The sequence below is a fragment of the Acinetobacter sp. UBA1496 genome (assembly GCF_002324975.1).
Classification (GTDB): domain Bacteria; phylum Pseudomonadota; class Gammaproteobacteria; order Pseudomonadales; family Moraxellaceae; genus Acinetobacter; species Acinetobacter variabilis.
On the sequence record NZ_DCRI01000094.1, the window covers coordinates 1 to 104,369 of the forward strand.

Genomic DNA, 104,369 nt, shown 5'->3' on the forward strand with positions numbered 1-104,369 from the left:
GGATCAAATTCAGCAATAGAGATATTGGCAAACATTAGCGAGGTCCTATTAAATTAGGGCTTTTAAGCCGTGCTAAGATTGGCGCGTATTGTAACATGAACTTTGCCAATTTCGATCATGAACTTTATTCAGTTTGCAATAAAAATAGCTCATGCTTAAAAAACATGAGCTATAGAGATAAAAATAAGTTATTGAATTGGCATTAGAGATTTTACATCTGAAATAATATTAGCAATATTCAGTGCATAGACGCTACCATGATCCCATGAACCGTCCGTAATATATTGTACCGAGGTTTGTTTCTGATTCGCCAAGCTAACCAAAACATCTGTTGCAGCCTTTGGAACAGTGGGATCCGCCTCTCCCTGATAAATAATCACAGGTGTAGACACTTTAACTTGTAAAGGCTGAGAGTCTTTATCCAGGAAATTCTTCACTACTGGAATACTCATAAAATTAGCTTGAGTACGCGAATATCCTTCTAGATTTCCATTGGTTTGGGCATAAGCTCCCATTGCCATACCGAATTTATTGCCTAATACATCATAACAGTCTGTTTCAGCATTCTTGGCAATCTCATCTGTTGGTGTTTTAAAGACCTGACTATATTGCAGATTTGGATTCGGATTACGCAATCCCGCGGCGATCAGTGCAGTAAAAGTATCTAAAGAGGCTAAAGTTTCAATTTTTTTATTCAGATTTGTTTCCTGTCCAGCTTGAGCCTCACCACCTGCCAAAATCAAACTAAAATTAGAAGCAGGTGCTAAAGCCACCGTACCTTTATAAGTCATTTGAGAAGCACGTACCGCATATTGTGCAGCGCCTAAAGCCGCTTGACCACCTTGAGAATGACCGACAGCCATCCATTGATTAGAGGCATCCGAACCTAAATAGTCTTTTGCTGCGACTACAGCATCGGTAATTGAATAGGCTTCACTCTTAAGATTAAGGAAAGGATGAAGTTCTGTACCACTCGGCTCTCCTAAGCCTTCATAATCAGGTGCAACGACAATGTATCCAGCCTTAAGGAGACCAGTAATCATATTCGTGATGTCATTATTAAGCTGATTTTTACTTGGTGCACACTGATCAGCCACACCGGTCGTACCATGTGCCCATGCAACTATCGGCCAACCTTTCGCAGGACGTGTTCCTTTTGGAGTGAAAAGCAGTGCCGTCGCTTGGGTTTCGTTATTATTGATACCTAACATCTTATAAGTCATAACCACGCTTTCATCGGCAACAGCTGTCAGGTCCGTTTCGGTATAAGCCACAGGCGTTGCTACAACCGGATTGGCAATATTATTTACCGGAATAGCGGGTTTGGACTCAAAATTACCATCATCATCGCTATCATTACAAGCAGTTAAAGCTACGCTTAGGGCGAGTAGAGAACCAGTCAATACATGACGTTTCATCGATCTTATCCTTGTCTTAATTATTGTCTCTTATGATTTTTTATAGTTTTATCAAATGATAAAACTATAGATTAATTTCCCAAGTTATTCTATTAATGGCAAGAGATTATTTTGTTATTTTTCTAATAAATAGCGATTTAATTTATGACCATTCCGACATGATAAATTTAAGTTATGGAAATATTTACAGAAACTTTGAAAACTTTTATTTATAAGTGTAGATTACAAATGTTCTGTATCAGTCAAAAAGTCTGCAATTAAAGTTAAAATCCGGCATTTCAATTGTCAGGATTGAAATAATAATGTTAGATTTTGATATCCACTTTTTTCAGGCATATTTCCGTCATGCAGGCTATCATTCTCGATACTGAAACCCATACCTTGAATGGTCAACCCATTGAAATTGCCTATGCGCCTGTAGAGATCATAGATCATAAAATCAGTCTGGATAAAAGTCGCTTGTTTGATCAACTTTATTCATGCGACGAACCAATTTCCTTTGCTGCAATGGCCGTACATCATATTCTGCAGTCTGATCTGGAAGGACAACCGCACTACAGCAGCTTTGAACTCCCGCAAGAAACTACTTATATCATTGGCCATAATATTGATTATGATATTCGTGCCTTAGAAAAATGTGGCGTCGATTCATCGAATATTAAAGCAGTTTGTACCCTTGCCCTCGCCCGCCGAGTTTGGCCAGAGGCAGAAGCACATAATATCTCTGCATTAATCTATATGATTACCAAAGGCAGTGAACGCGCCCGAGAAATGATCCGTAAAGCTCATCGCGCCGATATGGATATCATTTTGACAGCAAATATTCTGATGCATATTGTGCATCACCTGAAAATCAGCAGTATTGAAGAACTCTATGAGGCATCTGAAGATGCGCGTATTCCACGGACCATCAATTTTGGTAAGCACCGTGGTACTGCGATTGCTGAACTGCCTGCTGACTATGTGCAATGGCTGCTTCGTCAAGAGGATCTCGATCCTTATCTGCGTAAGGCTTTAGAAAATATTGCAATTACAACACTTTAATTTTAAGTAAATTTAACAGCCTCTTCATATTAGTGTAATTTTCTAATATTAGCATCTACTTGAACTCTGTATATAAGGCATTCAGGTATGATGCGCTATTCAAAAACTGCAAAGGGTCTACATGTTCTTCAACATCGCAATGTCGAGCTTAATGCACGTCAAAGACGTCTTTTGGTTTTAATTGGCACTGAGGATTTTGATTTACTCACACCTCAGTTTAAAGCGCGTATTGCACCACATGATTTGCTGCAACAATTATGTGATATAGGACTGATTGAAGTACAAGAGTTAGAGACTTCAAATGCAGCAGTCGGTACAGAGTCAGCACAAACTTCAGCACCTGCTAATAACTCAGTAAAAGCCTCATTTCCACACTTTCCTGAATCAAATATTCAGACTTCAATCACCAGTCCTGCCCCATCTGCCGATCTTGAAGCGCCGATTACTACGACATTAGTTACCACGACCCACGTGCCTGACGTACCTGCTGACATTACCTATATAGCACTCAACCAAGAACAGGTACGCAGCTTGATGCTGGAAAGTTTAAAAAAATACTGTGGCTTATTGGCCAAACAACACATTCAAAATATTGCTCAGGCACCAGATATCAATGCCTTAAAAGTCTGTCAGGTGCAATGGTTGACACTTCTCCAGGAAAGCCGCATGCCTTCACAAGAGTTAAACCAACTGTTCAAGCAAATTAGCCATGCTTTATCCATGCTGCGTGCTCAGGCTTAAAACTCTTCATAGATTCAGTCTTTTTAAGTCTATCTTAAGTTTAAAGATGAATAAATCCAGCCAAGAATTTTTCTTAATTAATTGAAAAATATAATTTTAATTCATTGAAAAGTAGTTGTATTCATTTACTTTCGACTATAGATGCATAGCTATATTAAGGATTTAAAGCCATATAGAATGTATTACTTTTTATTCTTCCCACGCTTATGCAACACTATCTTGAATTCGATACCTTTGATAATCCCATGCAACTGAGCAAGGTGGGAAACTGGGTCATTACTTTTGTCAGTGCTGCCGATGAACTAGAACATATTCAGTTGGCGATCACGTATGTCTTGCCTCGCCAGATCAGTGATGCGCTGCAACCGCGTCGCATACTGATTGAGAAAACTGCCTATGAACATCAATGGCTGATTCAGACGATTGAATGCTTTGACAGCAAGACCAATCAGGAAGTACAAATTGCAGCTGCAGATGCATTGGGACAACAAACACTTCAGCAGATTCTGGAAGAATTTGGTCGTTATGATGTAAATGTCACATTAAAAGTTTTCTGAAATAATGCTTTTCTTAGAGCGCATTTTCGAAGAAATTAATTTAGATCATCTATATAGATAGTTTGATATTATTTTATATAAAAAAATGATAAAACTGAGAAATGATAGGAATTTATCCAATCTCTTTGAATTAAATTTATCAGTTTTTATTCTGCATCAAACAATTTGATAAAGAAGTGAACTAAGATATCGAAATCAAGCTCATCATTGGATGAGCTATATCTTTCTTTAAACGTCATAAAGCAGCTTAATGAATCCCGGATCCTTATTTAGCATCCAGAACACGATAGATGCAGTCGGTCTGCTCACTGGCAAATAACAGTTCAATTGTTGGTCTGATAATTTCATCATCCACTACAATATATTCGACTTGCTGTTCCAAATGCTGGGACGGATCACTATGATGAGCACCGGCACGTAGTAATGCTTTTACATTCAGGGTTTTGCCATACTGGTTTTTGACTTGCACTTCAATTAAACCTTCTGTCATCGTCATACCTCCCTTTATTGGCATTATTAAATTTGCTTGTCTGAATTCTTATAACATAGTTATTTGAAAGGCTTTCAAACGAATATGTAAGATTTTTTAGCGAGCACCTTTTATCGACTATATATAGTCGCTAATGAAGAATGTGCTATACAAATAAAAGAGTCGAAATTATTAATAACTCTCGCTTAAAATTTTGCATTAAAAAGCCCGCATCGCTGCGGGCTCTGTGTTGGATGGCTAGTGCTAGATTTATTGCCTGAACCTAAGTTCGAGCTCAACTAACTGTCATTGATCCGTCCAACTTATTGGTAGCGTCGTTTCATTTTATGACCTACCATGAGTTCAATATAGCAGGATTTTTTTTACCTACAATACACTTTTACACTTCTAAAAGAAGACTTATACAATATTTAAATTGTGCTTTTTCAAAAGCAGATTAGAATATTTTGGCTGGATCAATAGAGCACTACAAACAACTCTATTCTTTTCAATCTCTATATCCTATCTATTTAAATTTTAATAAAAATATTCTTTATTTATGTGAAAAATGAATAATTTTAGCTAGATACAATTTTAAGTCTTAAGTAAAAGAGTTCGCTATTAAGGCCATTGATTAGCCACTAAAAGTAATAGCGAAAACCAAATTGATAAGTAACCCCATTCAAATCCAGATCATCACTCTTGCCAGAGACACATGCGCCATTCATACAAATCTTGGCATCACGGTTAAACATCCATTGATAACCAAAAGATCCAAATAAATCTGCTTCAGGAGCAATTTTATAACCGACTTCCAAGGCAACAGGAATTGTAAAATAATCCAATTCCAGATCGACTCGACCAAGATCTGCATCCGTTTCACTTTCATCTACCCAGCTCATTCCCAGACCTATAGAAATTGCTGAATAAAACTGATCATTTTCCAGAAATTTATTTTTTACCCCAATTGTAACTTGATTGTAATCAATATCTGAGCTTTGAAATTTGTATTCGGCCCATAAGCTGGTCGTCGGATGGGATTGATATTCACCATTAATAAACAGCCCATCGAATGATTCAGTACCCAAAAAGCTGTCTGACCCTATTTTTGAACCGGCGTAACCAAAAGCTAAAAAGTACTGACTTATTAGGTTTTCTTGAGCATAATAAGGTGTAGTCGTAATAACGGCTTTATCTTTTGGAGCAGGATTACCATATTGAATAGCTAAAGGTGTATTCGCTTCAGCAACTGAAGAAGCCCCAATCATTAACCCAATGAATAATAATTTTTTCATATCTATATCTCATTTTTATTGTGAGCATAAGATACTAATTTTTTGATAGAAAAACTACTCAGCACATCTATTTATAGAAACAACAATTTATGAGATTAAACAAACTATAAATACAACAATGTAATTCACCCACTTTTATAGAATAAGAGGTCCAAGAGCATCTTCTACAAACATTACTACCTATATTTCCAAGAGGTAATTCCCGATGGCTAAACCAGATGAAGAACTGAATGAAGAGTTTCCAGAAGAAGAGTTAGACCCACAAGAGAAACAAGATCGAGAGATTCAACGCGGTCAGTTAGGCGTAGATCAAGACCCTCAGGTGAAAAGAGATCAAATACGTCAAAAACATCAGGATGAAGAGGAAGAGAATCCATAATTTATTTTATAAATCTGGAATTGTTTTTTTAGTCTAATGAGGTAAGTGAACTAATAAAATGATGGTGCGCTCAGCGGGCACTTTCCGAAATTTGCGGTTTTCTTACTATTCCTTAGTTTTCCTTATTTTTTCTTTATTTTTATAGGTTTAAGTGTGGCTCATTAATTCAATAGTTTAATGTTTCCTTATTATTCCCTATTATTCATTCTATATTGATTACGCCAAATTTACGCCACAACATTTTAAAGGAAAAATTATGGCCACCTTTCGACAAAGGGGTGATGCTTGGCGAGTTGAGATTAGTGTGAATGGTACTCGGGAAAGTGCGACATTCGATACTAAGACTCAGGCTCGCGCATGGGCATCAAAACGTGAAACTGAATTAAGAGAGTTATCACGCGGAAAGCTTCCTGATTATACATTAAATTGTGCAATTGATAGATACATAGAAGAAGTGTGTCCAAAGCACAAAGGCTGTGATGCAGAGATCAAAAGATTTCGGGCATTCCAAAGAAACTTCCCAAAGATTGCAAAAAAGCATATTGCCAAAATTACGACTGATGATTTTGTGGTGTGGCGCGATACCAGATTAAAAACAGTCAAGCCAGCATCGGTACGACGTGAAGGTAATATTCTATCTGCCCTATTCACTGTTGCACGCACGGAATGGAAGTGGGTTTATGATTCACCTATGAGTGATTTAAAGATGCCACCACCGCCAGCACATCGGGATAGACGTATATCAGAGGATGAGATTTATAGGCTTTGTCTGGCTGCTGAGTTTGATGATCGGGCACCTGAGAATTCTACACAGCAAATTATGATTGCTTTCCTGTTGGCGATTGAAACTGCAATGCGTGCTGGTGAGATCCGCGGCCTGACTTGGGACCGGGTTTATTTAAAGAATAGATATGTGACTTTGAATGAAACCAAGAATGGCACCAAACGACATGTACCTTTATCAAAGCGTGCTGTCGAACTGCTTGAGCTTATGAAAGGTGTTGGTAGTCATCAGGTTTTTACGGTGAAAGACTCTAGTTTTGATACACTTTGGAGGAAGTTGCGGGATAAGTGCGAAATTGAAGATTTGCACTTTCACGACTCAAGACATGAAGCATGCACAAGGCTTGCTCAGAAATTGGAAGTATTGGATTTGGCGCGGATGATTGGACATAAGGATTTAAGAAGCCTGATGATTTATTACAATGCAACTGCATCAGAGATTGCGAATAGACTGGATTAAGGCCCTTTAAAGAGCCTTCACACATATCCCTACATTCACATTCGTCGTAATTGAATGGGCTGTGCAGCCCGATAAGAGGATGCACAGCAATAAAGCCTTAATTACGACTTTCATAATCGATCAATACTTTGGCCACAGCTTTAGCGGCCAGCCAGTAACGCGCATTGAATCTAGCGAGTTCGTCTTCATTGGAAATAAAACCAAGCTCTACAATCAAGCCGCCAGCATTCACGTACGCTAAACGGCCACGTACTGATTTAGACTGATCAATCCAACCGTTGTCACCGCGTAATCGACTGCCAAGAGCATCTGCTACAGCTTTAGATAAGTCTTGTGCAAGTTTCTTGTCTTTTGGCAGGGCAATCGTTTCCACACCATTTGCCTGTTTTGATGTTGCAGCATTCATGTGGAATTCGACTGCCACACTTGAGCCTTGAATTAATTTTACCGCAGCAGACAATGGGTCGTTCTTGGTGCCAGTGCCATCCGTTTTGACTTGAAGCCCTGCCTCACGCAAATAATGAGTCACTGCATTTCGGAAGTTAGTCACCAAATCCGCTTCTTTAATTTTGCCGTTTACTGCACCTGGGTCAGTATTGCTATGACCGGCTGTAATGGTGGCGAGGCCAAGATGTTGATGCAGTTTTGGTTGATAAATCTTCTTGCCAAGCCAGGATAAAAACACCATGACCGACCCTGTGATAAATGCATGGTACTCAACAGGGATCACTTTAAAGTCCATCGCCCATTGCAATGCTGGAATAACGACAAGCAATAAAAAAGCTCCCAAAATTGGGAGCTTCACAGAAAGATACTTCCAGGCACTTTGTTCAATTAATTTCATTTGACACTCCAATTCGCAGCCTTATTTTTAAGCCAGTTTTCGATAAATGTACTTCCAAGAATTCCCAGAGCTGATGCAATTGCAATCAAAGCCAGGGGGTGAATATCGGGAATTTGTAATAAAACCCCACCAGCCAAAACGGATGAAGCTGATCCCAAAATAGTCCGACCCAAAACAAGTCGAACAGTTAGTCTTTCCTCAGATACAAGAAGTTTGGACAGGCCGATGACAGCCCCGATCACGACAAGCATCCAAAATGTTTTTTCATGCTCTTGCATGATTCCCCCTATTTTTTGACATTAAAAAAGCACCCGAAGGTGCTATAAATTAATTGCTTCAACCTGTTCTCTGGTTTCAGCTTCAAAGATTAACTGTCTTGCAATACGCCCTCTTTCGTGAACGCTTGCAATGTGAGCTTGCAATGCTGCATAGAGTTGCTGTAGTTGTGATGCGCTTAAATCAACCGTGCTGTTATCTGCTAGAGTCCACGTCTGATCCACACCCGCAACCGCTGCGCCCATGATCCGGCTTTGTGAAACTTGATCTGAATCATAAGCACTGCCTTCAAACTCAAAGCCTCCAAATTCAAGTAGATCGCGCCCAGATTTAATCTCAGCCCATTTCTGAGCCTTGATTTCGTCTAGGGTGCGCGGATCAATCCAATCCTTTAGATCGTAATTAAATATGTGGTACGGGGATGGTTGAGCAGGCATTGCCACCCAGCCATCCTTGTAGTACATATTTGGCTCAGGAGGGTCTTCAACCGCAAGACAATCTACCGGAGTATTTAGTATCACGATCTCATCACTAGCTTGAATCGTAAAAAGTGGCTCACCAGATCTCGAGATGATTGTGGTCATTTTTTAAGCTCCAAAATACTTAGATTTTTTTCTCTAAAAGTTGGGATTGGTGACGTGCTGGCTTTTTTTGCCATTACCCCGGCTGGAGCGGATGGTATCCTGCCAAACGCAGCTTTAATTGAGTAGGTACATAAACCAGACATGGGTCCATCGATGTAGGCAACAATATTATAAATACCGCCGAAATCTAAGTATGAATTTGACGTTGTGCCTGATTTGTTGGCGGGAAAGTAAAACCTTTTTATTTCCAAATTGTTTCTATAGAGGATTAAGATTAAATTACAATAACTAAATATATTGCTATTTACGGTTCCTCCTTGCTCCGCGTAAATCCCACATGGCTCAAGCGTTATTGACCCATCTACCCGACATTTACCACCAGCCCTATTCATGCTAACCGCTATAAGTTGACCAAAACCGTCTGCCCATGTTTGTATTGAGGTCTCGTCGGTAGTTTCGTGGGTGCCGTTATAAGAATGAACTGTTGTATTAGTTACCCCCACTGGAACGGTTACAGCTTCATCTTGGATTTTTAAGGTATTAACCGCCAAATCTGCAATCTTACCTCGCGTTACTGCTAGATCATCAATCTGCGCAGACTTCACAGCCAATTGCTTAATGTGAGCTGTATCTACAGATGCATAATCCATAAACGCAGTTTTCAAGTAAGCACCCACCGGAAAGACTGTGCCTGTGTTTGGGTCGATGTAAGGTGTGCTGCGGAAAATGAATGGGTAGTAACCGGTGCTATTCCCTGAACCAATCGCGAAAGAATCAAAGTTCATAATGAAATTCGATTCCTTGCCATCGTTCGCCCCGCCCCAACCTGCCACCTTGCCATTCACATCCAACTTGATGTACTTCTGGGCATACAAGCCATTGACTGATTGAGATACCTCCTGAATTGATGCGGTGTTTTGACCTACAGTAGTTTGAATGGTGCCAACTTGTGTTGCTGTAGCCCCTTGCTGTGTAGTTAAGGTATTGACTTGGTTTTGCACTGTCGCGATGTTTTGCGTCGCAGTATTGGCCTTACCAAGTGCATCATTTGCTGTAGCCTGGGCTGCGTTGGCTACAGCCTTGGCTGCCGCTTCTGCTGCATCCGCTTTATTTTTGGCATCTAGTGCTGCTGCTGCTTTTGCTGCTGATTCAGCTGCATTAGCTTTAGCGGTTGCATCATTTGAAGCCGCTGCTTTTGCTGCATCTGCTTCGGCTTTTGCCTTCGCTTCTGCATAAGTTTTTGCTGCCGCCTCCGCTGCTGCTGATTTAGATTGCGCATCTAAAATAGCTTGGTCAGCAGTAGTTTGAGCTGTAGCAGTGGCTGATTGAACTGTGTCAACTCGTGACGATAAGGCGGAATCTGCATCAGCTAAAACTCTCATTTCTGAGCGAATGGTTGCCAAGTTTTGCTGTAGGTCGCTACCCACCTGAGCCTGCAAGGTATCAACTCGCTGCCCCAATGCGGAATCTGCATTAGCTCTAGCAATAGCTTCAGCCTGAATAAGCGCTGTATTATCTCCAATCTGTGCAATTGTGGTATCGATGCGCTGACTCAAAGCCATATCATTTTCAATCATTGCTGATTGCAAAGTCCATGTACCTGCAAAGCCTTCGGCTGAGCCAATCAGGTCTTCAGTTGAGCCAATTAACTTTGGATTGACTTGTGCGTATACACCATCAATTTTGGTTGTATTGGCGCTGATTTTTCCCTCATGTTCAGCCACTTTTGCATCGGTTTGAGACAAAGCACCTGTACTAGCCTTATCACCCAGCTCCAGAGTAATCGCATCAAGTCGTGTTGCGTTCGCACCCGATTGTGTTGCGGCAACATTCGCAGTAGACAGCGCAGTTGCAGCGGTTTGATTTGCTGTGTCTGCTGTATCGGCTGCCTGATTTGCAATTGCACTCGCCTGACTGGCTAGACTTGCTGCCGATCCAGCCTGAGTCGTTGCGGTTTCAGCTTTGGTTAATGCGGTAGCTGCATTGGTTTTTGCGGTATTTGCATTGCCTTCGGCAACTGTCACACGACTATCTAAGGCTTGCACTGCTTGCGTATTCGCTGAAGTTGCAGTCACTGCACTTTCAGCAGTCTGACGCACATTCGCTAAAGCTGTATCATTTATAGATCGATAATCTATTAATGCTTGTGCATTAGCAGCATCACCAGTCGAACGCGCTTGTGATTCAGAAATAATATTCGCTTCATTAGCACCAACACGCGCATTCATACCAGAAATATCACTAGCTAAAGCTTGATCAGCATCTGCAAGTGATTGCAACTTTTGATTAATTGATGCTGTATTTCCGCTAAATTCAACATTTAATGAATCAATGCGTTCAGACAATGCATCATCAGCACCTACACGAGCTGTCTGTTCAGTTAAAATATTTGCAGCATTATTATTTACTGATACAGTCAATAGATCTGTGCGCTGCGCTTGAAATAAATCACCTTCTTGCACTGCAGACAGAATCGACCATACCCCCGCATTTCCAGATTCACTACCAATTAAATCATCAGTAGAGCCGATCATATCTGGATTTGTGATGACTTCAACACCAGTGATGCGCTCGGCCAATATTCTATCAGCATCAACTCGAGCATTACTTTCATCAACAACCAGGGCTCGAAGGTCTTGATTACTCTGATTCGATTCAGCACGTACTGTTTCAATTAGTGATGCATTTGCAGAATCGGCATCAGCACGCGCAATTGCTTCCTGATTAATTGCAGCAGTGTTTTCATCTACCTCAGCTAAGACTGAATCAATTCTATTACTTATCGCAGAATCTGCGCTTGCTCTTGCTGTCGCTTCTTGCTGAATCGCTGCTGCGTTATTTCCAGCACTCGCACTCACTGTATCAATGCGACTGCTCAGGCTGTTATCAGCAGAGACTCGTTCAGTTTTCTCGGTAGAAATTGCAGTTGCTCTTGCATTGGCTTCTTGCAGAATTGCAGCATTTCTAGCGCTGGTTTCAGCACTAATAGCTGTATTGCGATTCGTTATTTCTTGATTGATTGCTGCTTGGCGGTCTGCGACTTCTTGCGATAGACCATCACTCAGATTTTCAATTGATTCAATTCGCTCCTGTCTCTCCACTGAAAATGCGTCATTAAGTTGATCAACGTTAGTTTGAACTGCGGTAATATTGTCAATCAAATTGCCGACATCACCATCAAGCCCTGCAATCGTATCGATCTTATCGATCTTGGTTTGCAAGTCTTGGTGCAGTTGAAGCTCTGTAATTTTCCCCGACAAAATATCGAGTACAGCGGACGCATCCGCAGATGTAGTCGCACTTACACGCTCAGACCATGGACCAATATTACCAATTCGGTCAATCAGGCGACCACGGAACCAGCGTGTTAAATTTGGCTGCATTCCCTGAATTTCGTGCGTATCTGTTGGATAAGCAAATAAACCAAGCTGTGCGGCATTAGCACCGTTTGATGTGCTTGAGATTTCAATTTCCGTATAAGCGGTATCAAGTGCGCCAACCGCAGGAAAATTCCAGTTCAGGCGATACCCAAATAGAATTCCTGTTGCGGATATATTTGCTAAAGCTGGCGGTAAGCCCTGCTTGCCTGATAATGCTGTCAACATGGAATAAGTTGGCAAGGAAGCAACGTCAAAAGCAGAAATTGCTGTCACACGGGCTTCATAGTTTCCAGAATAAATGCCCTGCACTTCTACCGAATTACTACCTGTAATTGGTAATTTAATCCATGAACCATCATCCTTTCGCCATTCCACCTGGTACTTGGTTGCACCTTGTGCCTGTGGCCATGAGATAACCATAGTTTCAATAGATAAGCCCTGCTGCACCATGCTTTCAGATGAGATTGATACAGACTCTACTGGCACCTGAATAGTCGGATTGATGATGGAAATCGGACGCTCATCAATAAAAGCGCCAAAATCGATTGCATCATATTTGGCTGACTCATATTGCAGACCTGTAATTGAAAACTGATGTTTATCATCCTGAGTAATACTCATGACGCGAAACTTCATGGTTTTCAAATCTTGCGCATCAACTGCCCAGACATTTTCAGCAGCCGCCGAATCAAAAGCCATAGTCACTGTAATATTACGACCACTGACGGATGATACGATACGAGCCTGAGCCTTGCCATCTTCACCATTTACAACAAGCCGATCGCCTGCACGACACACCACATCATCACGATCTAAAGTAATGGTGCGCAAGTTTGCAGAAACTTTAGAGATACGCCCACCATTAGCCCGGCCAGCAAATAATTCATCTGCGATTTCAATGACACGGCCCGGCTGTGGAATATAACCATCCAAACCAACTTTAAAAGAAACGGTGCGAGTTTCTAGCTGCTCGGATTTTAAAGCCCACAATCCAGCACGCTGTGCCTGCCCTTCTGATGTGCAGCCCCATGCATCAATTTCAGCAATACGTACACCGAGCTTTGCAATAGCTGCTTCATCACGCACATAGACATATTCGGTCTTGTAGTGATTTGCGGGGTTATCCCAAGCCACTTTTGCAACAGTGTGTCGATCACGCGCACGTGTGCCTGTGTACTCAAACAGACCATCAATCACATTGGCGCGTGTGTAAGTAAAATAAGTGTCCTGTGGAATATCAGCATCACAAACAATGGAATTGCCATCCCAATAGGAGATCGCACGGAATACGCCAGCGAGTTTACTTAAAATTACATAAGCATCTTCAGTTGATTGCAGATATACATTACAAGTAAAACGTGGCTCTTTTCCGCCTTTGCCATCATCCACCATTTGGTCGCAATACTGTGCAAGGCGATATAAAGACCATTTATCCAGCATTGCAGACGTTAAGCGGTCGCCTAATGCATAGCGTTTTGAAGTGCAAATGTCGTAATAAATCCACGCTGGGTTATTGGTATAAGCGCGTTTAAATGTACCATCCCACATGCCTGCATAAGTACGTGCCACTGGATCGTAATTTGATGGAACCTGAAGCTTGATACCTTTTAAATCAACCGCGACTTTTGCCACATTAGAAAAGGTTTCGGCATCATATTGAAGGCCAAGCAAAGCTGTATTTGGATAGCTGAGCTTGAGATCAATCACTTCAGTCAGTGCATCAACGTACATCTTGTCACTGATATATTCTGATGTTGAGTTCGGTGTGATTCTGCGGACACGGATCGTCCAGCCAGTATCTGCTTGGGGTAGTTGAATAGTATGTTGACGCTTATAATCATTCGATGTTTTGTCAGCAATCTGAGTATTTAAAACCTCAGTCCATGTGCCGCCATCAGTCTGCAAATCAATCGCATACTGAATCACAATGCCTTTTACATCACCATTTTCAGCATTCTGTTGGCGTAACGGCCCCCATCTAAAACGAATTGACACAGCATCAAGGTCGGTATTGGAGATAGCTCGAACCCAAGGGGAGTCGGATTTCAACTCAACGCCCACTGCACTCTCAGAAGAAATATCCGGAAAGCCTTCGATATGAGTCTGATCATTGGTGCCGTATCGGAAATCAGCCTGAACTCTCTCGAAGTTCCAGCCACCAGCCGGGTTTTGCAAAGGTGTATCATCCAGATAGACTGATTGCAAGCCATTGGCTAGACCTTCAACTTCACCTTCAGACAAGCCATATTTAATTTTGGCGCGAGTGATAGACTGAGCTGAGTCTGGCGCAATCACTGGCTTTCTTGATTTGCCTTGCCCTGCTTTTGCGCCTTTAATTACTGCGTTCATACTTTTCCCTAGACAATAAAAAAGGCGCTTATTGCGCCTGTATATTCTGGTTATTTACATTAAATCTTCTGGATACTGTCCTGCGCTTGCAATGAAGCCACCGACTTCACGCTGACCGTAAAGTACTGGCACCGGATTGCCCTGTGCTACTGTTGTAACTGCACCACCAAAGCCTTTATTGGCCTTGTTGCCATCTTGGTTTTGATCCTGATTTTCAATCTTGGGCATAAGCATCATGGCAATACCACCAACCATCATGCCAATACCAGCACCTATCAATGCTGTACCAATAGGTGCACCAACGCCAGTAAAAACCATCACAGCACCCACCACTACCAATACAGCACCAATAATGGTTTGAAAAGCACCGCCTGCACCTTTAACTTTAGGTACCACCTTGATCACTTTGGCACTGGTGCTCATGTCGAGTTCAGTTTCTGAGATGTTCTGCTTATCCTGGAATACAGCAAACTCCAAGCCTTGTTCATGTGCATGTAGCATAAAGTTTTCAAAGCCCGGCACTTGCACACATAAAGCACGCATGGCTTCGCGGGTATTATCGACAGCCAGGTGAAATTCTTTACCAAACTTCTTGGCTAGGATGCCGTATAACTTAATTGTTTTAAGCATGATTCACTTTTCTCCATGCAATAAAAAACCGCCTTATTTGGCGATTAATAGCTTTACATCTTTTCCTACTTCTACTCTCTTCCAGAAGGTTCCAAGCCAGCTGTTGGTTGAATCTAGCCAAATATCCCAATCGTCTCGATAAGGACATTTCCTAATATATTCCACTTTACAATTCACAACTCGGTAATGTGTTGCATCGTGAGGTATTGATAACCCACTGTAATCTCCCTGCTCTAAAGCAAGTTGCTCATTTAAAGCGTTAAGTAGATCATTCAGTTCTTTCTGCTTTTCGTGAATTCTTTGACGCAGCCCTTTAAAGTTCATACTTTAACTCCCTATGCCGAACCACCTTTGCAACTCGCTCCTGCCACTGTGGACCAAAGATTTCACGTACAGATTTACGGCCATACGGATGATGTAAAATGATTGATGAGCCGACACATGATTCTGTTTGCTCGGACTTCAATTCGGTCTGATCGCCTAACCAAATCACCGCATGATTGACATGCTCGGTACGTCCGACTCGGCATAACAGCACATCCCCATATTGCGGCTGATCGACTTCAATAAAACCCGCTTCACCAAAGCCATCCAGATACAGAGATTTATTCTCTTTAGACTCCCACCACCGATCATGACGTTCAAAATCGATTAGCTTAATGCCAAGCTCGCGCTGATAAAAATCACGAACAATGGCATAACAGTCTTGAATGCCGTGAATATAGTTGCGGCCGACTAAAGGCGCTTTATATCCGCATGGCTCATACACTTGAAACTCAATATCAGGATAAGCACAGATGACCCAGGGCTTTTCATGTAACTCAATCTGAATTAAATCAATTTCAGATGCACGTGCTGAAGCATTTGGATGTGAATGCACATAAGCCTGAATTTCGCCCAGATCTTCAGCTTTGGCTAAATCCTCGTGATGAATTTCAAACTGATCTTTGTTGTCTGAAATATTGCGACATGGGATGTATTCTTTACTTACAATCACACCGCAACACTCGCCTGGATAAACTTCAGCAGCATGCGCCTGGATTGCTTTTTTAAGTTTTGCGGTTAGTTTCATCACATTAAACTCGACGCCGGAAAGCCGCCAAAGCGGATTTCATTGTTGCGAATACGACATGAAGACAGTCGGCCAGAGCAGCGATCTAGTGCAGGATTGTCTGTTGGCTCGTCTTTATCGGTAAACATTGCCGCGCCTGTATACTGACATTCTTCGCCACGATAATCGCCCATTGCGCACCAATGGCAATAACTGGAAATCTGTCGAACCGGTATTTTTAAACCTTCAAAATCAATCGGGTTTGATAACTCAAAAGTGACTGCTTGGGCATTTTCTGAGGTCTTTTGCTCGATATACCAAAGCTGCTCTTTGGCTTCATTTGATGCAGAGGAGTTGCCATCACCAAAGTTTTCAGCATCTAAATACTTGGCTAGTGTGGTAATGACCTTGAGCTTTGCACCTGCAAAATCACCAAACTGTAAACAGTAAGCTGATACAGCGCCCTGAATGCCGCCAATATTGTTTGCCATGCTAAATGTGGGTGCAGAGGCTTTGCCATCGGAACGCATCTCTAAACCAGATACCTCAAGCGCCATCGGCTCGAAAGTCTGACCTTGCCAGATGATGTTGCGATACCATGTCTTTTCATTGCTCAAATCATAGACTTTACCAATTGAGCCTGTATCTGCGCCGATTAATTCACTTGAGCCGATGGATGTATAAATGCGCACCCAATCTTCATAAGAAATATGACCATGAAAACGCAAAATGCCCGCACCTAAAGCGCGAGCATCCAGTTCAAATAGCGTAATCAGACCATCAACATAGAGCTTCTGAAAGTCACTGTTCAGGGTCATCAGTCACCTCAATTTCAGGTTGTGGCAACTCTTGCAAACGCAAGTCAATCCAACGGTTTTCGGTAATATCCAAAGGCGCTTCAATGTCAGCCACAATACGCCCTTTATTGTTAAGCATGTAATCAAAGGTCTTAACGCTAATATCGCCATTTGCAAGTTGCTCATAAACAACTGCGACTAGCAGATTGCCATTAGCATCTTTAGGGGTTTCGATATACCAGCCCTCTTGCGCAAAGCCACTGCTACCCTTGACTAAATAATCACCTACACCTAATTTTTCAAACTCAATATTCTGCTGTCGTGCTTCATCATTTAGCTCTATTTTGTCTGCGAAAAGCTGAACGATTGGCGAAGCATTCTTAATAAAGCCATTTGCATCTGTAACGGTATTCCCTGTATGTCTTATAGCTACTGGTGGATTCCAAAGTTTCGCATCCAGTGGTACTGAACTTGATCTAAGATAAAATTCATTACTATATGGTTTGTTTCCTATTTCAAAACCTTTTGGAATATTTGAATACCTAGCACGTATTACAAACATATTCTTAGACACTTGCAACCAAGAAGATTCTGAGGGTGGATTACTTTCACCGAAATAATAGAAACCACAGCCCAATAAATTGCTATCCGCTGGCATCGGAATTGAAACCACTTCCTTACCCAACCCAAACGCCCCTACCTCCATCACATTTCCAGTGGCTGTCCCAGTATTTCTAGTTGCTGCCTCACCTAGACCTAAAGCTGCACGCGCCGCTGCGGCTGTCGTTGCACCTGTTCCGCCCTTATTTACTGGAAGTGCAGCAGGCAATACTCCTTGAGCTGTTGCGCCCAACTGACTGTAGATTTCATCATCATTCGCCTGAAGTTTCGCCGAACCTGAACGGAACGTGTCACCACCTGCGCCAGTTGGTGCTGTGCCTGGATTAATTGTTTGCTTAGCCATAATTTACGCCCACAAAAAAGCCCTCGATTGAGGGCATAAAGTTGATTGAAGTTAAGGTTTAAAGTCTTGGGTGAATGTAGTGGAGATGGACCAGATGCTACCGCCCAAACTGACTGGCATATAATCCCCTGCTACGACACGAACCTCGCCATCCAAAGGTGAATCCCAAAGGAATGAATCAGCACCTTTATGTGCATCAAAAAAGGCCTTGATCTCTTGTATCAAAGCCTTTTTGCCAGTTTTCTTATATGCCCATGTGGATGACCGGTTGTTAATCCCGACGCTGGTTCGCTGTGTATACCCATCGCCAAAACTGGACTGAAGGACTTTAAAGCTTGAAGTTTGGGAGTTTCCATCTAGGTCATTGCACCATGTAAATTTTTGGTTGCTCATAACTTCGGCCATTCAATATTTATTGAAATAATTGGTCGCGTATCTTTTGTGAAGCCACCTTCTGAAAACTTGTTGCCGGCAAGTAATCCGCCTCGTTGCTGATCTTTCTTGATTGCAGACTTAATTGAATCACTGATCATTTGGCCAAGGTCTTTAGATGGTTCAGCCTGTGGCTTAACGATACCCACTCGAACACGGTGCTGATGCTGCTTTACTTCACCATCGATTCGATCTTTGATTTCTTTTAGTTTTTGTTCGGATTGAAGAAGCTGATATTCTTCGTTATTGAGTACAACAATCACACCATCAATTTCTAGGATCCAGTCGCCCAGCCGAACTAATTTTTCCTGTCCGTTTGCAGGCTTGAAGGTGGTAATTCTTTCGCCATACCCGCGACCCTCGAATTCAAAGATTCCACCGAATTCTCTCATGACTTCTTTGTCACTCATGCCAGATACAGGGCAGTCTGTTTTTTTAAATTGAATAGCTTTCATGATGTCTCCCATAAAACAAAACCCCGCATATAGCGAGGTTTTGTTTTATCTAAATGAATTAAATTTGATATTTAAAATAAGTTTCGTAAAATATCTTTTGCAATACATCTCTAATTGGATCGAGGTTTATGTCATGAGTGTGCACTTGGAATGCATGCCCATCGATAGAAAACTCAACCTCTTCACCCACCCGCTTCCAGCTAGGTTTTTTCCCAATACACTCTCCAAAGAATTCAAACCCATCATAAATATTAGGTTTAAACTCTTGAATAGCATGCGCCATAGCATTTACATTTTGTTCGGCATAGTAGCCATTTCTTTCAGTCAAAATAAAACTCCTTAAAAGTAGGAGTTCTTTTTGTACTTGAAATTGGTGGAATAATCTACTTCGCCAACAATCCCCCCTGCCGTTGCTCTCTGCGAATCACAGCCAGAGTCATATTTTCCATCATTTTCCCTAATTGCTTTGCATCAGATTCACTGGTTGCAGATCCATCAGACGCAATATGAATGGTTTGCGTGTAATAAACATCCCCGCCAGAGCTAGAGCTATTACCCCCACCCGAATTAATCGCACTCACAGCACCCATACCAACACGGTGAGTATCTGCAACCAGCCCACCTGCCGAGTAACCTCGACGAATCGACTTTCGCAAATCCTCAAAGCCTTGCGGACCGCCTATAGCCTTGATTTCTTCTTGAGTTAAAACACCTTCACCTTTATGGACGACGCCTGCTGGCTCGTATTTACCACCGTGGCCTGTGTAGCCACCGTTGGCGAAGCCTTTGGGGGTGGCTGCTTGAATCATTGCTACAAATGTACCTTGATCCAGTGTTGCTTTTGCTGCGGCACCAATCTTTTGCCACACCGTACCCGGTTCATTTGCATAAGCATCTGATGCAGACTTCCAGACGTTCATGCCTGCCTGAGCAAGAGCAAATGATTGCTGTGCCGTATATAAAGCACGATATGCGGATGATGACTCACCTAGCATCGCACCGAACATTCCTGAAAGCGCGCCTGTTACTTGTTGACCATAACCAAGTTGAAGACTATAAGACGAAGCCTGATAATCGGATTCAATAGCTGTCATCCGGTCGTGATGCGCCTGCCAAATCGCTTCACGCTGAGCTGCAATCTCTTGAATATTAGCGTTAGGATCTTGAGCAGCCTGATCTACCTGACTCATTTGTGCATCAAACACGTCCTGAGATGCGTCATATCGACTAAATCGCTCTTGCTCTAAGCGATATTGATCACCAGTGCCGTTCATTTCAGCTTGGATGCTACCCCATTGCTGAACTGCATTATTTAAACGTCTACGATTTTCTTCTTCTTGCAAGGCTTTACTTAAGGCAATTTCACGCAGTTTTTGCTCTTGGCTTAACTTTGAGTTTAGAAGAATCTGCTCACGCTCCAAGCGATACCGCTCTTGCATAGCTGCGGTTTCGGACATAAGAGCTTCACGTAACTGAAATAAGCGAGTCTCTTGAGCCAGCATCAACAAAGCCTGCTCCTGCTTCAACTGCTCATCAAGCAAGGCAACTGCTTTATCACGCTGATCCTTGGTTAGCTCTAAATCGCGTGCAGCATAGAATTTCCGCTCATTAAAACTATCTTCCAGTAATTGAGATTCAGTCTTTTTGAATGCACCGTAATCATCAAGCTTGGTTTTTAAAGCGTATTCAGCAATTGCAATCTCATTATCAGCGCGAGCTTGGTATTCAGCCCTGAGTTCTTTGGCGCGTTCAGGTGAATAGCCGGCCTTGTCGATCTCCTGCAAATCATCCGCTAGTTTTGAGCGAATACGAGTTACTTCACTAGCAACATTCAGCTCTAGGTTTTTGCGAAGCTCTGCTTGCTGCTCTGCCATTTTGGCAGCCTCTTCAAGCAGTTTTTCCCATTCTTTAGAGCCTACATCGCCAGCTGTAAATCCATTTACTCCAGCGGTATAGCCTTTGAATTTTTGCCAGTAATCATTATTGTACTTGCCAATATTCTTACCCTTCTGGACATTCCCTTCGCCAGCATGATAAGCACGTACAGCCTTCTCTAAATCCCCTTTAAAGAGTTTTAAGAGATATGACATGTACTTTGCAGCACCTTCGGCAGATTGAGCTAAATCTGTACGGTCTTTTACACCGTATTGCTTAGCTGTACCGGCAAGAAACTGAAAGCCACCAGTGGCACCAGTCTGTTTATTCACCTGATTGGATTTACCAGTATTACCAGTTTCAATCGCATGAATAGCTGATAATGTGCCACTTGGCAGTCCGTACTTGGATTCAAGACCGGCAAAGTTATACTTGGCTGCATTGGCTTGAACTTTTGAGCTTGCAGTTAAAACCTTCTGCTGTTTCTCAAGCTCCTTGGTGCGCTCGCGTTCCGCAGCATTACGGGAATCAATAACCTTCTTGTTTTGCTCCTCTATGCCTGCGACTTTTAGCGCTGCCTGATACATCTCATTGGTGAGCTGAATGCCTTCTTTACGCGCAAAGTTGGCAGTATCAATCATCACTCGCACTTGATCTTCAGAGTAACCCTTAGCAAGCAGGGCTTTGGTTAGATAAGCCTCATATTCACGGTCAAATAAGGACTTTTTTACAGCCTCTAAACCTTCAGCAGCCTTTTGAGCAGCAGTTTTGTTCTTATCGAGTGCCTCACTGTGTTTATCAATCTGATTGACAGCATTTTGAAATGAATTTCCCGATAACTTAACCTCGATTCCTAGTGATTTTAATGCCTTTTGAGAGTTTCCGGCCTTTGTAGAATTTACATCATATTCCTTGGCTTGCTTCTTTAGCATGTCGTAAAGATCTGGCCGGATCTCCATTTCATTAAGCATGCGAATAGCATCGTTATAGCTAATTAGTCCATTTCGAGCATCTTCGGCGACCTTTCGGGCTTTTTCATTTTCAACAGCTGATGCGCGGATAGAAAATAGAACAGCGTCTACAGCTTCTTTAGATTTCGCCAAAGTTTCATTTTGCGCGCTAAAAGCTGCTGTTAAATCTGAAACAGCATTCTTTTTGTCATTGCCAGTAAGTTTCTGAAGCTCAGCACTCGTTTTTTCTGCAACTTTTCCTTGCTCCTCAAGCTTTGCATTGGCTTCCGATGTGCGGTAGCTCATGTAAGCGTAGCCAGCAGCCAGCGCAGTCACACCCAGTGTGATAGCTCCTATCGGGCCACCAACCAGACCAAGCATAGTTGCGCCAATTCTACGGCTTGAATTCAGCGCATTTTGTGCAGTTGTGTTTGCTATAACTGCTGCTGTTGATTCCTTGGTAGCAATACTGTGCGCAATTTCAGCTTGAGTGAGGCGCATGGTTGCAGCTGCTCGTGCCTGCCGAGTGGTGGCTGAGTTTAATTCTTGACGCGCAAGGTGGATTTCTTGTGCTGCCAAAGCTGTAACTTGACGGGTTCGCTGTACTTCTAGTGCCGCAAGGCGGGCTTGTGAAGCTGCCTCAGCCTGATCAGCCAGCTGACGCTGAGCGCTTAACACTAGACTAGCCTTAACCGCTGCCCCTTTGGTTAATAGTGCTGAAGTGATGTAACCAATCCCTAGTACCGCACCAGTATTGGCTACAGCGTCCAGATTTTCAGCCAGACTACTTAATCCACCTGCCAACATGCCAGTCGCGCTTGTGGCTTCATTGGCTTTTCCTAGGTAGACGGTCACTTCATTGGATAACTTGGTAAAACCATCTGCCAGACTGTTTTCCATGCTATTGGCAAGTTTTTCATTTTCATCACGAGTGGCAATCAGCGTCTTAATCAAGTCGCTTAAAGATGCTTTACCTTCAGCGCCTAATTTTCGAATTTCAGCTTCTGACTTACCGGTAGTTTTTGCCATATCGGCAATGATGTTGTCTGCACCGGTAACAATCGAAATCCATGCATCACCATCGATCTTGCCTTTTGCCATGGATTTGCTTAATGCATCCATTGCTGACTGTGCTTGATCTACGCGTGTTGCGTTATGGGTAAAACTAAAAGAAAGTGAATCAACCAAATCCAGTGTCTGAGTGGTCTGGTAGCCAAGCGATTTCATGCCGCCAGCCATACTCAAGTAGACTTCCTGTGCCTCACCTAATTGACGGTAGGTGGTGTTTGCTGTAGCAAGTACACGCTCCTGCACCAACGCATATTCTTCTGCACTAGAAGTTGCGTTACGAATACGTGCAGCCATTTGCGTATAGCCATCAGCCATAGCAATGGCTTTATTAATGGTTAGAATCCCCCCCATATAGCCAACAAGGCTTTTGATGGAGGCGGACATGGCATTCATTTGCGCATCTGCTTGATCGCCTTTTTTGGTTAGATTTTCCAGCTCGCTGGCAACCGCACGCGCATTTCTTTCAGCATTTCTTGAGTCAATTACGATTCTTAATACAGATTCTTGAGCCATTTCACTTTCCTGCGGGCAATAAAAAAGCCCGCGAGATGCGAGCTAAAAATTTTTGGTATTAAAAAACCCGCCGGAGCGGGTTTTAATTCATCTAATCTTTATCGAAAAACTACAAAAAAAAGAAACATGAGACAGCAAAATACGATTATCCCTGCCATAGTACTTGTGAGATTGTTATTTGCGATTTCTTCCTCTAGGTTTTGTTGATTAATCCTATTAGTTTCATCATTTAAGGCGTTTGTGTGAGCAACCATTTCTTCTGTTAGTATTGTCAAAAACCGTTCTTGATCTTCAGAATTGAACCGCTTTATAAATTGCTCCTGCTCATCACTCAGGTCATTAGATGCTTGATACAAGCTAATATTATTTGCGCTCGACATAAGCTTCATTGCCTCGCTTCTTGCTTGCACAATATCTCTTAGATTTCCTCTTGTAAAAGGGTATACCACCTGAACTCCATATAACTCTCCTGCTATTCCGGTATCGAGAAAGGCTGAATTATCCAACTCCTCACTAAAGCCTACGCCTTTAAACCACTCTAGGGGTGCCGCATGCATCTCCTCTTTATGGATTTTTTCAAAGGCAATTCTCTCACTCTCTGAAAGGCCGCAATAGAAAGGCTCAAAAATATCAGCAACCTCCAGAAAGGCTTGTTCTTCGGTTAATCCCTGCTCTAGCTGCAAGATAGACTTAAATTCCAATTGCTTTTTTACGGCATCTCTTACTTCTTGTCGCAATATGGGCGCATGAATAGTAACTCCAAACAACTCCCCTATTATTTTTCGCTCCACTTCTCACCCCAAATATTTATTGTTCAGGGTAAGATACTAATTCCAGCACAAAAAAACCACTCCGAAGAGTGGTTTTGTTTATTTGCTATTACGCTCTCTTAGAAAATGCCGCCCTACTCGTAGCGTATCAGTGCCATACAGCAAATCCAACACACTATCAAAACGCTTAGTAAACTCAGCAATATCCATTGTTGGGTAAAACCCTGGTGGTAGTGGCATCGCAGTCAGCACGCCATTTCTAGCACTTACATGCCATGAGTCGTATTTCGAGTTATTGAACTCATTGCTGATCTGTTGAGCCACCTGAATAACCTCTTGCGGATAGGGTAAAGCTCTAACCTCCTGCTTTTCCACCTTCGCTTTTAGATCCATTGTCTCCAGATAATGGACTGCTTCCGGAAAATGAATCTCTAAAAGCTCTGCATAGCGCGGGATTTTAAAGTGTCGGTTATGACGCGCCCACATTTCAGCAAAGATTTTACGTTCACCTTGTGACCGACGAGCCACGATTTCATGAAGTAAGGCTTGTTGTTCCGGTGAGATGGATTGGCGACCCTCAAGCTGCTTAGTAACAACTTCACGATCCAAAACATCCAAAACCCATTTACGGAATTGTTTGGCAATTGCTGTTCTTGAAAGCATCGCTATTAAATGACAGCCACGTAAAGAAAATACTCGAACCTCTCGGGCTTGACCCTGTAACGTCAATTTGACGTTGCGGGCCATACTCCCTGTGAACTCATCTGAATTACGCTCAAAAATCTTATTAACTGCGTCTTCACGCGAATAACCTAGAGCTTGTCCAAGCTCACGTGAAGTAATCCATGTTTGATTGTCCTGCTGAACAGGTGTGAAATTTACTTCGTTAAAACTTAATGCTAAACTCGTCATACGAATTCTCTCTTATTTGATGTAGTTGAGACATTCAAAGCCCCTTCATCCGCCAAGATTGCTAGGGGTTTTTTATTGCCTATAAGTTTCATGATTTAACTTCTTTAGATTGCTCTTTAAGAGTTTTAAAAATTTTCACAATATGGCTATTCAAAGACCTTTCATCTTTCTTCGCCTCTTCTTGCAAAAAATCCTTTATCTCTTGCGGAACCCGAACGTTTAATTGCGTAATGTTTTGCTGCATTAGCAAATCCTCACTATTAAAATATTAGCTAATTGCTAACAATATCTAACATAGCAAAAATGAAATCACTGTGTCAATATATTTTGCTAATGAAATGCTAACAATTTTTGGATTACCCATGTCTAATGAAGTTCAATTTAACTTGCGCATACCCGCTGAATTAAAATTTAGAATCGCAGAGGTAGCTAAAACTAATAGCAGATCCATTAATGCGGAAGCTCAGTTGCGTTTAGAGCAGAGCTTTGAGAATACAAAAAGTTACTCAGAAGAAGAGTTTGAAAAAGCAGTAAATAACTTCCTGGAGGGATTCTTTACTGCTAGCGTTCAAGCCTGTCAAATGTCGATAGATCAACTACACGCCCAGCACGGAGATAATCTTATTGGCGATCAAAAACTATATCTCGAAGCAACTAAGTTAATGCAATCGCAATACAAGAGATACCTAAGCCAATTGCCAATATTTAAAAAGAAAACACCCTAATCACTCAGCAACGACCCTCAATCCGAGTGCTGTTACCATTGACCCTCAAGTTGAGGGTCAATGCTCACATCTGAGCCTTGCCTCCAGAGCCTCAATTTGAGGCTCCCGATATGATGCTGATTTTCCGGCATCATGATATGCAAATTCTCATATCGCCTCTGCAAATTTGCAGAGTACTTCATATGTGATAAGCACCAAAAAAAACACCCTAAGGTGCTTTTTTAATCTGATTATTTATTAGAATGCCATGGCTGCTAACTTAGTAAACGTTTTACTATCAGTGGTAGCTAGCATTTTTCGCCCATCTTTAAACTTCAAGATGAACGTGACATCCTTACCTTTACCACCAAGCAACAAGCCCGCAAGCAAACCAACTGGGCCTAGCAGTGCTGCACCAGCAACACCCCACCCAATCGTACCACCTATTCTTTTTACATTTTCTTCAGTTGCTACAGTTATCTCTTCAATTTCGACACTGGAAAATGACTGAACATTACCAGAAAAACCATCGCCTGCCGCCCATGGTGCAGAAATTGTAAAAACCCCACCCAATATAGTGATTGAGCCCTTACCCTTTGTGAAGTCGCCAGCATGTATAGTTAAGTTTGCCATTATAATTCCGTGATTTTTAAAATTATCAACAAACAAGATACTAATTCTTCGCTCAAAAAGAAACCTCCCGGAGGAGGCTTGGTTTACTTTATATAAAATTCTTTTTTCTGCCTAATATAGGCAGCAAATTTGGTATTGACCTCAAAAACAATCTGATTGGCGCGCATTGACTCTATTTTCAACTCATCACATGCTATTGTTAGGTATTTCTGAGGATCATCTTGGATTTTACTACAAGCAATCTCAAGCCCCCTAAATACCTCTTTGAAACTATAATGATTGTCTGCAGCGTGCCAAGTTTCATCTGATATTTCACCCCAATTTTCAAACATTGTTAGCAGATCAAATATATCTTTATAAGGCCTGTCATTATATCGATCTGCATTTGCTAGAATTTTTGTTAAGTAACATGATTGATGATCGATAGAGGGAACTTCAAATTGATTTATCTCGTCTTTTTTGATCTCATAATTAGCAAAAGATACAAATTCCAACTTAATAGGCACGCCTTCCATTTGAATAAAGCAGCGCGTGCCATCTCGATCAAGTCGAATTTCTCGAAGATACTCAAATTCACTTTTTACAATATTACCCAAGCTATTGGGAGTTACTACTGCCCGAACTGCTCGGTAAGACTCTTTATCCGGGCAAAGAAAATCGATGTCTATGGATTCACGGTATTCGTCTAATTCAAGAGCAATCCTAGTACCTCCACCAAATAATATTCGATGTTCATCTAAGTATTCAGAATTAAAATTCCTTAAGGCTTTTTGAATTAATTTATGATGAGGACGGGTAAATTCAAGCATGAAAATTATGCTGCCAAAAATAATCCATGACCAATGATCTGAGTCAATCTATCGATCAGATTTCTTTCTTTGCCAGTTAGTTGTTGAGCATCAATATATTTCCATCTTTTTTCATAAAGATGAAAAGCTCTTTCAGCAGGAATTTGCTCAGCTGCAGTATCCCATAAAATATAATCTAAAGCAGGATACTCTTTTCTTGCAATTAGATTCATATGCTATACCTATATGATATGACTGGGTGCCTAAATATTAACACCTAGATTAATAATATATTGACATAGTATTTGATAGTGACATCACCGTCAATAACGAATTATCATCGTTTCGTCAGCTCTTGTGACGTTTTGTTCTCTTGCATCGGCGTTAAGCATTATAAGTGGTGAGATTGAGCAAAAACCAACTCACGCTGATTTCTTGCTCATCTTCTTGTAAGCTTCATCAATAAAACGGTTATCCAGATCAAAGATGACTGCATTAAAAATATAACGCTCCACCGGCAACTCATACTGCTCACAATAAGCGTTAAGATCAGCAATACCCAATGCTAACGGTGTGCCTTGCTCATATCTGCGTGAACGTGAAATGACGTTATAGGCTTCGATTAAAGCATTGGCTGTATATGAATATACTGGCGGATCAGGTAATTCATGCCCCTGCTTTTCACGCAACTTTATTTGGTGCTCGCTGAGTCCTGCGTACTGGTTGAGGTATCGGTAGAGTTCTGCAACTTTCCCAACACTTCATCTCGATAGCTGTTTGCTTCAGTTTGAATCTGGTCAGCTTGTGCTTTTACAAAGGCCCAGATTGCCACGCCAATATCACCCATATTGAAAAGCTTGTTTGCGTTCTCAGGTGAGCATTCTGGTTCAATTTCTTTGTCATTTTCAACAAAGACCACGCCTTTCCAGTCAGCCACCAAGTGACATGCAGCAGCCTCAAGTAATAGCTCATGATAAAGCTTGTCATCACTACCCGCAGTCGCCACATCATAGCCTTTCGATGACAACTGATTCTGTGCACGTTCAACCGCTACCCGATATGCCTTGTAGTCAGAGCCGCGAATCTTGAACTCTGCTAAAACATTTCCTTCACTGTCTTTATATTCTTTCCAGAGGGCGACTTCTTTACTTTGTTGAATTGCTACTTTTAAAGCCATGTTTGATCTTCCAAAAGAAAACCGCCCGAAGGCGGCTATGGTTATGCAACTGAGCGTGTGATGGTTGGTGCCACTTTGACCTGCTTAAACTCTAAAGCCAGCGTGTGGTCGTCGGTCGCATTGGTGTCTGACATGCCATCATTATCGAGTTCCAATTTAGAGAAATGGAACCCGTAAGCATTGCCTTGAGTATCTTCAATGCCAATTTCGGCAGTCATGGTTTCGCGTGATTCAACATATGGAATCCAGGCTTTAGATTGCTCAGTTAAAACCACTGTCGCACTAAGACCAATATTCACTTTGCCTTCAGTGTAGCGGTTTGGAATGATGCTCTGATTGCCTAGACATGGGCGAGCAGTTAGGTTGTTGTTAATCGAAATAGTGAACGACTCAGCACATGCAGTACCCACAGTACTCACGCCATTAATTTTGAATGTATTCACGTTAATGGATGACATGAATGGCGTATCAGGTGCAGCAAGTGGTGCAGTTACAGGGCTTGTTGCTGGGTTTGAGTAGCCTGTAGCGCTAATTGTTGCAGAGCCTGTGATTTTGCCTTCGGTGTCGCCTTGAATGGTTAATTCGCCAATTCGGGCACCTGAGAATACTTGGATAAAGTTTAGTTTTTTATCATGCTTTACAATGGTAAAGGTATCTAATTCCATGCCACCAATTTCAAGAGTAGCAACACCTGTTACACCATCTTCTACAAATATATTACCGGCTGCACCTTCAAGCAGAATATCTTGGCTTAAAGCCGATAGTTCATACTCAATGGTGCCAGTCGCTTCACCCGAGGTCGCAACTGAACCTTGATCAAAACGAGAATCTACAATTTCATCAGATTCGGTAAGCGAAACGGTTTTCTTTAATGAGTCAGAGTTTCGACGCAACGTATGCCAGACAGGCACTGCAGGCAAAACATTAGGTGACTCTTCTTTTGCAATGTAGATAACTACATCAGTGCCTTTGGATGACATAGTGTGCTCCTTAATTTTAGGCATAAAAAAACCACCTTTCGGTGGCATTGGTTTTTAAATTTCTCTTTAGCAGTGGCCGCGCTGTCTTGCTCCGTCATGCTTTTTATTCCAATTGAATGCATCAACGATTCGACCGGTAGGCTTGCTATCAATCAGATCACCATCTGCAATCATTGCGGCTTCCAATTGCTCAAGCTGATCCAGTGTTTCAATTAAGTTGAACAATGGTCGTTGTGTCACAATGATTTTATGTTTTGGGAATTTGGTTTCTATTTCTTCCTGCTTTTCAGCAAGGTTAAGCATATTGGCCTTAGATGCTGCCACTACAACATACACAATGCCGTCAATAATAAAGTCAGCCTCTACATCACCATCACTTACCTGTCTACACGCAAAAATGAGGTATGCATTGTCTGTAATTGGATTCACGCTAGACCCTCCTCACCGAAATTAAGCAATAGGGTATTTTTATTAATCCAGTCTTGACGCTTCTGCTTGTTGGTTTTCTTTTCGGCTTTACGCAGGTGTAATCCATGACTGTGTAACGTGGCTTTTGCCTGTGAAATTTTTTCATCCATATCGATTTTATTCAACTCGTCAAAAGCCTTGTGTCTAGCATTCAATTTGCCTGTCCAGTGATTCCAGAGCACATCATCACATTCTTCTTGGTATTTGATGACAGCCTCTTTGCATTCAGGCTTTACTTTGTTTGCACTGATTGAATTAAACCATCCAAATAGTTTTCGCAGTGGAATACAAAGCATCTCCTGAATACCACCACTTGAAGGGATGGTCATTTTGACCATACCCCATCTCGGATTTGAAGCAAGCTTTCTGTGCTGGCTCTTCCAATCCAAACCCATGCTCTCGACAACCAATTTCATTGGCACGTAAGGCTGGTTGTTGCATTCAACAATTGATAATTGAGTATTGTGAAAAAATACAGTCTGCGGTTGCGCTACCATCTTCATAGCATTCTCCTGATCATGCTCAAAAAAAAGAAACTGGCAGGCACGTTGAACATGGAAACGCGCTTTTCGAACCGTCGTTCTAGCCAGTGATTTGCCTGAAAACAGGCATAAAAAAAGCCCTGCATCGCTGCAAGGCTCATTTTCTCAGTTGAAAAATTGGCTAATTATCCAATTTTCCCATTTCGAGTACTGAAAGTTTTTTATTAAAAAACCTGCCGCTAAGGACAGGTTCGTTTAAATGGAATTTTACTTTGGTGTGTAATCTAAGGTTTAAAATCTATATCGACTGAGGCGCCTGTAACTTCATATAGCTTAGGACTGCCCATTTCACTGACGTCCTCTAAATCAATGTAGACTTCACGAATGGGTAAGCTGTTTTCCTGCTGCCATTTAGATACTTCCGCCTGAACTGCTGCCGCAATGCGTTGCTCTAATTCTTGTTTTTTGGCTTCGATTTCATGGAGCATCTTTTGGTATTCGTTCATAGATTTAATCTCAATACTCTAAGATAGAGCCTTACTGATTCGGTCAAGTATTTTTACAAAAGGCTTGCTAAGCTCACTCTTGAGCTCTTTAAATGCATTCTTTTTCTGCTGACCCTCATGATACCTTAAAGCATTCTTGTCGTCTTCAGAACAAAATCCCTTCGCCTCAATCTGCCTGTTGATTTCCTCTATAGACTCACGATGGTTTAGGCTTTTCATCTCAATTCACCCGATAAGACACATTCACATTATACTGATAAAAGCTCATAGTTGAAGGATCGCCGATTGCTGATGAATGCCCAGCATCCAGAATATCAGCCTGAAGCATTTCCAGATCGCCAGACTTATAGAACTGCATGTGTTTGGCCCATTTATCAGCAAGTTTGGATAATTCAAGCGTTCCTGAATGAAGCGGTGCAAATAACTGGATAAAGACAATGCCTGGTGTGCGTGTGCAAGGCTGATCACCAATACCGGAAATAAACGTACCCGCATTCTTTACTGTGACCTTCGCCCAGATCTGCCCAGCTGGTGGCTCATATGGTTTGCCACCAGCTTGTGGATTATTCGCCAACTGAATATTCGCTTTAGGCATGCCAGTGAATGTGCCAACACGCGCAAGAATTGCTTGTAAGGCTTGGGTATTGGTCATCATCTGTATTTCTCACAAACGTATCGGAATGAAAGCGCATAGACACCATTAGGGGCTTGTTGACTGTGACCATTTTCTAAAGCTAGGCCATATGGACTATTAGTCTGGATATATACAAGACCGCCTATTTTCGCTGTAGATGCTATTTGCAGTCCTTCTCGTAGCGTTTCATTGCCTGAAAGGTCATAGCCTTTTTCATAAGTGTTTTGATGTGAATCAAGCGTTACTTTATGTGATGCCCGAAACTCACCATCCATGACAGGTGAGCGCACAACGACTTGCTGTAATGTTTCGCCTATGATCTTTTTGAGATGGTCGTCTGCATTCTTCACCACATCAAGCGCAAAATTACTCGGTTTGTTTTTCCAGGCCATCTAGCACCTCGGCAAATTCTCAGTCAGTTCTCGCTCATCGTAAGAGTTATGAACGTAGATACCATCCTCATATTTCACACCACATTTGCAATCAGGATTGAAATCATGTGGCTTTAAATCGTTTTGAGGTATCACATGAACTGAGTCATGGATTTCATGTACTTCCCAGGCCATCAGTTTCACTCTCCTGAAACATTGAAAATAGATCCTGAGCAATACGCTGTATTGAATAGGCTTCAAATTCGGTGCTAGGCTTTTTCTCACCCATCAGCTTTTTAATCCGCTGCCAAATATGCACAGCTTCATGCAATAAAAGCCCATGTACCTCAATCAATGTTCTTTCACTGCAATCACCCAACTGAACAATGCAATGCTTGCCACCATCGTAATAATCAACCTGAGCACCCGCACCCAAATGAAGAAACTCTTGTGTGTCAGTCACATCATCGAATAACAGATCGAATTGATCTTGATTGCGAACCAAAGTGTATTTCGAGTGTTCAAAGGGTGAGATGTGCCATTCGGGTACATAGTTATTGTTGATCATAAATTCCACCCATTAAAAAACCCACCGAAGTGGGTTAAGTTTGGCGAGGATCGAACTCGCTTTTTCAGGCGGATAGGATTTACACGTATTTCAGCAACACTATCCAGAACCTGACGTTTTTCCAAACCAGGGCTCTTGCCCCTTAAACTACAAACTCATCATGAGTATAGGTTATTTTTAAACCTTCCTCAATTGAATCGTATAGGTCGCTGCTACTGGATCAGCACCAATATTCACGACTTTAAAATCACCTTTACTGGTTGCCCAAACATCACCAATCTGTGGTACCGCAGTAACTTCATTTTGCAGAACAATGGCCTTAGAGTCTGTTACCTGATAATCAATTGGCTTAACCATATCTTTTAAATACGAGCCAAACAGGACGCCACGCCCTGAATAGGATTCATCACCAACAATGGGGTAAGTCTGCGTTTCAAAATCAAACTCACCTGAGTAAATCAGTTTTTCACAGGTAAATGAATCGACAGCATCGGCCAGATCTTCATTGAATGCGACCGCGAGTTCTTCCTGGAGTTCGTCTCTCATACCCATACTTAAATCCTTTTTAGAAACTGCACTGAAGATCGCTTGGTATAGGGTTTGATCAAGTCAAGGATGTATTGCTCATAAGTGTTTAAATCTTCCGATCCTGCCGCAAAGGTTTTGGAAACGCTGGTTCCAGATTGGGCCGATACGGTCTTACTCACTACAGTGGCAGCCTTACCTTGATAAAGCTTACCCGCCAGAATCCCTCTAATAATCTCGTAGGAGGCTAACTTAAGCGGTTTTGGCACCTGACTAGGTTCAAGATACTCTTTTACATTACGCGATCGTAAATACGCATCTACTTGGGAGAGCAAACGAGCCTTGTCACTAGCGCTTTGACCAGCAAATTCGGGCACGTTTTCCAGCACTTCTGTTTCAGTGACAAAGCTCATTGTTTTATCCCTTCGGTTGATCCACTTCTTTCGTATCTTCTGCTGCTTTTGCGGCTTTAGTTTCTGCAGCAGTGAGCTTTTTGGCCTTAGCTTCCAGCTCTTTGACTTTAGCCTTTAATTCATCATTTTCAGATGCCAGCTTTTTGACTGCTTCACGTTCTTTATCAAGCTGCTCAGTCAATTCAGAATTTTCAGCTACCACCTTTTCACATTCAGCTTTCGCTTCATCAAGGCTGGCCTGAAGCTCAGGAGTGATGCCTACATTCAGTGAAACCGCTTGGTTTTTAGGTTGATTGTCGAGAAATGCATAGGCTTGATCGACCAGATCGGCATCTGGAAAATCTTCATCTACTTCAACTGAAGTCACACCACCGATTACACCCAAGAATGAGCTTCGATAACAAACATCAGGATCGGGATGCTTGGGAATGTTTTCTGTATAAACTACTTTCATCTTTATGCTCCAAAACAAAGGCGACCGAAGTCGCCATGTTTATTAAGGTGTTGCTGTGCCAGAGATAACCGCAGCAAATGGAACCTGCTTACGATCAAATACACGCTCCCAGTTTGCAGCATTAGCATACTGCGCAATAGTCGGAGAGGTGTTTGGACTGGTATTACCCTTCCAAGAGAAACCTGCAGGTTGCAGCAGGTAAGTCTTACGTTCCCAGAGGATTTCAGCACCACCACCATTACCACCAGATGGCTTGCGCTCAAGCTCAACAGGAACTTTAGGTGTACCCTCACCGTAACCGAATGCACCGGCACCAAAGATCAGAGATAGGTACTGGCCATTGCCGTAAGTCAAACCATCATCCATAAAGATTGGTTTACCTAGGTAAGTGGCCAAGATAATGCGACCTTCAGAGTCTCGTAGGTATTCAATAAGGTCCTGCTTCACCATCTGGTTCATTACGACTGAGTGAACACCCATTGCTGAGAACTGATCGGCCGTATCACCTGCAGTAAATGCCGCATCCTGGAATGCACCAGCTGAGATGGTAGCACCCGCATCAATGACCATGTCTCCACCGTCATTTGCGATATTGGAAGCAATCACACCTCGGGCAGAGCCAAGTAAGTAACGCTGCCATTGGCGCTCCCAGTATTTACCGAAGCGGTTGCGAATGTGCTGCATTGGCTCTGAATTGGCTAGTTCGGCTGTTAAATCCGCTACGCCATATCCTTTGTTTAGATACAGTGTACGAGCTTGCATTGAACCTTGAGCTGCTTTACCAACTTCACCCAGATCGTCTGGATCATCATTGGACAGGTTAGGCGCTTCATCTGCATCTAGATCTTGCCAGTATGCAATCGTAGAAGACCCTTGGCCATTATTAGCAATAGCATCGAGAGCTTCATTTTTTACAACGATGCCCGACTGATAGACAGCTGTTTTCTCTGGAGAGTTGACCGGATCAAGTGTCTGGTAGTAATCCCCAACAAAAACATCTGATAATTGAGTTGTAGCCATATTTAAGTACCTTTAGTTTTGACTAATTGCTGAAATGCATTTGGATTTTCACGAGCTAAAGCGGCTCGCTCTGCTTCTGTATAGTCAGACCATTTTTTGTTTGGAGTACCCGAACCAGGTGCACCAGAACCATTCGCTTTAGGCCAGAAATAAGCTTTCTTCTCACGTAAGCCTTCAACCCATTCTTTTGGAGACAGAGGATTGGTGCCGTCTTTCCCAATAATCACTTCCCCATTTTCATCGATGGCCACAGCCTTGCCGTTTTCATCTAGAGAGAATTGGGATTGAGCCAAGAAGGCAATATCTGCTGTAGCCTCACTTAAGGCCCCTAGCTCTACTGCTGCTTGTACAATTTGACCCTGGACCACGGACTGCTTGAACTTATTTGCATAAGCTTCGGCTTTGTCTGCACGCTGCTTTTCAGTTGAAATTAAGCGCTCATATTCCTGTCGCATCTTTTCGGTACGTTTCTGGATGACTTCATCAATCTTGCCCTCGGCAATAAGTTTTGACTCTTCATCCTGACCAGCTTTATTCAGCAACTCTTTAACGGCTGTAAGATCTACACCTTCTAGCTGAGACTTAATCCCACCTAGTTCGGTTTTAAGATCTTTATTGGCTTGAATCAGCTCGGTGTTTTTGGTTTTTAAACCCTGTACCTGCTCATCGACAGCCTTTTGAATGGCTGCTTTAACTTCTGGATTTTCTAAATCAATTTGGTCTGACATTGTTTATTCCTTGAATAACCGCCTGGCGGATTTGAGATACCTGAGCTTTGCGCAGGCATAAAAAAAGACCCGTTTGGGTCTAGGTTTGGATTTGGTTTATTTGCGCTGATTGCTCAACTCAATATCTTTTTGATTAATTGAGCTTCGTATAACAGGTGTCTTTTTCTTAGGTGGTATCTGGAAGGTTGCAGTCACAATCGTCATTCCATCCACACTACACTCAGCACTAACATTTGACTGAATGCCTATCTCTTGTTTGGTTTCGGCATCCACAAGTACAAATTGATTGGTGCCTTCAACAAGCTTTAATTCAACGTCTTTCATTTGTCCAAGCCTTTAAAATTAAGTCATAAATGATTTGTTGCTCAGGTGTGGTCATAGGGCTACCGGCTTTCTAACTGAATAACCAAGACTCATCCACATCATTTGTCTGCGCACCGCGTTGGCGCGAAATGGAATTAAAATGAGATCCATGCTCAAGATGTAGCGAATTTCATTAATGTCTAAAACTGATGTTATTGACCTCATAACCCCAACTCCTTAAACGTCTTCGCATCCAGCGCCTTCAACTCATCCAGCGTGTACATAGCACCTTGCGGATCGACAAACTTATCGATGCTGTAATTGCCTTCTTTGTAGAGCTTGTAACGCGATGGGCCGAGCCATTCCTTTTGGAAAAACTCATCAGTCTGGTCGAAGAACTTTTTAAACGATGTATTTGCATCTAGCTGGCCAATAATCCCCTCGCGTTGGTCTTTCGGGATATCACGCACCTTACGCTCATCCATTACAAAAGGACGCTTACCGGCAATATCACCATCAGCATCACAACCGACCAGTACAGACCGGCAGTTATAATGAAGTGGCGGTTTTGGGTAAGCCCTACTGATGTCATAGACATTGGCATCCAATGATGCGCATTGTTTAGAGGTACGACCATCCAAAGTACTGACGAATTTCACATGAGTGAATCCAAGTGCCTTCCAGGTATCGTCATATGAAATATTCGCCACATGACTTCGTGCGGTCCGAACCGTGCGTTCAATCTCTACCTTGGTCGCATCCCAGATACCGCCAACATAAGCGTACTGATTGCCTACCTTGGTTCGCTTGCCACGGATGCGGGTAATAATTTCCTGATTGGTTTGGCCCTGATTGATACCATCACGAATCGCATATTCAACCTGCTTTCGAGCCTTATCCAGTACAAAGCCAAACATTTCATTAATAAGCTGACCGCCTGCCAATGGAGTTGCTTTTGCTTTTTTATAAAGCTGCTCACCACTGACCGAAGCTGCTGCACCTGTCATTAACTGACTGACGTACGATGCTTCATACACCGCCATGCTAACCGCTGACTGGTGAAAGGTTTCTGGCACCTCAACCAAAATCTCTTTAAACCGGTCATTCAGCAGGTTTCGAATCTCTTTCAATTGATCAGTTGTATATTGACCACTCGCCAATGCGATCCTTTCAGCCTCAGACAGGTTTTCGAGCAATTCCCTTAATTCTGACACCATCTTATTAGACAGACCGTAAAATCGGCTTAAAACCTCACTTACAGCTTGGGTTGATGCTCGATAGCTATAGGCTGAATGCTGGCTTAAAGCATTAAGTATTGCTCGTTGTGCTATTTGGTCGTTCATAGTTCATACCTAGTAAAGCACCCGCATTCTCTTGCTCGACTCGTTCCATCTCATCCTTATACTCATGCTCTGGCAAATTACCTGTCGCAATGTATTCCCAATAAGTCTGGAATGAGTTTTTACCAGCAATCGCACCTTCATATAGCTGTTTAGCTAACTCTATGTCATATGCGGTAGAGCTGAACTCTGGCTTAACACTGAATGTATATTTTGATGGGTCCAGCTTTAACCACTGGGCTGCATACTTAATTGCCTGCTCGATTGCTTCAGCTGCACACATAACAATGCTATGTAAGCTTGCATGCTGATCTTCTTGTCTAGCTCGACGCGCTTCACCTGACTCTTGCGTATTGGTATCAATAACCTTGGCACCTGCTTCTAATGCTGCATTTTTCTGTGCATCCATTTCAGCTTTGGTTTTATCAATACCAACTCCTTGAATCTCTAAGTATCCGCATTTCGCTTCTTTAGGCAGGAGCCATGCCGCCATTACACCTGTCACAGAAACATCATCGTCATCATCCAAGCCACTAATCCATGGTTGTGGATGAGCTGTGTGATGCAAAGACTGGAAGTAATCTGCCGATAACTGGTAATACTTCAATGCGGCCTTAGCCATAGTCAGTAGCGGTACAGTCCCCACACTTGGAGAATTGTCTGTCGTGCCACAAAATACAAAAGGCGTGAAACTTAAACTGTTACTACCTAGTGTCGGAGTTTTATCCTGCTCAGTGCTGCCGTCAAATAATCGAACATTCAAAGATCTATCTTTTAGACCTAAAACCCGGTGAACAGTCTTAGTGCTATGGCTAAATTCATCTTCACTATTCTCGAATTGCTCCTCAAGCACCACTAGGTTCAGGTCTCGACGACCACCAACATTATTTTCCTTCCAGTTAATAATAGATAGAGCGTTATACAGCGCAAAATATGGCTTCCCGTCACTATCCACATCAACCAGAAGGCCGCAGCGACCATACTTGAGTAGCTCTAGCACAACCCGGATAAATAGCTGTTTTAAGCCAAATCCATCATTGGTGGCGTTTTCGCTTAGCCCAGCCATTAGATTACTAGGCAAATTGATTTCAGGATTCAGTTTAGATACCAGCCCAATCATTGTCCGTAGTGAATCTTGCACCCATAAAGGATATTGCGCCCGGGAGACATAGCCCTTATAGATTTCACCGGTTAGATCGCCCTGCTTTTCAGCTTCAACCATCCCTGCTGATTTTGATAGATATTGGGTCGTTGCCAACTTAATAGCTTCTTCACCGGCTACAGCATCCTGCATTACCTGCCAGCTTTTCTTTGCAGCAATATACTGCGGATGTTGATCTGTAACTGCCATAAATACACCAATAAAAAAGCACCCCGAAAGGTGCAAAATGTTTAAGCCATGCCGCGGATTCTACGTGTCTGAACCTTGCGTTCTCTTTTACTCATCGCCACAGCAAAATATCTAAACCCATCGGCACCATGCGAAGTGTGGTCATGCAGAGGTTTATCCTTCCAGCAGCCCTTCTTGTCATCCCACTCTTTGCGGTAGTTTTCCAGATGAGAAATACCTTCCTCACACTTGGTTTCATCAAACTCACATCGAGGCAGGATTTCACGAGCCAATTCAATGCCGTCCATGATTCCAATATTGGGAACCACCTGGAAACGAACTGAATATTTCACCCCGTCAATCTCATAACCTTCTTTGGCAATATCAAGACGAGATTTACCATCGTTCATCAATGAGCGGTTTTGAATATCATGCGGAGCGTAATGCGCTGAATAGGTATAGCCGCGATCCTTCAAGACCTTGAAGTAATGACGCATGCCTTCACCTGAGTTTTCGTAGTAATCAATCACCTGATAATGATCTTCACCAATCTTTCGAATGAACCAGATCGCCATAGAATCCGACACACCCAAATCCCAGGAGGTCATCACATCTAAATGTGAATTATCAGGCAACTCACCAATACGACCATTCTCGTACAAGAATTTGAATTGCTTCTTGTAGTAAGCACCTTCTACTGATTGAGCAAATGCCTCAGACGGAATAGATGGATACTCACGCTTAATGTCTTCACCAAGCGTTTTCTCTTTCTGCCAGTACCATTGCTGCTGCTCTGGTGTGGTATGGATGTTGTATTTAGCTTTTAGTTCAGCAAAGTAATCTTTTAGGCGCTGCGGAATCTCAGCTGTAACTGGCAAAGCATAATCATGATTCTTCCACCATGGGAAGAAAAAGAATTTCCAGTCCAGGATGCCAAGTGTTCTACCTTGAAGTTGCAATTTCTCAGCAGTCTGGCAGTAGTCATAGAAATAACCCGACTTGCCCTCAGCAGTAGACTCAAGGGTGATCTTTCCACCTAAGCCAACCGCCTCAAAAGCACCAGTGACAATCTCACGCGCCTTATCGGGATACTTGGCACAAATCTTACCGAACTCCGAAATATGTAACCGCTTGAGTGTTCCACCACGAAATGACGTACTAACTGTGACCGATCCACCTTTGGAGAATACAAGCTCTTCTTTAGTCTCAATGCTTAATGGATTGGCTGCACGTAATGGATGTGGCAACTTCTCATAAGCGTATTTGACCTTTTCCCGAAACAGACGTTTAGCATCATGTAGGGTGTGTGCAATCAAGGCACATTTATCCGACATGAATAGTGCAGCATCCAATTGAATGATGCACATCTCAGTCGTAAAGCCGAGCTGACGCGCTTTCAGGATGATGTTTCTCGACCACTCATTTTCAAAATACTCAAGCTGCTCAAGTGTCATCTTAAACTTGACTTGCTTGCCGTTCTTATCAGTGATGTAGTAGAGATTATTTAGCCGCCAGTGCTGATCAATAAGTTTTGCTCTATGCTCAGGTTTAAGCATATGCCCTCCTTATCAACCTTCTTTGCTTAGCTCATCCATCAGATCTGAAATAGACTGAATCTCAAGTTTTCCTGAATGTTCCACCTTGTCTTTAAATGCACCTACAGAGACATGCTTACCAAGCAGTTCAAGGTTCTTGGTTTTGTCAGGCCATTTGATCTTTTTAAGCCAACCTTCGCCATCACTCAGTTCAAGATTCTCAAGATTTACCACGTACTGTCGCCAAACTTTAGGCCATTCATTAACAGGTCGAATCTTCATCTGATCATCCATGATGTCCAAGACATCCATCTGGTCAATTTCGACCAATCGCTTTAGGACATAGTCAGCATCAATCTGGACGCGCTCAGAACGCTCTTTTAGTGCGTCTTGGATAGCTTTTGCGATACTAGGTTTTGCTAGGTTTTCAGCACCAATCTCATTAGCAGTCTTTTCGCTATAACCCGCACGAATCGCGGCTTGCGTAGCATTCAGGTCTATCAGATATTCTTCGACAAACCTTTGCTGTTTAGGCGTTAGGTTCGCCATATTTTTACTCCATCACATATTTAAGATCATCTGGACAAGTCAGCTTCACACCATCTTTCAAGCACCACATTTCAATATCAGTTAAGAACTCAGCCATCTGCTTTGTCGTGGCCTCTGTGATACTCATTCGATTTGATACAAATTGCCGTAATGGCTCATAGCCCGGATTGCGCGATTCTCTTAAATCCCGAATGACCTTGAATGTTTCTGGATATTCGCCAACATTGTCACGATTAAAAATGATTGATAGATACTTGTACTTAAAGAATGCTGCTGATTCTTCTTTATCTAAACCGCGCTGCTTTCCATACTCCGTCATCCATAACCAATACAATCTGCGCTGAGCATCTGAAAGCTTATCTTCCTTCTGATCAATCACCACTCTTAACGGCTTACCCTCATTAATCGCTTGAGTGTAATGGGTATGCATGAAATTAATGGCTTTGGTGATGTCGACATGACTCTGGATAGGAAACACGGCTTTTTGCATTTCCTATCCTCCTTGCGGTTATTGCGCTTGATATAGCTTTTCTTTCAACAAGTAGCCTTCAAGCTGCCAAATCTTTTCACGCGCATTTCCATACGCAACTTTCTGCCCAATTTTGGCATTGAAGTTTTCTGGGCTTGCACATGCTGACTCACCCGTAACCGTGAAACCGTTTTTCAAAACGATTACGCAGAAGGTTAATAGGTCAAGTTGCTGTGGTGGATTAATAAATCGCTCACCCTCAGGCAGTGAGTTAAACTCTTCAGAAGATGCGAGCGCACCTGCATAACCATCACCAGCCGTAAAGTAATGAACACTTTGAATAACTGAATCAATATGATCTGGTGTTATACGGGGTGCATTTAAGCCTTTGTCTTGGATTTCTTGTTCAATCTGCTTTTCGTTTGACATTTTCTTCTCACATAAAAAAGAGCCATTTGGCTCAGTTAAAAAACTTCTTTGTCTGTTTGATTCAGCATCCGCTCAACTTTCACCAGCCACCGATCAAACATTGCTTCACTCTCGGCCCGATTACCCAATTGGAAAGTATCGAACAGATGGTGACAGGTCGGACATAGGCAAACGGTTTTACTATCATCGGCCTTCAATCCCCTGCCTTTACCGTCACGGCTTGAATTTGAATGAGCAGCCTGACTATGTGGATTACCGCACCGAATGCACGGCAGCTTTCTGATTGCTGCGAGTCTTTTGTGGTTGCGCTTCATAGAGATTGATTCTGATGTTTCTTGCCCGCTCTCGATGTCGTTTGAGCTTTTCATCAACATTCACCATCTCTTTAGCAGTCATCATGCTGCGTGACAGGCTGAGCAAAATATCAATCTGGTCGCAATGCTCTTTTAATTCCCTTTGTGCAGATACTATGTCCATGGGTACCACCAATAAGAAAAGAAAAACCCCTCAACATCTAGAATGCGAGGGGCTTTGTTTGCCGTAATACGTCCGGCGATTTTGAAATAAAAAAGCCCGCTTAACTCTCTCCAATTAAACGGGCTTGACTTGCGTTACAACGTCTTTCTTCTTTTGCAGAGCAACTATATTGCTTAAATATTGCAGCTTTATGAAACAGCTCTTTGCTTGAGTGATTGTTATTTAACTTCTTTCAAACAATTCCGACACACCTTGATTTCTTCATCATCAACCGTGTAATCGATCTCAGTCGCACCATGAAGGCCGAATAAGCAGAATAGGCGCTTTAGGAATTGGAGCATTGGACTCTCCTTACACCGGAGCTTATACCGGAGTTAAGCTTTAGTTTTAATTATGGCGAATTCGACCTAATTAGAATCTGGCACGCCATGTAGGACTCGAACCCACAACCATTGGTATAGAAAACCCATGCTCTTTCCAGTTGAGCTAATGGCGCATTATTTCAGGCAACAAAAAAGCCCACCAATGGTGAGCCTTAATCGCTAGTGAACCTGACTACTCAAGCGCACTATACCTGAAATCCTATACTGCGCGTTTAAACGAGTCAATACCAAACACATCAAATATATTAAATTTTTTCCGTATTGGCTCGATATTACTAAAACACTCAGTTTGGCCGTTGAATTTCTTTTTTGGTTGGTATCTGTATTTTCTCAACAAGCGCAATAATAGGCTTTCAAATCGATAGAGCTTTTTCCTATCGCCATTCTGAAGCGTTAAAACATCGTAATCGTATGGAAGTCTGCTTCTATCAGGAAATCTAACATCCATTGACTTTGTGGTGACTCCAATCTTGTAAAATTCTTCATGCTCATCATAGCAACGAATGATATAAATCATTGCGCCCTGATCCATAAGACTACCTTGATTGCACTCCACACATCCTCTGCCTGCCAAGAGCTTTTTGGCTTTTGTGTTAATCCACCCATGCTTAGGGCAATGGATTTTTACCAGTGAATCAACATCCTTATCAAACCTAACCTGTGAGAAATCATAATTAAAATCTTCATAGGTTAATTCCAGAAGTTTCATAAAATTTTGGTGACGAAGTTGCATAGCTGTCGCCACGCAAGTATTATTGCGCACAGTCATTTTGGAGCCTCAATTTCAATGTGATTAGAGCCTGATTGGTGTTGGTAGCACCTGTCAGGCTTGCTTATTTATTATACCAAAAACACCTTTAAATTTATGAAATTCTTAGATTTTTCTTGTAACCATAAAGAAAATATCTAGCATTCCCAACCATAATATTTACCTGCCCTTTTGACTGATTCGTCATGGTCGCCACCGCACTCAAGCTACGATTCTCCACCTTATGCTTTACCAGGCACATCACCGCATACTTAGCTGCGTAATCCACTGCATCAGAGTTAAAGATACCTTTCAGTAAATCCTGCACCTGATCCGCTTCAAAATCACTGATCTCGCACTTGATATAGCACTTCGAGTTACGCGGGGTTTTGTCGGCCTCACGAATCAACCAATAGATCTGGTTCACATGCAAGCCATCCGGTAAATCTCCACCCTTCATACGAACAGTTTCACACCATGCCCCAAACTGTTCCAACCACCCATCAATGTTGTACTTCGTCCAATCCATTACTTCTGTCTTCACCATCGCATTCATCCCTATTCCCTCAAACCCTTAACTTTTCAACTTGAATAATCAGCTTCCCGCCCTTTTCTGATGGCAACCGCTTCACAAGCAATTCATCCACCTGGGAATCATCCAGAATCAATCCACCTTTTGACAAAGCATCGAAGCATGGTTTTACGATGTTATCGATGTCACGTATTTTCGCATCAGGTGGCGCGTATTCGATCTTTACTCGAACTCTGCCCTGATACCCTGCTGGCTCAATAAAACGCTTCATAACGTCAATAAAGTGGATTGCACGCTTACTTAATCGATTGGTCTTGTTGGCCCCACGAATCCAGTAGTGATTCACCGAAGGAGGCGTGATTAAAACTTCACACCAGAGCAATTCATCATTCATCACACTAAATCCTTTCCCTTCGACCAGGTGAGCTGGAACCTTTGGCATTGGATCTGGATTGGATTTCTTTTTCCCCGACTTTGCTGTCACACCAAATCGAGGGCCAATACCGGCTTTTCGTGCCTGTGCTGCGGTGATACGGAGATTAGTCATTGGCACCTCGCAAAACCCATTCAAGCGCAAGAATTTTAAATAAATTACGCTCTCGCTCCCTAAACAGTGGGTTGCCAACTTTCCACGCCCATAAGACCTCTACATCCTTTGTGATCTCGTTGATTTCAGCATTTCGCAACTCTAAGCGTTGGATTTCCGCGACCACATCCCTATTGGATCTCATGACTCACCTCGCAGAACCTTCTTAGCCATCCAATACGCTTCCTCAAATGCATTACTTGCACCCTGATCAAGCATGTCCGCTTTTTCTTTCCATAAACCCCAGCGGTTAGCGCTTTCACCATCCAGATATTCGAGAACTTCATCAACTTTCTTATGTTGACCCTCCAACTCCTTCTTCTTCTCGATATAACAAGCCTCCATGTTGTTGAGCTGGGCTTTCAGGTCGTCAATGATGGCTTGTTGGCGGTTCCATGCCATTTCGGAAACCTTGTGCTCATTACCAAGGAAATAAACTGTTTTCCCATTTGCATTCAGGCTTCTAAACCACTTTTCAAAATCACTCATCTCTCAATCACCACTGTAGTTGGCGCTATATGATTCCGAATATCACTTACATAGTCGGTGCGGTCGTGGTCGGCTAGAGCGGCACGGAGGTCTTTAAGCGGCACACGATTAAATGAGAAGTCTTCTCTTGAATATACTTTTTGCCACATTGGGGCATTCGGTATATCCCAGTATTCATACCAAGAGCCATCAAAATCGTCGTACCCATAATACCTATTGGTATCAATCCCATATTCCTCCCAATAGCGCCCAAGCTCAGGCGCCCCATCCACAATTTCCCGCATTTGTTCGATTGTTAAATTCATGCTGTTCTCTCCATCCGTTTTTTATAGTTCCTGACTGCTGACGCCTTGTTGCATGAAAAACAGCTATTAGTGCTGGTATATCGAAGTGTTCCACCACAGGTCACACATTCAGCACCATGGAAATGCTTTTGACCTTCCTCTCTAGCCTTGTTGCAAGCAATCACATTCGGGTTATTACGTCGTGCATTGGCTGATGCTATGGCTGCCGCCATAACTGCTCGCATAGTCTTTTGGGTATCCCCTACAGGTCGACCATTGAATTGCGAAAACTCACCCGAATAACCTTGTGGCAAAGTCTCGACCTTTCCACCATTTTTCAGAAATGCTTCCACATCATTTTCAAGTTGCTCACGTAGACTTCGCTTAGCCTCGATCTGGGCATGAGTTATATTTTTACCGGCTTGTACCGATTCGATTCGTTGTTGAAGGATCTCGTTCACGCCGCACCCCCGAATAAATCTTCCTGCTCACCCTGGCGCACATCACCACCCCACTGCATAGCCATAGCATCAGCAATCCCTTGATAAGTCCGGCTGCGCTCTTTCCATCGGTCAGGACCTGGTGATAAGTAATGCAATCTTTCACGCTGATTTTTTGGCAAAAGCATCATCTCCTCCTTGACGATATTTGTCGGCTTTAGTGGCTCCAGTCCTTTCAACCATAAACAGGTAGCCTTCTGCTCCATATGTCCAAACATCCAAGGCTGAACAACCTGGCTTTGTTTCACCCCCCCAATTAAGGTTTTTGCATATCCGTGCATAATCGGGTTTTCGATTGCTCGCATCGGGATGTGGTCAGCGTTCAGAAACAGTTTGAAAAACTCAGCGGCATCAAACAGCTTTGGCCAGCGCTTCGGATCTGTATGCAGATGACACACACCAGCGTTGGTCAGGTACGTGCATTCAGGATGTGCAATTAACAAATCCCACTGCTCACCCAGCACATCACGAACATCACCTTGGTAGTGATTACCAGGTGCTTCTGTTGGCAGTAGATCGCAACTCATAGCGTCATGACCAAGTGCGGCAAAAGCATCGCGGACACGGCCTGAATATTCACAAGCAATTAGAATCTTCACACCCCACCCCCTGCGCTTTCCTTAAAACCTTTAATTTTCTGCTTGGCTTCTTCCAGGTACTTCTTGAGTTCATCACCTTGAAGCGGTTGACTAGGCTCTGGTGCAGGCCCATGACCCCACTCACCAAGATCAACTACCATCTTCTTCTCGATGGCCTTAGGACGCTCCCAGATTGCTTGCTGTTGCCCTTGTTCAGCATATTCCTTAACTACGTCCACATAGTTGTCTTTAAACGCCTCATACGCTAAATAAGAGGCCCTATCGATGTTCTTTGCCCACTGGATATCAGCAAACATTTCATAACAGCGGTCATACGCTTCTTTTTCGGCATTTGTGATCGGGTGGTTGTTATCACCAAGCCATTTCACGATATTGCCCAGTGCTGCATGTTTCCCCTTGAATGAATCAACAACACGTTGCTGCTCAGTACCAAAACCTGTAATCCCAAGACACCACTTGCGGAACATTGCCGGATCTGGACAAAAGCCGTTATCACGGACCATGCGAAGGCCTAGATCAATTTCCTCTCTTGAAAGTCCTTCGATACAGATTTTCATTGCATGACCAATTGCTTCAATCGGCATACCTTCAAATGTTTTTTCAAAAGAGCGCGGTGCAATTGCCTTGAAGATTCCAACCAGTTGACCGGTCTTGATTGGCTGAACCGCAGTTTGTTGATTAGTAACCATAGCTGTCATTGCCCTGCTCCTCTTTTGCGATCAACTGTTGGATTTCATCCCAGCGAGATGGTTTTGGGTTTTGTTGTCCAGGTGTGAATTGCTGCTTTGGTGCAAACAAACCTTGATAGTTGCCAGTGATTGAAGTTTTCAAAGACTCATTGCTGCCATCAAATCCCCACTTCTGGAAATCTTTGTAAATCGCATTCAGGGCATTTTTGGTCAGCTTTGTTTTTGCTGTTTGAGAGCGACTAGATACGTATTGCTCCCAAAGAGAGAAATCACAAAGAAGTGAAAATCTTTCTGAAGTCAGTTTGATCACTTCGTCATAAGATAATTTGCGAGCCTTGTCTTTGCGTTCAGCTTCGGCTTTTGCTTTTTCCTGTTTTTTAAGAAATAGGCTGTTGTTAAAAACAATGATTAAATTTTTAGAGCGAAGCGGGCTTATATAAATATCTATATTTAAATATCTATAAGTAATATCTATTGAGTGTTCAGCTGGTGAACTAGGTTGTGGTTCACTTTCTGAACTAGTGCGGTTCACTTCCTGAACTAGTTTAGATTTTGAACTAGTCTTTTTACTGAACTTCTCAACCAGAGAAACCTCATTTAAAAGATACTTATTTCCAAACTTTGGATGACTCCCAATGATGCTAATAACCCCAAGTTCAGTCAGCTCTTTAAGGCCTTTTGCAACAGTTGCCCGCCCAAGAGTGCGAGACCCAACAAGGTTTTTGTTGCCTTGCAGTTGAGAGTAACTAACGTAATCAGATTCCTTATTAAATCCAGTTAGGTAATTCTCCAATCGCGCATAGATCCGCATTGCTGCATCACTCAAGAAAGGCTCAACTTCATTGCGGTAAAGGCGGCTTGACATGACATAACCCTTGTCAAATTTGTCGGCCATTTTTTTACCTTTGCTGAAAGGGACAATATTGTCCTCATGTTTTTTTAGGGCACTCATGCGGCTACTCCTTGCTCTAACCACTTCGCAATGCGAGTAATTAATTTTTGAGTAAGTTTTACCTGTGTGAATACCTTTTCACCCGACTCAAATAAGCGAGGTGCAGAGGTCACAACATGAATAAGCTTTTGATCAACAGATTTTTGATAAGCCTGAATTTTTCCGTGTTGGTCACGATATACAACCTTGTGGTCAAGAAGATATTGAACCAACTTGTTTTGACCAACCTTAAGGATTTTTGCGGATTCACGAATGCCTAGTACATTGGTGCAGTCAGCAATGCGATCCAAGCCTTTGGCCTTTGGCTCCAGTACCGCTACTTTTTGAGTAAGCTCAATATTAAGTTTGGCTTGTACTTCGATTGCTTGAAGTAGATGTGCTGGGTTGGTGATGTCAAAGCTATTTTTAGCCTTTAGTGCTTCTTCCATTGCGGTCATGCGGTCAAACACTTGAGCTTGTAGCTCATAGCTATATGACATAGCCATCAAGCAGGCTTCGCGTTTTGGGAAGTTATAGATATGGCGTGTATTATTGTTGCCGTAGTTTTGCGTTCCGATAAATTTCGGAGCGTGCCCCTCACCCAAAACACTTGGTACTTTCCGCATAAAGTCGTCATGACGAAGTTCTTTATATGGCTTTTCGGCAGTAGCAACTTCTTTGCGATGAATGTTAATAAAATCAACAATCTCAGGTGATGACATTGTTACTTCGTTTATGTTAAAATTTTCTTGTGTTAACATATTCATGTTCATTTCCTTCTCGGGTTTGTGAACAACCGAAAAGCCTGATCTCGCAAATCAGGCTTTTTCTCGTTGTAGAGCTGATAAATACTTTGCACACTCGCCTTTCATGGCTTTACGCAAAGATTGAATTTTCTGTTCGATTTCTTCGAGGATGCGATCTGTCTCATCCATTTCCGCAGGTGTTACCACACCATCTTCCAAAGCAGATAAAACCTGTTTATTTGCTGCACCATTGCCTACATTCATGCCAAGAAGTGATTCAAGAACACCTAGTTCATGATCCTTGCCTTGAGCTTGTTCTACTGGAACCAATACAAAACCTAATTTGTGCGCCCATACTTTTAATGGAGCTGGATTCTGTGTGTAGGTCAGCATCGCTTCAAATGCCTTTAGACTCGGCAAATGGTTTTCCATGTTTGGATTGGCATAGTTCAAAATCGTGTTGTGAGACACACCAACAACATCAGCAATCTCTTTAGGTGTAATCCCGTTTGATTGGTGAATCATCTTGTGCAATGCGGTTTTGGTCTCTTTCGATATATCCATGTGAACACCTTGTTTACTTTCACGTTTATTAAAAACGCTAAATTGTTGATAATTGGTTTAAGCAGCAACGGTATGATGTTTTGGGTTAGCCTTATCCATAAGCCAATCGGTAGTGATAAGACCGTTACTGTTACTAGCTAGTGTTTGTGCGTAGCTTGTTTCACCTGTGTAATCTGTTCTAGGAAGCGATCCCTTCTCTTCCATTTTGCGAACTGCTACATAGGAGATTCCTAATAGGTTTGCGGCTTTTGTTCGCCCACCTACAGCATTAATCGCTTTTTGCATGGGGTTCATAATTTAAACCTTAGTTAAACCAGATAAACTAAGTTTATTAAACCACCAGTTACATAATAATGCAACCTATGGTTGATTCCTTTCGACCGTTTTTTACTTGATAATTTAACCAAAGGTTAAAGTGTGTAGATATGGAAACTATTGCTGATCGCTTACAGAAGGCATTACTTGCTAAAAAACTTTCATGGTCGAAAGCTTCAACAATGATTGGGCTTAGTCCGCAAGCACCTGCTAAATGGAAAAAAGGCCAGATTAGTAAAGAGACTCTGGAAAAATTAGCAGAGGTGCTTGAAGTTGATGTTGGTTGGCTTATATCAGGAGATAACCCCCTTATCACCCCCTCAAAATCTAATGGGAATACGGGTGCAATAAGTGAGGGGTATGGAAATGTAAAACCTACAGGGAAGACATTAAGGAAGATTCCGGTGCTAGATTTTGTTCAAGCAGGCATATGGAGAGAGGTTGTATATGATGGCGTTCACCCTAAAGGCGAAACCTATACAACTTATGAAGGTTTAGACCCTAAAGCTGTATTTTCATTAACAATTGATGGAATGAGTATGGCACCAGAGTTTATGCCAGGTGATGCGATTGTGGTTGATGCTGCGAAAGCCCCAGTGCCAGGATCGCTGGTTGTTGCTCAGGAAATTCAGCAAGGCGTAGCCCTAACCACTTTTAAAAAATATCGCGTTATTGGGATAAATGAGCATGGTGTAGATATTGTCGAATTGGTGCCATTAAACCCTGATTTTCCTACTTACAACTCTTTGCAAATAGAAATCTCCATCATTGGTGTGGTTGTTCAGCACCACAGAGAGTTTAAATATTAATAAAAAGCCGCTATATGCAGCTTGGGTGTATTGACTACAAACCTTTAACAATAATTTATTTGTTCGGGGCTAGAATTAGGGGGAAAAATGTCTGAAATAGTTCAAAATTACACAATCTCAAATGAAGATCAAGCTATTGATTTACTTGATTATTTATTAAATGAAAAATTAAATTTAGAGCATGTAAATTTAGAATTTGATGGTTGGCCAAATTACCATCTGCATGTTGAGGGGGATAAATATCACCAGACTATTACCCCTTCAATTATGAATGGATTTCTGGAACTACAGTCTGGAATTTATAAATCTTACGCTCTTATAAAGTATGATACAGAAACAACCCAATGTTTGACCAAGGCCGAACGTCAAGAGTTGGAAATAGAAGTTAAAGTAGAAGACGGGTCTTCTTCATTTGATATAAACTTAACTGAAATTGGCATTAAACTTGTTGAGAGTACTGCTGGAAAAATGAGTCCGACTCAAGCTGTCGTTATAATTCTATCCTGCCTAGTTCTATATTTTGGAAAAAATTATCTCCAACAAATTCTTACGGCTAGAAAAGAGGCAAGAGAGGCTGAACTTGATCAACAAAAAAATGCCGAAGATAGGAAAGAGCGTCTAGAAACTATAAAGATTTTGACAGAACAGAATCAAAAATTTGTTGATGTAATTTCTAAGGCCAATCAATTCGATCCTAGAATAAAGAAAATGGAACAGCATGCAGCCGATACTAATGCTGCCATATTAAAAAGTGTTCAAGATGCAGATCAAGCTGAGATACAAAACGCTGTATCTTTACCAGGTGATGTCGCTAAAGAGTTATCCATAACCCCAAAAACAAGATGGGAGCCTCTTCGAATAGATGATTGGTATAGGGTTTTAGAGGTTGATTCTTCAAATGCAGCTAGTCGAAAAATCAGACTTCAAAGAATTAAAGATAATAAAGAGTTAATAAGTGTTCTCGAAAATGACTCACTGGATCAGAAAAATCTACAGCTAATTCAACAGGCAGAATGGAAATATGCGAAAATTTTTCTTCATGTAGAAACCCTTACACTAAATGGGCGATATAAGGAATCTAGGATTATAGGTGCAGTTAACATTGATGAGTCTGATGAGGATGAATGAAGTCTGAATCCTTTATAATCATACAAACCCACCCCAGCGGTGGGTTTTCTTTTGTCTATTAAAGCATATTTAAACCTATTTTTAACTATTTTTCACCTATGGTTTAAATTTCTCTTGCTTTCTATTTATACCTTTGGTTTAATAATTTCATCGAAACAACAAAAAGCCCCAGCGTAGCCTACGACAACTACCTGGAGCGTGACCCACAACCCACTGTGAGTGAAATTATTATGAATCTAAAACCAATATTAATCAATGCCGCCCTGCTCGCCTCCGCAATAGCAATCAGTGGCTGTGCTGCTCAGGCTGAATCTATCGAAGATCAGCCACAAGTCAACATCGCTGCAAAGCAATACAAAGTTCAAAGCGTGAACTGCAATCAGATCTGTGTCGCTACTGTTAAAGCTGGTGAATACAGCATCTATGTCGAGTATGCCTTAGACGATGCCTCAGTCGAGTTTCTGGACATTCTGAATGTGGTGCATTTTGACAAGACGATTAATGCTTATGTTGATCGTTATGAAATTGAAAAGATTAATGCTGCGATTGCGAAGGGAGAGCGCTAATGGGTAATCCAACTTTAGAGCAGTTCCTTAAAGATGTTGCCCACCATCAACTGACTGTGAACCTAGATCAAGGTGTATTCCGAGATATTACGATTGCAGCCCCTAACACCATAGCAATGCACTACAACATCACTACTCGCCCGGGCTATTTAATGTTTACCGGTGACATGGGGAGTTTTGTATTTCAGCGCACCAATGACATGTTTGGTTTCTTTCGACCTCAATCAGGCTATTACATCAACCCGGGTTATTGGGGAGAAAAAGTAGAAGCTGGTGTCATTCGTGAGTTTGATATCGATACGGCAAATTCTTCTGTACAAGGCTATTTAACCAATTTTCTGGAAGATTTAGATCTGTCTGATCCTGAGGATAGAGAAAAATCCAAGCAGGCACTGGAGGCTGTCACCAGTTTCATAAGTGGAACTCAAGGATCAGGTGAGTTTGATTTCTGGAATGAAATCAATTCTTGGGATGCAGATGAAGCGGGTGGCATGGATTTAACAGATTTTTTTGAAGCCCCAACCACCAAAGCTACTTTTCACTATATCTGGTGCTGCTACGCAATTGTTCACGCAATCAAGCTGTATGACGCGCATAAATCTAATGAGGTGCCAGCATGAACACTTACGCTCAATTCTGTGGATGTGGTGCGGCAATGCGACCGATCCATCACATCGGAAACCAGTCTTTATTCCTGTGCCGTGATGGTCATAGCACCAAAGTAATTGACTGCAAAGTGAATGAAGATTTCACCCGTGATTTGTACTTTTTAGACCTGCCAAGCTTCAGGGTTGATCTGGATATTTCGATTGAAGATAACGTGCTGACCTTTGGTTTATATCGCCAGATTGGTGAAAACCTGTGGGCAACGGCTGATTGTTCAGTGGCTGTATTGCCACACACGATGACGCAAATGCGCAGCTCGAATGGTGACATGCGATATGCCGAGCCGGTGGATATTGATTCTTGGTTGGTGGTGAAAGATACACCTGTGACCTTGCTGGATGTTTGGAATTTTGAAGCTGAGGAAGGTCAGACATTTGCGCTGACGGATGAGCAGATTAAGGAATTACAGCGTCTTGTGAATGAGTACGCGGAACAACTATTTGAAGAGGTGGTTTGAGATGAATGCACCAGTGAAATCAGAAAATCAGGTTGCTGAGCATGATCCTAAGTCAATCAAGGCTTATGTATCAGACGCGAAAATCCGCCAAAAATTTGAAGAAGTGCTAGGTAAAAAAACTCAAGGCTTTCTGGCTTCGGTAATGCAGGTGGCGAACCAACCACAACTTAAAGGCGCAGTACCAGCAACTGTAATCAATGCGGCAATGATGGCAGCAACACTGGATCTGCCAATCAATAATAACCTTGGATTTGCTTACATTGTTCCATACAAGCGCAAGTTTAAAGATGCTCAAGGTAAATGGTCTGAGTCTTTAGAGGCTCAATTTCAGATGGGATACAAAGGCTTTATTCAGTTGGCACAGCGTTCAGGTCAGTTTGCACGTATTGCAGCAACACCAGTATTTGAAGGTCAATTGATTTCAGCAAACCCCCTGCTTGGCTATGAGTTCGACTGGACAGTTCCAAATCAGGGTGAAGCAATTGGTTATGTGGCTTTCTTTAAGTTGTTGAATGGTTTTACTGCTGAGCTTTACATGAGTAAGGCAGATGTGATGAAGCACGCTGGAAATTACAGCCAGTCTTATAAATTTGCTCAAGGGCAAATAAACCAAGGTAAAAAGGCATCAAGTGTTTGGCATGAAAACTTCGATTCTATGGCCCTTAAAACAGTGACCAAGCTGCTGTTATCAAAACAAGCACCGCTTTCAATTGAGATGCAGACGGCACAACTTGCGGATCAGGCGATTGTTCGTGATGTGGAAACCAATGATTTTGATTATATCGACCATAACGAAAGTGTTGGTGCTATCGAAACCAAAATGACTGTTCCAGATGCTGAGTTTCCAGTGCTTCTTGAGCAAGTTAAAGCAGGCGCATTCGAGAAAGACTATGTGCTGAGTGAGTACGCGCTGACAGATGCACAACGTCAAGCTGTGGAGGTGCTGCCATGAAGTTATTCCGGTGCTCCTCTCTGCATAAACTAATTGGTGATGGTCGCTCTAAAGCGGCTGTCATCAGCGATACAGCAAAATCAGCCATTCGCGATGTGGTGAAAGAGGATCTTTACGGCTTCCGCTCATTCACCGGCAATCAGTACACGGCCAAAGGCAACATGCTTGAAGAGTTGGCAATTGAAATGTCTGGAAAGATGCGTTTCAAGAAGTTCAAAAAACATGAAGGCCGAGTGAATACAGATTTGATCACTGGTGAATGCGACATCCTGGACTTAAACACACCGACTATCGGCGATACAAAATGTACTTGGGATATTGGCACCCATCCTTTCTTCATGGATGAGGCAATCGAGAAGGTTAAAAAAGCTGGTTATGACGTGCAGTTGCATGGGTATTTCATGGCTTATGAGGACTGGCACCTTAAGACCTTTGGCAAAGAAATTAAGTTTGAAAGTGGCTTTATTGATTTCTGGTTATTCCCTTGCCCGGTTGAACTCACAAAGGATTGGGATGATAGAGAACAGTTGATCGACATGGTTGAAGCTATCGACATTCGTGAGCGACTCACAACCGTGGTGATCGAGCGTGATGAGTCAATCATCCAGAAGATCAAAGACAAGATTCCGCACTGTCAGGAGTATTACGCAAAGCTTATGGCTGAACGTAGCAAGGGAGTGAAAGCAGCATGAAAAAACATTACCGAGTCCATCCACTCATGAGTGAAGCCTTCATTATCTGGCTCACTCACCTTGGGTATAAATGCGTAATTTCCGCTGGCGGTGCACAGTTTTATAACACTGCTACAGGTAAAGGTTTTCCGCGAAACGTAATGATTATGGCGAATGGTCGCTTGAATAAAGCAGCGACTGAGTTGTTTGAAGAATTTAAGGGGCATAACCCTTTTGGCGAGGTGGCAGCATGAGCACATTAAAAGATTTGAACAAGCACCTGTTTGATCAACTGGATCGCTTGGCAAAGGCTGATAAGGATAGCCTGGATTCTGAAGTTAAGCGCGCCCAAGTCATTTCACAAGTGAGTGAGCAGATTGTGGATGCACACAAAACTCAATTGGAAGCTGTGAAACTGGTGGCTCAATACAAAGGCCTTAACTCGAATCAAGAAGCGCCACAGATTTCTGTTGGTGATATGAATGTGAGTGTTTGATATGGCGAAAGGTAAACCGATCAAATACACCGAAGAAATGCTGATGTTTTTACGTCAGCATGAGGAAACGCCACGTGCTGAGCTAACTTGCAAATTTAATGAGAAATTTGGCTACAGCCTTTCAGTGGACAGCATAAAAGCAAAGTGTTTACGAATGGGGTTAAAGACTGGCCGAAACGGTTGTTTTTCACCTGGTCATAAAACTTGGAATGCTGGAGTAAAAGGACTTACCAGTGCCAACTCAACATCGTTCAAGAAAGGCAATACTCCTTTCAACCACAGGCCGGTTGGTTATGAGCGAATCACTGTTGATGGTTATGTTGAGATTAAAACGGCTGAGCCGAATGTTTTTGAGTTGAAGCACAGGTGGATCTGGGAGCAACAACATGGACCAATCCCTGACAACCATGTCCTTGTTTTTAAGAATATGAACAAGCAGGACTGTCGGTTAGATAATCTAATGCTGATCACCAGGGCTGAACTTGCTCGATTGAATCAATCTTTTTCAAAGCTTGCCACGCCAGACACAAATGAGACGTGCATCCTGATGGCAAAACTTAAAGATAAAACACATAAATTGAAGGTGGCGTGATGGATATTCAGAAAGAAAGAGAAGCTTTTGAAAGCTGGTGGGAAGGGTTTCATAACGGCCGTCAAATAGCATGTGATTATGTTGAAGAAGATAATTCTTACTCGGTCGGATATGCAAATGCTCAGTGGGTGGCATGGCAAGCCAAAGCCCATGCTGTGCCGGAATGGATTGAAACAGCAATTCAGCCACCAGAAGAAGGCCAGAAGGTTATTATTTCTGGAATTTATGGAGTGGGAATAGCTGAGTTCTCGTACCTGTATAAGGATGAATTTGTTATGTATGACATGGGTGCAAGCAACCCGATACTTAGTAAAGATCAGGTTAAATTCTGGATGCCATTACCCGATGCGCCACAGGAGCCAGCAAATGACTGATAAATGTGTAAATACAGGGAACTGGATTGAAATGTGCGAATTTCTCAGTGAAGTGACTCGCAATCAATATGGCGACATTCAGGGTCTGACCATGAGCAGACGCGACATTGATTCATGTCGACTAGAAATCGTAGCAGGTCGATTCAAAAAAAATCGTGTTGCTTTAAATTACTGCCCTTTTTGTGGTGTTGATATTCGCACTGAACATAAGGAGCCAGCCAATGACTGAAATTCAACAAACAAATGTCGACAAAGAATTAGAGATCGATAAGCAAGTAAACCTGATCGATCACTTCATCCAAAGCGGTGAATTTGATAAGGCTTTTAAAGATGTGTTTGGGTTACCTGAAAGTGTGGTGAAGTCTTTGGGAGAAGTATCTTGAATAACTATACCTACCCCACTCACGAGCATCTTGAAATTGATATTGAAAGTGATGTGATTAATTTTCCAAGACGTGACTTTCAAAAGTGTCAGCACATACAGGTGGCTATTGACTCTAAAGCAATGGAATTGGTTTGCAAGCAATGCGAAGCCAAGGTTAATCCAGTTTTGTGGATTAAGGACAGTATTGAATATTTTGCTCGATTGCAAAATCGAATTCAGGAAGCTCGAGAAAAGCTGAAAGAGGATGAGGAGGAATTAAAAGTTCGATCTCGCACTCGTTGCCAGCATTGTAGAAAAATGACAGTAATCAATTTAAAGCATCACAAATTTGTGGTTTTGTAGGAGGTGTCCAGTGAATCTAATTAAGCAGTTGGGCGGGTATGAAAGAGCCAAAGCATTTCTTAATGCTGCATCTTACACAATGGATGAGTTAATCATGATGCAGAGATCTGGAGTTCGACCTCAGCATGTAGAAAAAGCCCTCCTCGAATACCGCCGCCAGCACAATATTTTTGAGGTTGGGGATAAGGTAGTTTCAATCAACAGCGCATTTATTGAATATCAAGGCGTTTTAAATATTGATTTTATTGATAAATTCAACCTAATGCTTTCAGATGATAGCAAGGGATTCGAGGTTAATGCTATTTGCGGATGGGGTGAGATTATTCGCCACGCCAATGATGAAGAAATCAAAGCAGGTAAAAGATTGGAGGTGAATCAATGACAGCAATGGCGAACATGGGTAACTTTATTGTTGCCCTGCCACCTTCAGACATTTGGTTGACAGATGAACAGGCGGCAGATTTTTTGGGTTATGCAAATACTTATTTTAAAGCATCAATTATTTGCTTAAAAGGATTCCCAAAACCAAGATACATTATGACAAATTCAAAAGGTCGCAGATGGAACCTTAAAAAATTATCTGACTGGCTAGAAAGTAGGCCGGAAGATTTAAAAAAAGCAGTAGGCAGACCCCGCAAAATATAGCGGGGTTTTTCTTGATTAAAATATGGATTACGCCAGAATTACGCCAAAGGTATTGCAAGTTATTGATTTTATAAGTAGTAGTGGTGCGCTCAGCGGGACTCGAACCCACGCCACAGGCTTCGGAGACCTGTACTCTATCCAGTTGAGCTATGAGCGCGCGATGCACATCATAACAAAAATTCGCATAAGGTAAAGCAACTATCTATAACTTCGTTATTTTTATGCCTATCCTTTATACAGTGTGCCAAAACAGCAACAGAGAATTCCATGTGAATGACTTGGTTTATTTTGCAAGATCACTCACAATATCTCAACTTTTCACCATTTGAGATCTCTATGACTGATGCGCTGACATTAAGGGATTTGTCGAAGACCTATGGAAATGGTTTTCAGGCACTTAAAGGAATCAACTTAACTGTACCTGAAGGTGAATTCTATGCCCTGTTAGGACCTAATGGCGCGGGCAAGTCCACTACTATTGGTATTATCAGTTCATTAACAAGAAAAACCTCTGGAACTGTTGAGATTTTTGGTCACAATCTGGATACCCACCCTTCTGAAGCCAAACAATGTTTAGGCGTAGTACCCCAAGAATTTAACTTCGCCCAGTTTGAAAAGACCTTTGATATTCTGGTCACTCAAGCTGGTTATTACGGTATTTCTAAAAAAATTGCTCAAGCGCGTGCTGAAGAATATTTAAATAAACTGGGTCTTTGGGAAAAACGCGCTACTCAAGCTCGCATGCTTTCAGGTGGTATGAAACGTCGCCTGATGATCGCCCGTGCGATGATGCATGAACCAAAATTATTGATTCTGGATGAACCGACCGCCGGTGTGGATATCGAATTGCGTCGTTCCATGTGGGATTTTCTTAATGAAATGAACAATAATGGTACTTCTATTATTTTGACGACTCATTATCTGGAAGAAGCAGAGATGTTGTGTCGTCGGATTGCGATTATCGACCGTGGTGTGATCAAAGAAGATACCACCATGAAGAACTTCCTGAATCAGCTTAATGAAGAATCCTTTATCTTCGATCTGGCTGCGCCTATTGAGCCATTAAATATTGAAATTATTGGTGTGAAATTTAATTTAGTTGATCCAATGACCCTAGAAGTGACACTGGATAAAGCTCATAGCATGAATGACCTGTTCCAGTTACTGGAATCTCAGAATATTCAAGTACGCAGTATGCGTAACAAGTCAAATCGCTTAGAAGAACTGTTTGTGAAAATGGTCGAGAAAAATCTGGATGGAGCTGCACAATGAATATAAATCAGCTCGGCGTCGCCTTATATACCATCGTTCATAAAGAAGTTCGCCGCTTTATGCGGATCTGGCCACAAACCCTGTTGCCACCTGCCATTACCATGAGTCTATATTTCGTGATCTTCGGTAATCTGGTCGGTTCACGTATTGGAGAAATGGGCGGCTATAGTTATATGGAGTTTATTGTCCCTGGTCTGATTATGATGGCTGTGATTACTAATAGTTATGCCAACGTTTCTTCCAGCTTCTTTAGCTCAAAATTTCAGAAAAGCATTGAAGAGCTAATTATGAGCCCTGTACCTTTACATGCCATTTTATGGGGCTATGTATTGGGTGGTGTAATTCGTGGTCTGTTTGTTGCCATTATTGTCAGTGCCATGAGCCTGTTTTTTGCAGACCTTTATATTACTAACTGGTTTGTGACTATATATACAGTACTCATTACCTCGCTATTATTCTCTCTAGGCGGTTTTGTTAATGCTGTCTATGCCAAATCTTTTGATGATATTTCGATCATCCCGACTTTTGTACTTACACCACTGACCTATTTAGGCGGTGTATTTTATGCGATTTCAGCCTTAAGTCCGTTCTGGCAAAATCTCTCTTTAGTTAATCCGATCGTGTATATGGTCAATGCGTTCCGTTTCGGCATTTTAGGTCATAGTGATGTCAATGTTTCCATTTCATTGGTCGTGATTACTTTCTGGTGTGCCGTGCTTTACGGTATTGCTTACTATTTATTGTCTCGTGGTTCAGGAATGCGTGAATAATGAGTGTAGAACATTCTCTCCTTGGTAAAGACACCAACTACCCAACAGAGTATCAACCCGATATTTTGTTTCCGATTTCCCGTGCGCCTGCCCGTGAAAAATATGCCCATGTTGAAGCTATTCAGCAAGGTAAAGACTGGTGGCATGTATTTGAAATTTCTTGGTTAAATGCTGCCGGCGTACCTCAAGTGGCAATTGGTCGAATTACCCTACCAGCATTTTCCCCAAATCTCATTGAATCAAAATCTTTAAAGCTATATTTCAATAGTCTGAACTTTGCCAAGTTTGATTCGCAAGAGGCCTTTATTACAACTGTAGAAAAAGACCTCTCAAAAGCTGCCGGTGCTGAAATCACACTGGATCTTTTCCATGTTGATGAACTGGAAATTTCCAAGCCTGAAGGTATCTGTATTGATGACCTGACTCCGGAACGCCTGGAAAATCATCCGGACGCTTCTTTATTGTCTTTAAATCAGCACAGCGATGAAAATATCGAAGTGCAACTCTATTCACATTTATTAAGAAGTAACTGCCCAGTCACTGGACAACCGGACTGGGGTACAGTATTTATACGCTATCAGGGCAAAAAACCTTGTTATAAGAGTATTTTGGCTTATATTATTTCGTATCGTCAGCACAATGGTTTTCACGAACAATGTGTGGAACAGATGTTTGCCGATATCTGGCAAAATCTGAAACCGGAAAAGCTGATGGTATATGCGACCTATACACGCCGTGGTGGATTGGATATCAACCCTTGTCGTGTATCGGATTCCACATGGATGCCTCGCCCTATTCGTTTAGCGCGACAATAAAAAACATTGAGGTTTAAGAATGCCTTTTTTTGGTTTTATTCCTTCTGCAGAACTATTAAATACAATTCAGACTGCACAGAAAAATAAAAACTCGAGTGAACCGCTTTATCCACTGCGTGATAAAACTGCATTAATGATTAATGATGAAATTATTGATGCAATTCTCACGGAACTGGTACGCCGTTTTCCGGCAAGCGAAAAACGCGATACGGCAGAAAAATTGGCGGGCTATATCAAGTCTACTGTGGCAGTGTTACTCAAACAGTTACTGGGTAAAGCACCAAATGAAGTCGTCAAGGAGTCGATCGCTTTCTCTGAACGCAGCCTGTTTAAAGATCCGGAAGGAAATTTCCGTATTGGTGAACCTCTAGATGCCAATCTGGTCACCAATCTAAAACACCATTATGCAGAATTAAAAGCTGGCCAAAGTGTCGATAAACAAAGTCTCAGCAATTTGTACAAACAGTTTGGTGAAGCGACTGTACGTCATTTTATGGTCGACTTTAATAAAACCTTAGATTTAGGCATGATTAAACGCAAGGCTGCTGATATTGGTGCTTCAGCAGTAATCAAGGCGATTAATATTGCAGCAGATAAAATTATCCTGAATTTAAATAAGGATGAATTGCAGGCAATGGCAGAATATCACGACACTTTATTCTTTACTGAATAAAGCCGCATATCTAATCAAAAAATGCAGATTAAGCCTGACTTCGGTCAGGCTTTTTTGTGGCTTAAGAAATAGCTTGTTACAGTTATTGTGAACTAAAATACAAAATGCTGAAAAAACAACCAACCTTTTCCTGTTTTTAAGGGAGTTTATATGACTCCTATTCATCAGAATGTTATCTTTAATATTGCCTCTAATGCCAGAAAATTGAGAAAAGTGAATTGATCTTTTTCATGGCACGATTCAAATGACATAGCCACAAACCTACCAAAAAATTGGAAATCATACCAAGATGTTGAAATCGAATTTTTATAAAAAATTGAAGCAGCTTTCGATCCTTGTCAGTGCATTCGGACTCAGTAGTTTAAGCCTGGCCAACGATTTTCAATATCATCCCTCTTATGCCAGTTTCAAGCAGAATACCATGCAGACCTATGGTCTAAGTGCTCAGCAAGTAGACAGTGCAATGACGGGAGCAAAAAATCTTCCAAATATTATCAATATCATGAATCGTCCAGGTGAAAGTAAGCCATGGTATGCCTATAAGACCAATTTTCTGTCAGAAGGCACGATTCAACGTGGTGTACGTTTCAAGCAGCAATATGCTGCAACACTAAATCGCGCTGAGCAGCAGTTTGGTGTACCACAATCGATCATTCTGGGTATTTTGGGGGTAGAGACCGGTTTTGGCAGCAACAAGGGTTCATTTGTGACCCGCGATGCACTGGCAACTCTTGGCTTTGGTTATGAACGTCGTGCGCAATACTTCCAGGATGAACTGGCGGCATTGATCGCATGGTCATATAAGGATGGTGTGTCAGCATCCTCAATCGTCGGTTCTTATGCGGGTGCTGTGGGCTATCCACAGTTTATGCCAAGTAATATTCCAAAGTATGGGGTCGACTATGATGGTAATGGCCATATCGATCTACGTAATTCTGCGGTAGATGCGATTGGTTCAATTGCCAACTATCTGGCTCAAAATGGCTGGCAACGTGATCAGCCGATTGCCTTCCCTGCCCGTTATAGTGGTTCGAATCCTGATTCTGTCATCGCCAAAGATCTCACACAGCCAACGCCTTATGGAGTAATCAAAACCCAAGGGATCAGTCCGATGAATCCGATTGTTCGTATTGATGATCTTGATATGGTCAATGTTATTCAATTACAAGAAAATTACGGACCGATTTACTATATTACTTTTCCGAATTTTCAAGTGATTACCACGTACAATCGTAGTCGTATGTATGCCACTGCATTGTGGCTTTTAGGTACAGAAATTACGAGCCGATAACAGTAAAAATTACTACATACTATTAAAGTCAAGATTTTTATTAAACAAAATGCCTAAATTTTAGGCATTTTTTACGCATTGTTACAATATTGATTATTTTTTAATCAATCATTGTTTATTTTGCGTACTTTTTTTAACTATTTTAATTAAATACTAGACAGCCAGTTGCCAGCATGAATATTATCCAATTCGTTAAATGTAGTTGCATAAGTTAAATATCAGGCATGTTTATAGGGTTATCAGCTACTTAGGCCCAATCTAATGAAACATGCTGTTAGGAGTTGATTCAATGCATTCTTCTTTTCTGAAGTATTTTATGGCCATCGCCGCGACCGTTACCCTAACGCAATCGCAAGCAGATATGGTTCAGTCATCATCATTCAATAATGATCATGACAATTCGCGTCTTGCAGCGCGTGTATTAAACAAAGAAGCTCAAAGCTTCAATTCAAATTTCACAAATTTGAACAGCCTTTCAATCACTGAGCGTTCTGGCGATAAAGTTCGTCGTCAAACCATTGCAGCAAAAATTGCAATTCCTGCAGAAGAGCCTTCAGTGATTGAGAAACTGAACAATGTTGCTTCAAACACAGTTCGTAAATTCAGTCAGACAGGTACAGCATCTTGGTATGGTCGTCAGTTCCATGGCCGTAAAACTGCCAGTGGTGAAACATTCGATATGAATGCAATGACTGCTGCACACCGTAGCCTGCCATTAAACTGCTTTATCCGCGTGACCAACAAAAACAATGGTAAGAGTGTTGTTGTGAAGGTGAATGACCGTGGTCCATTCCATGGCAACCGTGTTCTAGATTTATCTTACGGTGCTGCTAAACAGCTTGGTATTACCAATGCTGGTACTGCACATGTCAATATTGAGCGTGTAGATGGGCCAAACTCATAAGATTTGACCGCTCTACATTTAACTCAAAAGCCACAGTCATGTGGCTTTTTTATTTGGTGATGTAGAGCAAGCATTCGACTTGCTTTTATCCTTAATACTGTCGATGTTATTCCATTCAGATATAGCTCTTCTCTACTTTACTCACCCACTATCGATTTCATTTTGACCATACCCTCAAACTGTTTTATATTTTAAAAACTGACAGTACGTTCATGGATGGGAGCGATAGAATGAAAACAATATCCGAATGGTTAGATGAATATAGTGAAAGTCATCAAAACAAAACCAACAAACTGATCCATTGGGTCTGCGTGCCTGCCATCTATTTTTCCATTATTGGCATCATGGCACACTTTAGCGCTTTACTGACTGCCCTGCTCCTGGTTCTGGCTTTTGTGTTTTATGCACGTCTAGATATTGTACTGGCTGTAGCAATGGCAGCGCTAACCCTGATGATGGCTTGGTTTATCTGGGTTTTACCTGTAGGTATCGGCTTCTTTATTGCCTTGTTTGTTTTTGCCTGGATTGGGCAATTTTATGGACACAAAGTCGAAGGTAAAAAGCCTTCTTTCTTCAAGGACCTTCAATTCCTTCTCATTGGCCCGTTATGGTGCATGGATGCCTATTTAGGCAAAGTCCTACCTAAATGGAAATCTCGTCAATCTGAGGCAATACAGTGCGCTTAAAGCGTATGTAATATCATTACATTTATAAAACCAAGGAAAATTCCTTTATTGATAGGTTTTTCCTTGGTGTTTTAACCAACCACTGATGTGCTTATTGGATGGATCATGATGGGTCCAATGAATCACCCCACCTTTGTCGCTATATTCATACTCACCAAAAAACTCAACCTGATCCCCTTTTTGAATATTCTGGATGCGTGGCGCCAGATCAATATTGTGCGCAACTAATACAGTTTGACCAGAGGATAATTCCAGAATAAATTTCTGATGACGGAAACCTTCATTATCATCTTTTAATAACACTACCACCTTACCACTCGCCTGAACCTGAAGATCACTTTGTCTGTGCTGGTAAGCTTGCTCTATACGCTGGGTATCATCAGAAAGCTTATGCGTACTTTTTTGAACATGAGTCTGCTCTTGAAGCGCAATTTCTGCTGAAGGTATAAAAGTATTGGTCTGTTGTTTAGATTCTGATAAATCCAGACCTAAATAAGCAGCCACCAAAAGTGCAATGACAGCCCCGATCCCCATATTGGTTTTATTTGCCGTAATTCCTCCTTGATTATTCTTTATTTAGTCATAAAAAAAGCCCCATTCGGGGCTTTTTTCTAATCCGTTACCGAATTATTTTGCAGCAGCCTGAGCAGCAGCAACTTCTTCAGCGAAAGAAAGCTCGGCTTTCTTCTCGATACCTTCACCCACTTCGAAACGAACGAAGTTAGCAACAGTAGTACCAGTCGCTTTAAGAACTTCAGCAACTTTCTTGTCGTTGTCGATTACGTATTGTTGACGCTCAAGAACAACTTCGTTCAGGTATTTCTCAACAGAACCTACAACCATTTTCTCAACGATGTTTGCTGGTTTGCCAGATTCAAGTGCTTTTGCTTCAGCGATTTCTTTTTCTTTCGCAATAAGGTCAGCAGGAACTTGTTCAGCGTTTACAGCAACCGGGTTGAATGCAGCAATGTGCATTGCCAAGCCTTTACCAGTTTCAGCATCACCTGAGTAAGATACAACAACACCGATACGAAGACCGTGTTTGTAAACAGCCAGGTTTTCACCTTCAACAATTTTCGCACGACGTACTTGGATGTTTTCACCGATTTTTTGAACTAGCGCAATACGAGCTTCTTCTACAGTAGCGCCATCTTCAAGTTTAAGCTCAGCGATTTTAGCAGCGTCAGTTTCGTTTGCAGCAAGTGCAGCAGCAGCAACTTTCGCAGAGAAACCAGCAAAGTTTTCGTCTTTAGCAACGAAGTCAGTTTGGCAGTTTACTTCTAGAAGGATTGCTTTGTTGCCTTCTTGAGCAATTGTGATCGCGCCGTCAGCAGCAATGTTACCAGCTTTTTTAGCTGCTTTTGCTTGACCAGATTTACGAAGGTTGTCGATCGCTAATTCGATGTCACCACCAGCTTCTGTCAAAGCTTTTTTACATTCCATCATTGCTAGACCAGTACGATCACGCAGTTCTTTAACCATGCTTGCTGTAACTGCAGTCATGTTTATCTCCTAAATTCGGTAGAAAATGAATTCTTTTTAGAACAGAAACGGCCCAGAGGATTCTCATGGGCCGCCTGCATACATAACGCTTACTTTGCCACCATCACGTGTCGCAAAAATGACAAGCTAGCGTCTAACGCATTAAGCCTCAGAAGCAGGAGCTTCTTCTGCTTTAGCTTGTGCATTTGCTTGTGATTGAGCATATTCTTTACCAGCAAGAATCGCATCAGCCATAGCAGAAGCATAAAGTGTTACTGCACGGATCGCATCGTCGTTACCCGGAATAACGTAGTCTACGTTGTCTGGGTTAGAGTTAGTATCAACGATACCGATTACAGGAATACCAAGGTTTTTAGCTTCTTTAATTGCAATCGCTTCGTGATCAACGTCGATTACAAATAATGCGTCAGGTAAACCACCCATGTTTTTAACGCCGCCTAAAGCACGTTCAAGTTTTTCCATCTCACGGCTACGTTCTAAAGCTTCACGTTTAGTAAGTTTAGCGAAAGTACCGTCTTGAGATTGAGTTTGAAGGTCTTTTAAACGGTTGATAGATTGGCGAAGAGTTTTCCAGTTCGTCAACATACCACCTAACCAACGGTGATCTACGTATGGTTGACCAGCGCGTTGAGCTTGTTCACGGATGATTGCAGAAGCAGCACGTTTAGTACCAACGAACAAAACTTTGTTCTTTTTGCTAGCCAATTGGTTAGCGAAGTTCAAAGCATCATTTAACGCAGGAACAGTGTGCTCAAGGTTGATGATGTGAATTTTGTTACGCGCGCCAAAGATATATTGACGCATTTTTGGGTTCCAGAAACGAGTTTGGTGACCAAAGTGCGCGCCAGCTTGTAGAAGGTCGCGCATGCTTACGTTGTAATCTGCCATTTTCTTTACCTTAAAGTTTGGGTTAGGCCTCCATATATCCGCATTCTCCACCCTTGCGGGCACCCAGAGTAATGTGACGATATATGTGCGGATTTTTAATACACCATTCAATCAGCCTCGCAAATATATTCACGAAAAAGCATTTGATAAAATGGGCGGCTATTTATACCATAGTCACATACAAATTTCCAAAAGTTTTTAGAGATCATGAACACTACTTATCAAGCTCCCCGTCGTTTAATCAAATCCGCAGAAGATATCGAAAAGATGCGTATCGCTGGACGACTGGCTGCAGAAGTGTTGGATATGATCAAACCGCATATCAAACCCGGCGTAACAACACTGGAATTGGATACGATTTGTCATGACTATATTGTAAATGTGCAGAATGCCATTCCTGCATGTTTAGGTTATGGTGCAGCGCCTGGCCGCCCTGCTTTCCAGCATACAATCTGTACATCTGTAAACCATGTGGTCTGTCACGGGATCCCATCTGAAAACAAGATCCTGAAAAAAGGCGATATTTTAAATATTGATGTCACGGTCATCAAAGATGGTTTCCATGGGGATACCAATATGATGTACATCGTGGGTGGTGAAACTTCAATTTTAGCAAACCGTCTATGTAAAGTCGCTCAAGAAGCAATGTATCGTGGTATGGCTGTAGTGAAACCAGGTGCTACCATTGGTGACATCGGCCATGCGATTCAAAAATATGTTGAATCTGAACGTTTTAGCGTTGTTCGTGAATACTGTGGCCATGGCATCGGTACGACTTTCCATGATGAACCACAGGTTCTGCACTATGGTCAGCCAGATACTGGTATGGTGCTTGAAGAAGGTATGACTTTTACGATTGAACCAATGGTAAATGCCGGTGTTTGGCAAACCAAACTACTGGGTGATAAATGGACTGTGGTCACTAAAGACCATAAATTATCGGCTCAATATGAGCATACTCTTTTAGTAACAAAAAATGGCATTGAAGTGCTGACTGCTCGTCCTGAAGAAGATTTGTCACGTTTTAGTGCATAACAACAACACTTCCTCATATAAATGGTCACTTTAAAGTGGCCATTTTTAGTTTATATTTCTCCTATTATTCTCATCCTCAAAGTATATTCTTAGTTCCTGTTTATCTAAACTACCTATCGATGTTCAAGATAAAGTTGTACTGATTCAGCATTTTTTTCGTATATTTTTCCAAATTCTTTTGCCCAATGTGCACCATTTTAGGCTAAGATAATGTGCTTTTTATTTTTTAATCCCTATAAGAAGGAATACTGCCGTGGACGTACGTCTCTCTGATCGTGTGAATGCCATCAAACCGTCCCCTACGCTTGCTGTGACAAACAAGGCTGCTGAATTGAAAGCTGCTGGTCACAACGTTATTGGTTTGGGCGCAGGTGAGCCAGATTTTGATACCCCTCAACACATCAAAGATGCAGCAATTGCAGCAATTAACAACGGTTTCACCAAATACACCGCTGTTGATGGTACGCCAGGTCTTAAAAAAGCAATTATTGCTAAATTAAAACGTGACAATAACCTTGACTATCAAGCGAACCAAATCCTGGTTTCCTGTGGTGGTAAACAGTCTTTCTTTAACTTGGCACTTGCTTTGTTAAACAAAGGTGATGAAGTGATCATCCCTGCTCCATTCTGGGTAAGCTATCCAGACATGGTGATCATTGCTGAAGGTACACCAGTAATCGTGAAATGTGGTGAAGAACAACGTTTCAAAATTACTCCTGAGCAATTAGAAGCTGCGATCACTGACAAAACCCGTTTAGTGGTATTAAACAGCCCTTCTAACCCGACTGGCATGATCTACACTAAAGCTGAATTAGAAGCTTTAGCTGCAGTACTTCGTAAATACCCAGAAGTATTCATCGCATCTGATGACATGTACGAACCAATCCGCTGGGAAGATGAATTCTACAACATCGCAACTGTTGCGCCTGACCTTTACGACCGCACTATCGTATTAAACGGTGTGTCTAAAGCCTATGCAATGACAGGCTGGCGTATCGGCTATGCAGCAGGTCCTGCTAAACTGATCGGTGCGATGAAAAAAATCCAGTCTCAATCAACTTCTAACCCAACTTCTATTTCACAAGTTGCTGCAGAAGCTGCATTGAATGGTCCTCAAGACGTTCTTGTACCAATGGTTGAAGCGTTCAAACGTCGTCATGACCTAGTTGTAAATGGCTTGAATGACATTAAAGGTATTTCTTGCCTTCCTGCTGACGGTGCATTCTATGCATATGCAAACATCAAACCATTGATTCGTGCGAAAGGTCTGAACTCTTGCACAGAATTTTCTGCTTGGTTACTGGAAGAAACTGGCGTTGCAGTCGTTCCTGGTGATGCATTCGGTCTAGGTGGTTTCATGCGTATCTCTTACGCAACTGCTGACGAAGTATTAGTTGATGCACTTGCACGTATCAAAAAAGCTGCTGATTCTATCGAAGGCGTTGATGAGGCGATTGCTTCGATCGAAGCTGAAAAAGCTGCGAAATAATCTAATTGATTAGATAAAAAAACCCGCGATCATCGCGGGTTTTTTTATGCAGTTTGTAAATGCTTACGGTATTTAAGTGCCAAACAAAGCAAACACATCAATGCCGCAAAGGTATAGGAAATAGCCAGCATCCACCAGAAACCACTTATTCCCGAGACATTCAGATTGAGATTGAAGAGCGATACTGGATGATAAGCCAAATACCAGCCTCCGCTCAATCCACCTAATAGCAGTACTCCACTAAAAATAAACATGGGCAAGACCACCACTTTCCAGCAGCGCAGCATATTAACGCTAATCACCAGAATCGCATCAAAAATATGCATCCAGCACAATAAGAACATCAATGCCAGACTCACCGTAAGCACATCCGTATGATCACTAAACAGCGCCACAATCGGTTTCTGAAAAATTGCGATCAAGACCGCCAGAACAACTGCGCTTGCAACCACCACACGTAACGCTTTAAAAGTTAAAGCCCAGGCAGATTGCACTTGATTTGCACCAATCCTAGTAGAGACCAGAATGCTAAAGTCAGAGCTCATCGAAAATGGGACCATAAACAGCAGGCCAGCCAAACCCCTCGCTACTTGATGCGCATTCACCATTATCTCCCCCAAAGGCAAGATCAATAATGCAATCGCACTAATTGTAAAGACATCAATAAATACAACAATTGCTGAGGGTAAGCCGATTCTTAAAATTTTTAGCAAAGTCTTAAAATGGAAAAATTGTCCGGACCAGTGCACACGCAACTGCTTTTCCAGAAATATCAGGTAATAGACCACTAATAGTGCCCATTGAACAGTCAGATGAGCAATAAAAGCTCCCTCAACCCCATAGGCGGGCACATAACCCTGAATCCCAAAAATCAGGCAATAAGCCAAACTCACTTTGAATATCAGATAAAAAATATTGGCATAGAACACACGCTTCGCCTGACCACAGGCTTGCGTCAAAATATATAGAATACGCACTAACAAATGTGCTGGAAGCGTCCAAGCCAGTAACCATAAACAAGGTTGAATCAAAGCCTGTAATGCACTATCTGCTTTTAATAAATGCAGCAATGGATCCGCATGAGTCAATAACCATCCTGCAAAGACAGACAGGACACCGACAATAAGGATGCTCTGTTTCAGAATTTTTTGAATATCATCAAAAGCACGTCGCCCATATGCTTCAGCAAGTTCCTGCATCATACCCTGCAAGATCCCCGTCCCCGAAACAAATAATAAAGAATAAATAGATAAACACACAGCCATAGCAGCCACATGTTGCGGTGAGTAATGAGACAGGAAAATCATGTCAAATATTCCGGCCAACATTATGATGCTATTACTCAAAAAAATAGGCACCCAAAGATGCAAAAACTGTTTCATTGCAAAATCACTCTATTCTTAATTTTTTTTCTCGGGTTTTATTTTTAAACTGAATTATTTAAAACTGAGATATACAGTGGAAATCACATACAATCCTTGTGCCATAAATCTTTATATTTATTGATTTTTATAAAAAAGTTCAGTCTCTATCTTCAGTTCGCTTATAGAAAATAATAATTTTTTAAGCTCAGAAATTATGAGTTTTTCATTCTAATGTTTAACAATTTAATAAAAAGAAAGAATGATCACAACATGAAAAGTAGAACGCTATTTGAAATACGAACCTACTAATCACTATTTTCATCAGATAAAATCACCAGACTTGCTCTTCCTTTATCTGATTATATTTATTTCAGGAATCAGGTTGCTGAAACATGGCAATGACCTCAGCTTCTGTCATTTTTTTGGTTTGATTGTTAAATGAATGAAATGCTGGCTGATGATCTATATAAATTTCTAAATTGAAATCCAGATCCTCTGGCAGTTGCTCCAAAGTAAATACATTAATATTGGCAAAGGAATGATCTTTGGTCCGCCAGAAAATAAAAGTACCACAGGCATTGCAAAAACCACGCTCTGCCCATTCAGAAGTACTTGCAACAGATAAATGCTGCTGATCAATAAAGTGAATATTTTCTATATCAATCGACATGAGAGGCCCACTTGTGTGGCGGCGGCACATGGAACAATGACAGGCGGCCACTTCATAATTTCTAAGCTGAACTTCAAATCGAGTCGCACCGCATAAACATCTCGCTTTCATGATTATTCTTCCTCGGTATTATTATTTTTAATCATTTTACCGGATTCATTATAAGTAAAAGGCTTTGTACATTTCCTCATACAATTTTTTATTGCTGATCGAAGCACCATCTGCCTAAACTTGTCATTCAAATCCAGTATTTAAAATAATAAGGACAAGCTATGGATCTCAAGAATCTTTCAGGTTTGCAGATTATGCAAGAGATGCTTAAGGGCAACCTACCTATGCCTTCTATGGCAACCACTATTCCCATGTCTGCAAGCGAAGTCGAACCGGGACACGTGACCTTTGTTGTAAAAGCAGATGAACGCCATCTGAATCCTATGGGAGGTATACATGGCGGTTTTGCTGCAACTGTTTTAGATACGGTAACAGGCTGCGCGATTCATACTTTACTTGAAGCCGGTGTCGGTTATGGCACAATTGATCTGAATGTAAAAATGTGCCGTCCAATTCCTCACAACCAAGAACTAAAAGCAATCGGAAAATCAATTAATCTCAGTAAAAATCTAGGCATTTCTGAGGGTCAAATTCTGGATGACGAAGGCCGTATTTATGCCCATGCCACAGCAACCTGCATGATTTTTCGCAATTCCGACCATTAACGTGTTTAAGGCTTAAAGTACGCCCCATTTCCCTTGCGGTGCTTTTACCAGTTTCGGCTGGGTCAATGCCCGATATTCGAAATAATGCTTAGAAACATTTGCTACACTCAGTACCTGAGTTTCTTTAGCAGAAGCTTGCCACACTTTAGACTGGTTCGATCCGGTCAGAAGATTACCAGCAAGCGCATAAATATAAAGATCTTTTTTCTGAGCTTCAGGCATGTTCAGAAAAATCTCAAAACTAAATTGGCGTTCTTTTTCGACCAGCCACTTTTCTGCAAACCATAGTTGCAACAAGTCACCCAGATATAACTGTTTAGTCGCTAAGGGCCATAAACGGATTTCTGCACCAGCCACAGGGGTAAAGTATTGAGCAGAATCTTGAATAATTTCGAGATAATGATCTTGATAAAAAGACAGTTGAGAGAAAATTTGAGGGATAGTGAGCGTATTCATTCGCTTTCTCCGGTTTAGCCATTTTTGTGCTGGCAAGTAGGTTTAAATCCACACTGTTTGACCATTTGGTCAAACGACTTTATGTTTTCAATCTAGCAAGTGAAATTTGTTCTGACAAGCATTTTTTAAGAAATTAATGCAATCGTTTAAATTAAAATCAGATAAGCGCAATTTGTAATAAATATGACAGTTTTTGCTTGACCCTTGATAAAATCTCTCTATAATCGCATTCAGATTCTCCCATAGCTCAGTCGGTAGAGCGACGGACTGTTAATCCGCAGGTCCCTGGTTCGAGCCCAGGTGGGAGAGCCAAATTCAAGAAAGCCCGCAGCATTAAAGCGGGCTTTTTTATTGCCTGAAATTTCATTTATAAAATGATTCGATTCTTCTTTTCTCTTATATATTCTTACTCTGCCCTTTTATTTACCTAGTTAGATTGGCTTATATTTTCATTTAATCAAATGTGTTTATACATACTTATTTTTAGTTAATAACAACGTTTACTATCTTGCATGATGCTAATTTCTCCACTCTTACTGTAAGAAACATCAGATTAAATTTTATATCGCTTAGGCTATTTTAAATTCTTTTAATAAATAAGTTAGTTACAGATTCTTTATAGTTATAAAAAAATCCCCCAATTTGGAGGATCTTCTTTGATGTCTTAATAAAGTAGCTTCTTAAGCTGCTTTTGTTGGCACACCACTATGGAAACGGAACATTTCATCTGGACTGAGAATCAGATTCTTTTCTACTTCCCGGATATGCTTAATTCGACTTTGAATATCTTCTTGCGGATTTTTCAATTTTGCAGTTTTAGCCACATCCAAAGCTAAGGCCAAGTAGTCCTCAAAATGGCGAGATTCAGATTTGAGCAAGTAACGGTAATAGCGTCCTAACTCGTCATCCACCAGCGGAGCAAGCGCATAGAAACGCTCACAAGAGCGTGCTTCTACAAAAGCACCAATCACCAGCACATCAATTAATGCTTCTGGTTCATAGGTCCGGATTTCCTTACGCAAACCACCCGCATAACGCCCTGCACTGAGACCAATCCATTGCTGGCCACGCTTATTCATGAATTCCAGCACCTGTTCATAGTGCAGCATTTCTTCACGTACCAGTTGCGCCAGTTTCACCTGTAAATCTACAAAGAAGCTATAGCGGAACATCAGGTTCATTGCTGTACTGGCTGCTTTCTTCTCACAGTTAGCATGATCCTGCATCAGGATCTCCAGATTCTGTAATGCCTCATCGAGCCAGGCTTTTGGTGTTTCACAACCCAGGAAGCCAATGACAGGCTTCATCAGTTCATCATAATCAATATTTGACATATGTTTCTTGCAATCTTAACGCGCAGCTTTAATTGCAGCCTTCATTTGTTGAACCGCTTGCGCTAAACCAACAAAAACTGCATCTGCAATAATCGAGTGACCAATATTTAATTCATGAATTTGAGGAATTGCAGCAATTGGAGTGACATTATCCATATTCAGACCATGACCTGCATTCACCACCAGACCTTTAGAAGCAGCATATTCAGCGCCTTTCACAATGCGTTCAAGTTCCGCTTGTTGCGCTTCTGGAGTTTCTGCATCGGCATAGGCGCCTGTGTGAATCTCAATCGTCGGCGCACCACACGCGACCGCAGCATCAATCTGGGCAAAGTCAGCATCAATAAATAGTGACACATCACAGCCAATCGCAGTCAGTTCTTGAGTGGCTTTTTTCACATCTTCAAAATGACCAACCACATCCAGACCGCCTTCAGTAGTGACTTCCTGACGTTTTTCAGGCACAAAACAGACATGATGCGGCTGAATTTCTTTAGCAAAAGCCACCATTTCATCAGTCACAGCCATTTCCAGATTCATATGCGTGGTCAATACCGGACGCATACGACGTACATCATCATCCTGGATATGACGACGGTCTTCACGTAAATGCAAGGTAATGCCCTCTGCACCCGCCTGTTCGCAGATCAATGCAGCATTGACTGGGTCTGGGTACGTCGTACCACGTGCTTGTCTTAAAGTTGCGACATGGTCAATATTGACACCAAGTAATGCAGCCATAATATTTTCCTAACTACGATTGAGATTGAGAATTTTGGATCCACAACTGTCGACTTTTCAGTGGTCGGTCACCAAGCAAAGCAGTGATCACCTGTCGATATAGCTTCGTCAGTAATTGTAACTGTTCTGGATTAAAATCCCTACCCTTTTCATAGTGCTGCATTGTTAAAATCTGCTGGCCCGACATGGTTGAGCGCAAGGCCTTGGCCGAAGGCATAAAACCTTCATTCAACTGAAAATAGTAATGTTGCAAGGGATTGATTGGTGCCTGATTGGCATCAACCGAAAAATCCAGTTCATAGCCCAGTTCTTCTAATAAGATATGTTCAAACTGACGCAGAACCTGTTTTAAATAAGTATTGGGATTTTCCTGATCGGAGAGTTTTTGCAAGGCATTCAACGTTTCGCCATATTTGGCAAAGGTCAGCGGCATTTGCACTTCAAGCGGACATAAACGCAACAGGATTTCATTTAGATAAAAGCCAGAAAAGAAGGCATCGCCAAAAAAAAAGATCGGCTGATTAACAATTTCTAATTTGGTGAAGTTTTTGAGTTCAGATTTGCCAGAGGCTAGCAAGCTGATGGGTTGATATTGTGGTGGAGGATTTTGTCTCAGTATCCCGTCAATACGGCCATATTCCTGGGTAAATAAATGCACAATATGACTGCGATCGCGATATTTACGATGATGAATCAAGTATCCATGCAGCACTTCATTACGCATAGGCTACTTCTTTAGTCTTTATTCTTTTTTGATTTTTTCTCGTCTTCTTCGTCATCCCCATCGGGAATGGCGGCACCCACAACAGCCGCGGTCCCTTTGACCGCGTACTTTGTGGTTTTATAGGCAACTTTGGCAGGAACGGTCACTACTTTATGAATACAGCCCTGCAAAAATAAAACACATGCAATGACTACCAGAAATTTCATCATGATCCGTTCCTATCCAATTTAAATGTCGCTATAACCTAGACTTTTCAGGGCTCGCTCATCATCAGACCAGCCGCCTTTGACTTTCACCCAAAGCGTTAGCATGATTTTCTGTTCGAACATCTTTTCCATATCGACACGTGCATCCATACCGATTTTTTTCAGCTTGGAGCCTTTTTCACCAATCACAATGGCTTTTTGGCCAGCACGATCAACGAAAATGGTGGCATCAATATAAGTACATGCCGGCTTCATACGACCTGTTTTTTCGTTCAGGGTCGGCTCTTCAGTTTTGAAAGATTCAATCTGAACAGTTAAATCGTATGGCAGTTCTTCGCCTAACTGACGCATGATCTTTTCACGGATAATTTCAGAGGCCAGGAAACGCTCTGAACGATCGGTAAGCTGATCTAATGAATACAGTGGTGGCTGGAATGGCAGGTACTTGGCAATCGTATCGCGTAAGTGTTCGAGATTTGCACCACGAAGTGCAGATACCGGTACGATTTCAGCAAAGTTCATCAGTTTAGCACGTTCACGAATCAGCGGTAAGGCCTCATTCTTGTTCTCAAACGTGTCCAGCTTGTTAATCACCAGAATTACTGGCATATCCGCATTTTTTAATTTCTCCAGAACAAGCTCGTCGTTCTGGGTCCATTTCTGTGCGTCAACTACAAACAGTACCAGGTTCACGTCACGCAGTGCAGAGTGCGCAGCTCGGTTCATCATTTTATTGATGGCACGCACTTCTTTCTTATGCATCCCCGGTGTATCAACAAATACTGCCTGAGATTTTTCACGTGAATCAATCCCTACAATTTTATGACGTGTGGTTTGTGGCTTACGTGAAGTAATCGAAAGTTTCTGGCCCAGTAAGTGGTTCATCAAGGTCGATTTACCTACGTTTGGACGTCCGACAATCGCCACGAAACCGCTACGATAATCAGAAGGAATTTCAGTACCCTGTGCACTGAAAAATTGACTAATCAAGTCATTGCTGTCGCTTTGCGACTCGTGATCAGCATCAATGTGATCGGAATGAGTAGTCATTAAGACTTATGCTCCAAATGTTTTAAAATATCTGCCGCAACCGCCTGTTCAGCGAATCGTCGGCTTGAACCTTCACCGGCCATGACCGGTAAGCCTTCTACCTGGCATTCCACTTTGAAATGCTGGTTCGGGGCATCACCCTGAATATCTACAACCTCGTAAACTGGGAGAGGTTTTTTACGTGCTTGTAAATATTCCTGTAGGCGTGATTTAGGGTCTTTCAGCTGGTCAGTTGGTTCTATATTGTCTAAATACGGTTCGTACCATTTTAGCACAATCGCCTGTAGTACAGTGAGATCACCGCAATCCACATAGATCGCACCAATAATGGCTTCGACCGTATCCGCAAGTATAGACTCACGATGATGACCACCCGATTTCAGCTCACCCGTACTGAGAATCAGGTTCTGACTCAATTTTAGATCATTAGCAATTTTCCCTAACGCTTCCTGTCGGACAAGAGTCGCACGCATACGCGTCAGACGGCCCTCGTTTTCCTGCGGGTAAGCAGTAAAGAGATAATTGGCTATGATCATCCCTAAAAGAGAATCGCCTAGAAATTCTAGGCGTTCATAGTTGTGTTTATGACTGACTGAACGATGGGTCAATGCCAGTTTTAACAGATCAGCTTGTTTAAACTGATAACCGATCCGTTTGGCAAGACGCTCATCATTTAGTTTTGACTGTGCTTTGATCAAAATCTTTCTCAAACTTCATCACTAAATCTATATTCAATATAAAATTCTTGCGAATTTCATAATTCTTGTGCACCTGTAAACCATCAGTGTTGGTTACCTTGGCAATTTCATCAAATTTCAGATCGCGAATATTGTTCATTTCTAAACGCTGACCCATCTGTTGACGAAATTTTTCTGGTGCAATATTTGCCGGAGAACTCTTTAAAAGTTCCTCAATCTGATTGTCCACCATACGATCATCAAAGTATGGCCCCCAAACTGCAATCGCCACTTTGGCAAGAAAAGCAAACCCCATGATTGCAAATAAAATTCCAATATACGAAGCACCTTGTTGATGTTTCATTTTTTATTTTCCTGACTGAAATAATTAATCGATTATTCCGTTTCGACTAAACGATGGCAGTTTAAAGCCAGGTTCTTTATGCATCCAGATATAGAATGCGCGACCTGTTAAGTTTTCTTCCGGAACAAAGCCCCAGAAACGACTGTCAGCACTTTGATCGCGATTATCCCCCATCGCAAAGTAATGGCCTTCTGGAACTTTCACTTCCCAATATAAACCATTTTCAGCTGAAAACTTACCATTTTCTATATAGTTAAGGAATGGAGCCTGACGAGCTACATTTACTCCTTCCAGTTCACGCATAGTGAAAGTATGTTCGCCAATGGTTTCTTTATGATAAATCGAATTTGGCGTATCCAGGCGATCTTTTTCACGGCTGAATTCTACTGGAACTTTTGCTACTTTCTCACCATTAATGGTTAACTGGCCATGATCATAAACAATATGATCACCTGGCAAACCAATTACACGTTTGATATAGCTAATCGTTGGTTGTGGCGGATAGCGGAAGACCACGACATCACCACGCTCCGGGCTACCTGTATCCAGAATTTTTGTATTAACAATTGGTAATTTCACACCATAGTCAAATTTATTGACCAGGATAAAATCACCGGTTTCCAGGGTTGGAACCATGGAGTCTGATGGAATATTGAAAGGTTCGTACAGGAAAGAACGCAATACTAAAACGACCGCCAAAACCGGCCAGAAATCATAAGCCCAGGTAATAATGAAGTTTTCATTGCCCTTACCTTTGGTCTGTCGTTGTTTCAGAACAAACTTATCCAGCAACCAGACCGCGACGAAAAATAAGGTCGCAGGAACAAGAATCAAATTAAAATCAAAATCCATGGGCTTATTATCCTTATAGTATTAGCGTTCGACTTTCAGTACAGCTAAGAACGCTTCTTGTGGAATTTCAACGCTACCCACCTGTTTCATACGTTTCTTACCTTCTTTCTGTTTTGCAAGAAGTTTCTTCTTACGTGATACGTCCCCACCATAACATTTTGCCAATACGTTTTTACGCATTGCTTTTACAGTAGAACGGGCAATAATTTGCGCACCAATAGCAGCCTGAATTGCCACATCAAACATCTGACGAGGAATCAGGTCTTTCATTTTTTCAACCAGTGCAATTCCACGATGACGTGCATCCTGACGATGGCAAATCATTGCTAAAGCATCGACTTTTTCACCATTGATCAGGACATCCACTTTCACCAGTGATGAACTTTCAAAACGCACAAAGTTGTAATCTAGTGACGCAAAACCACGTGAACAAGATTTCAATTTATCAAAGAAATCCATCACCACTTCGGCCATTGGAATTTCAAAAGTAACGGATACCTGATTCGCCATGAACTTCATGTCTTTCTGTACACCACGGCGCTCAATACATAGGGTCATGACATTACCCAGGTATTCCTGTGGCACGAGGATATGACACTCTGCAATTGGTTCACGCAGGTCTTCAACAGTTGAGCCATCTGGCATTTTTGACGGACTATCGATGTAAATGGTATTGCCATTTTTCATCACTGCTTCATAAATTACAGTTGGTGCTGAAGAGATCAAATCCAGATCGTATTCACGTTCTAGACGCTCCTGTACGATCTCCATGTGCAGCATACCTAAGAAGCCACAGCGGAAACCGAAGCCTAGAGCATCAGAACTTTCTGGTTCGAAGAACAGCGCAGAGTCATTGATTTGCAGTTTATGCAATGCTTCACGGAAAGGTTCAAAATCACTGGAATCGATTGGGAACAGGCCCGCATAGACCTGTGGTTTTACTTTTTTGAAACCAGGTAATGTTGGAACTTCTGGAGTAGTTGCCAGTGTAATGGTATCACCCACTGGTGCACCAAAAATGTCTTTAATACCGGCAATCACGAAACCAACTTCACCCGCTTCAAGGATATCGGTTTCAGTATGCTTCGGATTGAAAATACCGACTGAAGTGATGATATGTGTCTGACCCGTCGATTTCACCAGCATCTTGTCGCCTTTGCGAACACGCCCCTGTTTCACACGAACTAGAGATACCACGCCCAAGTAGTTATCGAACCATGAGTCAATAATCAACGCTTGCAGCGGTGCATCACGTTCACCTGTTGGTGCAGGAATGACATTCACCAGCGTTTCAAGTACACCTTCAATACCTAGGCCAGTTTTTGCTGAACAGGTCGGTGCTTCAGTCGCTTCAATCCCGATAATATCTTCAATTTCCTGAATTACACGTTCGGGTTCAGCCTGTGGCAAGTCAATCTTGTTCAGTACTGGTAAAACTTCCAGACCCTGCTCAATCGCGGTATAGCAGTTTGCTACAGACTGCGCTTCTACCCCTTGCGCTGCATCCACAACGAGAAGTGCACCTTCACAGGCCGCTAAAGAACGTGAAACTTCATAAGAGAAATCCACGTGTCCCGGGGTATCAATGAAGTTCAACTGATACTCTTGACCATTTGGATGGGTATAGTACAAGGTGACCGAAGCCGCTTTGATGGTAATCCCACGTTCGCGTTCAAGTTCCATAGAATCAAGAACTTGAGCCTGCATTTCACGATCCTGTAAACCACCACAAGTTTGAATAAAACGGTCTGCCAGAGTCGATTTACCGTGGTCAATATGCGCAATAATCGAGAAGTTACGAATGTTTTTAATATCAACAGATTTTTTAGCTTGCGCCATGGGCTACCTTGAGAAAAAAACGCGCCATGCAATTTAAAAAGTCATTGCATAACAAAAGCCGAATAGAAATTGCCGAGGATTATAGCAGAATGGAGATACAGAAAAAGAATTATCTTTCTTCTCTCTTAGCTGTCTTAAGCACATGACCAGTTTCTTCTTATTTTTCTTTTCCTCAGCTTTTTCTTAGAAACAGCTTGTTAAATGGGCTGTTTCCTATTTAGTAGCTGCCTTCTATTCGATCTCAATATCATCACCTTATTAGATTGATTCTTCTCTTATTGCCTTTGCTTCTTCACTCAAATATAAAGTAGAAAAATCATAAGGGTTAATACTGTCTGAGAGGGGCTGATAAGCTTGGGTAAAACTTGGCGACATACGCTTCGGGCGACCCGACGCAATTTCGATACAAGCCCACTGCGTGCTACCGGTAAATAGGACATTCTGATCCTGTGGACGATAAAAAGCATACTGTCTGAATGAATATAAGGCATTCAAATCACTTAACCAGGTTCGTAGAATCAGCTCATCCCCTTCAAATGCCGCCTTGCGATACTGGACATGATGTTCAACTGCAACCATGGCATGTTTAAGTTGCAGATACTCATTTAAACCGAGTCCTAATTGCTCGATATGGGCCGAGGCCACATCCTGCATCCACTGCACATAAATGACGTTATTCACATGTCCTAGACGATCAATATGTTCAGGATGTACCTTTAAAACTTGGTCAAAAATACCAGTCACTTTTCTCTTATCCTTTATCGCAATTTTTTCCATGTACAGAGTCTACAGAAATTATGGCTCGGGTAAATTGCGAAAAATAAAAAACCGCCTATACAAGCGGTCTTTTATTGAAGATTCATATATTTTATGAAATGCGCATCCCGACAATGGCACGTTGACCCTGACGAATCAGACCGACACGGGCAACACTACCTTTTTTCAGGTCTGCCACAGCTTCCACAAACTGGTTACTGTTCAATATCGCTTTACCATTGATTTGAGTCACAACATCATTTGGCATGATCCGTGCCTGAGCTGCGATCCCGTCTCTACGAACGTCCTGAATGACTACACCACCCTTAATCTCTAAACGCTCTTTTTCAGCCGGACTTAATTCACGAATAGTAACGCCTAATACCGGACCTTTATTTGGCTGAGCCTGGTTGCCTGCTTTGGCTGGCGTTTCATCTGGCGCAGTCGTGAGTGTTGCATTGATATTACGACGTTTATCATCACGTAATATTTCTAACTGGATCTGCTGTTTAGGCGCAGAACGGTTTAAATAGTTCAGCAACTGGCTAGTGCGTGAAATATCAGTACCATTGTATTTTAAAATCACATCACCGGCTTGCAGACCCGCTTTAGCCGCTGGCGAATTTGGTGCAACCTGGGTAATTAAAGAACCTTCTGGCTTAGATAATTTATAAGATTCAGCCAAAGTACGGTCGATATCTTGCAGGCTTACCCCCAGATAAGAACGAGTCACCTTACCATCACGTTTCAGCTGGTCAGCGACTTCCATAGCGACATCAATCGGAATCGAAAATGACAGCCCCATATAACCGCCAGTACCACTGAAGATTCGTGAGTTCACCCCAACCACTTCACCGCGCTGGTTAAATAGCGGTCCACCCGAGTTTCCCGGGTTGAGGGCAACGTCAGTTTGAATAAATGGTACGGCTGTTTCACCCATCATGTTACGCATCTTGGCACTGACAATGCCGGCAGAAGCGGAGTAGTCAAAACCAAAAGGTGAACCGATTGCTAATACGGGTTCACCTACACGTAATTTATCGACATCACCAGTACGCAGTTCCGGGAAACCTGAACCATTAACTTTCAATAAAGCGACGTCAGTACGCTCGTCGCTTCCCACGACTGTTGCATCAATTTCCCGACGATCATTCAAGGTAATTGTCACTTTAGACGCATCTTCAACTACGTGGTGGTTGGTCAGCAGATAGCCATCCTTACTAATGAAGAAGGCACTCCCATATCCGGTTTTTTCCTGCGGTACACGTGGCTGCGGAATAATCACTTGATTACCAAAGAAACGGCGTAAAATTTCAGGAACCTGTTGTTGCAAGAGCTCTTCTTCGCTCATTTTTTTGACAACACTCACACTGACAACTGCCGGACTGACCTGATCAACCAGGTTAGAAAAATCGACGGGTGTTACTGCCTGTAACTGAGCAGCACTCATAGTAACAGTCGCTGCAAATAATCCTTTTTTTAAATCCAGAATTTTCATATAAATTATTCACCCAAATTGTTGATAAATTTATGTAAATAGGTTTTATCACAAACTTCATATATTTTAAGTAAAAATATGTTCGAAAGCTTGAATGTTAGCAACCTTTAATTTTTCTAAAGCATTAAGTTAAAGCTTTTATTAATTTTTTTCATCAATAAATGAGCACTTAAACGCTTGCCTTTTGTACAAAAAAGCGCTCTGATTACCGGACTTTTTTCAATTAGCTGATGGACATGTCTAATTTTCCCCTTACCCATCATTTTGACGTGATCATTGTGGGCAGTGGTGGTGCCGGCCTAAGTTTAGCACTTTCTTTGCCTGAACATTTTAATATTGCAGTTCTTGCCAAATCTACCCTGACCGATGCCAGTACCTATTATGCTCAAGGCGGTGTTGCAGCCGTACTGGATGAGACAGACTCGATTGAACAGCATATTGATGACACCATGATTGCAGGTGTACATCTGTGTGAAATGGATGCTGTGAAGCAGACGGTGGAAGGTGGTAAGCCTTCGGTGGATTTTCTACTGAAACATGGCGTGCAATTTACTCTGGATGAGCAGGAACAATTACATTTGACCCGTGAAGGCGGCCATTCACAGCGCCGAATCATTCACGCAGCTGATGCGACTGGGCGTGCCATTTCTACCACGTTAGTACAGCGCGTTCAGGAAAAAGAAAATATTACCATCTTTGAAAATTACATTGCGATCGACCTGATCTGTTCACAAAAACTGGGCTTAGATGGTGAAAATCGCGCCTTAGGTTTATATGCACTCAATGAAGCAAGTGCACAAGTTCATACTTTCTTAGCACCATTTACTGCCCTGGCTTGTGGCGGTGCGATGAAAGCTTATCTTTATACTTCCAATCCGGATATCGCGACTGGTGATGGGATTGCGATGGCCTATCGTGCCGGTTGCCGGGTTGCCAATATGGAATTCAACCAGTTCCATCCGACCTGTTTATATCATCCACAAGCCCGTTCATTCCTGATCACAGAAGCCATGCGTGGTGAAGGCGCCTATTTACGCCTACCTGATGGTGAGCGTTTTATGCTGCGTTTTGATGAGCGTGCAGAGCTGGCACCACGTGATATTGTGGCACGCGCGATTGACTATGAGATTAAACGTCTGGGCATTCGTCATGTCTGGCTAGATATTACCCATAAAGATGAAAGCTTCATCAAAGAACACTTCCCAACCTTATATGCACGTCTGTTAGAACTTGGCATCGACATCACCAAGGAAATGATTCCTGTGGTTCCTGCTGCGCATTATACCTGTGGTGGTGTGGTCGTAGATGAAAACAGTCAGACCGATATTGCTGGACTCTATGCCATTGGTGAAACTTCTTATACTGGCTTACACGGCGCTAACCGTATGGCCAGTAACTCACTTTTAGAATGTTTTGTATATGGCATGAGTGCTGCCAAACAGATTCAGGAAAATTTCAGAACAGATCAAGCTATCCCTGAGGTACCAGAATGGGATGATTCTCAGGTGACCAATCCTGATGAAGATGTAGTTATTCTGCAAAACTGGGACGAGCTGCGTCAGACCATGTGGAACTATGTCGGTATTGTGCGTACCACTAAACGTCTGGAACGTGCCCTGCACCGAATTGAGATGTTGAAGAAAGAAATTACCGAGTACTATCAGGATTATCAGGTGAGCAAAAACTTGATTGAGCTACGTAATCTGGTGTTAGTTTCAGAGATGATCGTGCGTTGTGCCATGCAGCGTAAAGAGTCCCGTGGCCTGCATTTCACCCTGGATTATCCAGAATTGCTGCCTGAACTACGTAAAACTGTACTGATTCCACCAAGTTTTGAAGTAGAAACCCCTTTGGTGAATGCTTAAAAATATAAATAAGGCAGATAATATTTTTAAATGTTATCTGCCTTTTCTTTGGCTCTGATTTTTTAAGTTTTTAGAATAATCAGGATTTAAATAAAGCATATAATTTGTAAGAATTAATCAGCATTTTAAGGAATGCACGTGTTCTTTACGTGGTGGAACCGAATAGGTCGCTGTCACATGAGCAACCGGCTCTTCCTGATCAATCGAATAAATCCAGACTTCTCCCACAATGAGCGCCTTCCCCACTTTCATCAATTTACTTTCCCCTCGCAGATCAACACCACCCGAAGGTTTACGCAGAAAATTGATATTTAAGTTCGTAGTCACTGCCAGGCCAACCAGTCCAATCTCACCGAGGATCGCAATATATAAGGCCAGATCAGCTAAGGTCATCATGGTGGGGCCAGACACTGTGCCGCCGGGACGTAATTCCTGCTCACTCACTCGATACAGTAAGATTGCACCCTGAGGCACTACAGCTTCGATCTGGCACTTTTCCAGGCTCTGTGGAAATTCCTGCTGTAAAAACTGGATGATTTCTTCTCTTGTACTTTTCATCATGTTTTATCTTCCTGATTTCTTCCAATATAGAAGATTCTTCCTTGAAATAACTAGAGAAAAGTATGCCAAAAATATCTTTAGAATAAAATTATTTTAAATAAGACAGCGCCTGTTCAAACACCTGATCCGGTGTTTGAGTCGCATCCAGACGTTTAATCCGCTCTGGATGACGCTGGCATAGCGTGGCATATCCGGCGCGAACTTTCTCAAAGAAAGTAACTTTCTCTTGCTCAAACCGATCCAGCGCACCTCGGGCACGTGCGCGATTCATACCCAGTTCAATCGGTGCATCCAGCCAGAACGTAATATCCGGCATACGTTCCACGAAATTTTGATTCAACAGATTCAGCTTGTCTTCACTGAGTCCACGCCCTGCACATTGATAGGCAAAACTGGCATCACTGAAGCGATCACATAAGACAATTTTTCCAGCATTTAAAGCGGGTAGAATCACTTGTGTCAGATGCTGGGCACGTGCCGCATACATCAGCAATAACTCTGTATCATGGCACATCGCTTCTTCGTGGTTTACGGCCAACAATAGCGAACGAATCTGTTCTGCCATCGGTGTACCGCCCGGCTCGCGGGTCAGCACGACCTCTTTACCTTGAGCAATAAAATCATCATAGATACGACGAATGAGTGTGGTTTTCCCTACACCTTCAGTGCCTTCAAAGCTGATAAACATGCTCATTCCTTATTTTTTGAACGTAAAACAGAGAGATATTCTTGCACTGCTCTATTGTGGTCTTGCAGACTGCTGCTGAATTTATGCCCACCATTACCCGTTGCAACAAAATAAAGATTTTGTGAATTGTCCGGATGCATCGCTGCTTCAATGGCTTTCTTGCTTGGCAAGGCAATCGGTGTCGGTGGTAAGCCAGCCATGGTATAGGTGTTATAGGGTGTTGGAGTGCGTAGATCCTGACGGGTGATATTACCTTTGTAATTCTCACCCATACCATAAATCACGGTTGGATCTGTCTGTAGACGCATGCCTATTTTCAAACGGCGCACAAATACACCAGATACCTGTTGTAACTCGCTATCCAGACTGGTTTCTTTTTCAATGATCGATGCCATGATGAGCGCTTCATATTTATTCTGATATGGCAGATCTGAAGCACGTTTTTCCCAAGCCTGATCCAGAGACTTCATCTGGCGCTGATAAAGATCGGTCAGAATCTTGCGATCCGTTTCACCTTTGGCAAAGAAATAGGTATCTGGAGCAAATAGACCTTCAGGATGATTAAATGGAATATTGAGTTCTTTGAGCAATTGATCGGTTGGCAAATTCACCACTTCTTTAGTCACCAGATCATCTTTCTTTAAAGCATCAATCAGCTGTTTAAAGGTCGTGCCCTCAATCACCAGAATCCGGTTCATCTGAGCATTTTCTGCATTGGAAATCATGTCCAGCACTGCACGGATACTCATACCTTGAGGAATTTCATAAACACCTGCCTTCATGGTGTCATGAATCATGATGCGCTGATACAGCTTTAAAATAATCGGAAAGCTGACATGATTTTCTTTGGCCAGCCGATCAATAAATCCAGAATAGGTTTCACCGTTACTAATTGCCAGTAACTGTTTTTGACCTTCTACAGGATAATCTTTCCATAGGCTGGCTTTTAGGATCAGCCCTAGAACCAGGAGTATCCCGATTAGAAATAGAACTATCCCCTTCATGAAACCAGGGCGTTTGGCATTATTTTTCTTTTTGGTTTTAGACTTGGAAGCTGACATATTAATAAGGCATCTGATTCAATCGAAGACGGTTAAAAAGTTCAATACAAGCATCTACATTTAAAGCACGCTGCTCAAATTGAGTGGCAATTTTCATCGGACTGAGCGCATTACAGAAAAACAGGCTGTCGATATGGGGAATTTCATCCATTTCCACATCACGCCGCTGACAGATAATGCCTTGATCCTGCATACGTTGCAAAATTTCTGCACGCATCACACCGAAGACGCCATTATAACGAAGTTCTGGTGTAATCCATGTATTGTTTATACGAATGAAGCAATTACTGCTCACCCCTTCAACAATTGTACCCTGCACATCAGTTACCAGTGCTTCCGGCCAGCCATGCAGATCCGCTTCCTGTTTAAGCAAGACCTGTTCCAGACGGTTTAAGGTTTTCAACCCCACCAGATTCGGCATGCTGAGGCCAATGGCCTGTTGCAATACACCCGCCTGAATCTGCTCATAACTGAAGTCCTGTACAGTTTTCGGATAATAGAACATCCAAAGATCTGCCGGATGGTCTGGCAGGCTATAACCACGCTGTCCTATACCACGACTCAGTACAATCTTTAAGGTTCCGTTCAGTTCAGCTTCTGACCTCAATAACGCTTGCAAACTTTTTTCAATCAGGTCCAGATCAGCATGCAAACTTAATTTTTGCTGGCTCATCCTTAAACGGGCTAGATGACGGTCTGCTAACTCGATCCGGTTTCGACGGATGCGGGCGGTAGTAAAGCAGCCATCACCATAATGAAAGGCACGATCCAGCACATCTATATCTTTGACGAGTTGAGCATTTTTTAAATACAACATGCTTTTAAGGCCTCTCTGGTGACGGATAGAGCGATGAAATATAAGCTCTGTCTATATATCTGTTTTACTCACATAAAATTCATTTTTAATTATTTTTTATGCAAAAAATCTCCAGCTATTCTTGCCCCATCCAACAAAACAAAGAAACATTTGAGGCAAATATGAACATCCGTAAATTAAAAATTGGGGTATTGGCAGCACTTATTTCAGCAACCGCTTTTAGCGTATCTGCAAAAGACTTCCTGAACGTGTCCTATGATCCAACTCGCGAATTGTACGATAACTTTAATAAAGAATTCAGTGCTTACTGGAAAAAATCTACTGGTCAGGATGTTAACTTCAAACAGTCACATGGCGGTTCAGGTAAACAGGCACGTGCTGTCATTGATGGTCTAGATGCGGACGTCGTGACTTTGGCCCTAGCTGCAGATATTGATGAGATTGCAGCACGCGGCCTGCTACCTAAAGACTGGCAGAAAAAATTCCCGCAAAACTCGACACCTTATACCTCAACCATCGTTTTCCTGGTGAAAAAAGGTAATCCTAAAGGCATTAAAGACTGGGGCGATCTGGTGAAACCGGGCGTAGAAATCATTACGCCAAATCCGAAAACTTCTGGTAGCGCGCGCTGGAACTACCTGGCCGCTTGGGCATGGGCGAAACACCAACCGGGTGGTAATGATGCCAAAGCACAAGAATTCGTTCGTCAAATCTACAAACAGACTAAAGTTCTGGACTCAGGTGCACGTGGTTCAACCACAACATTTGCGGAACGCGGGATCGGTGACGTGTTACTGGCTTGGGAAAATGAAGCGCACCTAGCGATTCGTGAGCAACCAGGCAAGTTTGAAATCATCACCCCTTCTCTGTCGATTCTGGCTGAGCCACCAGTGGCAATCGTTGAAAAGAATGCCAAAAAAGATGGTAATGAAAATCTGGCTAAAGCGTATCTGAATTACCTGTACTCACCTGCGGGTCAAACGGTTGCTGCGAAGAATTTCTATCGCCCACGTAATGCGGCAGTATTAAAACAATACAGCAATGTCTTTAAATCGCTGAAGCTGGTGACTATTGATAAAGAGTTTGGTGGCTGGGACAAGGTACAGAAAAAACACTTTGCCAATGGCGGTATCTTTGACCAGATCGTAAAGGCAAATAGCACAAAATCGTAATAATAAATGTCTATGCAATGGCCTTATTGAATAAGGCCATTGTTGTTTCAAATACTTATAAACTCTTTTATCTTATATTTTCATATAAAATTCATTTTTAATTATTTTTTATGCATAAAGAATAGGTTTATTCTTCACTCATGTTACAAAACGTGTAAGAGTTTGAGGTTCACATGAGCATTTCAACAAAACTAAAACTAGGGGTTCTGGCTGCTGTTATTTCAGCAACTTCGTTTTCTGCTGCAGCGCGCGACTTTCTGAATGTCTCTTATGATCCGACGCGTGAACTCTATGAAGACGTCAATAAAGAATTTGGTAAATACTGGAAAAGCCGTACTGGCCAAAGCATTAACTTCAAACAGTCACATGGTGGTTCAGGTAAACAGGCGCGTGCCGTGATTGATGGTCTGGATGCCGATGTCGTAACTTTGGCATTAGCCGCTGATATTGATGTACTGGTCGAAAAAGCCAAACTGTTACCTGCAGACTGGCAGAAAAAATTACCACAAAACTCAACACCCTATACTTCTACTATTGTATTCCTGGTACGTAAAGGCAATCCAAAGGGCATCAAGGATTGGGGTGATTTGGTAAAACCGGGTGTAGCGATTATCACACCAAATCCTAAAACCTCAGGCGGTGCACGCTGGAACTATTTAGCAGCTTGGGCATATGCAAAACACTTACCGGGCGGTAACGACAAAACTGCACAAGAATTTGTTCGTAAAATCTATAAACAAACCAAAGTACTTGATTCAGGTGCGCGTGGTTCAACCACCACTTTTGCTGAACGTGGCATCGGTGACGTATTACTGGCTTGGGAAAATGAAGCACATTTAGCCCTTCGTGAACAACCGGGCAAGTTTGAAATTGTGACTCCTTCCCTGTCAATTCTAGCTGAGCCACCCGTGGCGATTGTTGAAAAGAATGCCAATAAAAAAGGCAACAAATACCTGGCACAAGGTTATTTAAACTTCCTGTACTCACCATTGGGGCAGGAAATCTCAGCACGTAACTTCTATCGCCCACGTAATGAAAAAGTGCTAGCGAAATACAGCCAAGTCTTTAAGCCATTAAAACTGGTGACTATTGATCAGGAGTTTGGTGGCTGGGATAAAGTACAGAAAACCCACTTTGAAAATGGTGGTGTTTTTGACCAGATCGTTAAAGCTAACAGCGCAAAAAAATAATTTAAACTGATTTCATACAGGAGCATCGACATGACTCATACGCTTATTGTTCCCGGTGTAGGTGGCAGTGAATACAATCACTGGCAAACCTGCCTGCAACACCGGCTCATGCGTTGCTCCCGTGTGCAGCAAAAGGACTGGAATCATCCGGTACTGGATGTATGGGTCACAGAATTTGTTAAAACTCTGCAAGCCATTCCAGATGATGTACAGATTGTGGCACATAGCTTTGGCTGTTTGACCAGCGTGGCATCACTGGCCCAGCATCCTGAACTGAATACTAAAGTCAAAAATCTGGTTCTGGTTGCACCTGCCAATCCGGCACGTTTTGGGGAAAATGGTTTTGCCCGTGATAGCCAGACGGATTACAGCGCCTATTTCCAGCAGCTCAAGATTCAGGCTCCAACGACTTTGCTGATCAGTGAAAATGATCCATGGCTAAGTTTTGAAGATGCCCAGGTTCTGGCAAAAGCCTGGAAAATCAAACCGATTAATCTGGGAGCTGTAGGCCATGTCAATGTTGCTTCCGGTTTTGGTCCTTTCCCTGAAATTGAACAATATTTGATTTCAGAAAAGGCTATGCACCATATCAGCAAAGTTGATGAGAGCAAGTATTATTTTAAATTTGCATTTTAGTCCCTGCAAATTATGCTTGTGCCGATTCTATTTTCTAATTTTCGCTGATTAACTTTAACCAGCATTCTCTCTTTTGAGGAGTAATCATGTCGCAGCGATCCCGAGTGCTGCCAGGATTTGGTCTTTCTCTAGGCTTTACCCTAGCGTATTTGTCATTAATCGTTCTGATCCCGTTATCTGCCGTTTTTATTAAATCACTCGGCATTGGCTGGGAAGGCTTATGGGAAATCCTGAGCTCTGAACGTATCTTGAAATCATTACAGTTAAGCTTTAGTTCAGCCATTATCGCTGCTTTGATTAATGTAGTTTTTGGCCTGTTACTGGCATGGTGTCTGGTGCGTTATAGCTTTCCGGGTAAACGCATTGTCGATGCACTGGTCGATCTGCCTTTTGCCCTACCAACTGCAGTTGCCGGTATTGCTCTGACTTCTTTATATGCACCGACTGGTTGGATTGGTCAGTATTTAGATCCAATTGGCATCAAGGTGGCTTATACCCCGATCGGTATTACCCTGGCTTTGATCTTTATCGGTATTCCTTTTGTGGTCCGTACGGTACAGCCAGTTCTTTCTGATTTAGAAACTGAACTGGAAGAAGCGGCTTCTGCACTCGGTGCAAACCGTTTTCAGATTGTCACCAAAGTCATTTTCCCGATTCTGCTGCCAGCACTGATCACAGGTTTTGCTTTGGCCTTTGCACGTGGTGTCGGTGAATATGGCTCGGTCATTTTCATTGCCGGTAACCAGCCCTTTGAAACTGAAATTGCGCCATTAATGATTATTTCCCGTCTGGAAGAATATGACTATGCAGGTGCGACCACAATTGCTGTAGTGATGCTGCTCATTTCCTTTGTGATGCTCTTCCTGATTAACTTATTGCAAGCTTGGGCAAGCCGCCGTACCGGGAGAACTGCACGATGAGTTTAAATACCAACAGCAATGCGCTGGCTGAAAAATTGCAATCCCGCGATGCGACTCGTGAGCCGACCTGGGTACGTTATACCCTGATTGCGATTGCACTGATCTTCTTTTTAAGCTGCCTGATTCTGCCTTTGGTTCTGGTCTTTGTTGAAGCATTTAAACAAGGGGTGGGCGTATATACGCAAGCCCTTGTTCATCCAGATACTTTATCTGCGGTGAAACTGACTTTACTAACGGCTGTGATCGCGGTACCAATGAATGTAATATTCGGCGTAGCTGCAGCCTGGTCAGTAGCGAAGTTTAACTTCCCGGGTAAATCAATTTTGACCACCATTATCGATATGCCTTTCTCGGTATCACCTGTTATTGCAGGTTTGATGCTCGTACTGATTTTCGGTACTCAAGGCTGGATGGGTGGCTGGTTGATGGATAATGACATTAAGATCCTTTACGCCGTTCCTGCGATTGTTCTAGCAACGATCTTTATTACTGTACCTTTTGTAGCACGTGAGCTGATCCCTTTAATGGAAGCGCAAGGTACTGAAGAAGAAGAAGCTGCTATTGTACTCGGTGCATCTGGCTGGCAAACCTTCTGGAAAGTGACCCTGCCAAATATCAAATGGGGTCTGATTTACGGCGTAATTCTGTGTAATGCCCGCGCCATGGGTGAGTTCGGTGCAGTATCAGTGGTTTCTGGCCATATTCGTGGTGAAACCAATACTTTGCCGCTACACGTCGAAATTCTATATAACGAATATACCTTTAGTGCTGCGTTTGCCGTGTCATCGCTCCTGGCTCTCCTCGCAATTGTGACTCTGGTTCTGAAAACCTGGGTCGAACTGCGCCAGGAAAAACAAGACAAACGTAATGACGATTCAACAGTTTCTTAAGGAATGCCCACATGAGTATTCAAGTTAAAAATATTGAAAAACACTTTGGTGCATTCCATGCACTGAAAAACATTTCCCTAGATTTCCCGGATGGTCAGTTGGTTGCCCTTCTCGGTCCTTCAGGCTGTGGTAAAACGACTCTACTGCGTATCATTGCTGGTCTGGAATCTGCTGACGGTGGTCAGGTGATTCTGGAAGGACAGGATGCAACCAATGTTCATGTCCGTGAACGTGAAGTGGGTTTTGTATTCCAGCACTATGCCCTGTTCCGTCATATGACCGTATTCGATAACGTGGCTTTTGGTCTACGTGTACGCCCACGTTCAACCCGTCCATCAGAAGCAGAAATTAAAAAACGTGTGACCCGTTTGCTTGATCTAGTACAACTTGGCTTCCTGGCAGACCGTTATCCGGCTCAGCTTTCTGGTGGTCAGCGTCAACGTATTGCACTTGCGCGTGCACTAGCCGTTGAGCCACGTGTACTATTACTGGATGAACCATTCGGCGCACTAGATGCCAAAGTCCGTAAAGAACTGCGCCGCTGGTTACGTACCCTGCATGATGAACTGCACATTACTTCAATTTTTGTCACTCACGACCAGGAAGAAGCCTTAGAAGTTGCAGATCAGATCGTGGTGATGAACAAAGGCAATGTAGAACAGATCGGTTCACCACGTGAAGTGTATGAAACACCGAAAACACCATTCGTGTTTGACTTCCTGGGACAAGCTAACCGTTTCGAAGGCCAGAATAATGGCGGCATACTTCAGCTAGGTGAAGATCGTATCCAGTTCGATGCCGCCAAACAGGCAGCTCAGGGTAATGTCATTGTATTCGCTCGCCCGGATGAACTGCGTATTCATGCACAACCACAAGAGAATGCGATTCAGGCCACGTTTATTCGTGAACTCTGGATTGCAGGAAAAGTCGTTGCGGAACTGAATGACCGCCAAGGTAATCTGATTGAAATTTCACTTACACCAGAAGAAGCCCGCGCTCATCAATTCCGTCCGGATCAAACTGTTTGGTTGAGTGCATTAAATCTGCATTTATTTGAAAACCAGGTCGCGTAAGACTGCAAGATGGGGCTTTTAAATGCCCCATCCTCTTATAGGGTAAAGAATTATGAATTTCCAACAATTAAGAATTATTCGAGAAACTGTTAGACAGAATTTTAACTTAACTGAAGCTTCAGCCGCGCTTTATACTTCGCAGTCAGGGGTCAGTAAGCATATTAAAGATTTAGAAGATGAGCTTGGTGTACAGCTATTTATCCGTAAAGGTAAACGCCTTTTAGGACTGACTGAACCAGGTCAGGCACTTCTTGGCATTGTAGAGCGTATGCTGGTTGATGCAGACAATATCAAACGTCTTGCAGATGATTTTAACAAGGTCGATGAAGGTACATTAACGATTGCAACAACACATACCCAGGCACGTTATGTATTACCGCCAATCGTGAACCAATTTAAAAAAGAATTTCCGAAAGTTCATCTAATTTTGCAACAAGCCAGTCCAATGGAAATCACTGAAATGCTTCTTCAGGGTGAAGCAGATATCGGGATTGCGACTGAAGCCTTAACGACTGAAGAAAATCTGGCGAGTGTGCCTTATTATAACTGGCAGCACAGTATTATTACGCCGCAAAATCACCCGCTGAATAGCAAAGAACAGGTTCGTATTGAAGACCTCGCTGGCTATCCGATTATTACTTATCACGGTGGTTTTACAGGCCGTTCTAAAATCGACTCAGCCTTTGAAGAAGCCGGTGTGGATGTGGATATTGTAATGTCAGCTCTGGACGCCGATGTTATTAAAACTTATGTCGAGCTCAACATGGGTGTCGGTATTGTCAATGATCTGGCTTATGATCCAGAACGTGACTATCGTCTGAAACAGATTAAAACCGATATTTTTGGGGTAAATACTACCTGGATTGCAGTACGTAAAGGCCACTTATTACGTGGTTATGGTTATGAGTTTATTTCTTTATGCTCACCAGATGCAGATATCAAGGCACTGAAAAAAGTCGCTTATCCAGATGAATAATATGGATTGTACTATCTAAATTGAAGAGGCCTATCGCCTCTTTTTTCAATTTTACCAGTAGATTATTTCATTAAAAATCAAGCATAATCACAGTATAATTCAATAAATAAATTATATTAATGATGAGCTAAAAATTTTCCCTCTTGGGATGTGGACTGATTTTTTCCGGGACAAGTTTTGCTGCCGCTTTTGAGCAATCTAACCAAAGCATCCAATCGTTTTTTGAAAAAAATAATTATGCTGAAGTTTCACTGGCTTGGGTTCGCCCTGATATCAGCGGTCAGGTACAACATACCGAAGAGCTGCAACAATTAGGCATCACGGATTTTTCAACAGGAAATCTTGTCCATAACCAATTGATCTCTAATGTCGCATTAAAATTCCAGTTGAATCCTCAAGTGTCGTGGGAACTGATTTACGATCAGCCTTATTCTATAGATATCGCTTATCATTATGATCCTGCTTTTGCAGGTGCAACACTTCCAATTGAGGCTGCTACCATTCAGTTTGAGAGCCATAATTTGACCTCATTAATTGGCTTTCAACCAAACGATAACTGGAATTTTTATACAGGGCTAAGTTATCAAAGCTTAGAAGGAAATTTATATTTATCCGGACAGACATTTTATATATTCAATGGTTATCGGGCCACATTTGAACGAGATGCCGCTCGGGGCTGGCTTGCTGGAATCAGTTATCAGATTCAAGAATATTTTTTTAGAACCGCACTGACCTATCGCTCTGCAATTACTCATCACAATAAAACCACTGAGTCGATTATTGTAGGTACGAATCCAGCACCTTATACAGAAATTCAAACTCCACAGTCTGTGAACTTGGATTTTCAGACAGCTTTAACTGATCGAAATGCGCTCTATGGCACGCTGCGTTGGTCAAACTGGCAAAATTTCGTGATCCAGCCGCCTAAATTTGGCGCTGTAATTGACTATGCGGCCTTACAGTTTCCGGAAGTAAAACCATTCAGGATGATTGATTATCGTGAGGATCAATGGTCTGGAAAAATCGGACTTGCTTATCAATGGCCATCTTTTGGCATAAATTCTATCGAACTCTTATGGGATTCTGGTACAGGAAATCCGGCTTCAACCCTGAATCCGAGTGATGGTTATTGGGGCATCGGACTAGGTCATCTTTATAAGATTCAAGAAACCTGGGATATTGCTACAGGACTATATTATTTAAAGTTTCAAAAACCTGAAATTTCCTTATCCGAACCTATTACGCCGCAGATCGCAGGTTTATCCGCAGTTTCTGATAACAGTGCTTGGATCCTAGGTTTGAAACTGGGTTATCACTTTTAAAATTGTTCTAACAACAAAAAACGGGCCGAAGCCCGTTTTTTGTATTAAGTAAAATATTAGAAGCGGAAGCTTACACCCAGTTTTGCGACTGGAAGCCATTCGTATTTATTATCTTCACGAATTTCACGCTCTTCATCTCTTACAGCTTGTTCAAATTCACCTTGACGCGCTTCTACAGTTCCTTCACTTACTAAATTAACGCGTGGGTTACCATTATAGTATGCACCCAACTCGCCAAATACACCCCAACGGTTAGTAATTGCTGGAGAGAAACCAATACCTACATACGGAGCAATATTATTTTTGTAGGATAATTGACCATTAAGTCGTACCCCATCTGCACCAGCTGTAAAATCTTTGCCATTTACTGTAAAACCACGCTCTGGATCTACTCGACGATCGATATCATAATCATTATCGATATATGCTACACCGGCTGCCATATAGAACCAGTTCGCCCAAGGACGAATCTCAGCATTTAAATAAGTCAGGTTATTGTCCATATCTAAGTCATATTTAGAACCGTTGATTGATAAATCATCTGACCATGAAATATCACCACCGTTATAACCTAGAGTAACACCTACATAAGGGTTAGCATTCCAAGAGATCGCGCCACCGTAACCGGTAGTACCGACTTCAGCACGAACAGCTGCAGGTTTAAAGAAAGAGAATTCAGCTACGCCTTCATCTGTTACAATTGTTTCATCAGCAGCCATAACAGATCCAGCTGTGGCAGCTAGAACGGATACTGCTAAAAGTTGATATAAAGCTTTCATTATTTCTCTCCTCAAAAGAACTTTTTTTTCATCATTAGTTATTCGTGATGAGCTCAATATAAAGGAGCCAATGAATATTTTTTATTTGTGTTTTGCTAGGCTTTTGTTATTTTTTGATACATATTAATTTTTCTTGTTGAATGATAAGCCTTTTTTAAACAATGTTTGTACATATCTAAAATACGAAAAGGATACTAATCACTTTACTTGCGAATTTAATTCAGCACCCCTCCTAGTTTTCCATCTTTTTAGAGCAATATAGTGTAAAATATCGGAAATTTTTTTCTGGAAGGAAGATCATGTCTCAGCTTTCAACAATCATTGAACAAGCGTTTGAAGACCGTGCGAATTTCACAGCAGCAGACTGTCCTGCTGAAATCCGTCAAGCAGTTGAGGAAGTAATTGCTGGCCTGGACAATGGTACTTTACGTGTTGCTGAAAAAATCGAAGGTGAATGGGTTGTTCATCAATGGATTAAGAAAGCGGTATTGTTATCATTTAAATTAAACGATAACAAACCAATGGAAGCTTGTGATCTTCGCTTCTACGACAAAGTAGATACTAAATTCTCTGACTGGACTGACGAGCAATTTAAAGCTGCTGGCGTACGTGTTGTTCCTCCGGCGGTAGCGCGTAAAGGTTCTTTCCAAGCGAAAAACGTGGTACTGATGCCTTCTTATGTGAACATCGGTGCTTATGTAGATGAAGGTACAATGGTCGATACTTGGGCAACTGTAGGTTCATGTGCTCAAATCGGTAAAAATGTTCACTTGTCTGGTGGTGTAGGGATCGGTGGTGTTCTTGAACCGCTTCAAGCTAACCCAACAATTATTGAAGACAACTGTTTCATTGGTGCACGTTCTGAAATCGTTGAAGGCGTAATCGTTGAAGAAGGTTCTGTAATTTCAATGGGCGTATTCATTGGTCAATCTACCAAGATTTATGACCGTGAAACTGGCGAAATCCATTATGGCCGTGTACCTGCTGGTTCTGTTGTAGTATCAGGCAGCCTGCCATCTAAATGCGGTAAATACAGCTTATATGCAGCTGTAATCGTGAAAAAAGTAGATGCGAAAACTCGTGCTAAAACTAGCCTGAACGATCTGCTACGCGAAGACTAAGATGTCTTAACTTAGAGGAAACATTTGTGTTCCTCGGAGCTTCAACCGCTCCTCGTCTCTACGGTCAGCAATGATCGTAGGGATTTTTATTTTTATACATTGTTATTTATTTTTCAGTGGTTAATGTTGTTATGAATACGCTTCGATCTTCCGCAATTCCAGTTTCTGATCCGTCTGCGGGCTTACGCATTACGGAGATCTTCTATTCATTACAAGGTGAAGCCAATACTGCAGGTTTACCAACCGTATTTATCCGCTTAACCGGATGTCCACTGCGCTGTACCTATTGTGATACTACGTATTCTTTTGAAGGTGGTGAGCGCAAATCTTTAGATGACATCATCCAGACCACGCTTGATTTTAAAACGCCTTATGTCTGTGTGACCGGTGGTGAACCATTGGCTCAACCGAACGCCCTGCCTCTGATGCAACGACTTGCAGATTTAGGCTGTGAAGTCTCTTTAGAAACCAGCGGTGCGTTAGATGTTTCTAAAGTGGATGCACGGGTATCCAAAGTTCTGGATTTAAAAACACCAACTTCAGGTGAAGTTGCACGAAATTTGCTTACAAATCTGGACCATTTAACTCAGCATGACCAGATTAAGTTTGTGATCTGTAATCGTGAAGATTATGAATGGTCAAAACAGCAGGTAGAACAGTACCAGTTGAATGAAAAAGTCAGTACGGTCTGGTTCTCCCCTGCCTTTGCAGTTGAAAAAGGAGCTGCGCGCTTGCCACAATTGGCACGTGATCTGGCTCAATGGATTTTAGAAGACCATCTCCCTGTTCGTTTCCAGCTGCAGCTGCACAAGTTGTTATGGAATGATGAAACTGGTCGTTAATTTTTGTAAATTTACTATATTGGAGTATTTGTTATGCGCCCTCGTGCCATTGTATTGTTATCTGGCGGATTAGATTCAACAACCTGTCTGGCTTGGGCGCAGGCACGCTATGAATGTATCGCACTGAGTTTTATGTATGGCCAACGCTCTACTACAGAACTTGATGCAGCTCGCGCGCTGGCTCAACGCTCGGGTGTAGAACATCGTGTCATCAATATTGATTTAGGTAACTTGGGCGGCTCAGCCCTTACTGATCATAGCATTGAGGTACCAGACCAATTGCAGGAAGGTATTCCGGTAACCTATGTGCCTGCACGAAATACCATCTTCTTATCTTATGCTTTGGCCGCTGCAGAAGTGTTCAGTGCAGAGGCAATTGTGATCGGGATTAATGCGGTGGATTATTCAGGTTATCCAGACTGCCGCCCGGAATTTATTGAAGCTTTTGCCAATATGGCACGCCTTGCAACCAAGGTCGGTGTTGAAGGTCAAGCCCTGAAATTTGAAACACCTTTGTTACATTTATCCAAAGCAAATATCATTCGCTTAGGCCTAGAACATGGCGTAGACTACAGTCAAACGGTATCTTGCTACCAAGCAGATGACCAAGGACGTGCGTGTGGAACATGTGACAGTTGTCGTTTACGCAAGCAAGGTTTTGCTGATGCAGGTGTTGAAGACCCGACACGTTATTACCTTTAAAATCGATCAAGGTTATAAATCCATATTATGAATATTAAAGCCAAATTACTTGCGACTACCCTACTCTCTTTGTCTGCCCTATTTTCAACTGCATCTTTTGCAAATAATGATCAAGCTAAGGCAAAAGCAGAATTTGAGGCGATGAAAAAAGAATATACAACTGCCATGAAAAATGCTGGAAGCAGTTCAAATGTGCGTGACGGTTTAATTAAAGCCTGCGCTATTCCCTACAAACAGGCAGTGAAGTACAAAAAACTGACTCAGTCTGATGTGAATAAGCTTTGTACATGTGAAGTGGATGCAGAAGGTAAATTAACTCAAGCTCAGAAATGGCAGATTCAAAGCACCATCAACCAGAAGAAAAACCCTGCTACTTTAGACTTTGTTAAAAAACAAAGCCAGAACGTGCAGTCTTGTGTAGGCCCACAGCTCGCAGGTAAATTAAATTCACTTGCTGCAGAAGCCAATAAAGCCGCTCAAAAGAAATAATCCTGACGGATGTTTTTCTAGGATAAGCCACTATAATGTGGCTTATTTTTTTGAAAAAATTTAGAAAAATTGGAGAGATCATGTCTGAGATCAGCTTACTTGAGCACACTTTTCCGACCACTACAGGTGAAATTAATCTGGCCCAATTAAATGCAGAATGGCTGGTGATCTATTTTTATCCTAAAGATTCGACACCTGGCTGTACTACTCAGGCAGTCGGCTTCTCTTGTTTAAAAGATCAGTTTGATGCACTGAATACGACTATTTTGGGCGTATCACGTGACTCAGTTAAAGCGCATCAGAACTTTACTGAAAAACAGAATCTGACCATTAATCTGATCAGTGATAAAGAAGAAGTGTTATGCAAACACTTTGATGTCATTAAAGAAAAGAATATGTATGGCAAGAAAGTCATGGGCATTGAACGCTCTACCTTCATTTTCCATAATGGAAAACTGGTCAAAGAATACCGCAAGGTAAAAGCTGCTGGCCATGCTGAACAGGTTTTAGAAGATTTGAAAGCTTTACAGGCTGCTTAAGGTGTTTCATAAAATCAAAAAGGCATGCATAGAAATATCATGCCTTCTTCTTTAGAGTTGCTGCAAAGAATAATTCAATTCACTAAAGAAACCGCAATCGACCACATTACACAGCCAATAAGTATATCCAATATTTTCCAGGCTTGTGGTCGCTGAAAAATAGGTTGCAAATAACGTGCTGCATAGCCCAGTCCAAAAAAGAATACAAAGGACGCACTAATCGCTCCTAAAGCAAATTGTATCTGTGCATTGGAATATTGGGTGGAGATGGAACCAATCAAGACCAAAGCATCCAGATAGACATGCGGATTGAGCCAGGTCAGCATTAAACAGATCAGCAAAACTTTATATAAAGAAGGCACATCTTTTTGATCTGTGTCCAGACGCTGCTCATTCTTCCAGGCCTGATAAAAATGCTGAGCGCCATAGATCGCCAGAAAAGTCGCGCCCAGATATTTCGCCATATTGATCCAGTGCGGATTGACCAGCATCAATTGTGAAAATCCCAGAACACCGGCAAAAATCAATATCGCATCAGATAAGGCACAACACATACAGATCGCAAAGACATACTGCTGTTTCAAACCCTGTTTCAATACAAAAGCATTTTGTGCACCAATGGCAATAATCAGGCTAAAGCCTACTGCCAGACCTTGTATATATGCATTTAACATTGGAATATCATGGAATTATAAAGATGGAGATCATTATCTATGTTATTCTTTTCAATTAAATATAATTAAGAAAATATCATTCAGACTAAATTTTATTTAGGTAAGCTATGCCACTTAATTCTAAAAACTGTGATGCTTTTTTAGCCGTCGCAGAAACCCAAAGTTTTGATGCTGCCGCAAAAGTATTAAATATTACGGCTTCAGCAGTCACTTTAAGAGTACAGAATCTGGAAAGAGATTTGGGGCAAGTTCTAGTGCTACGTGAGCGTCCTTGTAAAGTGACCAATGCCGGTCAAACCTTACTGAATTATTTGCAGCATCAACGTCTGTTGCAGCAACAATTAATCCAGCAATTAAATGGTCAAAATAAAGCAGAATTTAGCTCGATTCATATTGCGGTAAATGCAGATTCTCTTGCAACCTGGTTATTTCCCTGTCTGAACACCACTCTGCTTGCAGAGAAAATTACTTTGAATCTTCAGGTTGCTGTTCAAAGTGAAACTCATAAGCTTCTAGAGCAGGGTCAAGTCAATGCCTGTATTAGCAGTGAGAGTGAAGCCATGCCAGGCTGTAAGGCTCATTTTATTGGACAGATGCATTATAGAATGGTCGCAACACCTGCCTTTGTGCATTCCTGGTTTAAACAAGGCATTCACCGGGAATCACTGCGTAAGGCACCCGCTGTGATTTATAATGATCAGGATCATTTACATAGCCATCTACTGTTGGCTCAATTTGGCTTAAACCAGCAATGTTTTCCTTTTCACTATATCCCCTCCTCGACCGCCTTTGCGGATGCTATTTTTTCTGGAGTAGGATATGGTTTGGTTCCGGACTATCAAATTGCGGACCGGATTCAAAATGGGACATTGATCGAGATACTACCTGAATGCAGTTGTGATGTACCTTTATATTGGCATCACTGGAAACAGCAGTCTCCCGCTCTAAAACAGTTAACCAAAGTCATTCTAGAACAGGCAGAACAATGTATGAATAATCCAGTTCATTAAACAGTTCTATGATGTCCTGTCGAATTCACAGAAATTGAATATCACATTATTGGGTTTTCCACTGCCCCATTAAATGAATATTAACTTTTTCACCCACGCCTGCAGTGGCTTTCTTCATCCCAAAATCTGAACGATTAATCACCGTGGTGGATTTCACATCGAGTAAATTAGGATTACCCTTGTTCGGTGTCAGCGTGGTATCGAATACCACTGGTCGAGTAACACCTCTTAGAGTAAGTTGACCCATGACCTGATAACGATTCGTACCATTTGGCTTAAACTGCGTACTTTTGAAATTGACTGTTTTATAGCGAGATGCATGAAACAGGTCCTCACCCATAATCATATTTTTAAGGCTGGGTTTGGAAACCTCCAAGCTATCCACCTGCATAGTGAACTCAGTAGATGATTGTTTTGGCTTATCGGGATCAAACTGCATGGTTGCCTTGAACTCTTGAAAATTTCCCTTTACCACATTCAAACCCAAGGAGTTAATGCTAAAGCCGACACTACTTTGAGGCGTCAATGTCCAGCTTTTAGCATACGCAGCCGATATACACATAGCAGATAGAGCGCCCGCATAAGCTATATGTTTCAGGAATAGATTCATTGTGTTCATCCTTAACAATCAAATGAACTCACTACCTTAAAACGGTTTCAGCCGAGATTTGTTTTATCATTTAGTTCAAACTTGTTGACCAATTGTTGATAAATCTCATTATTTTTAAATTTATGTAAAAATTCACTGGTGCCTAAAGGAAAAGCTGATTCCACCACTTCACCGCGATAATACGCTTCACGTAACGGGGTGGCTGAAATTGCACCCACCAAGCTATCGAGTTCCACCATTTCCCACTCTGGGAACAAACTTAAATAATAAGAAGATTCATCTTTAAAGTGTCCAATTAGACCAACTTTTGCTTCTGCTTCAACTACTTCAGACACCAGCGATTTCACCAGTTTTTGCCATTTTTCATCATTATAGACATCAATGACATGGACAAATTTAATGCGCTTCTGATCTGCTTCAGAAAAATTCGACAGGATCATTTCTTCACGTTCAGTGGCTAGAAATGGATTTTTAATATTGCGTTCTTGCTGTGCTGAGCCTAATGCCAGAATCACCTGCTGGCTCTGCTGCAAGGCAATTTTAATCGTTTGCATATGGGCCAGATGGAAAGGTTGAAAACGACCAATAAACACCAGGTAATCAAATTTATATTTCATAGCACATCTTACTTTTATGAACGCATCAGTTATGCCACAGGGAATTTTTTGCGACATAATAAGCGCCAATAAATTCATATTAATAAAGCAAGGATAGTACGATGACACTGAGCTGTATTCAACAACCGCATCAGCATTTAAATGCGAATTTAGACAATGGCGTACTGACCTTAGCCATTCACCGTCCTGAGGCAAAAAATGCGCTTTACGGCGAACTATATCTATGGATCGCACAGGCACTGGATGAAGCAGATCAGGATAGTAGTGTGCGTGTCGTGATTCTACGTGGTCAGGATGCAGACTTTAGTGCCGGCAATGACATGCAGGACTTCATGAAGTTTATTCAGACGCCTCTACAAGGTAAGGCTGGCAATACCCCTCCTTTTGTGCTGTTGAAGTCCGCTGCAAAATTTTCCAAGCCTCTAATTGCTGCCGTTCGTGGTGTAGCGATTGGGATCGGGGTAACGATTCTGCTGCATGCTGATCTGGTTTATAGTGACAATACTGCCCTGTTCCAAATTCCATTTGTTAGCCTTGGCCTGTCGCCTGAAGGCGCTTCAAGTAAACTGCTAGTACAACAAGCTGGCTATCATAAAGCAGCTGAGTTACTGCTTACTGCACAACGATTTAATAGTGAAAAAGCATTGGGTGCAGGTCTGGTAAATAGCATTGAGGAAGATGTCTATGCTGCTGCTGAAAAACAGGCACAAACTTTGGCTGCTTTACCACTTGCTTCCATTAAGCAGACCAAAGCATTAATGAAGCATAATCTGGCTGAAATTATCGAGTGTATTGATGATGAAGCTGAGATATTTATGAAACGTGTGGGTTCACCTGAAATGACGGAAGCCGTTCAGGCGTTTATGCAAAAACGGAAACCTGATTTCACACAATTCAACTAATTCTGAAACTTATCTTTTAATTGAGGCAGTTTAGACTGCCTCAATCTTTTATTTTTTTGAAAGAATCTAGCTTATGACTAATAAAAACTCCCAAACGACTTCTCAAACAACCGATAGTTCAAATCCTGAAAAGAAACGTTACTACGAACCTGCTCCTCAGGATATTGATGTAGACAATTTCCGCAAGGTCATCGAAAGCCGCCGTTCAGTGCGTAAATTTACCAAGAAGCCAATTCCTGCTGAAGTACTGGATGCCTGTCTGGATCTGGCCTTGCTGGCACCAAACTCCTCAAACCTGCAGCCGTGGACTTTTTATGTGGTGCAGAACCCATCCAAGAAAAAACGTCTGGTTAAAGCATGTATGAGCCAGCTTGCTGCTAAAACAGCTTCAGAGCTGATTGTCTGTGTGGCACGTACTGACCGTGTAGATGAAATGGCAAAACTGAATATCAGCGAGTTTCCATTTCCTGAGGCTCCACCAGCCATTAAAAAGTACTATAAGTACATTCCCTATAACTACAAGACCGGTTATTTGAATGCCTTTGGTAACTTTAAGAAAGTTGCTTTCAAAGTAGCTCGTACACTCGATAAACAAATGCCTGTTTCTGCATTTAGTCCTGCCGATGCCAAGCTATGGGCAAGTAAAACCACAGCATTGGCCTGTGAGAACCTGGTACTGGCTTTACGTGCTTATGGTTTTGATAGCTGTATGATGGAAGGTTTCGATGAACCGATGGTTCGTGAACTTCTAGACCTAAATGACCAGCAATATCCTGTGATGGTGATTGGTGCTGGTGAACGTGCCAAAGATGGTGTGTTCTTCCCGCAGTATCGTTTTGATCGAGAGCTGTTTATTCAGAAGGTTTGAGTTTAAAAATAGTATTTAAAGGATTTAAGAATATTAATTTACTTAATATTTGATGACATGGATGTCGCTTAATTAAGTATATTAGAAAAATCTAAATAATAATTTTATAGTTTTCTCATACAACGGCTTTGTTGCACAAAG

At 42.1% G+C, this 104,369-nt stretch carries 133 protein-coding genes and 3 tRNA genes; 50 read left to right on the forward strand and 86 right to left on the reverse strand.

Features of this window, described 5'->3' with window-relative positions:
• Positions 1-188: 188 nt before the first annotated feature.
• The gene (locus B3143_RS10900; RefSeq protein ID WP_004784307.1) at positions 189-1,418 is read right to left on the reverse strand and encodes an alpha/beta hydrolase; all 1,230 of its coding nucleotides are present in this window, start codon (positions 1,416-1,418) and stop codon (positions 189-191) included.
• Positions 1,419-1,763: 345 nt separating this feature from the next.
• Here B3143_RS10900 and B3143_RS10905 point away from each other — a divergent pair, with 345 nt between their 5' ends.
• The 3 genes from B3143_RS10905 to B3143_RS10915 all read left to right on the forward strand — a co-directional run bounded on the left by B3143_RS10905 (position 1,764) and on the right by B3143_RS10915 (position 3,760).
• A complete protein-coding gene (locus tag B3143_RS10905) occupies positions 1,764-2,462 on the forward strand; it encodes a DUF3820 family protein (protein WP_004784309.1) in 699 nt (232 codons plus the stop codon).
• 87 nt (positions 2,463-2,549) lie between these two features.
• Positions 2,550-3,203 (forward strand): hypothetical protein, encoded by a 654-nt coding sequence (locus B3143_RS10910; RefSeq protein ID WP_004784311.1) that lies wholly within the window; start codon positions 2,550-2,552, stop codon positions 3,201-3,203.
• A gap of 206 nt (positions 3,204-3,409) precedes the next feature.
• Positions 3,410-3,760 carry a hypothetical protein gene (locus B3143_RS10915; protein WP_004784314.1) on the forward strand — a complete coding sequence of 117 codons (351 nt, stop codon included), beginning with the start codon at positions 3,410-3,412 and terminating at the stop codon, positions 3,758-3,760.
• Positions 3,761-4,025: 265 nt separating this feature from the next.
• Here B3143_RS10915 and B3143_RS10920 read toward each other — a convergent pair whose 3' ends face one another.
• Positions 4,026-4,250 carry a hypothetical protein gene (locus B3143_RS10920; protein ID WP_004784316.1) on the reverse strand — a complete coding sequence of 75 codons (225 nt, stop codon included), beginning with the start codon at positions 4,248-4,250 and terminating at the stop codon, positions 4,026-4,028.
• Positions 4,251-4,870: 620 nt separating this feature from the next.
• Complete coding sequence (locus B3143_RS10925) at positions 4,871-5,524, reverse strand: hypothetical protein (protein WP_004784317.1); 654 nt, start codon at positions 5,522-5,524, stop codon at positions 4,871-4,873.
• A gap of 205 nt (positions 5,525-5,729) precedes the next feature.
• Between B3143_RS10925 and B3143_RS10930 the strand changes: the two genes are divergently transcribed.
• Both B3143_RS10930 and B3143_RS10935 read left to right on the forward strand, forming a co-directional pair.
• Positions 5,730-5,903, forward strand: coding sequence for a hypothetical protein (locus tag B3143_RS10930; protein ID WP_004784318.1), 174 nt, complete (start codon positions 5,730-5,732; stop codon positions 5,901-5,903).
• A gap of 256 nt (positions 5,904-6,159) precedes the next feature.
• Positions 6,160-7,146 carry a site-specific integrase gene (locus B3143_RS10935; RefSeq protein WP_286740524.1) on the forward strand — a complete coding sequence of 329 codons (987 nt, stop codon included), beginning with the start codon at positions 6,160-6,162 and terminating at the stop codon, positions 7,144-7,146.
• Between the two features lie 97 nt (positions 7,147-7,243).
• Here the strand turns inward: B3143_RS10935 and B3143_RS10940 are convergent, their stop codons facing one another.
• From B3143_RS10940 to B3143_RS11015, 16 genes are all read right to left on the reverse strand, one after another.
• The gene (locus tag B3143_RS10940) at positions 7,244-7,990 is read right to left on the reverse strand and encodes an N-acetylmuramoyl-L-alanine amidase (protein ID WP_286740525.1); all 747 of its coding nucleotides are present in this window, start codon (positions 7,988-7,990) and stop codon (positions 7,244-7,246) included.
• Positions 7,987-8,268: a phage holin family protein gene (locus B3143_RS10945; RefSeq protein WP_034702970.1), complete on the reverse strand. Its 282-nt coding sequence runs from the start codon at positions 8,266-8,268 to the stop codon at positions 7,987-7,989. Before B3143_RS10945 ends, B3143_RS10940 begins: the two co-directional genes overlap by 4 nt.
• A gap of 42 nt (positions 8,269-8,310) precedes the next feature.
• Positions 8,311-8,850: a DUF4376 domain-containing protein gene (locus B3143_RS10950; protein ID WP_286740527.1), complete on the reverse strand. Its 540-nt coding sequence runs from the start codon at positions 8,848-8,850 to the stop codon at positions 8,311-8,313.
• Positions 8,847-14,579, reverse strand: a complete 5,733-nt coding sequence (gene gpJ / locus B3143_RS10955) for a TipJ family phage tail tip protein (protein ID WP_286740528.1) — start codon at positions 14,577-14,579, stop codon at positions 8,847-8,849. Before gpJ ends, B3143_RS10950 begins: the two co-directional genes overlap by 4 nt.
• Before the next feature lie 54 nt (positions 14,580-14,633).
• Positions 14,634-15,209 carry a tail assembly protein gene (locus B3143_RS10960; protein WP_286740529.1) on the reverse strand — a complete coding sequence of 192 codons (576 nt, stop codon included), beginning with the start codon at positions 15,207-15,209 and terminating at the stop codon, positions 14,634-14,636.
• Positions 15,210-15,242: 33 nt separating this feature from the next.
• The gene (locus B3143_RS10965; RefSeq protein ID WP_286740531.1) at positions 15,243-15,533 is read right to left on the reverse strand and encodes a hypothetical protein; all 291 of its coding nucleotides are present in this window, start codon (positions 15,531-15,533) and stop codon (positions 15,243-15,245) included.
• Positions 15,523-16,281, reverse strand: coding sequence for a C40 family peptidase (locus B3143_RS10970; protein WP_286740621.1), 759 nt, complete (start codon positions 16,279-16,281; stop codon positions 15,523-15,525). The genes B3143_RS10965 and B3143_RS10970 overlap by 11 nt, the downstream gene beginning before the upstream one ends.
• The gene (locus B3143_RS10975) at positions 16,281-17,078 is read right to left on the reverse strand and encodes a phage minor tail protein L (protein WP_286740533.1); all 798 of its coding nucleotides are present in this window, start codon (positions 17,076-17,078) and stop codon (positions 16,281-16,283) included. The genes B3143_RS10970 and B3143_RS10975 overlap by 1 nt, the downstream gene beginning before the upstream one ends.
• Complete coding sequence (locus tag B3143_RS10980) at positions 17,062-18,021, reverse strand: phage tail protein (protein ID WP_286740534.1); 960 nt, start codon at positions 18,019-18,021, stop codon at positions 17,062-17,064. Before B3143_RS10980 ends, B3143_RS10975 begins: the two co-directional genes overlap by 17 nt.
• Before the next feature lie 51 nt (positions 18,022-18,072).
• Positions 18,073-18,414 (reverse strand): phage tail protein, encoded by a 342-nt coding sequence (locus B3143_RS10985; RefSeq protein WP_286740536.1) that lies wholly within the window; start codon positions 18,412-18,414, stop codon positions 18,073-18,075.
• The gene (locus tag B3143_RS10990) at positions 18,411-18,908 is read right to left on the reverse strand and encodes a hypothetical protein (RefSeq protein WP_286740538.1); all 498 of its coding nucleotides are present in this window, start codon (positions 18,906-18,908) and stop codon (positions 18,411-18,413) included. The genes B3143_RS10985 and B3143_RS10990 overlap by 4 nt, the downstream gene beginning before the upstream one ends.
• A 58-nt stretch (positions 18,909-18,966) precedes the next feature.
• A complete protein-coding gene (locus B3143_RS10995; protein ID WP_286740539.1) occupies positions 18,967-19,236 on the reverse strand; it encodes a hypothetical protein in 270 nt (89 codons plus the stop codon).
• 55 nt (positions 19,237-19,291) lie between these two features.
• Entirely contained in the window at positions 19,292-23,317 is a 4,026-nt protein-coding gene (locus B3143_RS11000) for a tape measure protein (protein ID WP_286740540.1), read from the reverse strand.
• Positions 23,318-23,415: 98 nt separating this feature from the next.
• Positions 23,416-24,108, reverse strand: a complete 693-nt coding sequence (locus tag B3143_RS11005; RefSeq protein ID WP_286740541.1) for a hypothetical protein — start codon at positions 24,106-24,108, stop codon at positions 23,416-23,418.
• A 78-nt stretch (positions 24,109-24,186) separates the two neighbouring features.
• The gene (locus B3143_RS11010; protein ID WP_286740542.1) at positions 24,187-24,999 is read right to left on the reverse strand and encodes a BRO-N domain-containing protein; all 813 of its coding nucleotides are present in this window, start codon (positions 24,997-24,999) and stop codon (positions 24,187-24,189) included.
• A gap of 88 nt (positions 25,000-25,087) precedes the next feature.
• Entirely contained in the window at positions 25,088-25,243 is a 156-nt protein-coding gene (locus B3143_RS11015; protein WP_286740543.1) for an Arc family DNA-binding protein, read from the reverse strand.
• A gap of 118 nt (positions 25,244-25,361) precedes the next feature.
• On the opposite strand from B3143_RS11015, the gene B3143_RS11020 reads away from it, so the two are divergent.
• Positions 25,362-25,724 carry an Arc family DNA-binding protein gene (locus B3143_RS11020; RefSeq protein WP_081410742.1) on the forward strand — a complete coding sequence of 121 codons (363 nt, stop codon included), beginning with the start codon at positions 25,362-25,364 and terminating at the stop codon, positions 25,722-25,724.
• 237 nt (positions 25,725-25,961) lie between these two features.
• Here the strand turns inward: B3143_RS11020 and B3143_RS11025 are convergent, their stop codons facing one another.
• From B3143_RS11025 to B3143_RS11225, 41 genes are all read right to left on the reverse strand, one after another.
• Positions 25,962-26,372, reverse strand: coding sequence for a hypothetical protein (locus B3143_RS11025; protein ID WP_286740545.1), 411 nt, complete (start codon positions 26,370-26,372; stop codon positions 25,962-25,964).
• Between the two features lie 47 nt (positions 26,373-26,419).
• Positions 26,420-27,145: a nucleotidyl transferase AbiEii/AbiGii toxin family protein gene (locus B3143_RS11030; RefSeq protein ID WP_286740546.1), complete on the reverse strand. Its 726-nt coding sequence runs from the start codon at positions 27,143-27,145 to the stop codon at positions 26,420-26,422.
• Between the two features lie 5 nt (positions 27,146-27,150).
• On the reverse strand, positions 27,151-27,357 hold the full coding sequence (locus tag B3143_RS11035) for a hypothetical protein (protein ID WP_286740547.1): 207 nt from the start codon (positions 27,355-27,357) through the stop codon (positions 27,151-27,153).
• Between the two features lie 189 nt (positions 27,358-27,546).
• Positions 27,547-27,813: a hypothetical protein gene (locus B3143_RS11040; RefSeq protein ID WP_286740549.1), complete on the reverse strand. Its 267-nt coding sequence runs from the start codon at positions 27,811-27,813 to the stop codon at positions 27,547-27,549.
• Between the two features lie 2 nt (positions 27,814-27,815).
• Entirely contained in the window at positions 27,816-28,301 is a 486-nt protein-coding gene (locus B3143_RS11045) for a hypothetical protein (RefSeq protein WP_286740551.1), read from the reverse strand.
• 41 nt (positions 28,302-28,342) lie between these two features.
• Positions 28,343-29,305, reverse strand: coding sequence for a phage tail tube protein (locus B3143_RS11050; RefSeq protein ID WP_286740552.1), 963 nt, complete (start codon positions 29,303-29,305; stop codon positions 28,343-28,345).
• Positions 29,306-29,347: 42 nt separating this feature from the next.
• Entirely contained in the window at positions 29,348-29,710 is a 363-nt protein-coding gene (locus B3143_RS11055) for a hypothetical protein (protein WP_286740555.1), read from the reverse strand.
• The gene (locus tag B3143_RS11060) at positions 29,707-30,252 is read right to left on the reverse strand and encodes a phage antirepressor N-terminal domain-containing protein (protein WP_286740556.1); all 546 of its coding nucleotides are present in this window, start codon (positions 30,250-30,252) and stop codon (positions 29,707-29,709) included. The genes B3143_RS11055 and B3143_RS11060 overlap by 4 nt, the downstream gene beginning before the upstream one ends.
• A gap of 263 nt (positions 30,253-30,515) precedes the next feature.
• Positions 30,516-30,737 carry a hypothetical protein gene (locus B3143_RS11065; protein WP_286740558.1) on the reverse strand — a complete coding sequence of 74 codons (222 nt, stop codon included), beginning with the start codon at positions 30,735-30,737 and terminating at the stop codon, positions 30,516-30,518.
• A gap of 220 nt (positions 30,738-30,957) precedes the next feature.
• Complete coding sequence (locus B3143_RS11070) at positions 30,958-31,392, reverse strand: phage tail terminator-like protein (RefSeq protein ID WP_286740559.1); 435 nt, start codon at positions 31,390-31,392, stop codon at positions 30,958-30,960.
• On the reverse strand, positions 31,389-31,763 hold the full coding sequence (locus B3143_RS11075; RefSeq protein WP_286740561.1) for a hypothetical protein: 375 nt from the start codon (positions 31,761-31,763) through the stop codon (positions 31,389-31,391). The genes B3143_RS11070 and B3143_RS11075 overlap by 4 nt, the downstream gene beginning before the upstream one ends.
• A gap of 154 nt (positions 31,764-31,917) precedes the next feature.
• Positions 31,918-32,310 (reverse strand): hypothetical protein, encoded by a 393-nt coding sequence (locus tag B3143_RS11080; protein ID WP_286740563.1) that lies wholly within the window; start codon positions 32,308-32,310, stop codon positions 31,918-31,920.
• Between the two features lie 177 nt (positions 32,311-32,487).
• Positions 32,488-32,856, reverse strand: coding sequence for a glutamate 5-kinase (locus tag B3143_RS11085; protein ID WP_286740565.1), 369 nt, complete (start codon positions 32,854-32,856; stop codon positions 32,488-32,490).
• Between the two features lie 8 nt (positions 32,857-32,864).
• On the reverse strand, positions 32,865-33,248 hold the full coding sequence (locus tag B3143_RS11090) for a hypothetical protein (protein WP_286740566.1): 384 nt from the start codon (positions 33,246-33,248) through the stop codon (positions 32,865-32,867).
• A 4-nt stretch (positions 33,249-33,252) separates the two neighbouring features.
• Positions 33,253-33,702 carry a hypothetical protein gene (locus B3143_RS11095; RefSeq protein ID WP_286740568.1) on the reverse strand — a complete coding sequence of 150 codons (450 nt, stop codon included), beginning with the start codon at positions 33,700-33,702 and terminating at the stop codon, positions 33,253-33,255.
• 42 nt (positions 33,703-33,744) lie between these two features.
• Positions 33,745-34,722, reverse strand: a complete 978-nt coding sequence (locus B3143_RS11100) for a major capsid protein (protein WP_004784400.1) — start codon at positions 34,720-34,722, stop codon at positions 33,745-33,747.
• A 2-nt stretch (positions 34,723-34,724) separates the two neighbouring features.
• On the reverse strand, positions 34,725-35,450 hold the full coding sequence (locus tag B3143_RS11105; RefSeq protein ID WP_286740570.1) for a hypothetical protein: 726 nt from the start codon (positions 35,448-35,450) through the stop codon (positions 34,725-34,727).
• 96 nt (positions 35,451-35,546) lie between these two features.
• Positions 35,547-35,774: a hypothetical protein gene (locus tag B3143_RS11110; protein ID WP_286740572.1), complete on the reverse strand. Its 228-nt coding sequence runs from the start codon at positions 35,772-35,774 to the stop codon at positions 35,547-35,549.
• Between the two features lie 200 nt (positions 35,775-35,974).
• Positions 35,975-37,096, reverse strand: coding sequence for a minor capsid protein (locus B3143_RS11115; protein ID WP_286740573.1), 1,122 nt, complete (start codon positions 37,094-37,096; stop codon positions 35,975-35,977).
• Positions 37,062-38,444 (reverse strand): DUF4055 domain-containing protein, encoded by a 1,383-nt coding sequence (locus tag B3143_RS11120; protein WP_286740624.1) that lies wholly within the window; start codon positions 38,442-38,444, stop codon positions 37,062-37,064. The genes B3143_RS11115 and B3143_RS11120 overlap by 35 nt, the downstream gene beginning before the upstream one ends.
• Before the next feature lie 41 nt (positions 38,445-38,485).
• A complete protein-coding gene (locus B3143_RS11125; protein ID WP_286740574.1) occupies positions 38,486-39,979 on the reverse strand; it encodes a terminase in 1,494 nt (497 codons plus the stop codon).
• A gap of 12 nt (positions 39,980-39,991) precedes the next feature.
• Positions 39,992-40,507: a terminase small subunit gene (locus B3143_RS11130; protein ID WP_262475872.1), complete on the reverse strand. Its 516-nt coding sequence runs from the start codon at positions 40,505-40,507 to the stop codon at positions 39,992-39,994.
• A 4-nt stretch (positions 40,508-40,511) separates the two neighbouring features.
• On the reverse strand, positions 40,512-40,997 hold the full coding sequence (locus B3143_RS11135; protein WP_286740575.1) for a hypothetical protein: 486 nt from the start codon (positions 40,995-40,997) through the stop codon (positions 40,512-40,514).
• 18 nt (positions 40,998-41,015) lie between these two features.
• Positions 41,016-41,405, reverse strand: coding sequence for a Gp49 family protein (locus tag B3143_RS11140; RefSeq protein ID WP_286740576.1), 390 nt, complete (start codon positions 41,403-41,405; stop codon positions 41,016-41,018).
• 35 nt (positions 41,406-41,440) lie between these two features.
• Positions 41,441-41,719: a hypothetical protein gene (locus tag B3143_RS11145; protein ID WP_286740577.1), complete on the reverse strand. Its 279-nt coding sequence runs from the start codon at positions 41,717-41,719 to the stop codon at positions 41,441-41,443.
• Positions 41,658-41,882, reverse strand: a complete 225-nt coding sequence (locus B3143_RS11150) for a hypothetical protein (RefSeq protein ID WP_286740578.1) — start codon at positions 41,880-41,882, stop codon at positions 41,658-41,660. The genes B3143_RS11145 and B3143_RS11150 overlap by 62 nt, the downstream gene beginning before the upstream one ends.
• A 218-nt stretch (positions 41,883-42,100) precedes the next feature.
• Positions 42,101-42,223: a hypothetical protein gene (locus B3143_RS11155; RefSeq protein ID WP_286740579.1), complete on the reverse strand. Its 123-nt coding sequence runs from the start codon at positions 42,221-42,223 to the stop codon at positions 42,101-42,103.
• A 78-nt stretch (positions 42,224-42,301) separates the two neighbouring features.
• Positions 42,302-42,378: transfer RNA gene (locus tag B3143_RS11160), tRNA-Arg, on the reverse strand.
• An 86-nt stretch (positions 42,379-42,464) separates the two neighbouring features.
• Positions 42,465-43,034 carry a GIY-YIG nuclease family protein gene (locus tag B3143_RS11165; protein ID WP_286740580.1) on the reverse strand — a complete coding sequence of 190 codons (570 nt, stop codon included), beginning with the start codon at positions 43,032-43,034 and terminating at the stop codon, positions 42,465-42,467.
• Between the two features lie 94 nt (positions 43,035-43,128).
• Positions 43,129-43,569 (reverse strand): hypothetical protein, encoded by a 441-nt coding sequence (locus B3143_RS11170; protein WP_286740582.1) that lies wholly within the window; start codon positions 43,567-43,569, stop codon positions 43,129-43,131.
• Positions 43,570-43,579: 10 nt separating this feature from the next.
• Complete coding sequence (locus B3143_RS11175; RefSeq protein ID WP_286740584.1) at positions 43,580-44,092, reverse strand: RusA family crossover junction endodeoxyribonuclease; 513 nt, start codon at positions 44,090-44,092, stop codon at positions 43,580-43,582.
• Complete coding sequence (locus B3143_RS11180; protein WP_286740585.1) at positions 44,085-44,276, reverse strand: hypothetical protein; 192 nt, start codon at positions 44,274-44,276, stop codon at positions 44,085-44,087. Before B3143_RS11180 ends, B3143_RS11175 begins: the two co-directional genes overlap by 8 nt.
• On the reverse strand, positions 44,273-44,620 hold the full coding sequence (locus B3143_RS11185) for a hypothetical protein (RefSeq protein WP_286740586.1): 348 nt from the start codon (positions 44,618-44,620) through the stop codon (positions 44,273-44,275). Before B3143_RS11185 ends, B3143_RS11180 begins: the two co-directional genes overlap by 4 nt.
• Positions 44,617-44,925, reverse strand: coding sequence for a hypothetical protein (locus tag B3143_RS11190; RefSeq protein WP_286740587.1), 309 nt, complete (start codon positions 44,923-44,925; stop codon positions 44,617-44,619). The genes B3143_RS11185 and B3143_RS11190 overlap by 4 nt, the downstream gene beginning before the upstream one ends.
• A complete protein-coding gene (locus B3143_RS11195; RefSeq protein WP_286740589.1) occupies positions 44,922-45,365 on the reverse strand; it encodes a hypothetical protein in 444 nt (147 codons plus the stop codon). The genes B3143_RS11190 and B3143_RS11195 overlap by 4 nt, the downstream gene beginning before the upstream one ends.
• Entirely contained in the window at positions 45,362-46,003 is a 642-nt protein-coding gene (locus B3143_RS11200; protein ID WP_286740590.1) for a hypothetical protein, read from the reverse strand. The genes B3143_RS11195 and B3143_RS11200 overlap by 4 nt, the downstream gene beginning before the upstream one ends.
• Positions 46,000-46,701, reverse strand: coding sequence for a hypothetical protein (locus B3143_RS11205; protein WP_286740592.1), 702 nt, complete (start codon positions 46,699-46,701; stop codon positions 46,000-46,002). The genes B3143_RS11200 and B3143_RS11205 overlap by 4 nt, the downstream gene beginning before the upstream one ends.
• Complete coding sequence (locus tag B3143_RS11210) at positions 46,682-47,644, reverse strand: hypothetical protein (RefSeq protein ID WP_286740594.1); 963 nt, start codon at positions 47,642-47,644, stop codon at positions 46,682-46,684. Before B3143_RS11210 ends, B3143_RS11205 begins: the two co-directional genes overlap by 20 nt.
• Complete coding sequence (locus B3143_RS11215; protein WP_286740595.1) at positions 47,641-48,390, reverse strand: phage antirepressor KilAC domain-containing protein; 750 nt, start codon at positions 48,388-48,390, stop codon at positions 47,641-47,643. Before B3143_RS11215 ends, B3143_RS11210 begins: the two co-directional genes overlap by 4 nt.
• Positions 48,391-48,441: 51 nt before the next feature.
• Complete coding sequence (locus B3143_RS11220; RefSeq protein ID WP_286740596.1) at positions 48,442-48,933, reverse strand: phage regulatory CII family protein; 492 nt, start codon at positions 48,931-48,933, stop codon at positions 48,442-48,444.
• Between the two features lie 57 nt (positions 48,934-48,990).
• Entirely contained in the window at positions 48,991-49,227 is a 237-nt protein-coding gene (locus B3143_RS11225) for a hypothetical protein (protein ID WP_034703031.1), read from the reverse strand.
• A 131-nt stretch (positions 49,228-49,358) separates the two neighbouring features.
• On the opposite strand from B3143_RS11225, the gene B3143_RS11230 reads away from it, so the two are divergent.
• The 16 genes from B3143_RS11230 to B3143_RS11305 all read left to right on the forward strand — a co-directional run bounded on the left by B3143_RS11230 (position 49,359) and on the right by B3143_RS11305 (position 57,331).
• On the forward strand, positions 49,359-50,057 hold the full coding sequence (locus B3143_RS11230) for a helix-turn-helix domain-containing protein (RefSeq protein ID WP_286740598.1): 699 nt from the start codon (positions 49,359-49,361) through the stop codon (positions 50,055-50,057).
• Positions 50,058-50,144: 87 nt separating this feature from the next.
• Positions 50,145-51,185 carry a hypothetical protein gene (locus tag B3143_RS11235; protein ID WP_286740600.1) on the forward strand — a complete coding sequence of 347 codons (1,041 nt, stop codon included), beginning with the start codon at positions 50,145-50,147 and terminating at the stop codon, positions 51,183-51,185.
• 230 nt (positions 51,186-51,415) lie between these two features.
• Positions 51,416-51,751: a hypothetical protein gene (locus B3143_RS11240; protein WP_286740602.1), complete on the forward strand. Its 336-nt coding sequence runs from the start codon at positions 51,416-51,418 to the stop codon at positions 51,749-51,751.
• A complete protein-coding gene (locus B3143_RS11245; RefSeq protein WP_286740603.1) occupies positions 51,751-52,371 on the forward strand; it encodes a hypothetical protein in 621 nt (206 codons plus the stop codon). The genes B3143_RS11240 and B3143_RS11245 overlap by 1 nt, the downstream gene beginning before the upstream one ends.
• Entirely contained in the window at positions 52,368-52,874 is a 507-nt protein-coding gene (locus B3143_RS11250) for a hypothetical protein (RefSeq protein WP_286740604.1), read from the forward strand. Before B3143_RS11245 ends, B3143_RS11250 begins: the two co-directional genes overlap by 4 nt.
• Before the next feature lies 1 nt (position 52,875).
• The gene (locus tag B3143_RS11255) at positions 52,876-53,826 is read left to right on the forward strand and encodes a recombinase RecT (RefSeq protein WP_286740606.1); all 951 of its coding nucleotides are present in this window, start codon (positions 52,876-52,878) and stop codon (positions 53,824-53,826) included.
• Positions 53,823-54,518, forward strand: a complete 696-nt coding sequence (locus B3143_RS11260) for a hypothetical protein (protein ID WP_286740608.1) — start codon at positions 53,823-53,825, stop codon at positions 54,516-54,518. The genes B3143_RS11255 and B3143_RS11260 overlap by 4 nt, the downstream gene beginning before the upstream one ends.
• Complete coding sequence (locus B3143_RS11265; protein ID WP_286740610.1) at positions 54,515-54,751, forward strand: hypothetical protein; 237 nt, start codon at positions 54,515-54,517, stop codon at positions 54,749-54,751. The genes B3143_RS11260 and B3143_RS11265 overlap by 4 nt, the downstream gene beginning before the upstream one ends.
• Positions 54,748-54,993 (forward strand): hypothetical protein, encoded by a 246-nt coding sequence (locus B3143_RS11270; protein WP_180012974.1) that lies wholly within the window; start codon positions 54,748-54,750, stop codon positions 54,991-54,993. The genes B3143_RS11265 and B3143_RS11270 overlap by 4 nt, the downstream gene beginning before the upstream one ends.
• Before the next feature lies 1 nt (position 54,994).
• Positions 54,995-55,585: an HNH endonuclease signature motif containing protein gene (locus tag B3143_RS11275; RefSeq protein ID WP_286740612.1), complete on the forward strand. Its 591-nt coding sequence runs from the start codon at positions 54,995-54,997 to the stop codon at positions 55,583-55,585.
• Complete coding sequence (locus B3143_RS11280; protein ID WP_286740613.1) at positions 55,585-55,959, forward strand: hypothetical protein; 375 nt, start codon at positions 55,585-55,587, stop codon at positions 55,957-55,959. The genes B3143_RS11275 and B3143_RS11280 overlap by 1 nt, the downstream gene beginning before the upstream one ends.
• Complete coding sequence (locus B3143_RS11285; protein WP_286740614.1) at positions 55,952-56,188, forward strand: hypothetical protein; 237 nt, start codon at positions 55,952-55,954, stop codon at positions 56,186-56,188. The genes B3143_RS11280 and B3143_RS11285 overlap by 8 nt, the downstream gene beginning before the upstream one ends.
• Positions 56,181-56,342 (forward strand): hypothetical protein, encoded by a 162-nt coding sequence (locus tag B3143_RS11290; RefSeq protein WP_262477490.1) that lies wholly within the window; start codon positions 56,181-56,183, stop codon positions 56,340-56,342. The genes B3143_RS11285 and B3143_RS11290 overlap by 8 nt, the downstream gene beginning before the upstream one ends.
• Positions 56,339-56,686, forward strand: coding sequence for a hypothetical protein (locus B3143_RS11295; protein ID WP_004782415.1), 348 nt, complete (start codon positions 56,339-56,341; stop codon positions 56,684-56,686). Before B3143_RS11290 ends, B3143_RS11295 begins: the two co-directional genes overlap by 4 nt.
• Before the next feature lie 10 nt (positions 56,687-56,696).
• Entirely contained in the window at positions 56,697-57,068 is a 372-nt protein-coding gene (locus tag B3143_RS11300) for a hypothetical protein (protein WP_262477488.1), read from the forward strand.
• Positions 57,065-57,331 carry a hypothetical protein gene (locus tag B3143_RS11305; protein WP_262477487.1) on the forward strand — a complete coding sequence of 89 codons (267 nt, stop codon included), beginning with the start codon at positions 57,065-57,067 and terminating at the stop codon, positions 57,329-57,331. Before B3143_RS11300 ends, B3143_RS11305 begins: the two co-directional genes overlap by 4 nt.
• An 81-nt stretch (positions 57,332-57,412) precedes the next feature.
• Here B3143_RS11305 and B3143_RS11310 read toward each other — a convergent pair.
• A tRNA-Arg gene (locus B3143_RS11310) sits at positions 57,413-57,488 on the reverse strand.
• A 179-nt stretch (positions 57,489-57,667) separates the two neighbouring features.
• On the opposite strand from B3143_RS11310, the gene B3143_RS11315 reads away from it, so the two are divergent.
• The 7 genes from B3143_RS11315 to B3143_RS11345 all read left to right on the forward strand — a co-directional run bounded on the left by B3143_RS11315 (position 57,668) and on the right by B3143_RS11345 (position 63,742).
• The gene (locus B3143_RS11315; protein ID WP_004784471.1) at positions 57,668-58,603 is read left to right on the forward strand and encodes an ABC transporter ATP-binding protein; all 936 of its coding nucleotides are present in this window, start codon (positions 57,668-57,670) and stop codon (positions 58,601-58,603) included.
• Entirely contained in the window at positions 58,600-59,373 is a 774-nt protein-coding gene (locus B3143_RS11320; protein ID WP_286740616.1) for an ABC transporter permease, read from the forward strand. The genes B3143_RS11315 and B3143_RS11320 overlap by 4 nt, the downstream gene beginning before the upstream one ends.
• Positions 59,373-60,188, forward strand: a complete 816-nt coding sequence (gene queF / locus B3143_RS11325; protein ID WP_004784475.1) for an NADPH-dependent 7-cyano-7-deazaguanine reductase QueF — start codon at positions 59,373-59,375, stop codon at positions 60,186-60,188. The genes B3143_RS11320 and queF overlap by 1 nt, the downstream gene beginning before the upstream one ends.
• Positions 60,189-60,207: 19 nt before the next feature.
• Complete coding sequence (locus B3143_RS11330) at positions 60,208-60,861, forward strand: hypothetical protein (protein ID WP_004784477.1); 654 nt, start codon at positions 60,208-60,210, stop codon at positions 60,859-60,861.
• Between the two features lie 289 nt (positions 60,862-61,150).
• Complete coding sequence (gene mltB / locus B3143_RS11335) at positions 61,151-62,152, forward strand: lytic murein transglycosylase B (RefSeq protein WP_125279353.1); 1,002 nt, start codon at positions 61,151-61,153, stop codon at positions 62,150-62,152.
• Positions 62,153-62,441: 289 nt separating this feature from the next.
• Positions 62,442-63,056 carry a septal ring lytic transglycosylase RlpA family protein gene (locus B3143_RS11340; protein WP_004784482.1) on the forward strand — a complete coding sequence of 205 codons (615 nt, stop codon included), beginning with the start codon at positions 62,442-62,444 and terminating at the stop codon, positions 63,054-63,056.
• 230 nt (positions 63,057-63,286) lie between these two features.
• Positions 63,287-63,742, forward strand: a complete 456-nt coding sequence (locus B3143_RS11345) for a DUF962 domain-containing protein (protein WP_004784483.1) — start codon at positions 63,287-63,289, stop codon at positions 63,740-63,742.
• A 45-nt stretch (positions 63,743-63,787) separates the two neighbouring features.
• Here the strand turns inward: B3143_RS11345 and B3143_RS11350 are convergent, their stop codons facing one another.
• From B3143_RS11350 to rpsB, 3 genes are all read right to left on the reverse strand, one after another.
• A complete protein-coding gene (locus B3143_RS11350; protein WP_286740618.1) occupies positions 63,788-64,276 on the reverse strand; it encodes a DUF3465 domain-containing protein in 489 nt (162 codons plus the stop codon).
• 93 nt (positions 64,277-64,369) lie between these two features.
• Positions 64,370-65,245: a translation elongation factor Ts gene (gene tsf / locus B3143_RS11355; protein ID WP_004784491.1), complete on the reverse strand. Its 876-nt coding sequence runs from the start codon at positions 65,243-65,245 to the stop codon at positions 64,370-64,372.
• Between the two features lie 141 nt (positions 65,246-65,386).
• Positions 65,387-66,133, reverse strand: coding sequence for a 30S ribosomal protein S2 (gene rpsB / locus B3143_RS11360; RefSeq protein WP_004784492.1), 747 nt, complete (start codon positions 66,131-66,133; stop codon positions 65,387-65,389).
• A 207-nt stretch (positions 66,134-66,340) separates the two neighbouring features.
• Between rpsB and map the strand changes: the two genes are divergently transcribed.
• Together map and B3143_RS11370 are read left to right on the forward strand one after the other, a co-directional pair.
• Entirely contained in the window at positions 66,341-67,168 is an 828-nt protein-coding gene (map, locus tag B3143_RS11365; RefSeq protein ID WP_004784494.1) for a type I methionyl aminopeptidase, read from the forward strand.
• Between the two features lie 253 nt (positions 67,169-67,421).
• On the forward strand, positions 67,422-68,657 hold the full coding sequence (locus tag B3143_RS11370; RefSeq protein ID WP_005236666.1) for a pyridoxal phosphate-dependent aminotransferase: 1,236 nt from the start codon (positions 67,422-67,424) through the stop codon (positions 68,655-68,657).
• A gap of 44 nt (positions 68,658-68,701) precedes the next feature.
• Here the strand turns inward: B3143_RS11370 and B3143_RS11375 are convergent, their stop codons facing one another.
• Positions 68,702-69,964, reverse strand: coding sequence for an MATE family efflux transporter (locus B3143_RS11375; protein ID WP_267460443.1), 1,263 nt, complete (start codon positions 69,962-69,964; stop codon positions 68,702-68,704).
• Positions 69,965-70,391: 427 nt separating this feature from the next.
• On the reverse strand, positions 70,392-70,802 hold the full coding sequence (locus tag B3143_RS11380) for a GFA family protein (protein WP_004784500.1): 411 nt from the start codon (positions 70,800-70,802) through the stop codon (positions 70,392-70,394).
• A gap of 161 nt (positions 70,803-70,963) precedes the next feature.
• Here B3143_RS11380 and B3143_RS11385 point away from each other — a divergent pair, with 161 nt between their 5' ends.
• Positions 70,964-71,407: a PaaI family thioesterase gene (locus B3143_RS11385; RefSeq protein WP_004784501.1), complete on the forward strand. Its 444-nt coding sequence runs from the start codon at positions 70,964-70,966 to the stop codon at positions 71,405-71,407.
• Positions 71,408-71,419: 12 nt separating this feature from the next.
• Here the strand turns inward: B3143_RS11385 and B3143_RS11390 are convergent, their stop codons facing one another.
• Entirely contained in the window at positions 71,420-71,863 is a 444-nt protein-coding gene (locus tag B3143_RS11390) for a hypothetical protein (protein ID WP_004784504.1), read from the reverse strand.
• A 236-nt stretch (positions 71,864-72,099) separates the two neighbouring features.
• Here B3143_RS11390 and B3143_RS11395 point away from each other — a divergent pair.
• Positions 72,100-72,175: transfer RNA gene (locus tag B3143_RS11395), tRNA-Asn, on the forward strand.
• A gap of 368 nt (positions 72,176-72,543) precedes the next feature.
• Here the strand turns inward: B3143_RS11395 and B3143_RS11400 are convergent.
• The 11 genes from B3143_RS11400 to B3143_RS11450 all read right to left on the reverse strand — a co-directional run bounded on the left by B3143_RS11400 (position 72,544) and on the right by B3143_RS11450 (position 81,904).
• Positions 72,544-73,197, reverse strand: coding sequence for a tRNA-(ms[2]io[6]A)-hydroxylase (locus B3143_RS11400; RefSeq protein WP_004784505.1), 654 nt, complete (start codon positions 73,195-73,197; stop codon positions 72,544-72,546).
• Positions 73,198-73,212: 15 nt separating this feature from the next.
• On the reverse strand, positions 73,213-73,938 hold the full coding sequence (gene pdxJ / locus B3143_RS11405) for a pyridoxine 5'-phosphate synthase (RefSeq protein WP_004784507.1): 726 nt from the start codon (positions 73,936-73,938) through the stop codon (positions 73,213-73,215).
• A gap of 13 nt (positions 73,939-73,951) precedes the next feature.
• Positions 73,952-74,662 (reverse strand): DNA repair protein RecO, encoded by a 711-nt coding sequence (gene recO / locus B3143_RS11410; RefSeq protein ID WP_004784509.1) that lies wholly within the window; start codon positions 74,660-74,662, stop codon positions 73,952-73,954.
• A gap of 11 nt (positions 74,663-74,673) precedes the next feature.
• The gene (locus tag B3143_RS11415; RefSeq protein WP_004784512.1) at positions 74,674-74,871 is read right to left on the reverse strand and encodes an NF038104 family lipoprotein; all 198 of its coding nucleotides are present in this window, start codon (positions 74,869-74,871) and stop codon (positions 74,674-74,676) included.
• An 18-nt stretch (positions 74,872-74,889) separates the two neighbouring features.
• Positions 74,890-75,918 (reverse strand): GTPase Era, encoded by a 1,029-nt coding sequence (gene era, locus B3143_RS11420; RefSeq protein WP_004784513.1) that lies wholly within the window; start codon positions 75,916-75,918, stop codon positions 74,890-74,892.
• The gene (gene rnc / locus B3143_RS11425) at positions 75,918-76,616 is read right to left on the reverse strand and encodes a ribonuclease III (RefSeq protein WP_004784515.1); all 699 of its coding nucleotides are present in this window, start codon (positions 76,614-76,616) and stop codon (positions 75,918-75,920) included. Before rnc ends, era begins: the two co-directional genes overlap by 1 nt.
• A complete protein-coding gene (locus tag B3143_RS11430) occupies positions 76,588-76,959 on the reverse strand; it encodes a DUF4845 domain-containing protein (RefSeq protein WP_004784516.1) in 372 nt (123 codons plus the stop codon). Before B3143_RS11430 ends, rnc begins: the two co-directional genes overlap by 29 nt.
• 24 nt (positions 76,960-76,983) lie before the next feature.
• Positions 76,984-77,811, reverse strand: a complete 828-nt coding sequence (lepB, locus tag B3143_RS11435; RefSeq protein ID WP_004784518.1) for a signal peptidase I — start codon at positions 77,809-77,811, stop codon at positions 76,984-76,986.
• 21 nt (positions 77,812-77,832) lie between these two features.
• Positions 77,833-79,650 carry a translation elongation factor 4 gene (gene lepA, locus B3143_RS11440; RefSeq protein ID WP_004784519.1) on the reverse strand — a complete coding sequence of 606 codons (1,818 nt, stop codon included), beginning with the start codon at positions 79,648-79,650 and terminating at the stop codon, positions 77,833-77,835.
• Between the two features lie 258 nt (positions 79,651-79,908).
• The gene (locus B3143_RS11445; RefSeq protein WP_004784520.1) at positions 79,909-80,394 is read right to left on the reverse strand and encodes an acyl-CoA thioesterase; all 486 of its coding nucleotides are present in this window, start codon (positions 80,392-80,394) and stop codon (positions 79,909-79,911) included.
• Between the two features lie 124 nt (positions 80,395-80,518).
• Complete coding sequence (locus tag B3143_RS11450) at positions 80,519-81,904, reverse strand: Do family serine endopeptidase (RefSeq protein ID WP_004784522.1); 1,386 nt, start codon at positions 81,902-81,904, stop codon at positions 80,519-80,521.
• 236 nt (positions 81,905-82,140) lie between these two features.
• On the opposite strand from B3143_RS11450, the gene nadB reads away from it, so the two are divergent.
• The gene (gene nadB / locus B3143_RS11455) at positions 82,141-83,769 is read left to right on the forward strand and encodes an L-aspartate oxidase (protein ID WP_005236669.1); all 1,629 of its coding nucleotides are present in this window, start codon (positions 82,141-82,143) and stop codon (positions 83,767-83,769) included.
• A 117-nt stretch (positions 83,770-83,886) separates the two neighbouring features.
• On the opposite strand, the gene B3143_RS11460 is transcribed toward nadB, so the two are convergent.
• From B3143_RS11460 to pabC, 4 genes are all read right to left on the reverse strand, one after another.
• Positions 83,887-84,327, reverse strand: coding sequence for a PaaI family thioesterase (locus tag B3143_RS11460; protein WP_171064820.1), 441 nt, complete (start codon positions 84,325-84,327; stop codon positions 83,887-83,889).
• A gap of 91 nt (positions 84,328-84,418) precedes the next feature.
• Positions 84,419-85,018: a dTMP kinase gene (gene tmk, locus B3143_RS11465; protein ID WP_004784527.1), complete on the reverse strand. Its 600-nt coding sequence runs from the start codon at positions 85,016-85,018 to the stop codon at positions 84,419-84,421.
• Between the two features lie 2 nt (positions 85,019-85,020).
• Positions 85,021-86,079 carry an endolytic transglycosylase MltG gene (mltG, locus tag B3143_RS11470; RefSeq protein WP_005236670.1) on the reverse strand — a complete coding sequence of 353 codons (1,059 nt, stop codon included), beginning with the start codon at positions 86,077-86,079 and terminating at the stop codon, positions 85,021-85,023.
• Between the two features lies 1 nt (position 86,080).
• Positions 86,081-86,896, reverse strand: coding sequence for an aminodeoxychorismate lyase (gene pabC / locus B3143_RS11475; RefSeq protein WP_005236671.1), 816 nt, complete (start codon positions 86,894-86,896; stop codon positions 86,081-86,083).
• A gap of 161 nt (positions 86,897-87,057) precedes the next feature.
• Here pabC and B3143_RS11480 point away from each other — a divergent pair, with 161 nt between their 5' ends.
• The 8 genes from B3143_RS11480 to B3143_RS11515 all read left to right on the forward strand — a co-directional run bounded on the left by B3143_RS11480 (position 87,058) and on the right by B3143_RS11515 (position 95,075).
• Positions 87,058-88,068 carry a sulfate ABC transporter substrate-binding protein gene (locus B3143_RS11480; protein ID WP_005236673.1) on the forward strand — a complete coding sequence of 337 codons (1,011 nt, stop codon included), beginning with the start codon at positions 87,058-87,060 and terminating at the stop codon, positions 88,066-88,068.
• A 173-nt stretch (positions 88,069-88,241) separates the two neighbouring features.
• Positions 88,242-89,258, forward strand: a complete 1,017-nt coding sequence (locus tag B3143_RS11485; protein ID WP_005236675.1) for a sulfate ABC transporter substrate-binding protein — start codon at positions 88,242-88,244, stop codon at positions 89,256-89,258.
• Positions 89,259-89,288: 30 nt separating this feature from the next.
• Positions 89,289-89,894: an RBBP9/YdeN family alpha/beta hydrolase gene (locus B3143_RS11490; protein WP_286716068.1), complete on the forward strand. Its 606-nt coding sequence runs from the start codon at positions 89,289-89,291 to the stop codon at positions 89,892-89,894.
• 86 nt (positions 89,895-89,980) lie between these two features.
• The gene (gene cysT, locus B3143_RS11495; RefSeq protein ID WP_004784537.1) at positions 89,981-90,814 is read left to right on the forward strand and encodes a sulfate ABC transporter permease subunit CysT; all 834 of its coding nucleotides are present in this window, start codon (positions 89,981-89,983) and stop codon (positions 90,812-90,814) included.
• Positions 90,811-91,704 (forward strand): sulfate ABC transporter permease subunit CysW, encoded by an 894-nt coding sequence (gene cysW / locus B3143_RS11500; RefSeq protein ID WP_004784540.1) that lies wholly within the window; start codon positions 90,811-90,813, stop codon positions 91,702-91,704. The genes cysT and cysW overlap by 4 nt, the downstream gene beginning before the upstream one ends.
• 11 nt (positions 91,705-91,715) lie before the next feature.
• On the forward strand, positions 91,716-92,777 hold the full coding sequence (locus B3143_RS11505) for a sulfate/molybdate ABC transporter ATP-binding protein (protein ID WP_004784543.1): 1,062 nt from the start codon (positions 91,716-91,718) through the stop codon (positions 92,775-92,777).
• Between the two features lie 52 nt (positions 92,778-92,829).
• Positions 92,830-93,753, forward strand: coding sequence for a CysB family HTH-type transcriptional regulator (locus tag B3143_RS11510; RefSeq protein ID WP_004784546.1), 924 nt, complete (start codon positions 92,830-92,832; stop codon positions 93,751-93,753).
• Between the two features lie 143 nt (positions 93,754-93,896).
• On the forward strand, positions 93,897-95,075 hold the full coding sequence (locus B3143_RS11515) for an OmpP1/FadL family transporter (RefSeq protein ID WP_004784547.1): 1,179 nt from the start codon (positions 93,897-93,899) through the stop codon (positions 95,073-95,075).
• 56 nt (positions 95,076-95,131) lie between these two features.
• Here the strand turns inward: B3143_RS11515 and carO are convergent, their stop codons facing one another.
• Positions 95,132-95,854, reverse strand: a complete 723-nt coding sequence (carO, locus tag B3143_RS11520) for an ornithine uptake porin CarO (RefSeq protein WP_004784551.1) — start codon at positions 95,852-95,854, stop codon at positions 95,132-95,134.
• A gap of 299 nt (positions 95,855-96,153) precedes the next feature.
• Between carO and dapD the strand changes: the two genes are divergently transcribed.
• The 5 genes from dapD to B3143_RS11545 all read left to right on the forward strand — a co-directional run bounded on the left by dapD (position 96,154) and on the right by B3143_RS11545 (position 99,547).
• Positions 96,154-96,975, forward strand: coding sequence for a 2,3,4,5-tetrahydropyridine-2,6-dicarboxylate N-succinyltransferase (gene dapD / locus B3143_RS11525; protein WP_004784553.1), 822 nt, complete (start codon positions 96,154-96,156; stop codon positions 96,973-96,975).
• Positions 96,976-97,106: 131 nt separating this feature from the next.
• Complete coding sequence (queE, locus tag B3143_RS11530) at positions 97,107-97,817, forward strand: 7-carboxy-7-deazaguanine synthase QueE (protein WP_005236680.1); 711 nt, start codon at positions 97,107-97,109, stop codon at positions 97,815-97,817.
• A 33-nt stretch (positions 97,818-97,850) separates the two neighbouring features.
• Positions 97,851-98,519 (forward strand): 7-cyano-7-deazaguanine synthase QueC, encoded by a 669-nt coding sequence (queC, locus tag B3143_RS11535; RefSeq protein ID WP_004784557.1) that lies wholly within the window; start codon positions 97,851-97,853, stop codon positions 98,517-98,519.
• A gap of 27 nt (positions 98,520-98,546) precedes the next feature.
• Positions 98,547-99,008 carry a hypothetical protein gene (locus B3143_RS11540; RefSeq protein WP_004784559.1) on the forward strand — a complete coding sequence of 154 codons (462 nt, stop codon included), beginning with the start codon at positions 98,547-98,549 and terminating at the stop codon, positions 99,006-99,008.
• Positions 99,009-99,088: 80 nt separating this feature from the next.
• On the forward strand, positions 99,089-99,547 hold the full coding sequence (locus tag B3143_RS11545) for a peroxiredoxin (protein WP_004784561.1): 459 nt from the start codon (positions 99,089-99,091) through the stop codon (positions 99,545-99,547).
• A 74-nt stretch (positions 99,548-99,621) separates the two neighbouring features.
• On the opposite strand, the gene B3143_RS11550 is transcribed toward B3143_RS11545, so the two are convergent.
• A complete protein-coding gene (locus B3143_RS11550) occupies positions 99,622-100,221 on the reverse strand; it encodes a LysE/ArgO family amino acid transporter (RefSeq protein WP_004784563.1) in 600 nt (199 codons plus the stop codon).
• Positions 100,222-100,328: 107 nt separating this feature from the next.
• On the opposite strand from B3143_RS11550, the gene B3143_RS11555 reads away from it, so the two are divergent.
• A complete protein-coding gene (locus tag B3143_RS11555) occupies positions 100,329-101,231 on the forward strand; it encodes a LysR family transcriptional regulator ArgP (protein WP_004784566.1) in 903 nt (300 codons plus the stop codon).
• A gap of 46 nt (positions 101,232-101,277) precedes the next feature.
• Here the strand turns inward: B3143_RS11555 and B3143_RS11560 are convergent, their stop codons facing one another.
• A complete protein-coding gene (locus tag B3143_RS11560) occupies positions 101,278-101,841 on the reverse strand; it encodes a YceI family protein (RefSeq protein ID WP_005236683.1) in 564 nt (187 codons plus the stop codon).
• Between the two features lie 47 nt (positions 101,842-101,888).
• Positions 101,889-102,458 carry a nicotinate-nicotinamide nucleotide adenylyltransferase gene (locus B3143_RS11565; RefSeq protein WP_004784571.1) on the reverse strand — a complete coding sequence of 190 codons (570 nt, stop codon included), beginning with the start codon at positions 102,456-102,458 and terminating at the stop codon, positions 101,889-101,891.
• 101 nt (positions 102,459-102,559) lie between these two features.
• Between B3143_RS11565 and B3143_RS11570 the strand changes: the two genes are divergently transcribed.
• Both B3143_RS11570 and B3143_RS11575 read left to right on the forward strand, forming a co-directional pair.
• The gene (locus B3143_RS11570) at positions 102,560-103,360 is read left to right on the forward strand and encodes an enoyl-CoA hydratase (RefSeq protein WP_286716059.1); all 801 of its coding nucleotides are present in this window, start codon (positions 102,560-102,562) and stop codon (positions 103,358-103,360) included.
• Positions 103,361-103,433: 73 nt separating this feature from the next.
• Complete coding sequence (locus tag B3143_RS11575; protein WP_005236685.1) at positions 103,434-104,228, forward strand: nitroreductase family protein; 795 nt, start codon at positions 103,434-103,436, stop codon at positions 104,226-104,228.
• Positions 104,229-104,369 lie beyond the last annotated feature (141 nt).

Coding starts and splice junctions, on each gene's coding strand:
- B3143_RS10900 (WP_004784307.1), bottom strand. CDS start 1,418: ATGAAACGTCATGTATTGACTGGTTCTCTACTCGCCCTAAGCGTAGCT.
- B3143_RS10905 (WP_004784309.1), top strand. CDS start 1,764: ATGCAGGCTATCATTCTCGATACTGAAACCCATACCTTGAATGGTCAA.
- B3143_RS10910 (WP_004784311.1), top strand. CDS start 2,550: ATGATGCGCTATTCAAAAACTGCAAAGGGTCTACATGTTCTTCAACAT.
- B3143_RS10915 (WP_004784314.1), top strand. CDS start 3,410: ATGCAACACTATCTTGAATTCGATACCTTTGATAATCCCATGCAACTG.
- B3143_RS10920 (WP_004784316.1), bottom strand. CDS start 4,250: ATGACAGAAGGTTTAATTGAAGTGCAAGTCAAAAACCAGTATGGCAAA.
- B3143_RS10925 (WP_004784317.1), bottom strand. CDS start 5,524: ATGAAAAAATTATTATTCATTGGGTTAATGATTGGGGCTTCTTCAGTT.
- B3143_RS10930 (WP_004784318.1), top strand. CDS start 5,730: ATGGCTAAACCAGATGAAGAACTGAATGAAGAGTTTCCAGAAGAAGAG.
- B3143_RS10935 (WP_286740524.1), top strand. CDS start 6,160: ATGGCCACCTTTCGACAAAGGGGTGATGCTTGGCGAGTTGAGATTAGT.
- B3143_RS10940 (WP_286740525.1), bottom strand. CDS start 7,990: ATGAAATTAATTGAACAAAGTGCCTGGAAGTATCTTTCTGTGAAGCTC.
- B3143_RS10945 (WP_034702970.1), bottom strand. CDS start 8,268: ATGCAAGAGCATGAAAAAACATTTTGGATGCTTGTCGTGATCGGGGCT.
- B3143_RS10950 (WP_286740527.1), bottom strand. CDS start 8,850: ATGACCACAATCATCTCGAGATCTGGTGAGCCACTTTTTACGATTCAA.
- gpJ (WP_286740528.1), bottom strand. CDS start 14,579: ATGAACGCAGTAATTAAAGGCGCAAAAGCAGGGCAAGGCAAATCAAGA.
- B3143_RS10960 (WP_286740529.1), bottom strand. CDS start 15,209: ATGCTTAAAACAATTAAGTTATACGGCATCCTAGCCAAGAAGTTTGGT.
- B3143_RS10965 (WP_286740531.1), bottom strand. CDS start 15,533: ATGAACTTTAAAGGGCTGCGTCAAAGAATTCACGAAAAGCAGAAAGAA.
- B3143_RS10970 (WP_286740621.1), bottom strand. CDS start 16,281: ATGAAACTAACCGCAAAACTTAAAAAAGCAATCCAGGCGCATGCTGCT.
- B3143_RS10975 (WP_286740533.1), bottom strand. CDS start 17,078: ATGACCCTGAACAGTGACTTTCAGAAGCTCTATGTTGATGGTCTGATT.
- B3143_RS10980 (WP_286740534.1), bottom strand. CDS start 18,021: ATGGCTAAGCAAACAATTAATCCAGGCACAGCACCAACTGGCGCAGGT.
- B3143_RS10985 (WP_286740536.1), bottom strand. CDS start 18,414: ATGAGCAACCAAAAATTTACATGGTGCAATGACCTAGATGGAAACTCC.
- B3143_RS10990 (WP_286740538.1), bottom strand. CDS start 18,908: ATGAAAGCTATTCAATTTAAAAAAACAGACTGCCCTGTATCTGGCATG.
- B3143_RS11000 (WP_286740540.1), bottom strand. CDS start 23,317: ATGGCTCAAGAATCTGTATTAAGAATCGTAATTGACTCAAGAAATGCT.
- B3143_RS11010 (WP_286740542.1), bottom strand. CDS start 24,999: ATGACGAGTTTAGCATTAAGTTTTAACGAAGTAAATTTCACACCTGTT.
- B3143_RS11015 (WP_286740543.1), bottom strand. CDS start 25,243: ATGCAGCAAAACATTACGCAATTAAACGTTCGGGTTCCGCAAGAGATA.
- B3143_RS11020 (WP_081410742.1), top strand. CDS start 25,362: ATGTCTAATGAAGTTCAATTTAACTTGCGCATACCCGCTGAATTAAAA.
- B3143_RS11030 (WP_286740546.1), bottom strand. CDS start 27,145: ATGCTTGAATTTACCCGTCCTCATCATAAATTAATTCAAAAAGCCTTA.
- B3143_RS11035 (WP_286740547.1), bottom strand. CDS start 27,357: ATGAATCTAATTGCAAGAAAAGAGTATCCTGCTTTAGATTATATTTTA.
- B3143_RS11045 (WP_286740551.1), bottom strand. CDS start 28,301: ATGGCTTTAAAAGTAGCAATTCAACAAAGTAAAGAAGTCGCCCTCTGG.
- B3143_RS11050 (WP_286740552.1), bottom strand. CDS start 29,305: ATGCCTAAAATTAAGGAGCACACTATGTCATCCAAAGGCACTGATGTA.
- B3143_RS11060 (WP_286740556.1), bottom strand. CDS start 30,252: ATGAAGATGGTAGCGCAACCGCAGACTGTATTTTTTCACAATACTCAA.
- B3143_RS11065 (WP_286740558.1), bottom strand. CDS start 30,737: ATGAACGAATACCAAAAGATGCTCCATGAAATCGAAGCCAAAAAACAA.
- B3143_RS11070 (WP_286740559.1), bottom strand. CDS start 31,392: ATGATGACCAATACCCAAGCCTTACAAGCAATTCTTGCGCGTGTTGGC.
- B3143_RS11075 (WP_286740561.1), bottom strand. CDS start 31,763: ATGGCCTGGAAAAACAAACCGAGTAATTTTGCGCTTGATGTGGTGAAG.
- B3143_RS11080 (WP_286740563.1), bottom strand. CDS start 32,310: ATGATCAACAATAACTATGTACCCGAATGGCACATCTCACCCTTTGAA.
- B3143_RS11085 (WP_286740565.1), bottom strand. CDS start 32,856: ATGAGAGACGAACTCCAGGAAGAACTCGCGGTCGCATTCAATGAAGAT.
- B3143_RS11090 (WP_286740566.1), bottom strand. CDS start 33,248: ATGAGCTTTGTCACTGAAACAGAAGTGCTGGAAAACGTGCCCGAATTT.
- B3143_RS11095 (WP_286740568.1), bottom strand. CDS start 33,702: ATGAAAGTAGTTTATACAGAAAACATTCCCAAGCATCCCGATCCTGAT.
- B3143_RS11100 (WP_004784400.1), bottom strand. CDS start 34,722: ATGGCTACAACTCAATTATCAGATGTTTTTGTTGGGGATTACTACCAG.
- B3143_RS11105 (WP_286740570.1), bottom strand. CDS start 35,450: ATGTCAGACCAAATTGATTTAGAAAATCCAGAAGTTAAAGCAGCCATT.
- B3143_RS11110 (WP_286740572.1), bottom strand. CDS start 35,774: ATGAAAGACGTTGAATTAAAGCTTGTTGAAGGCACCAATCAATTTGTA.
- B3143_RS11115 (WP_286740573.1), bottom strand. CDS start 37,096: ATGAACGACCAAATAGCACAACGAGCAATACTTAATGCTTTAAGCCAG.
- B3143_RS11120 (WP_286740624.1), bottom strand. CDS start 38,444: ATGGCAGTTACAGATCAACATCCGCAGTATATTGCTGCAAAGAAAAGC.
- B3143_RS11125 (WP_286740574.1), bottom strand. CDS start 39,979: ATGCTTAAACCTGAGCATAGAGCAAAACTTATTGATCAGCACTGGCGG.
- B3143_RS11130 (WP_262475872.1), bottom strand. CDS start 40,507: ATGGCGAACCTAACGCCTAAACAGCAAAGGTTTGTCGAAGAATATCTG.
- B3143_RS11135 (WP_286740575.1), bottom strand. CDS start 40,997: ATGCAAAAAGCCGTGTTTCCTATCCAGAGTCATGTCGACATCACCAAA.
- B3143_RS11140 (WP_286740576.1), bottom strand. CDS start 41,405: ATGTCAAACGAAAAGCAGATTGAACAAGAAATCCAAGACAAAGGCTTA.
- B3143_RS11145 (WP_286740577.1), bottom strand. CDS start 41,719: ATGAAGCGCAACCACAAAAGACTCGCAGCAATCAGAAAGCTGCCGTGC.
- B3143_RS11150 (WP_286740578.1), bottom strand. CDS start 41,882: ATGGACATAGTATCTGCACAAAGGGAATTAAAAGAGCATTGCGACCAG.
- B3143_RS11155 (WP_286740579.1), bottom strand. CDS start 42,223: ATGCTCCAATTCCTAAAGCGCCTATTCTGCTTATTCGGCCTTCATGGT.
- B3143_RS11165 (WP_286740580.1), bottom strand. CDS start 43,034: ATGACTGTGCGCAATAATACTTGCGTGGCGACAGCTATGCAACTTCGT.
- B3143_RS11170 (WP_286740582.1), bottom strand. CDS start 43,569: ATGAATGCGATGGTGAAGACAGAAGTAATGGATTGGACGAAGTACAAC.
- B3143_RS11175 (WP_286740584.1), bottom strand. CDS start 44,092: ATGACTAATCTCCGTATCACCGCAGCACAGGCACGAAAAGCCGGTATT.
- B3143_RS11180 (WP_286740585.1), bottom strand. CDS start 44,276: ATGAGATCCAATAGGGATGTGGTCGCGGAAATCCAACGCTTAGAGTTG.
- B3143_RS11185 (WP_286740586.1), bottom strand. CDS start 44,620: ATGAGTGATTTTGAAAAGTGGTTTAGAAGCCTGAATGCAAATGGGAAA.
- B3143_RS11190 (WP_286740587.1), bottom strand. CDS start 44,925: ATGAATTTAACAATCGAACAAATGCGGGAAATTGTGGATGGGGCGCCT.
- B3143_RS11205 (WP_286740592.1), bottom strand. CDS start 46,701: ATGACAGCTATGGTTACTAATCAACAAACTGCGGTTCAGCCAATCAAG.
- B3143_RS11210 (WP_286740594.1), bottom strand. CDS start 47,644: ATGAGTGCCCTAAAAAAACATGAGGACAATATTGTCCCTTTCAGCAAA.
- B3143_RS11215 (WP_286740595.1), bottom strand. CDS start 48,390: ATGAATATGTTAACACAAGAAAATTTTAACATAAACGAAGTAACAATG.
- B3143_RS11220 (WP_286740596.1), bottom strand. CDS start 48,933: ATGGATATATCGAAAGAGACCAAAACCGCATTGCACAAGATGATTCAC.
- B3143_RS11225 (WP_034703031.1), bottom strand. CDS start 49,227: ATGAACCCCATGCAAAAAGCGATTAATGCTGTAGGTGGGCGAACAAAA.
- B3143_RS11230 (WP_286740598.1), top strand. CDS start 49,359: ATGGAAACTATTGCTGATCGCTTACAGAAGGCATTACTTGCTAAAAAA.
- B3143_RS11235 (WP_286740600.1), top strand. CDS start 50,145: ATGTCTGAAATAGTTCAAAATTACACAATCTCAAATGAAGATCAAGCT.
- B3143_RS11240 (WP_286740602.1), top strand. CDS start 51,416: ATGAATCTAAAACCAATATTAATCAATGCCGCCCTGCTCGCCTCCGCA.
- B3143_RS11245 (WP_286740603.1), top strand. CDS start 51,751: ATGGGTAATCCAACTTTAGAGCAGTTCCTTAAAGATGTTGCCCACCAT.
- B3143_RS11250 (WP_286740604.1), top strand. CDS start 52,368: ATGAACACTTACGCTCAATTCTGTGGATGTGGTGCGGCAATGCGACCG.
- B3143_RS11255 (WP_286740606.1), top strand. CDS start 52,876: ATGAATGCACCAGTGAAATCAGAAAATCAGGTTGCTGAGCATGATCCT.
- B3143_RS11260 (WP_286740608.1), top strand. CDS start 53,823: ATGAAGTTATTCCGGTGCTCCTCTCTGCATAAACTAATTGGTGATGGT.
- B3143_RS11265 (WP_286740610.1), top strand. CDS start 54,515: ATGAAAAAACATTACCGAGTCCATCCACTCATGAGTGAAGCCTTCATT.
- B3143_RS11270 (WP_180012974.1), top strand. CDS start 54,748: ATGAGCACATTAAAAGATTTGAACAAGCACCTGTTTGATCAACTGGAT.
- B3143_RS11275 (WP_286740612.1), top strand. CDS start 54,995: ATGGCGAAAGGTAAACCGATCAAATACACCGAAGAAATGCTGATGTTT.
- B3143_RS11280 (WP_286740613.1), top strand. CDS start 55,585: ATGGATATTCAGAAAGAAAGAGAAGCTTTTGAAAGCTGGTGGGAAGGG.
- B3143_RS11285 (WP_286740614.1), top strand. CDS start 55,952: ATGACTGATAAATGTGTAAATACAGGGAACTGGATTGAAATGTGCGAA.
- B3143_RS11290 (WP_262477490.1), top strand. CDS start 56,181: ATGACTGAAATTCAACAAACAAATGTCGACAAAGAATTAGAGATCGAT.
- B3143_RS11305 (WP_262477487.1), top strand. CDS start 57,065: ATGACAGCAATGGCGAACATGGGTAACTTTATTGTTGCCCTGCCACCT.
- B3143_RS11315 (WP_004784471.1), top strand. CDS start 57,668: ATGACTGATGCGCTGACATTAAGGGATTTGTCGAAGACCTATGGAAAT.
- B3143_RS11320 (WP_286740616.1), top strand. CDS start 58,600: ATGAATATAAATCAGCTCGGCGTCGCCTTATATACCATCGTTCATAAA.
- queF (WP_004784475.1), top strand. CDS start 59,373: ATGAGTGTAGAACATTCTCTCCTTGGTAAAGACACCAACTACCCAACA.
- B3143_RS11330 (WP_004784477.1), top strand. CDS start 60,208: ATGCCTTTTTTTGGTTTTATTCCTTCTGCAGAACTATTAAATACAATT.
- mltB (WP_125279353.1), top strand. CDS start 61,151: ATGTTGAAATCGAATTTTTATAAAAAATTGAAGCAGCTTTCGATCCTT.
- B3143_RS11340 (WP_004784482.1), top strand. CDS start 62,442: ATGCATTCTTCTTTTCTGAAGTATTTTATGGCCATCGCCGCGACCGTT.
- B3143_RS11345 (WP_004784483.1), top strand. CDS start 63,287: ATGAAAACAATATCCGAATGGTTAGATGAATATAGTGAAAGTCATCAA.
- B3143_RS11350 (WP_286740618.1), bottom strand. CDS start 64,276: ATGGGGATCGGGGCTGTCATTGCACTTTTGGTGGCTGCTTATTTAGGT.
- tsf (WP_004784491.1), bottom strand. CDS start 65,245: ATGACTGCAGTTACAGCAAGCATGGTTAAAGAACTGCGTGATCGTACT.
- rpsB (WP_004784492.1), bottom strand. CDS start 66,133: ATGGCAGATTACAACGTAAGCATGCGCGACCTTCTACAAGCTGGCGCG.
- map (WP_004784494.1), top strand. CDS start 66,341: ATGAACACTACTTATCAAGCTCCCCGTCGTTTAATCAAATCCGCAGAA.
- B3143_RS11375 (WP_267460443.1), bottom strand. CDS start 69,964: ATGATTTTCCTGTCTCATTACTCACCGCAACATGTGGCTGCTATGGCT.
- B3143_RS11380 (WP_004784500.1), bottom strand. CDS start 70,802: ATGAAAGCGAGATGTTTATGCGGTGCGACTCGATTTGAAGTTCAGCTT.
- B3143_RS11385 (WP_004784501.1), top strand. CDS start 70,964: ATGGATCTCAAGAATCTTTCAGGTTTGCAGATTATGCAAGAGATGCTT.
- B3143_RS11390 (WP_004784504.1), bottom strand. CDS start 71,863: ATGAATACGCTCACTATCCCTCAAATTTTCTCTCAACTGTCTTTTTAT.
- B3143_RS11400 (WP_004784505.1), bottom strand. CDS start 73,197: ATGTCAAATATTGATTATGATGAACTGATGAAGCCTGTCATTGGCTTC.
- pdxJ (WP_004784507.1), bottom strand. CDS start 73,938: ATGGCTGCATTACTTGGTGTCAATATTGACCATGTCGCAACTTTAAGA.
- recO (WP_004784509.1), bottom strand. CDS start 74,662: ATGCGTAATGAAGTGCTGCATGGATACTTGATTCATCATCGTAAATAT.
- B3143_RS11415 (WP_004784512.1), bottom strand. CDS start 74,871: ATGATGAAATTTCTGGTAGTCATTGCATGTGTTTTATTTTTGCAGGGC.
- era (WP_004784513.1), bottom strand. CDS start 75,918: ATGACTACTCATTCCGATCACATTGATGCTGATCACGAGTCGCAAAGC.
- B3143_RS11430 (WP_004784516.1), bottom strand. CDS start 76,959: ATGAAACATCAACAAGGTGCTTCGTATATTGGAATTTTATTTGCAATC.
- lepB (WP_004784518.1), bottom strand. CDS start 77,811: ATGGATTTTGATTTTAATTTGATTCTTGTTCCTGCGACCTTATTTTTC.
- lepA (WP_004784519.1), bottom strand. CDS start 79,650: ATGGCGCAAGCTAAAAAATCTGTTGATATTAAAAACATTCGTAACTTC.
- B3143_RS11450 (WP_004784522.1), bottom strand. CDS start 81,904: ATGAAAATTCTGGATTTAAAAAAAGGATTATTTGCAGCGACTGTTACT.
- nadB (WP_005236669.1), top strand. CDS start 82,141: ATGTCTAATTTTCCCCTTACCCATCATTTTGACGTGATCATTGTGGGC.
- B3143_RS11460 (WP_171064820.1), bottom strand. CDS start 84,327: ATGAAAAGTACAAGAGAAGAAATCATCCAGTTTTTACAGCAGGAATTT.
- tmk (WP_004784527.1), bottom strand. CDS start 85,018: ATGTTTATCAGCTTTGAAGGCACTGAAGGTGTAGGGAAAACCACACTC.
- mltG (WP_005236670.1), bottom strand. CDS start 86,079: ATGTCAGCTTCCAAGTCTAAAACCAAAAAGAAAAATAATGCCAAACGC.
- pabC (WP_005236671.1), bottom strand. CDS start 86,896: ATGTTGTATTTAAAAAATGCTCAACTCGTCAAAGATATAGATGTGCTG.
- B3143_RS11480 (WP_005236673.1), top strand. CDS start 87,058: ATGAACATCCGTAAATTAAAAATTGGGGTATTGGCAGCACTTATTTCA.
- B3143_RS11485 (WP_005236675.1), top strand. CDS start 88,242: ATGAGCATTTCAACAAAACTAAAACTAGGGGTTCTGGCTGCTGTTATT.
- B3143_RS11490 (WP_286716068.1), top strand. CDS start 89,289: ATGACTCATACGCTTATTGTTCCCGGTGTAGGTGGCAGTGAATACAAT.
- cysT (WP_004784537.1), top strand. CDS start 89,981: ATGTCGCAGCGATCCCGAGTGCTGCCAGGATTTGGTCTTTCTCTAGGC.
- cysW (WP_004784540.1), top strand. CDS start 90,811: ATGAGTTTAAATACCAACAGCAATGCGCTGGCTGAAAAATTGCAATCC.
- B3143_RS11505 (WP_004784543.1), top strand. CDS start 91,716: ATGAGTATTCAAGTTAAAAATATTGAAAAACACTTTGGTGCATTCCAT.
- B3143_RS11510 (WP_004784546.1), top strand. CDS start 92,830: ATGAATTTCCAACAATTAAGAATTATTCGAGAAACTGTTAGACAGAAT.
- carO (WP_004784551.1), bottom strand. CDS start 95,854: ATGAAAGCTTTATATCAACTTTTAGCAGTATCCGTTCTAGCTGCCACA.
- dapD (WP_004784553.1), top strand. CDS start 96,154: ATGTCTCAGCTTTCAACAATCATTGAACAAGCGTTTGAAGACCGTGCG.
- queE (WP_005236680.1), top strand. CDS start 97,107: ATGAATACGCTTCGATCTTCCGCAATTCCAGTTTCTGATCCGTCTGCG.
- queC (WP_004784557.1), top strand. CDS start 97,851: ATGCGCCCTCGTGCCATTGTATTGTTATCTGGCGGATTAGATTCAACA.
- B3143_RS11540 (WP_004784559.1), top strand. CDS start 98,547: ATGAATATTAAAGCCAAATTACTTGCGACTACCCTACTCTCTTTGTCT.
- B3143_RS11545 (WP_004784561.1), top strand. CDS start 99,089: ATGTCTGAGATCAGCTTACTTGAGCACACTTTTCCGACCACTACAGGT.
- B3143_RS11550 (WP_004784563.1), bottom strand. CDS start 100,221: ATGTTAAATGCATATATACAAGGTCTGGCAGTAGGCTTTAGCCTGATT.
- B3143_RS11555 (WP_004784566.1), top strand. CDS start 100,329: ATGCCACTTAATTCTAAAAACTGTGATGCTTTTTTAGCCGTCGCAGAA.
- B3143_RS11560 (WP_005236683.1), bottom strand. CDS start 101,841: ATGAATCTATTCCTGAAACATATAGCTTATGCGGGCGCTCTATCTGCT.
- B3143_RS11565 (WP_004784571.1), bottom strand. CDS start 102,458: ATGAAATATAAATTTGATTACCTGGTGTTTATTGGTCGTTTTCAACCT.
- B3143_RS11570 (WP_286716059.1), top strand. CDS start 102,560: ATGACACTGAGCTGTATTCAACAACCGCATCAGCATTTAAATGCGAAT.
- B3143_RS11575 (WP_005236685.1), top strand. CDS start 103,434: ATGACTAATAAAAACTCCCAAACGACTTCTCAAACAACCGATAGTTCA.